79 protein-coding genes, 2 tRNA genes, 1 other RNA gene, 2 pseudogenes and 1 riboswitch (1 of these 85 only partly in view) are annotated in these 89,955 nt (G+C 45.0%); of the genes and pseudogenes, 32 read left to right on the forward strand and 52 right to left on the reverse strand.

All coding sequences use genetic code 11. From position 1 onward, the window contains the following. Positions 1-1,183, reverse strand: the 5' portion of a protein-coding gene (dnaK, locus tag AACV20_RS17165; protein WP_013857431.1) for a molecular chaperone DnaK. Its footprint begins 725 nt before the window's first position; only the first 1,183 of its 1,908 coding nucleotides appear in the window; its start codon is at positions 1,181-1,183; its stop codon lies beyond the left edge, outside the window. Positions 1,184-1,527: 344 nt separating this feature from the next. Next, a complete protein-coding gene (gene grpE, locus AACV20_RS17170) occupies positions 1,528-2,127 on the reverse strand; it encodes a nucleotide exchange factor GrpE (RefSeq protein WP_038148829.1) in 600 nt (199 codons plus the stop codon). Positions 2,128-2,269: 142 nt separating this feature from the next. On the opposite strand from grpE, the gene nadK reads away from it, so the two are divergent. From nadK to bamE, 4 genes are all read left to right on the forward strand, one after another. Next, positions 2,270-3,154: an NAD(+) kinase gene (gene nadK, locus AACV20_RS17175; RefSeq protein WP_013857433.1), complete on the forward strand. Its 885-nt coding sequence runs from the start codon at positions 2,270-2,272 to the stop codon at positions 3,152-3,154. Positions 3,155-3,789: 635 nt separating this feature from the next. Further along, positions 3,790-5,208: a tryptophanase gene (gene tnaA, locus AACV20_RS17180; RefSeq protein ID WP_017043367.1), complete on the forward strand. Its 1,419-nt coding sequence runs from the start codon at positions 3,790-3,792 to the stop codon at positions 5,206-5,208. A gap of 329 nt (positions 5,209-5,537) precedes the next feature. Then, positions 5,538-7,202 carry a DNA repair protein RecN gene (recN, locus tag AACV20_RS17185; protein WP_029388392.1) on the forward strand — a complete coding sequence of 555 codons (1,665 nt, stop codon included), beginning with the start codon at positions 5,538-5,540 and terminating at the stop codon, positions 7,200-7,202. Between the two features lie 144 nt (positions 7,203-7,346). Continuing rightward, positions 7,347-7,706 (forward strand): outer membrane protein assembly factor BamE, encoded by a 360-nt coding sequence (gene bamE, locus AACV20_RS17190; RefSeq protein ID WP_010319506.1) that lies wholly within the window; start codon positions 7,347-7,349, stop codon positions 7,704-7,706. Between the two features lie 111 nt (positions 7,707-7,817). Here the strand turns inward: bamE and AACV20_RS17195 are convergent, their stop codons facing one another. Together AACV20_RS17195 and AACV20_RS17200 are read right to left on the reverse strand one after the other, a co-directional pair. Then, entirely contained in the window at positions 7,818-8,120 is a 303-nt protein-coding gene (locus AACV20_RS17195) for an RnfH family protein (RefSeq protein ID WP_170907696.1), read from the reverse strand. Continuing rightward, complete coding sequence (locus AACV20_RS17200) at positions 8,120-8,551, reverse strand: SRPBCC family protein (protein WP_170907697.1); 432 nt, start codon at positions 8,549-8,551, stop codon at positions 8,120-8,122. Before AACV20_RS17200 ends, AACV20_RS17195 begins: the two co-directional genes overlap by 1 nt. A gap of 116 nt (positions 8,552-8,667) precedes the next feature. On the opposite strand from AACV20_RS17200, the gene smpB reads away from it, so the two are divergent. The 4 genes and pseudogenes from smpB to AACV20_RS17220 all read left to right on the forward strand — a co-directional run. Next, complete coding sequence (gene smpB, locus AACV20_RS17205; protein WP_013857439.1) at positions 8,668-9,153, forward strand: SsrA-binding protein SmpB; 486 nt, start codon at positions 8,668-8,670, stop codon at positions 9,151-9,153. A gap of 67 nt (positions 9,154-9,220) precedes the next feature. Beyond that, positions 9,221-9,587: a transfer-messenger RNA gene (gene ssrA, locus AACV20_RS17210) on the forward strand. Positions 9,588-9,935: 348 nt separating this feature from the next. Further along, positions 9,936-10,289 (forward strand): annotated as a pseudogene (locus AACV20_RS17215) (type II toxin-antitoxin system HipA family toxin); the annotation flags it as partial. Between the two features lie 2 nt (positions 10,290-10,291). Then, positions 10,292-10,375: pseudogene (locus AACV20_RS17220) on the forward strand (transcriptional regulator); the annotation flags it as partial. 253 nt (positions 10,376-10,628) lie between these two features. On the opposite strand, the gene AACV20_RS17230 reads toward AACV20_RS17220, so the two are convergent. The 3 genes from AACV20_RS17230 to AACV20_RS17240 all read right to left on the reverse strand — a co-directional run bounded on the left by AACV20_RS17230 (position 10,629) and on the right by AACV20_RS17240 (position 12,122). Beyond that, positions 10,629-11,186 (reverse strand): hypothetical protein, encoded by a 558-nt coding sequence (locus tag AACV20_RS17230; RefSeq protein WP_170907699.1) that lies wholly within the window; start codon positions 11,184-11,186, stop codon positions 10,629-10,631. Between the two features lie 288 nt (positions 11,187-11,474). Then, positions 11,475-11,627 carry a hypothetical protein gene (locus tag AACV20_RS17235; protein ID WP_013857464.1) on the reverse strand — a complete coding sequence of 51 codons (153 nt, stop codon included), beginning with the start codon at positions 11,625-11,627 and terminating at the stop codon, positions 11,475-11,477. 99 nt (positions 11,628-11,726) lie between these two features. After that, positions 11,727-12,122: an ACT domain-containing protein gene (locus AACV20_RS17240; RefSeq protein WP_170907700.1), complete on the reverse strand. Its 396-nt coding sequence runs from the start codon at positions 12,120-12,122 to the stop codon at positions 11,727-11,729. A gap of 251 nt (positions 12,123-12,373) precedes the next feature. Between AACV20_RS17240 and AACV20_RS17245 the strand changes: the two genes are divergently transcribed. From AACV20_RS17245 to AACV20_RS17295, 11 genes are all read left to right on the forward strand, one after another. Next, entirely contained in the window at positions 12,374-12,961 is a 588-nt protein-coding gene (locus AACV20_RS17245) for a class I SAM-dependent methyltransferase (protein ID WP_170907701.1), read from the forward strand. Beyond that, positions 12,958-15,885, forward strand: a complete 2,928-nt coding sequence (locus AACV20_RS17250; protein ID WP_170907702.1) for a DEAD/DEAH box helicase family protein — start codon at positions 12,958-12,960, stop codon at positions 15,883-15,885. Before AACV20_RS17245 ends, AACV20_RS17250 begins: the two co-directional genes overlap by 4 nt. A 294-nt stretch (positions 15,886-16,179) precedes the next feature. Then, entirely contained in the window at positions 16,180-16,542 is a 363-nt protein-coding gene (locus AACV20_RS17255) for a transcriptional regulator (protein WP_228209387.1), read from the forward strand. After that, positions 16,533-16,901 carry an SFCGS family glycine-rich protein gene (locus AACV20_RS17260; RefSeq protein ID WP_017042958.1) on the forward strand — a complete coding sequence of 123 codons (369 nt, stop codon included), beginning with the start codon at positions 16,533-16,535 and terminating at the stop codon, positions 16,899-16,901. The genes AACV20_RS17255 and AACV20_RS17260 overlap by 10 nt, the downstream gene beginning before the upstream one ends. Further along, positions 16,898-17,191, forward strand: coding sequence for a DUF4312 family protein (locus AACV20_RS17265; RefSeq protein WP_017047947.1), 294 nt, complete (start codon positions 16,898-16,900; stop codon positions 17,189-17,191). The genes AACV20_RS17260 and AACV20_RS17265 overlap by 4 nt, the downstream gene beginning before the upstream one ends. A 24-nt stretch (positions 17,192-17,215) precedes the next feature. Then, complete coding sequence (locus AACV20_RS17270; RefSeq protein WP_017045612.1) at positions 17,216-17,992, forward strand: DUF4311 domain-containing protein; 777 nt, start codon at positions 17,216-17,218, stop codon at positions 17,990-17,992. A gap of 10 nt (positions 17,993-18,002) precedes the next feature. Next, on the forward strand, positions 18,003-18,650 hold the full coding sequence (locus AACV20_RS17275; protein WP_017045613.1) for a DUF4310 family protein: 648 nt from the start codon (positions 18,003-18,005) through the stop codon (positions 18,648-18,650). 45 nt (positions 18,651-18,695) lie between these two features. Continuing rightward, on the forward strand, positions 18,696-19,859 hold the full coding sequence (locus AACV20_RS17280) for an amidohydrolase/deacetylase family metallohydrolase (RefSeq protein ID WP_212752632.1): 1,164 nt from the start codon (positions 18,696-18,698) through the stop codon (positions 19,857-19,859). After that, positions 19,843-20,967, forward strand: a complete 1,125-nt coding sequence (locus AACV20_RS17285; RefSeq protein ID WP_170907703.1) for a DgaE family pyridoxal phosphate-dependent ammonia lyase — start codon at positions 19,843-19,845, stop codon at positions 20,965-20,967. The genes AACV20_RS17280 and AACV20_RS17285 overlap by 17 nt, the downstream gene beginning before the upstream one ends. Continuing rightward, positions 20,958-21,704: a 2-dehydro-3-deoxy-phosphogluconate aldolase gene (dagF, locus tag AACV20_RS17290; RefSeq protein WP_170907704.1), complete on the forward strand. Its 747-nt coding sequence runs from the start codon at positions 20,958-20,960 to the stop codon at positions 21,702-21,704. Before AACV20_RS17285 ends, dagF begins: the two co-directional genes overlap by 10 nt. Before the next feature lie 88 nt (positions 21,705-21,792). After that, positions 21,793-23,718, forward strand: a complete 1,926-nt coding sequence (locus tag AACV20_RS17295; protein ID WP_249929770.1) for a BglG family transcription antiterminator — start codon at positions 21,793-21,795, stop codon at positions 23,716-23,718. Positions 23,719-23,915: 197 nt separating this feature from the next. Here the strand turns inward: AACV20_RS17295 and katG are convergent, their stop codons facing one another. Together katG and AACV20_RS17305 are read right to left on the reverse strand one after the other, a co-directional pair. After that, positions 23,916-26,090, reverse strand: coding sequence for a catalase/peroxidase HPI (gene katG / locus AACV20_RS17300; RefSeq protein WP_170907705.1), 2,175 nt, complete (start codon positions 26,088-26,090; stop codon positions 23,916-23,918). Between the two features lie 304 nt (positions 26,091-26,394). Next, positions 26,395-26,715 carry a DOPA 4,5-dioxygenase family protein gene (locus AACV20_RS17305; protein ID WP_017046265.1) on the reverse strand — a complete coding sequence of 107 codons (321 nt, stop codon included), beginning with the start codon at positions 26,713-26,715 and terminating at the stop codon, positions 26,395-26,397. 379 nt (positions 26,716-27,094) lie between these two features. Here AACV20_RS17305 and AACV20_RS17310 point away from each other — a divergent pair, with 379 nt between their 5' ends. Then, entirely contained in the window at positions 27,095-28,981 is a 1,887-nt protein-coding gene (locus tag AACV20_RS17310) for a BCCT family transporter (protein WP_170907706.1), read from the forward strand. 95 nt (positions 28,982-29,076) lie between these two features. Here the strand turns inward: AACV20_RS17310 and AACV20_RS17315 are convergent, their stop codons facing one another. Continuing rightward, the gene (locus AACV20_RS17315; RefSeq protein WP_013857478.1) at positions 29,077-29,967 is read right to left on the reverse strand and encodes a LysR substrate-binding domain-containing protein; all 891 of its coding nucleotides are present in this window, start codon (positions 29,965-29,967) and stop codon (positions 29,077-29,079) included. A 105-nt stretch (positions 29,968-30,072) separates the two neighbouring features. Here AACV20_RS17315 and AACV20_RS17320 point away from each other — a divergent pair, with 105 nt between their 5' ends. Together AACV20_RS17320 and AACV20_RS17325 are read left to right on the forward strand one after the other, a co-directional pair. Further along, complete coding sequence (locus AACV20_RS17320) at positions 30,073-31,332, forward strand: D-amino acid dehydrogenase (RefSeq protein ID WP_170907707.1); 1,260 nt, start codon at positions 30,073-30,075, stop codon at positions 31,330-31,332. A gap of 298 nt (positions 31,333-31,630) precedes the next feature. Beyond that, entirely contained in the window at positions 31,631-33,175 is a 1,545-nt protein-coding gene (locus AACV20_RS17325; RefSeq protein WP_017043180.1) for an alanine/glycine:cation symporter family protein, read from the forward strand. A 92-nt stretch (positions 33,176-33,267) separates the two neighbouring features. Here the strand turns inward: AACV20_RS17325 and AACV20_RS17330 are convergent, their stop codons facing one another. The 5 genes from AACV20_RS17330 to guaB all read right to left on the reverse strand — a co-directional run bounded on the left by AACV20_RS17330 (position 33,268) and on the right by guaB (position 40,241). Next, entirely contained in the window at positions 33,268-33,876 is a 609-nt protein-coding gene (locus tag AACV20_RS17330; RefSeq protein ID WP_094144566.1) for an acetate uptake transporter, read from the reverse strand. Between the two features lie 179 nt (positions 33,877-34,055). After that, positions 34,056-35,744, reverse strand: coding sequence for a chitinase (locus tag AACV20_RS17335; protein WP_170907708.1), 1,689 nt, complete (start codon positions 35,742-35,744; stop codon positions 34,056-34,058). Between the two features lie 280 nt (positions 35,745-36,024). Beyond that, positions 36,025-36,882 (reverse strand): bifunctional hydroxymethylpyrimidine kinase/phosphomethylpyrimidine kinase, encoded by an 858-nt coding sequence (gene thiD / locus AACV20_RS17340; protein ID WP_170907709.1) that lies wholly within the window; start codon positions 36,880-36,882, stop codon positions 36,025-36,027. 100 nt (positions 36,883-36,982) lie between these two features. Next, positions 36,983-37,093, reverse strand: a riboswitch (TPP riboswitch). A 49-nt stretch (positions 37,094-37,142) separates the two neighbouring features. After that, positions 37,143-38,696, reverse strand: a complete 1,554-nt coding sequence (gene guaA, locus AACV20_RS17345) for a glutamine-hydrolyzing GMP synthase (protein ID WP_017044245.1) — start codon at positions 38,694-38,696, stop codon at positions 37,143-37,145. Positions 38,697-38,777: 81 nt separating this feature from the next. After that, a complete protein-coding gene (guaB, locus tag AACV20_RS17350) occupies positions 38,778-40,241 on the reverse strand; it encodes an IMP dehydrogenase (RefSeq protein ID WP_170907710.1) in 1,464 nt (487 codons plus the stop codon). A gap of 230 nt (positions 40,242-40,471) precedes the next feature. Here guaB and xseA point away from each other — a divergent pair, with 230 nt between their 5' ends. Continuing rightward, positions 40,472-41,803 (forward strand): exodeoxyribonuclease VII large subunit, encoded by a 1,332-nt coding sequence (gene xseA, locus AACV20_RS17355; protein WP_047689015.1) that lies wholly within the window; start codon positions 40,472-40,474, stop codon positions 41,801-41,803. A gap of 4 nt (positions 41,804-41,807) precedes the next feature. On the opposite strand, the gene AACV20_RS17360 is transcribed toward xseA, so the two are convergent. The 19 genes from AACV20_RS17360 to trmJ all read right to left on the reverse strand — a co-directional run bounded on the left by AACV20_RS17360 (position 41,808) and on the right by trmJ (position 59,585). Continuing rightward, positions 41,808-42,032 carry a zinc ribbon domain-containing protein gene (locus AACV20_RS17360; RefSeq protein WP_202599510.1) on the reverse strand — a complete coding sequence of 75 codons (225 nt, stop codon included), beginning with the start codon at positions 42,030-42,032 and terminating at the stop codon, positions 41,808-41,810. Positions 42,033-42,653: 621 nt separating this feature from the next. Further along, on the reverse strand, positions 42,654-44,141 hold the full coding sequence (gene der, locus AACV20_RS17365) for a ribosome biogenesis GTPase Der (RefSeq protein WP_170907711.1): 1,488 nt from the start codon (positions 44,139-44,141) through the stop codon (positions 42,654-42,656). A gap of 149 nt (positions 44,142-44,290) precedes the next feature. After that, positions 44,291-45,451, reverse strand: coding sequence for an outer membrane protein assembly factor BamB (gene bamB, locus AACV20_RS17370; RefSeq protein ID WP_026027694.1), 1,161 nt, complete (start codon positions 45,449-45,451; stop codon positions 44,291-44,293). A 12-nt stretch (positions 45,452-45,463) separates the two neighbouring features. Continuing rightward, positions 45,464-46,078 carry a YfgM family protein gene (locus AACV20_RS17375; protein WP_013857490.1) on the reverse strand — a complete coding sequence of 205 codons (615 nt, stop codon included), beginning with the start codon at positions 46,076-46,078 and terminating at the stop codon, positions 45,464-45,466. 38 nt (positions 46,079-46,116) lie between these two features. After that, positions 46,117-47,385 (reverse strand): histidine--tRNA ligase, encoded by a 1,269-nt coding sequence (hisS, locus tag AACV20_RS17380; protein WP_019282105.1) that lies wholly within the window; start codon positions 47,383-47,385, stop codon positions 46,117-46,119. A 25-nt stretch (positions 47,386-47,410) separates the two neighbouring features. Beyond that, the gene (ispG, locus tag AACV20_RS17385; RefSeq protein WP_010320399.1) at positions 47,411-48,535 is read right to left on the reverse strand and encodes a flavodoxin-dependent (E)-4-hydroxy-3-methylbut-2-enyl-diphosphate synthase; all 1,125 of its coding nucleotides are present in this window, start codon (positions 48,533-48,535) and stop codon (positions 47,411-47,413) included. Between the two features lie 8 nt (positions 48,536-48,543). Then, positions 48,544-49,488, reverse strand: coding sequence for a RodZ domain-containing protein (locus AACV20_RS17390; RefSeq protein WP_094128344.1), 945 nt, complete (start codon positions 49,486-49,488; stop codon positions 48,544-48,546). A 303-nt stretch (positions 49,489-49,791) separates the two neighbouring features. Continuing rightward, positions 49,792-50,913, reverse strand: coding sequence for a bifunctional tRNA (adenosine(37)-C2)-methyltransferase TrmG/ribosomal RNA large subunit methyltransferase RlmN (locus tag AACV20_RS17395; protein WP_026028096.1), 1,122 nt, complete (start codon positions 50,911-50,913; stop codon positions 49,792-49,794). 209 nt (positions 50,914-51,122) lie between these two features. Continuing rightward, complete coding sequence (ndk, locus tag AACV20_RS17400) at positions 51,123-51,548, reverse strand: nucleoside-diphosphate kinase (protein WP_013857494.1); 426 nt, start codon at positions 51,546-51,548, stop codon at positions 51,123-51,125. A gap of 72 nt (positions 51,549-51,620) precedes the next feature. Continuing rightward, positions 51,621-52,916: an aminopeptidase PepB gene (pepB, locus tag AACV20_RS17405; protein ID WP_026028095.1), complete on the reverse strand. Its 1,296-nt coding sequence runs from the start codon at positions 52,914-52,916 to the stop codon at positions 51,621-51,623. Between the two features lie 184 nt (positions 52,917-53,100). Beyond that, positions 53,101-53,295 (reverse strand): Fe-S cluster assembly protein IscX, encoded by a 195-nt coding sequence (gene iscX, locus AACV20_RS17410; RefSeq protein ID WP_010320404.1) that lies wholly within the window; start codon positions 53,293-53,295, stop codon positions 53,101-53,103. A gap of 50 nt (positions 53,296-53,345) precedes the next feature. Continuing rightward, on the reverse strand, positions 53,346-53,684 hold the full coding sequence (fdx, locus tag AACV20_RS17415) for an ISC system 2Fe-2S type ferredoxin (RefSeq protein WP_010320405.1): 339 nt from the start codon (positions 53,682-53,684) through the stop codon (positions 53,346-53,348). Between the two features lie 11 nt (positions 53,685-53,695). Then, positions 53,696-55,549 carry a Fe-S protein assembly chaperone HscA gene (hscA, locus tag AACV20_RS17420; protein WP_170907712.1) on the reverse strand — a complete coding sequence of 618 codons (1,854 nt, stop codon included), beginning with the start codon at positions 55,547-55,549 and terminating at the stop codon, positions 53,696-53,698. Between the two features lie 21 nt (positions 55,550-55,570). Continuing rightward, positions 55,571-56,086 carry a co-chaperone HscB gene (gene hscB / locus AACV20_RS17425; protein ID WP_026029095.1) on the reverse strand — a complete coding sequence of 172 codons (516 nt, stop codon included), beginning with the start codon at positions 56,084-56,086 and terminating at the stop codon, positions 55,571-55,573. A gap of 66 nt (positions 56,087-56,152) precedes the next feature. Then, positions 56,153-56,476: an iron-sulfur cluster assembly protein IscA gene (iscA, locus tag AACV20_RS17430; protein ID WP_010320408.1), complete on the reverse strand. Its 324-nt coding sequence runs from the start codon at positions 56,474-56,476 to the stop codon at positions 56,153-56,155. A 62-nt stretch (positions 56,477-56,538) separates the two neighbouring features. Next, the gene (gene iscU / locus AACV20_RS17435) at positions 56,539-56,922 is read right to left on the reverse strand and encodes a Fe-S cluster assembly scaffold IscU (RefSeq protein WP_010320409.1); all 384 of its coding nucleotides are present in this window, start codon (positions 56,920-56,922) and stop codon (positions 56,539-56,541) included. A 56-nt stretch (positions 56,923-56,978) separates the two neighbouring features. Beyond that, positions 56,979-58,193: an IscS subfamily cysteine desulfurase gene (locus tag AACV20_RS17440; protein ID WP_017046248.1), complete on the reverse strand. Its 1,215-nt coding sequence runs from the start codon at positions 58,191-58,193 to the stop codon at positions 56,979-56,981. Positions 58,194-58,219: 26 nt separating this feature from the next. Continuing rightward, the gene (gene iscR / locus AACV20_RS17445; RefSeq protein WP_026027698.1) at positions 58,220-58,741 is read right to left on the reverse strand and encodes a Fe-S cluster assembly transcriptional regulator IscR; all 522 of its coding nucleotides are present in this window, start codon (positions 58,739-58,741) and stop codon (positions 58,220-58,222) included. 115 nt (positions 58,742-58,856) lie between these two features. Next, positions 58,857-59,585, reverse strand: coding sequence for a tRNA (cytosine(32)/uridine(32)-2'-O)-methyltransferase TrmJ (trmJ, locus tag AACV20_RS17450; RefSeq protein WP_026027699.1), 729 nt, complete (start codon positions 59,583-59,585; stop codon positions 58,857-58,859). A 177-nt stretch (positions 59,586-59,762) separates the two neighbouring features. On the opposite strand from trmJ, the gene suhB reads away from it, so the two are divergent. Then, positions 59,763-60,566: an inositol-1-monophosphatase gene (gene suhB / locus AACV20_RS17455; protein WP_013857502.1), complete on the forward strand. Its 804-nt coding sequence runs from the start codon at positions 59,763-59,765 to the stop codon at positions 60,564-60,566. A 174-nt stretch (positions 60,567-60,740) separates the two neighbouring features. On the opposite strand, the gene secF is transcribed toward suhB, so the two are convergent. The 5 genes from secF to queA form a co-directional block, all read right to left on the reverse strand. After that, entirely contained in the window at positions 60,741-61,688 is a 948-nt protein-coding gene (gene secF / locus AACV20_RS17460; protein ID WP_013857503.1) for a protein translocase subunit SecF, read from the reverse strand. A gap of 14 nt (positions 61,689-61,702) precedes the next feature. After that, complete coding sequence (secD, locus tag AACV20_RS17465; protein ID WP_017044259.1) at positions 61,703-63,559, reverse strand: protein translocase subunit SecD; 1,857 nt, start codon at positions 63,557-63,559, stop codon at positions 61,703-61,705. A gap of 19 nt (positions 63,560-63,578) precedes the next feature. Then, positions 63,579-63,911, reverse strand: coding sequence for a preprotein translocase subunit YajC (yajC, locus tag AACV20_RS17470; protein ID WP_013857505.1), 333 nt, complete (start codon positions 63,909-63,911; stop codon positions 63,579-63,581). A gap of 107 nt (positions 63,912-64,018) precedes the next feature. Beyond that, positions 64,019-65,149, reverse strand: coding sequence for a tRNA guanosine(34) transglycosylase Tgt (gene tgt, locus AACV20_RS17475; RefSeq protein WP_026027700.1), 1,131 nt, complete (start codon positions 65,147-65,149; stop codon positions 64,019-64,021). A 128-nt stretch (positions 65,150-65,277) separates the two neighbouring features. Beyond that, a complete protein-coding gene (gene queA / locus AACV20_RS17480; protein ID WP_026027701.1) occupies positions 65,278-66,330 on the reverse strand; it encodes a tRNA preQ1(34) S-adenosylmethionine ribosyltransferase-isomerase QueA in 1,053 nt (350 codons plus the stop codon). A gap of 228 nt (positions 66,331-66,558) precedes the next feature. Between queA and AACV20_RS17485 the strand changes: the two genes are divergently transcribed. Further along, positions 66,559-67,005, forward strand: a complete 447-nt coding sequence (locus AACV20_RS17485) for a CBS domain-containing protein (protein ID WP_038171482.1) — start codon at positions 66,559-66,561, stop codon at positions 67,003-67,005. Positions 67,006-67,098: 93 nt separating this feature from the next. Here AACV20_RS17485 and aceA read toward each other — a convergent pair whose 3' ends face one another. The 3 genes from aceA to AACV20_RS17500 form a co-directional block, all read right to left on the reverse strand. Next, positions 67,099-68,409 carry an isocitrate lyase gene (aceA, locus tag AACV20_RS17490; RefSeq protein ID WP_013857509.1) on the reverse strand — a complete coding sequence of 437 codons (1,311 nt, stop codon included), beginning with the start codon at positions 68,407-68,409 and terminating at the stop codon, positions 67,099-67,101. A gap of 135 nt (positions 68,410-68,544) precedes the next feature. After that, positions 68,545-70,179: a malate synthase A gene (aceB, locus tag AACV20_RS17495; protein ID WP_026028092.1), complete on the reverse strand. Its 1,635-nt coding sequence runs from the start codon at positions 70,177-70,179 to the stop codon at positions 68,545-68,547. A gap of 592 nt (positions 70,180-70,771) precedes the next feature. Further along, on the reverse strand, positions 70,772-71,674 hold the full coding sequence (locus AACV20_RS17500; RefSeq protein WP_013857512.1) for a hydrogen peroxide-inducible genes activator: 903 nt from the start codon (positions 71,672-71,674) through the stop codon (positions 70,772-70,774). A gap of 196 nt (positions 71,675-71,870) precedes the next feature. Here AACV20_RS17500 and AACV20_RS17505 point away from each other — a divergent pair, with 196 nt between their 5' ends. Both AACV20_RS17505 and AACV20_RS17510 read left to right on the forward strand, forming a co-directional pair. Beyond that, the gene (locus AACV20_RS17505) at positions 71,871-72,482 is read left to right on the forward strand and encodes a peroxiredoxin C (RefSeq protein WP_010320425.1); all 612 of its coding nucleotides are present in this window, start codon (positions 71,871-71,873) and stop codon (positions 72,480-72,482) included. A gap of 157 nt (positions 72,483-72,639) precedes the next feature. Then, positions 72,640-73,476 carry a copper homeostasis protein CutC gene (locus AACV20_RS17510; RefSeq protein ID WP_013857514.1) on the forward strand — a complete coding sequence of 279 codons (837 nt, stop codon included), beginning with the start codon at positions 72,640-72,642 and terminating at the stop codon, positions 73,474-73,476. A gap of 66 nt (positions 73,477-73,542) precedes the next feature. On the opposite strand, the gene phoU is transcribed toward AACV20_RS17510, so the two are convergent. The 4 genes from phoU to AACV20_RS17530 are packed head-to-tail and all read right to left on the reverse strand — an operon-like array spanning position 73,543 to position 78,970. Beyond that, entirely contained in the window at positions 73,543-74,241 is a 699-nt protein-coding gene (gene phoU, locus AACV20_RS17515; protein WP_010320427.1) for a phosphate signaling complex protein PhoU, read from the reverse strand. Between the two features lie 36 nt (positions 74,242-74,277). After that, positions 74,278-75,096, reverse strand: coding sequence for a phosphate ABC transporter ATP-binding protein PstB (gene pstB / locus AACV20_RS17520; protein ID WP_010320428.1), 819 nt, complete (start codon positions 75,094-75,096; stop codon positions 74,278-74,280). A gap of 2 nt (positions 75,097-75,098) precedes the next feature. Beyond that, positions 75,099-76,745: a phosphate ABC transporter permease PstA gene (gene pstA / locus AACV20_RS17525; protein ID WP_170907713.1), complete on the reverse strand. Its 1,647-nt coding sequence runs from the start codon at positions 76,743-76,745 to the stop codon at positions 75,099-75,101. Between the two features lie 23 nt (positions 76,746-76,768). Then, the gene (locus AACV20_RS17530) at positions 76,769-78,970 is read right to left on the reverse strand and encodes an ABC transporter permease subunit (protein ID WP_170907714.1); all 2,202 of its coding nucleotides are present in this window, start codon (positions 78,968-78,970) and stop codon (positions 76,769-76,771) included. A gap of 249 nt (positions 78,971-79,219) precedes the next feature. Between AACV20_RS17530 and ppk1 the strand changes: the two genes are divergently transcribed. After that, a complete protein-coding gene (gene ppk1 / locus AACV20_RS17535; protein WP_013857518.1) occupies positions 79,220-81,319 on the forward strand; it encodes a polyphosphate kinase 1 in 2,100 nt (699 codons plus the stop codon). After that, entirely contained in the window at positions 81,300-82,805 is a 1,506-nt protein-coding gene (ppx, locus tag AACV20_RS17540) for an exopolyphosphatase (RefSeq protein WP_170907715.1), read from the forward strand. Before ppk1 ends, ppx begins: the two co-directional genes overlap by 20 nt. Before the next feature lie 41 nt (positions 82,806-82,846). Here ppx and AACV20_RS17545 read toward each other — a convergent pair whose 3' ends face one another. From AACV20_RS17545 to phoB, 3 genes are read right to left on the reverse strand one after another with little or no spacing between them, the layout of a single operon-like run. Then, complete coding sequence (locus AACV20_RS17545; protein WP_047689053.1) at positions 82,847-83,806, reverse strand: PstS family phosphate ABC transporter substrate-binding protein; 960 nt, start codon at positions 83,804-83,806, stop codon at positions 82,847-82,849. Then, the gene (phoR, locus tag AACV20_RS17550) at positions 83,803-85,104 is read right to left on the reverse strand and encodes a phosphate regulon sensor histidine kinase PhoR (RefSeq protein WP_013857521.1); all 1,302 of its coding nucleotides are present in this window, start codon (positions 85,102-85,104) and stop codon (positions 83,803-83,805) included. Before phoR ends, AACV20_RS17545 begins: the two co-directional genes overlap by 4 nt. Positions 85,105-85,124: 20 nt before the next feature. Next, the gene (gene phoB / locus AACV20_RS17555; protein WP_013857522.1) at positions 85,125-85,814 is read right to left on the reverse strand and encodes a phosphate regulon transcriptional regulator PhoB; all 690 of its coding nucleotides are present in this window, start codon (positions 85,812-85,814) and stop codon (positions 85,125-85,127) included. A gap of 190 nt (positions 85,815-86,004) precedes the next feature. Here phoB and rdgC point away from each other — a divergent pair, with 190 nt between their 5' ends. The 3 genes from rdgC to AACV20_RS17570 all read left to right on the forward strand — a co-directional run bounded on the left by rdgC (position 86,005) and on the right by AACV20_RS17570 (position 88,739). Further along, positions 86,005-86,919 (forward strand): recombination-associated protein RdgC, encoded by a 915-nt coding sequence (gene rdgC, locus AACV20_RS17560; protein ID WP_170907716.1) that lies wholly within the window; start codon positions 86,005-86,007, stop codon positions 86,917-86,919. Between the two features lie 162 nt (positions 86,920-87,081). Next, a complete protein-coding gene (gene trhP, locus AACV20_RS17565) occupies positions 87,082-88,482 on the forward strand; it encodes a prephenate-dependent tRNA uridine(34) hydroxylase TrhP (protein WP_170907717.1) in 1,401 nt (466 codons plus the stop codon). A gap of 2 nt (positions 88,483-88,484) precedes the next feature. Continuing rightward, positions 88,485-88,739: a YfhL family 4Fe-4S dicluster ferredoxin gene (locus AACV20_RS17570; protein ID WP_013857525.1), complete on the forward strand. Its 255-nt coding sequence runs from the start codon at positions 88,485-88,487 to the stop codon at positions 88,737-88,739. A 40-nt stretch (positions 88,740-88,779) separates the two neighbouring features. On the opposite strand, the gene nfsA is transcribed toward AACV20_RS17570, so the two are convergent. From nfsA to AACV20_RS17585, 3 genes are all read right to left on the reverse strand, one after another. After that, positions 88,780-89,502: an oxygen-insensitive NADPH nitroreductase gene (gene nfsA, locus AACV20_RS17575; RefSeq protein ID WP_017049407.1), complete on the reverse strand. Its 723-nt coding sequence runs from the start codon at positions 89,500-89,502 to the stop codon at positions 88,780-88,782. Positions 89,503-89,722: 220 nt separating this feature from the next. Then, positions 89,723-89,799 (reverse strand) — tRNA-Trp (locus AACV20_RS17580). Positions 89,800-89,859: 60 nt separating this feature from the next. Beyond that, positions 89,860-89,936: transfer RNA gene (locus AACV20_RS17585), tRNA-Asp, on the reverse strand. Between the last annotated feature and the right edge of the window lie 19 nt (positions 89,937-89,955).

The raw sequence follows: 89,955 nt of genomic DNA on the forward strand, positions 1-89,955 counted from the left end.
GCGTTACGTCAAGTAGCAGTACGTCTTTTACTTCACCCGCAAGCACACCACCTTGAATGGCCGCACCAACAGCAACCGCTTCATCTGGGTTAACATCTTTACGCGCTTCTTTGCCAAAGAATTCAGCCACTTTCTTCTGAACCATAGGCATACGAGTCTGACCACCCACTAGGATAACGTCAGTGATGTCGCCGACAGACAAGTCTGCATCAGCCAGCGCCACTTTTAGTGGCTCAAGCGAACGCTGAACAAGGTCTTCCACTAGAGATTCTAGTTTCGCACGTGTCACTTTCACGTTCATGTGCTTAGGACCAGCAGCATCAGCGGTGATGTAAGGCAAGTTCACATCTGTTTGTTGCGCTGATGACAACTCAATTTTCGCTTTTTCTGCGGCTTCTTTTAGACGCTGCATCGCAAGTGGATCAGTTTTTAGGTTGATGCCTTGCTCTTTTTTGAACTCATCAACGAGATAGTTGATCATGCGGTTATCAAAGTCTTCACCACCAAGGTGTGTGTCACCGTTAGTTGCTAGAACTTCGAATGTTTTCTCGCCTTCAACTTCATCGATCTCGATGATTGAAATATCAAATGTACCACCACCAAGGTCGTATACCGCGATAACGCGATCGCCACCTTGTTTGTCCAAACCATAAGCAAGTGCAGCCGCTGTTGGTTCGTTGATGATACGTTTTACTTCAAGACCTGCAATACGACCTGCATCTTTCGTTGCTTGACGTTGTGCATCGTTAAAGTATGCAGGAACCGTAATAACGGCACCAGTAACTGGCTCACCAAGAAAATCTTCAGCTGTTTTCTTCATTTTCTTCAGAACTTCAGCTGAAACTTGAGGAGCGGCCATTTTTTGGCCTCTTGCTTCAACCCAAGCATCGCCATTATCAGCCTTCACGATTTTGTAAGGCATGATTTCAATATCACGTTGAACTTCTTCGTCTTCAAAACGACGACCGATCAAACGCTTAATTGCAAATAGCGTATTGGTTGGGTTTGTTACCGCTTGACGTTTTGCAGGCTGACCTACTAGCGTCTCACCATCTGTATATGCAATTACCGATGCAGTTGTACGTTCACCTTCAGCGTTTTCAATAACGCGAGGTTTGTCGCCATCTAAAACAGCAACACAAGAGTTAGTAGTACCTAAGTCAATACCAATGATTTTACCCATCAGGCTATCTCCAAATAAATTCTATTTTTGTTTTATGCTACCCCCTATGTGGGGGAGGGAGAACAGGGTTTCAACCCTTACTCACAAACTAAACAAGGATGTTCGTTTCTCGTATGCCCAATAAATAAGGTCACTCAGCACCTTTTCAAGGGCAAAATTGAAAAAAGTTATGATATTTCGACTAAACAGCGTAAATAACGACTTTTTCAATCCCGAAATCACTTAGTGAAGGTTTCTATCTCGACATTAATCGATTTCGACATAAAAAAGAGAGGCGACGCACACCTCTCTTTGGCACTGAATAAATTAACGCCAATAAAGCATTTGGCTTATTTCGCAACTCTTTACTTTGATACCATGACCATTGCAGGGCGAATCACTCGGCCATTCAACTCATAGCCCTTTTGCATCACAAACATCACAGTATTAGGTTCATGATCTGGGCTCTCTTGAATTGACATTGCTTGGTGCAATTCTGGGTTGAATGTTTCGCCTTCAGGATTAATCTCTTTCAGGCCAAACTTTTCAACTACGCCAATGAAAGTTTTGTGTGTCAGTTCCACACCTTCCACCAGCGGTTTCACAACTTCGTTCTCAGCGTCAGCAGCTTGAATCGTGCGCTCTAGGTTGTCTAACACTGGCAACAACTCTTCAGCAAAACGGCTCAACGCATATTTACGCGCTTTATCGATCTCTTGCTCTGAACGGCGGCGCATATTTTCAACTTCCGCTTTCGCTCTTAGCACCGAGTCTTTTTGCTCTTGAATTTTTGCTTCGCTCGACAGTAGCGCCGCTTCTAATTGCGCAATTTGGGACTCTTTCTCATCGACTTCAACTTGTTCGTTCCAATCGATATCCGCGTCAGTACCAACGACTTCAGCTTCTTGACCCACTACTTCTTGCTGTAGTTCTTCTTCTTTGATTTTGTTTTCTTCGTTGTTCATGATATCTCCAGAATCCAACTATTTTGCGCTTAACCTCCACAGTTCAAAAAGTTAAGCACACAAAAATTCGCACAAAGGCATAACTTGCCCTTATTATGGGGATGAACAATCCTGATTCAAGCCTAATTAGTTTGGAAAATTTATGAAAAAACCATTTGAAGTGATCGCTATCATTGGAAAACCAAGAGATCAACAAGCCATTCAAACACATAAAGAGCTTTACCAATGGCTAACTTCAATGGGATATCCGGTCTTTATTGATGATCGTCTCAGCGAAATATTGGAAGGTGTACCTGCGGAACATTTCGCTAGCCTGCTTGAAATCGGCAAAAAAGCAGACCTTGCGGTAGTGGTTGGGGGCGATGGCAATATGCTCGGTGCCGCACGCGTATTATCACGCTTCGACATTTCCGTGATTGGGGTGAATCGTGGCAATTTAGGATTTTTGACCGATCTCAACCCAGAAGATTTTCAACCAAGGCTACTTGCAGTACTCAATGGCGAATATTTAGAAGAACAACGCTTCTTACTGGAAACAGAAATTCATCGCCACGGGCAAGTCAAAAGCCATAATGCAGCGCTTAATGAAGCCGTATTACACCCCGGCAAAATTGCACATATGATTGAATTTGAAGTCTATATAGATAATAGCTTCGCTTTTTCTCAACGCTCCGATGGCCTTATCGTTTCTACCCCAACGGGCTCTACCGCTTATTCACTTTCTGGCGGCGGGCCGATTTTATCTCCCAGTTTAAACGCCATTACACTGGTCCCCATGTTCCCGCATACCCTTTCAAGCCGCCCCCTAGTTGTGGATGGCAACCGCCAGATAAAACTGCTGGTTTCGCCTGATAATCGCGGAACACAGGAAGTTAGCTGCGATGGACAAGTATCCCTACCGGTTTCCCCCGGTGATGAAGTGCATATTTACCAAAGCCCAAATATTCTAAAGCTCATTCATCCTAAAGATTACAGCTACTATCACGTGCTAAGAAAGAAACTGGGTTGGTCGAGTAAATTGTTTTAAACCAACCTCTTCACCTTCTATTGACTGTCGACCTCGATTAATAATATCGAGGTCTTTTTTACAGGGAATCATTAATATTTAATGGGTTTTAAAATTTCTATTTATTTTCCATCATAAATTTACTTATCCTATAGCTGATTATTTGTGAGCCATGATTTATTCCATATTCAAGTTAAGGACTTCGATCACAATTATTATTTCTATCAATTTACTTACTGATCAACTTGGTTAAGAATCGTTCCATCAGTCAACCAGCTATAACTCACCACGGATTTAGATATGAGTAAAAATCTAAAAATTCAAGATAAGTTATGGTCAAGCTCCCTAGCTTGGTACACGCACGACTATCAAATCTCAATTTTACCATCTTTTGCACACGCCTAGCCTGCTTGGTTGTTTCTGCATTCTTTCGAATCCATTAAACAATCAACATCAACACTAAATCTATTTATATCGTTTTTCGATGCTTGCATTCATCTTTATTAATTTAAAGTTGTTGCTTGGTTATTCTCAAATAGATTTATTTCACTCGAATTTTATCGCTAATTATTTGGCGCGATATTTTGCACTCTAAATATATAAAGGGTGCTGACTAATATCGCCTGACGAAATTTAAATTATTCAAAGGTATTATCATGGAAAACTTTAAACACTTACCAGAACCCTTCCGCATTCGTGTTGTTGAACCAGTAAAACGTACAACGCGTGAATATCGCGAAGAGGCCATCCTTAAAGCGGGTATGAACCCATTTCTTATCGATAGTGACGATGTATTTATTGACCTTCTCACTGATAGCGGCACAGGCTCTATTACTCAAAGAATGCAAGCAGCAATGCTAATGGGTGACGAGGCTTACAGTGGCAGCCGCAGCTACTATGCGCTGGCGAATGCGGTGAAAGATATCTTCGGTTATGAGTTAACTATCCCAACTCACCAAGGCCGTGGTGCAGAGCAAATCTATATTCCTGTTCTAATTAAAAAACGTGAGCAAGAAAAAGGCCTCGATCGTTCAAAAATGGTGGCGCTGTCTAACTACTTCTTCGACACCACTCAAGGTCACACTCAGGTTAACTGCTGTGTGGCGAAAAACGTCTATACCGAAGATGCGTTCGATACGTCTGTCAATGCAGATTTCAAAGGTAACTTTGATATCGCGAAACTGGAAATGGCAATTGAAGAAGCAGGGCCTGCGAACGTACCTTACATTGTCAGCACGATTACTTGTAACTCTGCCGGTGGTCAGCCTGTCTCTATCGCTAACTTAAAAGCGGTATACGAGATTGCTCAACGCTACGATATTCCTGTCATCATGGACTCTGCGCGTTTTGCTGAGAATGCTTACTTTATTCAGCAACGCGAACCGGGCTATCAAAATTGGACTATCGAAGAAATCACTCGTGAAACCTATAAATACGCAGATGGTTTAGCCATGTCTGCTAAGAAAGATGCAATGGTTCAAATGGGTGGTCTATTGTGTTTCAAAGATGAATCGATGATGGACACTTACACGGAATGCCGCACGCTTTGTGTGATTCAAGAAGGTTTCCCTACTTATGGTGGTCTTGAAGGTGGTGCAATGGAGCGTCTTGCTGTCGGTCTATACGATGGCATGCGCCAAGACTGGCTAGAGTACCGTATCGGCCAGGTTCAGTACCTTGTTGATGGCCTAGAAGCCATTGGGGTTGTGTGTCAGCAGGCTGGTGGCCACGCAGCATTCGTTGATGCAGGTAAACTATTACCTCATATCCCTTCGCATCAATTCCCGGCTCATGCTTTGGCCTGTGAACTCTACAAAGTAGCCGGTATTCGCGCGGTGGAAATCGGTTCGTTACTATTAGGCCGTGATCCTGCAACGGGTAAACAACACCCTTGTCCTGCTGAGTTGTTACGCCTAACCATTCCTCGTGCTACTTACACTCAAACGCACATGGACTTCGTTATCGAAGCATTTGGGAAAGTAAAGGAGAATGCCCACAACGTGAAGGGACTCGATTTCACCTACGAGCCACAAGTGCTACGCCACTTCACTGCCCGTCTAAAGGAAGTTGAATAATCACTAACTAAAGCGCGCCTAATTGGCGCGCTATTTCCTTCTAAATCGAGTAAAACAAAATCTATAAATTTAGCAGGCTTTTTTGTGAACCTCGTCAAACTATTTAATGAACATTTAATAATCAATTCAAAACTAATTAACCCCATTGAATGAAGTAAAATTCACTAGAAAGCCAGAGCTATCAAGCAACATAAATCACTTCCTGTCGCAGGCACTAAACTCAGCGCAGTTTCCAATACTCATAGTTTTCTGATAGGCATCTTTACTGTATAAAAAAACAGTTTATACTGTTCACTTATACAGTGTTATTTGATTATATAGGTACAGAAATGCTGGCTCATTTAAGTGTGAATAATTTTGCTATCGTTAAATCATTGCAGTTAGAGCTTTCCAAAGGAATGACTACCATTACTGGCGAAACCGGTGCGGGTAAATCCATTGCAATTGACGCGCTCAGTTTATGTCTTGGTGGCCGTGCGGAAGCAGGAATGGTCAGGCAGGGTGAAGAAAAAACCGAAGTCAGCGCCGCCTTTATTTTGGACAATAACCTCAACGCCACGCGCTGGTTGGAAGACAATGACTTGCTCGACCAAAAAGAGTGTATTTTACGCCGAATCATCACCAAAGATGGCCGCTCTCGTGCCTTCATCAATGGCAGCCCTGTGCCTCTTTCACAACTCAAAGCTCTAGGTCAATTACTGATCAACATTCACGGTCAACACGCCCATCATCAACTGATGAAAAGTGAGTATCAAATGAGCATGCTGGACCAATACGCAGGTCACGTGAATCTTGTCAAAGAGACACGCTTAGCCTACCAAATGTGGCGTCAAGCAGATAACCAGCTCAATCAACTCAAAGAAAATAGTCAACAAAACCAAGCTCAAGTTCAACTGCTGGAATATCAAATCAAAGAGCTCAATGAATTGGCGATTGGTGAAGAAGAGTTCACCGAACTCGAACAAGAGCACAGACGTTTAGCCAACAGTGGCGAGCTTGCTACCACTTGCCAGCAAGCCATTGAACTTATTTATGAGGGGCAAGAAGTCAATGCGCTAAGTTTGCTGCAGTCAGCCAACCACGCCTTGCTTGAACTGGCCGAGTTAGATGAAAAACTTGCCACCTTACCCAACATGGTGGCTGAAGCCATCATCCAACTCGAAGAAGCCAACAGTGAATTGCGAAACTATCTGGACAGTATCGATGTCGATCCTGAACGTATGGCTTATGTAGAAGAACGTTACTCTAAAGTGATGTCCATATCGCGCAAACACTACATCGCTCCTGAAACGCTTTACCACCACCACCAAGATCTGCTCAAACAAATAGCGCAACTTGACTGCTCTGAAGATAAATTACAAGAACTGGAAAGTAACGTTGCCAAACAGTATCAGCAGTTTGCAACCTGTGCCGACAAACTGCATAAGTCTCGTAGCCGTTACGCGAAAGAGCTGGATAAATTAATCACCAATAGCATGCACGAACTGAGCATGGAAAAAGCCAAGTTCTGCATCGAAGTTAATCATGAAACAACGCATCCATCACCACTGGGTTTTGACACCGTAACCTTCTTAGTCTCGACCAACCCGGGTCAACCGCTGCAGCCTATCGCTAAAGTCGCGTCAGGCGGAGAACTGTCACGGATATCTCTAGCAATCCAAGTGATCACCGCTCAAAAAGTAGACACTCCTAGCCTTATTTTTGATGAGGTCGATGTTGGTATCAGTGGCCCGACAGCAGCGGTAGTCGGAAAAATGCTAAGAACATTAGGTGAATCAACTCAAGTACTGTGTGTGACTCACTTACCACAAGTGGCAGGCTGCGGGCACCAACAACTGTTTGTCAGCAAGCAAGCCAAAGCAGGAAAGACAGAAACACAAATGAAACGATTAGATAATGAACAACGCGTCGCTGAGCTTGCTCGTCTTTTAGGGGGTAGCCAAATCACCGAATCTACCCTTGCTAATGCGAAAGAACTGCTGATCGCCGCCTAAGCTGACATTTTTCTTTTTAGGTTTGCAACCAAACTCAAAATTTGCAGTCTCAACTAGCTCGTAGCTCAGTCTATTTTTTACTTCTGCTGCGAGCTTGTTTATTATCAGTCCAGTTTTACGACCTATTGGCAAAGAATTTTGAATATGCAGTTAAAAAAGTGGTTAATCGCAGTCCCTTTAGCAATGACAATGCTGACTGGGTGCTCTTTATTAGAAAAACTCGTTTATCGTATTGATATTAACCAAGGCAACTACGTTGAACAGCAAGCCGTCGATCAACTCAAGTTCGGTATGAGCAAAGAACAGGTTAGGTTTGTCATGGGGTCGCCGATGCTTATTGAAAACGGTTATCCCGATACTTGGTATTACATTTATCACCACACGGAAGGCCACAAAGAATCGATACAGAAAAACCTGATTGCGACATTTAATACCGCAGGTGCTTTGATGGAAATCAGTGGCGACTACCCTGCTAGCGAACGGTTTTTTGAAGGCGTAAACTGAACGAAAACACGTTCAAACAAATGATACCCAGAGCGCACCTCACAATGAGTGACACTAACGGACAGGGCTCATAACGAGCCCTTTATCTTGCACCCAATACCGCAGCAAAGTTTACTGTTGCGCTTTTGCCTGCTCGGCTCTCTTGCGACGGATCTCTTTAGGATCGGCCAATAACGGACGATAAATTTCAATGCGTTCACGGTCTCTGACCGTCGAATCTAGCTTAACGTTACGACTAAAAATCCCGACCTTATTTTTTGATAAATCAATCTCTGGGTAGAGTTCAAGCACACCGGATTGTTGAATTATCGTTTCGACGGTTGAGTTTTTATCTACCACCAAATTCAGTACTCTTTGCTCATGAGGCAATGCATAGACTACCTCAACATGGATCATCTCAGATTCAATACTCATTACTGATACACCTGTTTCGCTCGTTTGGTAAATGCGTTAACCATATTACTAGTCAAGTCGTTGAATATCTTGCCAAAAGCCAATTCCACCATTTTGCTCGAAAATTCAAACTCCAGTTTAAGTTCAACCTTGCAGGCCTGTTCATCAAGTGCAGTAAAATACCAACCGCCTTTTAAAGCCTTAAAAGGACCATCGACCAAATTCATCAAAATAGCTTCACTGGCCACCAACACATTCGACGTTGTGAACGTCTTACTTATCCCTGCCTTTGAAACATCCACCGAAGCCACCATCGACAAATCGGAAGATTCAATAACGCGAGAACCAGAACAACCTGGCAAAAATTCAGGATAACGAGCAACGTCATTCACGAGATTAAACATTTGTTCTGCACTAAAAGACACTAAAGCAGAACGACTGACTTGCTTCATATTCTCTCCTCATCACCACCGAAAGAGTCTGGTGTGTAACAATTTTACTTTTATTCTTATCCTACGCAAATAAAAGGATTTCCTAAGCTCAAACCAAGCCGTATAATGCCACCACTATGGTAAAGAAAAAATCAAACTCAAAAGCAGGTAGCAATACCATTGCTGTAAATAAAAAAGCTCGCCACGAATACTTTATCGAAGATGAAGTAGAAGCAGGCATGGAGCTCCAAGGCTGGGAAGTCAAATCTCTTCGTCAAGGCAAAGCGAATATCGCAGAAAGCTACGTTTTCATGCGAGACGGAGAAGCCTTTGTTTCCGGAATGACAATAACGCCACTGCAGCAAGCATCCACTCACGTGGTTGCCAACCCAACTCGCGTGCGCAAGCTGTTAATCAGCCGCCGTGAACTGGACAACCTTTATGGACGCATCAACCGTGAAGGCATGACACTTATCGCACTATCACTGTATTGGTCTCGCTCTTGGGTGAAAATCAAAATTGGTGTAGCGAAAGGTAAAAAACTGCATGACAAACGTGATGATTTAAAAGAAAAAGATTGGGCAAGAGAGAAAGCACGCGTAATGAAGAGCTCATTGCGTTAATCTTGACCACTTAGACGCAGAAAGCTAGACAGACAAAGGTTTTCTGGTAGTATGCGTCAACACACTTGGGGCTGATTCTGGATTCGACGGGAATTTTGCAGTCTGAGGTGCATGCCGTGGGGCGGTTTGCCACGTTAAAAGCCGCAAAAAAATAGTCGCAAACGACGAAAACTACGCACTAGCAGCTTAATAACCTGCCAAGAGCCTTTCTGCCCTAGCTTCCGCTCGTAAGACGGGGAACAACAGAGAGTCAAAACCAAACAAGCTCGTGCCGCGTCTCCCGCCTGAGAGACAAAGCATTAAAACTAATTCAGGATAGCCATTAGATAGCGTGTCGGTTCGCAGTTTGATGGTGAAATTAAAGATCGAATAAGCATGTAGTACCAATGATGAATGATTTTCGGACGCGGGTTCAAATCCCGCCAGCTCCACCAATCATAGTTTAAAGACGTCTCCGGACGTCTTTTTTCTTTTCTAATCCCTTGTCATATCTAGCTTTAAGTGGTTCAGGGAGTCTCATCGAGATTCACTTACGTAACACTGCTACAGCTCACCTCAACCACTTTGTTCATTCAAGGTAACTGTTCATTTATTACGAACAACTTGCATCACTGTACAAACTATTAACGCCCTACTTCCTATCGCAGCTTTCATCGCTGAAATCATCCATTCTGCTCATCAAAACTTTTGACTTACAGATTACGAGTAACAATTTACTCACAACTTAAAAGAAAATGACTTTAAGAGTAAAACTTGACTCATTGATAAGTAGGGTGTTGTCGATGGAAGAACTAACCGTACAAGCTTTTATCAAAGGTGAATGGATAGATATTGGTATTATCTCGTTCCCTAAAAGTAGCCAACATAATTTCCGAGTAACTGAACTCAACTACCTCAGCGACTATGCGCTAGAACATCACGATAAAGATGACTTTCACGCTGTTTCACTCAACCACCCTGTCTCATTCTTTTTTAATGACATGGGTAAACCTGGATGGTTAAAGTTTCTAGACGATATTATGCCTAGCGGCGCTAGTAGACGGTACTGGGTTAAATACCTAGATATTGAAGACCTTAGTTCAGATGAACAAGACTATGTTTTGCTCAAGTTTGGCACGATGTCGCCTATTGGCAACTCAAACCATTTGGCTTAAAAGTCGGGCTGCTCCCTTCTTCTCCCGATGCGTTAAAATCGCTATTGATAGATGGTGAGGATGGGTAAAATGCTCAGTATCAGCGCTCTTGCTTTAGATTGAATTGCTATAACAAGCTAGTATTTTTAAATGATTTAGGAATACATGGACGCGGGTTCAGTTCCTTTTGAAGTAGGAAATTGATGATTTTGCCAGGTGGTTCTAAACAATCGCAACTCAATGACTATCGCTCAATAAATAGAAAGCGCACCAATCTCAACTTAGGACGCCACCCTGATGTTTCTCTTGTACAAATGCGGAGGTCAGTTTACACACCCGCAGTTATGCATTCGTTTGTTGCTGATGGGTAGCGACTGTCGTGAGTTTATCGGCGCGGAAAAGCTTGTAAGCCATAATGCCAATAACCAACGCTTTGATGATCATCATTTGTGGGTTACCGAAATAGGCAGCCATACCAACAAACCCCGATAAGAACATGAGCAAACGGAACCTTTTCAGGTCAGTCATATACAGTGCCAACAAAATTAACGCGAGATCGCCAAACTGCAAGGCTTCGGCAAGTGTGGGGTTATTGATAAAGCTGCTTACGGCCACATAAGCAATATAAAGAATACCGCTCGCCATCAAAGCCGCAACAGAATTGATCACCATTTTGCTGGTGTTAGTAAAATCTTTCACATATCGATAGGCGTTAATGGCACCAACCGACAGGTTAAGGATGACTTTAGGCCACCAGCCCATCAAAATTGACCAAGCAATGTCATTCGCAGCCGAAGCAAATGCAGCATAGCGAGTAAACTTCATCGAATTAAAAATAGTGAGTGATATATAGAATGCGACAGATGTCCATCCTAATACTTCGCGTAATATATCAAGCAAAATATGGTCTCTTTTTACATAGAATCATCATCCACAACAATGAAACTATCTGCTACTAATAAGGCCAGTAGTGGTTTATAAACCCACCACCTAGCCGTTGGGCGCAGGATAATATCACGGCATTCGGTATAAATCCTAGAAAAGACTCTTATCAATACACGCTTATTCTCGAAAATATGTTTCTCAATTTTGGAAACAAAACTGCAAACTCAACAAACGCATCACCACTCCCCTTTTGACACATTCAATCATCCCTGAATGAAAATTAACTGACGTACGCTAACTCATTCAGCGAGGAGAACGAACCGCAACCACTTTCGTCTCAATCAACTGGTAGCGAATCCCTGCTTGGTCAAACGACTGGCGCAGCGCCGTTAAATTCCGGTGATAGGTCACTTGCCGACCAGATGCCGTCTTCACTTTCATTACCATATTACTCATACACTTATCCTCTACACTTAACCGATTGGTTGCATCAAACTATGCTATTTTGAATATTTATAACCAAACAACTTGGAGTTGCAGGTAGCAAGGAAATCGTTATTGTGCGAACTCTTTGAGTGCTGCCATCGCCTTTTCTGCCTTCTCTTTTTGCACAAAAATATGGTCATGATAATAGCCCGCAATCACATTAGCGCTGATGTCATACGAAGCTAGCTTAGTTGCAAAAGCGGCCGTTAAACCCACCGCCTCTAAACTTGAATGAACCGTCAGCGTAATTAAGCTGAATACCGATTCAAAATCGAGCTGCGCCGCAACGGCTTTTTGCTGCTCAACGACCAAGGTCAGCCCTTCACGCTCTTGAAATGTCGCCACGGGTTCTAAATGCAAATAATCGGCTAATGCCCCTTGCACAGTACAAAACACATAACTTCCGCCCACCAACTCGGGTGACATGGATTGCAGTAAAACCTCTAAATCAGTAATCGCTGTCATATTTTTCTTTCTCATTCAAATTGAAGCCGAAGTGCAGAGTAAAGCCCTCTGTGGAATAAGTGAAATTAATAATATTAATGGTTAATTAGTCATTCTTATTGAATAGAACATCACTTGAGTTCTATGGCGACTTTAGGCTAACTGTCTGCGCACGAAAAACTTAAAACAACTCAGTTGATCACACTTGTACTGCAATCAATTGAGCCTTTGGTATTAGATAGTTAGAATAGCGTTCACTTTGAGGAGCGATTATGTCTATCGAGTTCTACAACCAAAATGCCCAACTGTTTTTTGCATCAACCAAAGAAGTAGATACCCATTCGCTGATGGAACACTTTACGCCCCATATTCCAAAAGGGGGCATCATCCTTGATGCTGGTTGTGGTTCTGGCAGAGATGCAAAAAGTTTCATTGAGCAGGGTTATAAAGTGGTGGCATTTGACGCCAGTGAAGAATTAGCAAGCTTAGCATCTCAACTGCTTCAAATTCCGGCCACCGTTTCAACCTTTGCTGATTTTCAAAGTGATCAATCTTTTGATGGTATTTGGGCTTGCGCATCGTTACTGCATGTTGGTGAATTGGATCTTCCAGATACCTTTACTCATTTAGCTTCTCAGCTAAAACCATTAGCCCCTTTATATTGTTCTTTTAAATATGGAACAGGGGAAGTGGAACGTGATGGCCGTCGATTTACCAACGGTGATGAACAACGTTTAGCACAGTGGATCGCTCATGCCCCATTGAATGTGGCAAAAATCTGGATAACCAATGATTTAAGAACGGATCGCCAAAACGAACAGTGGTTGAATGCTATTTTAATAAAAAGTGAAGAGCGATGAGCGCTCATAGAAACAAGGGTCTAGCCACTTTATATAGCGGTCCAAAATTAAGTGCGGGAGGGAAACAAGACCCGCTACTTCCTAAGTTAATCCAAGCCATTAACCACGCTAGTGAAATAGAGATCTCGGTTTCTTTCGTTCAACCTTCCGGATTGGATTTACTATTTGACCCTATTCTTGACGCTCTAAAAAGTGGAGCCTCACTCAAATTACTGACTTCGGACTATCTAGCAATAACCCACCCAGTCGCATTACGACGCCTTATGATATTGGCGGAACGTGGAGCGCAATGCCGTATTTTTACTTGTGAAAGTCAACATAGCTTTCATATGAAATCCTACATTTTTGTTAAAACAGAACAAGGGATCATCAGTGAAGGGTGTGCTTGGGTCGGTTCAAATAACATCAGTAAAACAGCATTACTACAAAGCTATGAGTGGGCTTTACGCCACGATTTTGAGCAACCAGCCACTTCACCCGCAGCGCAAGAATTTGAATATATTCGTGAGCAGTTTTCAGCTATTTTTTCTCATGAACAGAGTATGACTCTCTCCCATCACTGGATAGACGACTACTTACTGCGCTACAAAAAACTGTCAACGCAACGTTCATTAACACTGTTGGATGGAGCCGATGAAGCACCGGAGATACCTACCCCAAACTCAATGCAAGTGTTGGCTTTATCAGCGCTAAACCAGAGCCGTGAGCAAGGCTATGTACGTGGCTTGGTTGTCTTAGCGACTGGAATGGGAAAAACATGGTTAGCCGCTTTTGATGCCCAACAGATGCAAGCAAAACGCGTCTTGTTTGTTGCCCATCGAGAAGAGATTCTGACTCAAGCTGAAAGCACATTTAGTAAATTAATACCTAACGCTAAAACTGGCTTATACAACGGAGCTGAAAAAACAGAGGAAGCTGATTATCTTTTTGCTTCAGTCGCCACCTTAGGTAAAAAAGCGCAGTTAGCGCGCTTCAAAGCCGATGATTTTGACTATATTGTTGTCGATGAATTTCATCACGCGAGTGCGCGTAGTTACCGAGATTTACTCGCTTATTTCCAACCAGTGTTTCTTTTAGGCTTAACCGCAACACCCGAGCGCTCTGATCAAGCCGATATATTATCGCTTTGCGACAACAATTTAGTGTTTGAGCGTAACTTGGTGCATGGCATTGATGAGAAAATTTTAGTGCCATTTCATTACTACGGTATTTACGATCAATTCGTCGATTATCAAGAAATCCCTTGGCGCAATGGTAAATTTGACCCCACAGCTTTGGACAGTGCATTTGCAACCAAGCAGCGTGCCGAACATATTTATCAACATTGGTTTGGCAGAAAACAACAGCGCACATTAGCTTTCTGTATTTCTAAACGTCATGCCGATTACATGGCGAAATACTTTTCCAAACAAGGCATTCGCGCTATCGCCGTCTATAGTGACTCTCGAATACGTCGAAACGACGCCCTAAAACAGTTGAATGAAGGAAGTATCGACATTCTTTTTTCTGTCGACCTGTTCAATGAAGGAACCGATCTACCAGCGATTGATACCATTTTGATGATTCGTCCCACCGAATCAAAAATACTCTTTTTACAGCAATTAGGCCGCGGTTTGCGCCAATCTCCGAGTACAGGTAAACAGCAATTAATGGTGTTAGATTTTATCGGTAATCACTCTTCATTTTTAAATCGGCCCGCAACCCTACTCAATGTGGGTTCACTGAAAGAAATAGTCAAAACGACCAACCAAACCACTTCGTTAGCGGCCGGTTGCTATGTCAACTTTGATCCACAACTGCTGCAATTTTGGCAAACCTTAGCAAAACAGATACGTTCAACTGCGGCTGAAGATTACCAAGATCTCAAGCATCAACTCGCACACCGACCAAGTGCCGCCGAATTTTTCCACCATGGCTATGATCTCAGCAAAGTACGCCGCTCGATGAAAAGTTGGTTTAGGTTCGTGGCAGACCAAGAAAGTGACTTAGCACTGACTCAACGACTGACGAAATATGACGAGTTTTTGCTCAAAGCAGTCGAAATCACAGCGATGAGCAAATGCTTTAAAGCCGTTTTACTTGAAGCACTATTAGAGCTTGATGGTTTGAGAAAGCCCCCAACATTGAATGAGCTAGCGATTCAAAGTCATAAAGTGTTATCACGTAGACCTGATTTGATGCGACGAGATCTCACCGAACAAGCCAAGCAATTTAGCGCCACAGGATCCGAATGGCTAAATTACTGGAATCGAAACCCAGTCAAAGCGTTTACAAGCCCAGACTCTTCTGGCCATGCATGGTTTAAGGTGGATAATCATCGCTTTGTACCCACTTTTGCTGTAGACAATGCCGATTTGCCACAGCTTCATGATTTTATTCAAGAACTTGTCGATTTGCGCTTTGCCGAATACATACAGCGAGTCAGTAAGCAAGAAGCACACTCAAACTCGAAGCCAATCCAAACTTCGGCAAAGATCCTTCCGTTGCCAAACCAAGCAGGCGAAAAAGGTACCTATTTGCCCCTCTACCCCGATCTAAAAATTGCTTGCGGTCATTTCAAGCAAGGTAGTCATGATACTCAAGAGCAATATTTAGTCGCCGCTGGTTACGGTAAGCTTGATCCAACAAGACATTTCATTGCCCCCGCTTCAGGTAACTCAATGAATGGAGGTAAAAAACCGATTCAAGATGGTGATTTACTACTACTTGAATGGGTCACACCAAAGAGCGCAGGTTCAATTTCTAATCTGGTCATGGCGATTGAAACTCAAGATGAAACGGGTGATAACCACTACTTGCTACGCGTAGTACGCAAAATAGGACCAAACCATTATCAGCTTGAGGCACAAAACGCTGACTACGCTCCTATGCTCGCAACCGACAGCATGCGTACTTTTGCTCGGCTCAAAGCTATCCTCCGTTAATATTGCGTGCTTCCTGACGCTCGATTGGGAAAATAAACATAAAACCAAAATAACCACCAGTTGTTTTGTGACATGCAGCAAATAAAGAGACGATAAATTTGCGCTTAAAATAGCGATTCAAATCACCTTTTCAGCGCATTTACTCCCATAAATCCTCTTCACACATCACATAAAACCGCGCGAATGTTACTAGCCACGGTTTATTTCCATTTGGAAGTGGAAATAGGGCTTATCCACCCTTGATCCCTTTTACGCTATTTTCTTCTCCAAGCTAAACATTTGGAGAATCCCACGGTGCAAAACTCTCAACCCATTAGCATGGATGATGCACAGATTATAGAGCTTGGCTTGTCGCTCACCGAACGAGCCATTGCCTTGCTTAATTCACACGCTATCTACCCCGATTCGCTACAGAAAAAAATGCTCGAAACACACATCAAAGCGATGGTTTGGCGCTCGTTTAGCGGTGAATCGTTGCCTGAACTTGATATGGAGATGTTTGATGAAATCTCTCCTATTTGTTTCACCTTGGCCGAGCAAGTGTGTCGTTGGATGGAGAACCTCGCTTATGAAGAAGCGCATCTGCTTTCGGTCCATTTTGAAGTAGCTAAAGAAAACGAATTAAACCCAACAGCAGGAGAAACAACATGTCAGTAATCAAAGTCGTTATTGGTGATCGCATGGGCAAAGGTCAGAAAGTAGGAGCAGGTGCTCAAGCGGCAGGCGCTGAAGTGACCGTTATTCCAGGCATGGCCGCAGACATGAAGTTAGGTGATGTCATGCATCAGCAGCAAGCCGATTTAGGGATCTCTTTTTGCGGCAGCGGCGGCGCAGGTGCTATCACAGCACAAACAAAATATGGCTATCAATGCCGTTATGGTATGCGCTCTGTTGAGGAAGGGATAACCGCGATCAATGAAGGCTGTGTGGTTTTGGGTTTCGGCTTTATGGATAAAGAAGAGCTGGGCGAAAAACTGGTGAAGGCGTTTGTGGCTAAGCATGGCGTCAAAGCATGAAAGAGCAGTTAACCACTAAGGTAACCGTGAGTGGCAAGGGCGAAACAAAGCAGCAGGCTTTTGCCGCGGCTTTAAGCCAAGTACAACCCACGTTGCTTAAGAATAACGCAAAAGTTCTCCTCCGGATTGAGCCGTTAGACGTCAACGTTTTGCAAGCAGAAGAGAAAGTAACGCGAGAGAAATTCCTTTTCTTCTTTCTTGCAAGAGATCGACGCCAGTACAGCGTCAAGCTAGAGGTTACGGTCAGCCTGACCCACATCGATGTGGAACAGGTCGATTTCAAACGTTAACAGGTCACTATAAGGATCCCTGACATGTTTCTTATCATTCTCTTTAAGTCCATCATCATTGGTGGCTTAGTCGGTATCGGCGTTGGAGTAGGCGCGGCAAGGATGTTCCATGCTCCAACTATCCAAGGTATGGGTGCATTTCGTACTCTGGGAGAGTTGAACTCGTGTGAAGGCGACCCTGCCTCTCACTTCTCTTTTGGGCTTGGATTCTTCTTTAATGCTTGGGCCTCAACGGTTGCGGCAGGGGCATTCACTCAAGATGTTGACCACCGCATCATCCCGAACTGGGGCGCGGCGGCGCTGATGATAAAAAACCGCGACCTTGCCACTACCTTACATGATCCAAAACGAATGGGCATTGCTTGCGCCATTATCGGTGCGATTGTGGTTGCGTTTCTTAACTCAACGGCGGCGGCCGTTCCTGCGGCGCTGCAAGTCACGGCGGTAAAGGTATTAGTACCTGCGGCAAACTTACTGGTGAATACCGTCATGCCGGTTATTTTCTGGCTAGCGGCAATTGAAGCGGGTAAAAAATCGGGCTTTTGGGCCACTATCTTTGGTGGTTTAGCTCAGATGATTATGGGCAACGCCGTTCCTGGTTTGGTGCTGGGTATTTTGATTGGTAAAGGTGTTGAAGAGAGTGGTTGGAACAAAGTAACCCAGATCATGATGGCGGCGATTATTGCACTGTTTGCGTTAAGTGCTTTCTTCCGCGGGTTCGACATGAAATTTATCGAAGCTTTCCATATGCAAGTTCCTTTGTGGCTTGAAAATATCCATCTCATGATCAGTGGCAAATAAGGAGTTGACCATGGACGAAAAAATGAAACACAACTTTTGGTATGCCGACTGGTCTTTCCCGATTTTCGTGGGCTTGCTTTCAGCCGGGGTTTTTGCCGGAACGCACATGTACTACTTATACGGTGTCGGTGCTTTTAACGAAGTGGCGTTTGTTTCCATGCTGCGAGCAGGGATGGATACAGGCGCGTACGGTGCGGTGGCCGCTTTTGGTGCAAGCTTTCTGTTTGCACGCATCATTGAAGGTTCGCTCGTGGGCATTTTGGATATCGGTGGCGCAGTGCAAACCGGTGTGGGTTTAGGGATTCCAGCTTTACTACTGGGTGCTGGCATTGTTTATCCTCTTGAAAATTTCACCGCTTCGTTAATCACAGGCATGCTCGCTGGTTTGGCGATTGGTGGCTTAATTGTGCTGGCACGTAAATTTACCATCAACCAAAGCGATTCAACCTACGGGGCTGACGTAATGATGGGGGCCGGCAATAGCTCCGGCCGTTTTCTTGGACCATTGATCATTTTATCTGCGATGGCCGCTTCTATCCCAATTGGGATCGGCTCTCTAGGTGGTGCATTGATTTTCTATGTGTGGGGTAAACCGATTACGGGTGGTGCCATTCTCGGAGCGATGGCGTTAGGAGCTCTTTTTCCTATCGCACTGTAAAACAAGCTGGGGTTTAAATTCTACTGAGAATCGCTCTTCGCGCCGATGAGCGAAGAGCGTGAGATGCAAATTATGTATGACATCCTGATCAAAAATGCCCAACAAGCGGGTGGGTGTAGTATCGATATCGCCCTTCAGGGCAACAAAATAGCGGCGGTGGGCGATCTTGCTGGTTCATTGGCAAAACAGACCGTCGATTTAGATCATGACGTTTTTGTGAGTGCTGGTTGGATTGACGGCCACACTCACTGCTATCCGAACTCGCCTATTTATAACGACCACCCCGATAACGTTGGGGTGTCCGGTGGCGTGACGACTGTCATTGATGCGGGCAGCACAGGCACAAACGATGTGGATGATTTTGCGCAGCTTGCAGCGCAATGCACAACCCATGTGCACGCACTACTTAACATCTCGAAAATTGGCTTGTTGCGCCAAAATGAACTGGCCGATGCTAACGACATTGATCTGGATAGCGCAAAGCAAGCACTGCTTCGTCATCCCGAATTTATTGTCGGCTTAAAAGCACGCATGAGCGGTAGTGTTGTCGGCCACAATGGCTTAATGCCACTTCATGCAGCCAAAGCATTACAGCAGCAATGCGGCTGCGTTCCATTGATGGTGCACGTCGGTAATGCGCCGCCAGATTTGGATGAGATTGTCGCTCTACTGGGCAAAGGCGATATTCTCACTCACTGCTTTAATGGCAAGCCTAACCGCATTCTTGATTGTCATGGGGAAATAAAAAGCAGCGTTCAGCAGGCCAGAGCTCGAGGCCTGAAACTTGATATCGGCCACGGCAGTGCCAGTTTCAGTTTTGAGGTGGCTGAGCAGGCCATCGCACAAGGGATTTTGCCCGATACGATCAGTTCTGACATTTACTGTAAGAACCGGCTCAATGGCCCGGTTTACGGTCTTGCCCACCTGATGTCGATGTTTTTTACGCTCGGATTATCCCATGAGCAGATCATTGAGCGCGTGACGAGTCAAGCTGCGCAAGCACTTCGCCTAGCGAAAAAGGGGCTCTTAATTGCAGGCTATGATGCCGATTTAACGCTCTACACCATCAATAAAGCATCGGTTAACTACACCGATACTCATCACCAGCATCGAACTGGACAACAGAGATTTACGCCTCTTGCTGCCATTATTGACGGCAAGCTTGTATTGACTGAACAAGGACAACAGCATTATGTCTTCCATTCTTGAAAAATATCACTTGAAACAAGTGATCAACGCATCTGGCCGTATGACAGCTCTTGGTGTTTCTACTCCGCAACCCGAAGTGGAACAGACTGTCTGTTTTGGGATGAACAACTACTTTGAAATGAGCGATTTGGTGAACAAAACCGGCCAATATATTGCTCGTTTGCTGCAAGTTGAAAATGCAGTCGTGGTCTCATGTGCTTCAGCGGGGATTGCACAGAGTGTCGCGGCAGTCATTGTGCGTGGTAACCCTTATCTGCTTGAGCATCTGCATGCAAAAACGCACTCGATCGCAACGGATATTGTGATCCCCAAAGGGCATAACGTCAATTATGGTGCCCCGGTTGGCAGCATGGTAAATCTTGGCGGCGGTAACCTGATTGAGGCCGGTTGGGCTAATGAATGCAGCGCAGAACAATTAGCCGCGGCAATCACCCCCAATACCGCCGCCATTCTCTACATTAAATCGCACCATTGTGTGCAAAAAAGCATGTTAACCGTGCCACAAGCGGCCAAAGTGGCTCAAGACCACCAGCTTCCGCTGATTGTTGATGCAGCAGCAGAAGAGGATCTACAACTCTATTATCAGCAAGGGGCTGATCTGGTGATCTACAGTGGTGCGAAAGCGATTGAAGGCCCAACCAGCGGTTTAGTGATTGGGAAACATCAATATGTGGAATGGGTTAAGCAGCAATCTGCAGGGATTGGCCGTGCGATGAAAGTCGGTAAAGAAGGCATTTTAGGCCTAACGCATGCCATTGAGTTGTACTTAAGCCGCCAACCAGAAACCGGCCAACAAATGGTGGATAAAATGATGCCATTTATCGAGGGGTTAAACCGTATTGAAGGGATAAGCGCGCGCGTGGTTTGGGACAGTGCAGGCCGAGATATCGCACGTGCAGAAGTGAGTTTTGATGCCAAACAATTTGGTATCAGCGCTAATCAAGCCGTCACACGCCTCCAAAATGGTAACCCAGCAATTTACTGCCGCGCTTACAAATCCAATGAAGGTTCGGTGGAATTTGATGTCCGCAGTGTTTCATCTCATCAACTTGAACTTATCCTTAGCGCCATGAACCAACTGAATCAGGAGTCATTAGAATGTCTTTAAGCCCTAATTTTTACGCTGACCGTGTATGTCTCAATGTGCTGGCGGGCTCTCATCATAATGCGATTGAAGTCTACCAAGCCGCACAAGGCCATGTGTTGGTCGGTATGCTCTCGAAAGATTACCCAGATACTGCAAGCGCTGCAGCTGATATGAAAGCGTGCGCTGAAAAAATCGAGAATGCTTTATCGATTGGCCTTGGCGCAGGGGATCCCAAACAATCGGATATGGTGACGGCTTTAGCCGGAATACTGCAGCCTCAGCATGTTAATCAAGTCTTCACTGGTGTGGGGGCTACGCGTCAAGCGCTGGGTCAAAATCACACTATCGTGAATGGTTTGATTTCACCATCAGGCACTGTTGGCTTGGTTAAAATCTCAACTGGCCCGAAAAGTTCCGGCATGGAAGAAGCGGTTGTTCCCGTTGATACCGCGATTGCCATGTTGCAAGATATGGGCTGCAGCTCAGTCAAATTCTTCCCAATGCAGGGGCTAAAATGCAAAGCTGAGTACCAAGAAGTTGCCAACGCCTGTGCTCGTCATCACTTTTGGTTAGAGCCAACGGGTGGTATTGATCTAAACAACTTTGAAGAGATTTTACGCATCGCTCTCGATGCTGGGGTCGAAAAAGTCATTCCACACATTTATAGCTCAATCATCGATGAACAGACCGGACAGACTCGCCCCGAGGATGTGAAAACCCTGCTGGCCATGACTCAAAAACAACTGGCACATTCATAACACCGACGCCGGAGCATGTGCTCCGGCATAACAAAGCGTTGGCTATCTATTGCCTTTAGTGCATTTTACCTTTTAGATAGCGCTGTTCATGCTGGAATGGGAATCGATGATGTACAAGCTACCGCACCCTCGCCTAATTCATTTGTTGGATGCTGTATCCGCCTCGCCTTTAACTCAGGACGAACTTGCGCAACGGCTTAATGTTTCGACACGCACCATACGCACCGATGTCGCGCTGCTCAATAATGTGATGGTCAATCATGGCGCACATCTTCTCCACCAGCGCGGTTCCGGTTACCAACTCAATATCTACAACCCATCAACTTTCGAGCATTTTTTGTCGAGGGTGCAAAATGCAGAAACGATTCCAAGGACCAGTCAAGAGCGCATCATTCAGATTCAAGTACTGCTCTTGACGGCAGAACAAGGCGTAAAAATTGACGAATTGGCCGAGACATGGAATCTAAGCCGCACCGTTATTCAAAATGATATGGTTGATGTACGCAGCCAACTGGCCACGTTTGGTTTATCGATTGAAAGTAAACCTCGTTTGGGCATGCTGATCCAAGGCCCAGAAATGGCGATTCGCTCCCGTTTAACACAACTTATCTACATCGAACAAAAAGAGACAAAACAAGCTCTGGGCTTTATTAGTACGATTTTCCCTGAAAAATCTCAGCAAATTTTTGCAGCGCGCTTTCGTGAAGTGTTGACCAACCATACACTCTATATCAATGATATTGGGCTGCGTTGGTTAACCCTTTATGCTGCCGTCACACTGCACAGGCTCGCGTGTGGCAAAGAGCTTACCGAATTTTCTAAAAACGATGTTCATGAAACGACGCTACCAATTGCCAAAGCGTTATTTTCTGCGCTACCGATGCTGTTACCCGCCAATAACCATGAAATTGCCGCCTTGGCGATTCACATTCAAGCAAGAATTGCGACGAATCAAGCACTCCTTAGCCAAGGTGTACAGCATGAAGCCGATGCTCTAGTCACTCACATCTTTGATTATATCTATCAAAATTACCCTTACGATGTGCGTGACGATGCGCTATTACGCCGCGATCTTCACAACCACGTCTGCCATATGATCATTCGTGTCAAACATCATGTCGCCACAATTAACCCATTGGCCGAGCATATCAAACAGCACTACCCACTCGCTTACAGTATTACCTTATCGGCCATCGCAGACTGGATCAGAGAGACGGGTTACTGCATGACACAGCACGAAATAGGCTATCTTGTGATTCACATTGGTGTGGGGCTTGAACGTAATTACCATTTAGGTCACCGTACACCCAAAGCGCTCCTGTATTGCGACGCAGGTAATGCCGCGACACTTGGGCTAGAAGCGATCATCCGCCGCCAGTATCCGCAATTGGATATGAAAACGGTTTATTCCCCTGAACAGTTGATCACCGCTGATACCACGCAAGCGGACCTCATTATTACCACCATGCCCTTAGCCAATAGAGAGATTCAGAGCTTTGTGGTTGACCCCTTCCCTACCCAACATCAATTGGAAGAACTGGGCAAACAAGTGTTGGTTGATCGCACGCACTCTTATCTTTTGGATAAGTATTTTTCCAAGGCTCAATTTCTCTATCTTGATGACATCATTGAGCAATCACACCTCTTTGAGCAGGTTTGCTCGCATCTTGAATCAACGGAGTTGGTAGAGGAAGGATACCGAGCTTCACTGCAAGAGCGAGAGAGTTTGGTTTCAACCATGATGGGCGAATACATTGCTCTACCACACTCGATTGAACTATTTGCTAAACGTTCGATGGTTTACACCGTCGCTGCACCGCGTGGAATTGAATGGGGTAATGGTGAAAAAGCCTATCTGATCTTTTTCCTCGCCTTAAGTAAATGTGACTATGAAGAGGCGATGGGGCTGTATGATCTTTTCCAAGTGCTGATTAATAAAAAATTAGGTAAAAGTCTGTCGCAATGCGAAACCTTTAAGCACTTCAAAACACTGGCGCACTTGGAATTACAATAAAATATATCGCTGTGTGATGCTTCCTAGATGCCCTCTATTTTTTAGATACCGTCTGTTTTTAGGTTCCGTCTGTTTTTAGAAACACTCGTTTTTTAGGGACCAGTCTTTTATAAACAAGCCGTTTAGAGAGAAAACCAAGGCACAACAAGGCCCTCGCTAAGAGGGCCTTAATATCAAGATTACTGAGTGAAGAGGGTTTACAACACGTCGAAGCGATCGGCGTTCATGACTTTGGTCCAAGCAGCGACAAAGTCTTTGACGAACTTCTCTTTGTTATCGTCCTGCGCGTAAATCTCAGCGTATGAGCGCAAAATGGAGTTTGAGCCAAACACCAGATCAACACGAGTCGCTGTCCATTTTGTTTTACCGCTCTTACGCTCAACCATATCGTAAGAGTTACGGCCTGTTGGCTTCCAAGTGTAATTCATGTCGGTGAGGTTAACGAAGAAATCGTTAGTCAACGCCCCAACACGGTCTGTCAATACACCATGTTGACTGCCGCCATAGTTTGTACCGAGCACTCGCAATCCACCAATCAATACGGTCATTTCTGGGGCGGTCAGGCGCAATAGTTGCGCTTTATCTAACAGCATCTCTTCTGGGTTAACCACGTAATGTTTCTTTTGCCAGTTACGGAAACCATCCGCCAGTGGCTCAAGCACATCAAACGATTCCACATCCGTTTGTTCAAGCGTTGCATCACCACGTCCGGTAGTAAAAGGCACAGTAATATTAACGCCTGCCGCTTTGGCCGCTTGTTCAACACCGACGTTACCCGCCAAAACAATGGTATCGGCGATGCTAATACCCGCATCAGCAGCAATTTTATCCAGAACAGCCAACACTTTGCTGAGTCTTTCTGGCTCATTACCTTGCCAATCTTTTTGAGGAGCCAAGCGAATGCGCGCACCGTTAGCGCCACCACGTTTATCGGAACCACGGAAAGTACGAGCACTATCCCATGCGGTGCTGACCATCTCACTAATGCTTAAGCCGCTGGCCGCTATTTTTGCTTTTACTGCATCCACATCATAATCTTTACGACCTGCGGGGATGGGATCTTGCCAAATGAGATCTTCTGCCGGAACATCAGAGCCAAAGTAACGCGCTTTAGGCCCCATATCACGGTGAGTAAGCTTAAACCAAGCTCGCGCAAACACTTCAGAGAAATACGCTGGGTCTTTGTAGAAACGCTCTGAGATCTTGCGATATTCAGGATCCATCTTCAGCGCCATATCGGCATCGGTCATCATAGGGTTATAACGAATGCTTGGGTCTTCCACATCAACCGGTTTATCTTCCTCTTTGATGTTGATTGGCTCCCACTGCCACGCGCCAGCAGGGCTCTTCGTCAGTTGCCATTCGTAGGTAAACAACAGGTGGAAGAAGCCGTTATCCCACTGGGTTGGGTGCGTAGTCCATGCACCTTCAATACCACTGGTGACGGTATTACGGCCAATGCCGCGGCTGGTGTGGTTATTCCAACCCAAGCCTTGTTCGTGCAAGTCCGCCCCTTCAGGATCTGGCCCTAAGTTCGCAGCGCTACCATTACCATGCGCTTTACCCACCGTATGCCCACCCGCTGTCAGCGCCACGGTTTCTTCATCATTCATTGCCATGCGCTCAAAAGTGACGCGCATGTCATGTGCGGTTTTAAGCGGGTCTGGATTACCGTCAACGCCTTCAGGGTTTACATAAATCAGGCCCATCATCACGGCAGCAAGCGGGTTTTCTAGATCACGCACACCGGAATAGCGGCTATTTTCTCCGCCACTTGGCGCTAGCCACTCTTTTTCTGAGCCCCAATAAGTGTCTTTTTCTGGGTGCCAAATATCTTCACGACCAAAAGCGAAACCAAAGGTTTTAAGCCCCATGGATTCATAAGCCATATTACCCGCCAAGATCATCAGATCCGCCCAACTGATTTTGTTGCCGTATTTTTGTTTGATTGGCCACAATAAGCGACGAGCTTTATCTAAATTGGCGTTATCAGGCCACGAGTTAAGCGGAGCAAAACGCTGGTTGCCAGAGCCCGCACCACCGCGACCATCTGCAATTCGGTAAGTACCCGCGGAGTGCCATGCCATGCGGATCATCAAACCGCCGTAATGCCCCCAGTCGGCAGGCCACCACTCTTGGCTATCGGTCATTAGTGCTTTGAGATCTTTTTTCAAGGCATCAACATCCAATGTTTTTAGCGCATCGCGGTAATTAAAATCCGCCCCCATTGGGTTGGTTTTCACGTCGTGCTGGTGAAGAATGTCAAGATTCAGTGCTTTTGGCCACCAATCCATGTTCGATAGTTCAGCAGAGGTTACTCCGCCGTGCATGACAGGGCATTTACCGCCCGAATTCATACCTTTATTCTCCATTGCGTTCTCCTTGCTTCGCATTACTGCGGCTATTTAAGTGTGCTTGATTTATTCTAAAAACACTCAGCACGGTCGATATTGGCTGAACATTCACTGTATTAAATTCAAATGCAACAAAACTTAGAACAACATCATGTATATACAATAACAACGAGAGGTGATGAGCCTGCGGTCACGACTTGTTCGAAAAACCTTTTTCTTCAAAACCTTGCCACGATTATTGTTTCTGCTGCGTTCTGTACAGACTAGACAAGATGAGCATTAAACACTAATTCACTGTGGCTATTAATTTGATAGGCATCCTCTAACGCAATACGGCTAAGTTCACCCCTAAAGTCTCTCCTAACCACAGAACTTGTCCCTCAGAATGGTCATACCTATCGTCTCCAGAAACCGGATGGATTAACACGCTAAGACCTTCCCGATGTTCATCTAGCCACTCAATAAATCCGTGGCTATTGTCAGCAAGGTGTACTTCAAACATCGGCTTTAAGTGCGGGCCAACAAGCCTTGGTACTAAGCCAAACATGGCTTGTACATCATGTCGTTGTTGGGCAATTTTTTGTTGTACGCGCTGTGCTTTTGCTTGCTCTGCGAGATCAAAATAAACATGGGCATGAAACATAAAATAACTCCTCTTGATTTTTAAGCAGTGTACTACGCCAAAAGAGCATAGAAACCACAACAAATTTGCTGATGATTTTCAGCTAATTTGAATATACCGACGCTATTTAGCCTATCAGCACGGCCATATACCTTATTACTTATACTGATTAAAACGTTAAAGACTTATAAGATGACCGAAATAAAAGGTTAACAGAACAGTCATTCCATCCAATGAATAACCCTGCCCTTACTTATTTATTCACCAAACATATATTACAAATATAATGAGTCGTTACCATATGAAATTCTAATTGTCATAATCAGATAAGCTCATAGTATTGCTCTCCAATTTACGAGACTTTTTGCTCTTTCTCAGAAAATGGATATTAGAGAATTTTATGAAAAAACACTTTGAACTCATCGACAAACCCACTTTTTTTGGTGCGCTTGCTCTACTGTGTTCAGTAATCGTGCCGCTGTTGGTTTGGCCAACACAAGGGGAATACTGGATCAGCGTCGCCAAAACCTTTATGACCGATAAACTAGGGTTTCTCTATCTTGGACTTGGTTTAGCGGCTTTTTTCTTTATGATTTACATTATCTTCAGTGATATTGGCCAAATAAAACTTGGTGATGCTGACGAAAAACCTGAATTTGCAACGGGATCATGGGCCGCCATGCTATTTTGTGGGGGAATTGGAGCCAGTATTTTATACTGGGGCACCATCGAATGGGCATACTATTATCAAAATCCTCCCTTCCAATTGGAAGCGGGCAGTGAAGAAGCAATCCGCTGGGCTGCTACATATGGCATTTTCCACTGGGGTCCAATAGCGTGGTCCATATATCTTATACCTGCTCTGCCGATTGCCTATTTCTTCTACGTACGTAAGCAGCCAGTACTGAAAATATCTTCAGCATTAATGCCAGTAATTGGTGAAGCGAGAAGCTACGGAAAATTAGGTAAATTGATTGATGTTTTGTTCATTTTTGGTTTACTCGGTGGTGCAGCAACGACCCTTGGTTTAGCAGCTCCGCTGATTAATGAAGGCATTAGTTACTTATTTGGAATCCCCTCTACCACCACCAGCCAAATTGGGGTCTTACTACTGTGTACGGCATTATTTGCTTATTCGTCCTACAAAGGGATGGATGACGGAATTAAGGTTCTGAGTAACATCAACTTCTGGGGAGCATTAGCGCTGTTGGCCTTTATTTTAGTCGCAGGCCCAACGATCTTTATATTGGAAACGGGCCTCGACTCTATTGGTCGTATGCTGTCAAATTTCTTTATCATGGCTACATGGGCAGAACCATTTGGTGGATATGGCTCATTTTCAGATACTCATTTCCCACAAGATTGGACCATTTTTTATTGGGCATGGTGGTTAGTATTTGCACCTAGCATGGGCTTATTTGTTGCGCGAATTTCTCGTGGTCGCACTATTAAACAAATGGTCGCAGGTTCCATTTTCTTTGGCTCGATGGGCTGTGCACTCTATTTTATGGTTCTTGGTAACTATGGATTATCGTTGCAATTAACGGGGCAGCTGGACGTGGTATCGATTCTAAATCAACACGGCGCCACTAAAGCGATTTTTGCCATACTTGAACAACTGCCAATGAGTACCATAGTGATTGCCGTTTTCACTATTTTATGTATCATTTTTACGGCAACAACTTTTGACTCCATCTCATTTATTTTAGCTTCTGTGGTGCAAAATAATGTGACTGAAGATCCTCTACGCTGGAATCGTCTATTTTGGGCATTCGTACTATCCTTTATGCCTTCGGTTTTACTGTTTATGGGGGGGCTCTCAACCCTACAAACAGCAGCCATCGTCGGTGGTTTGCCATTACTCATCATTGCTGTAATGTTAATGATTTCAGGGATCAAAGCAGCAACTCTAGACTTAGCCCACCAAGAAGGCTACGAAGATCCAGTCATCAATATCGAAGATTTCCCTGATGTAGACCCTTGGTCAAGAGAGGGAATGGCATTAGCAAAATTCGAACGCTTAAAAGATGAAGCAATGACAGCGGCAGAACAAGAAAGAGAAAGCCTAGCTGCAATCTGGAAGTTGAAGAAAGTGATTCGGTTAGAAGCACTGGCACGTGGTGAGAATGGTTTAGAACTTGGGGAAGCTCCTGAAGATCAATTAACAGAGATACAAAGTCTAACAGAAGCAGCAATGGCTGCTCGTGAGCATAAACTACAAGCCTCAGAGGCAGCACAAGCAGCAAGAATTGAGTTTAATGAATTGCTCAAAGAGAAAGAACAATAAGCTGACTCTTCAGACACCATATTAACTTAACTGTATGAAATCGCCCTGCACTTCGGTTAAGGGCGATAAATTCTAACAAGTCACTTTTTCTAAACTTAGGTTTGTTGATTAAGCCAGCTAATAAACGCCGCAATACAATCATTTTTTCCGTTATGTATCAGATAATAGCCCGCATTTGCTTTGAGCGGTTTAAAGGGGGAAACCAAACGCTCTGTTTCTAATTCATTATCAATCAATGCCATTCTAGCCATCGCAACTCCAACTCCGGCTTCTGCGGCCGACATCGCCATATCAGTACGATTGAAAAAATGACCTTGTTGAGTCGCTATGTCTACCCCCATTTCTGACGCCCAATAAAGCCATTCGTAATCTCGCGACGCATTTGCCCACGGCATAGCATCATGCAGTAGCACAACACCATTCCAGCTTTCTTGCTGATAATGGCTATGCTGTAATTGTGGATGAGCTTGCAGGTAGGCTGCGCTCATCACTGGTAGCAGGTACTCTTCAAATAGCAGTTCCGCGTTCATTTTTTTGTAGGGCAATGGACCATAATCAATCGCTAAGTCGTAGTCTCGTCGGTCACTGTCTACCAGCGCTCCCTCAGCGAATATTTGAATTTGGATATCTGGATGTTTTCTATGGAAGTTTTCTAGACGAGGTACAAGCCATTTAAATGCAAATGATGGGGTTGACTTCAGTTTGATTTCGTTAATATTTCGACTTTGATTAAGATAGGCAATAGTACTTTCAATATCTTGAATATTCTGCTTCACCACTCTAGCAAGAGTTCGTCCTTCGTCAGTTAAGCGAATGCCACGAGAATGCCGTTCAAATAGTTTAAAACCGATCTTCTGCTCTAACAGGATAAGCTGCTGACTAATAGCTCCTGTCGTTAAATGTAAACTCTTTGCTGCTTCACTAAAACTGTTGTATTGCGCCACTTTCACAAATGTCGACAATATGGATAAGGTATTACCTTTCATCGCTTTTGCTTATAGATATTCTAAACACTGGTGATAATTTATATCGATTGTTAATAAAAGGTAAAGCAATAAAACTACGTGCAACAACTATCTTAGGAGCAAGTAATGGACGTGATCGTCTTAGGTAGCGGCGTCATCGGGCTAACCAGCGCATGGTATTTATCACAAGCGGGCCACCGAGTAACGGTGGTGGATCGCCAATCACAAGGTGCAAAAGAGACCAGTTTTGCTAACGCAGGGCAAATATCTTATGGCTACTCTTCCCCTTGGGCTGCACCCGGCATCCCACAAAAAGCATTAAAGTGGCTGTTTGAAGAGCATGCACCGTTGAAAATAAAACCATCTATCGACCCACAGCTGTTGGCGTGGATGGGTAAAATGTTATTGAACTGCCAACAGGATCGTTACAACATCAATAAAGCCAGAATGCTGGCGATTGCCAATTACAGCCGCGTTTGTTTGGCTGACCTGAATCAGCAACATAACCTGCAATATCAAGGCCGTCGGCTTGGAACGTTGCAAGTATTTCGCAGCGAAAAACAGCTACAAGCGATACAAAAGGACATCAAACTACTCGAGCAAAGTGGGATTCGTTATCAGCTTCTTGATGTCGATGGGTGCATTAAGCAAGAGCCGGGTCTTGCTCTTGTACGCGATAAATTGCGAGGTGGTTTGTACCTCCCCGACGATGAAACCGGGGACTGCTATCTGTTTTGCCAACAATTAACAGAGCTCGCGAAAAGCCGTGGGGTGCAATTTCTGTTTGATACACAAATAAAAACATTAACCACTGAAGGCAAAAAGATCACCGCTGTCCAAACCGATAAAGGTGAGCTAAAAGCAGACAAATATGTCGTCGCACTCGGCAGTCACTCTACCGCTTTACTGGCGACATTGGGTATCTCCATTCCTGTTTATCCGGTGAAAGGGTACTCACTAACGCTGCCGATTGTCGACGCTGAACTGTCCCCACGTTCAACGGTAATGGACGAAACATATAAAGTGGCCATCACTCGTTTTGAGGATCGAATTCGTGTCGCGGGCACGGCAGAGTTAGCCGGGTTTGATCCTGCCTTGCCTGATGCGCGCAAAGCAACCATTGCAAAAGTCGTGACCGATCTCTTTCCTCAAGGCGGTGATTTAGCACAAGCTGAATTTTGGACAGGCTTTAGACCAATGACGCCTGACGGGACCCCGATTATAGGCTCCACTCCATTTGAAAACCTCTACACCAATACAGGACATGGAACCTTAGGGTGGACGATGGCTTGCGGATCTGGACAGCTTCTTGCCGACATTGTCAGTGAGCAAACTTGTGCTTTACCAATTCATGAGTTGAATCTCTCTCGCTACCTCATCAACTAGTCACAATAGAAAATGCCTATTATTAGCTAAACCTTAGTGGAAAGTTATTATGCATAATGATTCATCCGAGAGGATTTAATTTCCAACCTTTCGGGTGACCAACCCATATGCGCTGAAATTTTAGCCAATTCTAATTAACCCACCTATTATTTAACATTTCATTAGCATTTTGTGTTCCTCATCACGCTAACGATTATTCACAGACAAATAAATTAACATCTAAGTTACAAAAAGATTAATATGTTGCCCACAAAGCAAACACAACACTCACCAAAACTACTAAAACAGGGAAATGCATATGCAGTCATTTGTTGATTTTCTGAATGGAATAATCTGGAGCCCGGCGCTAATTTATTTATGCCTTGGTGCGGGTTTATTCTACTCAATTGTGACCCGATTCGTTCAGGTCCGTCACTTTTTTGAAATGTGGCGACTTCTTCTTTCCGGAAAAAGCTCAACCAAAGGGATATCCTCTTTCCAAGCTTTGGCCGTTTCACTTTCGGGACGCGTCGGTACGGGTAATATTGCAGGCGTAGCCGCAGCAATTGGTTTTGGTGGCCCTGGTGCTATTTTCTGGATGTGGGTAGTGGCCTTTTTTGGTGCCGCGACTGCTTATGCTGAATCAACTCTGGCACAAATTTATAAAGAAGAAGATGAAGGTGAATTCCGTGGTGGCCCCGCTTATTACATCGAAAAAGCGATGGGACAAAAATGGTATGCATGGATCTTCGCCATTTCCACCATCTTTGCCTGTGGTGTGCTTTTACCTGGCGTGCAATCCAACAGCATTGGTAATGCCGTAGAAGCGGCTTTTGGGGCTGGCCCAATCATTGAAACCACTATCGGTAGCTTCACTTTTGCTAAGATTTTTACTGGTACCGTAGTGTCAATTATTTTAGCTTTCATCATCTTTGGTGGTGTTAAGCGTATCGCTAACTTCACACAGGTCGTGGTGCCATTTATGGCTTTGGCCTATGTCATTACTGCGTTTGTTATCATCCTGCTTAACATCAGTGAAGTACCACGTATTTTTGCCATGATCATTGGTGATGCGTTCACACCAATGGCAGGTATTGGTGCTGCGATTGGTTGGGGGGTAAAACGAGGTGTTTACTCAAACGAAGCAGGCCAAGGTACTGGACCGCACGCTGCGGCTGCCGCGAGTGTTGATCACCCTGCGCAGCAAGGTTTAGTGCAAGCCTTTTCTATCTACATTGATACTTTGCTGGTCTGTTCCGCAACCGCGTTCATGATTCTGATCACTGGTGCTTATAACGTACACGGCGGCGCAGAAGGTGCATTTTTAGTACAGAACATCGCGGCGGATATTAGTGCCAATGGCCCAGTATTTACCCAAATGGCGATTGAGAGCGCACTACCGGGCGTGGGTAAACCTTTTGTTGCGTTTGCTCTGTTCTTCTTCGCCTTTACCACGATTTTGGCATACTACTATATTGCTGAAACGAATATTGCTTACATTCGCCGCACCTTTAAAGTCGATGGCCTGATGTTCCTTCTTAAAGTAGTGATCATCGCAACGGTATTCTACGGCACAGTGAGAACCGCGAACCTTGCTTGGGCAATGGGTGATGTGGGCGTGGGTTTGATGGCGTGGCTAAACATAGTCGGGATTTTGATCATCTTCTTTATGGCTAAACCAGCTATTGCAGCACTCAAAGATTATGAAGAGCAACAAAAACAAGGTGTCGATGAGTATCTTTTCAACCCAGTAAAACTCGGCATTAAGAATGCGACATATTGGGAAGGAAAATATAAACGCAAAACGGGACAAGAACCAACTGTAGAAGAAAGCTCCGTGGGTGTTGAACAACCATCATCCTAACGGATTAGCTAAGCTCATCAGCAAAAAGCATTCAAGGTAAACGTAAAAAGGGTTAGCAAACGCTAACCCTTTTTCTTTTTCATCAACCCGTATTAGGCTGCGATTTCTTGTGTCGTCAACTTTTCGACAACAGCGTTTTGCGCTTTCTTTTCACCAATCGGTAAAATAACACGGCCATATTCATTATTCAGAACTTGAGCCATTGCAAAATAAATCGCACTTGCGCCACAGAAGATGCCTTCAAAGCCAGCAATCGTGCCGATAAGTTCGCTACCAGTGAAATCACGCGCAGCTAGTAAAGCAAATAGAATGGTCAGTGAGCCGAATACCACTTGTTTAGCACGTGGGTAGCACAATGAACCGATAAACATGAAACCAGTGAAAATGCCCCACAACGTTAAGTACCAACCCATAAAGTGAGCAGGGCTTGCTGGTAGTCCCATATATGGCATGACAATCAGGCCAACCAATGTGAGCCAAAATAGACCGTAAGAGGTAAACGCTGTGGTACCAAAAGTGTCACCACGTTTGAAACACATGATACCCACGATGACTTGACTTAAACCACCGTAGAAAATACCCATCGCCAAAATCATAGAGTCGATAGGGAAAAAGCCTGCGTTATGGATATTAAGCAGGATAGTCGTCATGCCAAAACCCATTAGGCCTAGCGGCGCTGGATTGGCCAATTTAGTAGACATTCGCGAGTACCTTAAAAAATGTTGATAAAAATTACGCGCGGATTTTAGTGGAGTAGCACACAAAATGGAAAGAACGTTAACGAAAACTAAGATTGTAAATTTAACCACTTGATTGTTCAAAAAGAGAGCAGAGCAACCGAATTCGATCGTGCTGCTCTCCTTTTGCTAAATGTCACTCTTTATTGACAGTTTATTTCATCCCAAAACCAGTTACTTTGCGTGGGTGATTCCCATACTCCGGGGTTGTTTTTAGCCATAAAACACTTTCCATTATGCGTAATTTTATCGCCATTTTTTGCAACAGTAACCCCTGCAACCCAGCTTGAAAAATCACTGCTTGGTGGCGTAGGCTCTGGCGTGACGGGCGGTTCTGGCTCATTGACCACTGGCGGTGGCTCAACAGGGTCAGGTGTTGTGGGCGCTGTTGGTTCACCCGTAATAAGCTTCCAAGGATCACCTTGAGTGGGTTCATTACCTTGTGACCACCACTTAGCTTCATAAGTAGCGCCTTTATAGCTCACCTTATCGCCCGTGTTATATACCTTTGTTGCTTCCCAGCCGACGATGCCATCCACTGGTGGCTCTGGTGGCGTACCGGGATCAATCGCATCCACAACACGCACTTGGGGCCAGCTAGAATGTGAACCATAAAAGTTAGTCACACATTTTTCGTAATCACCAGCAACAAGGGCTGAATACGCGGTTTGGAAACCAACCAGTTCACATTCAAACGAGTAGCCACCTGGGCGATCAGAGTAATATTTCCAATTACCATCCCAGTTGGTATACAACACATCCGTTGCACCGTTCAAATTTAAGCTACCGTAAGGCGTTTGCTGCCAACAGGTATTCTTTTCATCTGACTCAATCGGTATTTGATAATGATCCGCTAACCCTTCCCAGTAGCGAATGCGATTAACCGGTTGACCTTTATCTTTGTTCTGCTCACCGCACTCAATGCCACCATTGATAACGTTAATTGTGGTGCCAAAACCATAGCCAATACCGGCATCGCTTTCACGTTGCGAAGGTGTCCATGTACGGTCAATTACGTGCAACATTGCCGGTTTCGGTGCTTGAGGTGTTAAGAAAAACCAAATCGCTGAAGCTAAATTCAACCAAGAATCCGCTACCAACCCGGGGTTATTGAGTAGTACTTTGGCATCACCATCAAACATCACTTCAGAAAAAGCGCCATAGTTGAAATGGTAAGAGAGCTGCTTCGCACCTCGACCAAAATAACCTTGCCCAGCGGCGCACGGCCAACGAGCATTTTGCCAATCATTTTGGCCACAACCGGTTGTGTAGCCACTTTGCCCTTCAGACCAACCCATTTCACGCACATGAACCAATGCTTGCTGCCATTCTTCAAGCCTATTCGGATTATCAGATACGTTGTCTTTCGCAATGTGACCACCCGTTTCTTGTGAGAAATGAGCAAAAGCCGTCACGATGGATTTTTTACAAATTGCCTCAGAATCTCGGCCATCCGTATATTCGCCACAAAACGCGGGGAATTTGCCAATTGCCCGTAAGAAGCGCGTATAGGTGTATTCGGGAGCCGCCATTTGAGTTAAGAAATCCCACTCGTACTGTGGAAATACCCGTTCAACACGCTTGACGTTTTCAGGGTTAGAACTTAACCCCGGTACTATTGCTTCAACAATCGCATTCGAACGCGTTTCTAGTGCTTCCGACCAAATAGCATACATAGGATCCGCTGTTTTGGCTTTTTCTGCCGCTTGTAGCTCTACTTTAGAGACAATATAACCCGCGGAATTTTCAGGGTCAGGTAAGATATTTAACGCGTAACTGTTTGCGGCTAAGACACTGCTAATCAGCACGGCTAAATGCTTTGTTTTCAACATATCAATCCCTTATTTTTTGCTTAGTGGGTACGGTGAAAATAGTATGGATAGCCGAGCCATTGTTGACAGTGAAACTTATTAATTAAATGTCAAAATGCGAGTAGTTTCATCATGATGTAAACCAATTATCGTACGGCGACATCGCCCTTTGAAGGCAAGTCGATAAATATGAAAAAGCCTCAAAAAAGCTTGAGGCTTTTAGAGTTCAATCTATTTTTCATCAGGTTAAGTGAACAACCAATGCCTCAAATTTCTCAAGCATCATCGCACCGGCAATGGCTTAGCGCACATGAGTGTGGCCAGTAAAAAAGTGATGAACTGGGCCGCGACCTTGGCCAACATCCAGTTCATCGGCATAGCCAATGGCTTGCGATATGTACTGCTTAGCCAAATACACGGATTTGTGCAGGTTATTTCCTTGAGCAAGATAAGAAGCGATCGCAGAAGAGAGCGTGCAACCCGTCCCATGGGTATTTGGGGTTGGAAAACGCTTCGCACTGAGTAATTCTGACGAATATTTCATGATCAAAAGATCATTGCTGTTTTCAGCGTGTTCTAAATGCCCACCTTTTAGCAACACCGCCTTTGCACCCAACGCTCGTAAGTCAGCCACCATGTCGTTCATTTCTGCTTCAGACTGAGGAACCGGCTTGCCAGTAAGCACTGCTCCTTCAAATAAATTGGGGGTAATGATGTCAGCCAAAGGGATCAACGTTTCTTTTAATGTGCTGATTGCCGATTGCTCAAGTAATAAATCACCACTGGTCGCCACCATCACGGGGTCTATCACAAGGCTCTTGGGTTGGTATTGCTGCATTTTTTTGGCAACGATCTTGATGATACCGGCATCGGCTAGCATGCCAATTTTAACGGCCACGATCTTCAAGTCGCTAAAGACAGCATCTAACTGGTTTTCGATGTGATCAAGTGGAATCGGGAAAATGGCGGAAACGCCTTGAGTATTTTGTGAAGTAATGGCGGTAATAACTGAACACGCGAAACTGCCAGTTGCCGATATCGCTTTTATGTCGGCTTGAATGCCTGCCCCTCCACCGCTATCAGACCCTGCGATAGTGAGTACAACAGGTATGTTTAATAGCGTCGTTTCTTGTGTGTGTTTCTGTATTGGTTGTGCCATGGTCGCTCCTATGACAAGACATACAGGAACTGACTTTGACCGTGGTTTGGAAAGTTCGGTAATCGAATTTACAAAGGTTAGCCGTTGTTATTCGGCTCGTGACAAAGTGCTCATAGTTCCCTACGTCAGTATTAACTGAATCAGGTTCGACGGGTCTCGAATTTCGATCTCAGCCGATGCAGAATCTGCATCGGCTCCCCGACTATTTCGCAGTAATCATAACAGGGCACTCACCGAAGGAGTACGCTTTTCTGGAGGAATTATTCCCACTCAATAGTGGCTGGTGGCTTACCTGAAATATCGTAAACCACACGAGAAATACCATTCACTTCATTGATGATACGGTTAGAAACCTTACCCAAGAACTCATAAGGCAGGTGCGCCCAATGTGCTGTCATAAAGTCAATGGTTTCCACAGCGCGTAGCGATACAACCCAATCGTATTTACGTCCATCACCCATAACGCCTACCGAACGAACAGGTAAGAAAACCGTGAAAGCTTGTGACACTTTGTTATACAGATCAGCGGCATGCAGCTCTTCAATGAAAATAGCATCGGCGCGGCGCAGCAAATCACAGTACTCTTTCTTCACTTCGCCCAACACGCGTACGCCAAGGCCAGGGCCTGGGAACGGATGGCGGTAAAGCATGTTGTAAGGCAGACCAAGCTCTAGGCCAATCTTGCGCACTTCATCTTTGAAAAGCTCACGCAGTGGTTCAACCAATCCCATTTCCATATCATCAGGCAAACCGCCAACGTTATGGTGAGATTTAATCACGTGCGCTTTACCTGTTTTAGAGGCGGCCGATTCAATCACATCTGGGTAAATCGTGCCTTGCGCAAGCCATTTGGCATTTTTCAATTTCTTTGATTCTTCATCGAAGATATCAACAAACACATGGCCGATAATTTTGCGTTTCGCTTCCGGATCAGACTCACCTTGCAGTGCGTTGAGGAAACGATCTTCTGCATTGACATGAATGATGTTTAAGCCAAATTTGTTGCCAAACATATCCATGACTTGCTGAGCTTCATTCAGACGCAATAAGCCGTTATCAACGAACACACAGGTTAATTTATCGCCAATCGCTCGGTGAGCCAGCATCGCCACAACTGACGAATCTACACCACCCGATAGGCCAAGGATCACTTCATCGTCGCCGACTTGCTCTTTAATACGAGCAACCGCATCTTCGATGATAGACTCAGCCGTCCATAGACGCTCGCAACCACAAACGTTGAGAACGAAATTCTCAAGCATTTTTAGACCGTTTTTGGTGTGCGTGACTTCTGGGTGAAACTGCACGCCATAATATTTTTTCTCTTCATTCGCCATTGCCGCATAAGGGCAAGTTTCCGTTTGCGCTGTTTTGACAAAATCAGCCGGAATTTGCACCACTTTATCACCGTGGCTCATCCAAACATCTTGCGTTAGCTCAAGGTCGCTAAACAGGGCCGATTCACCCATTAACTGTACGGCTGCATAACCAAATTCACGTTCCTCAGAACTGGCCACTTTTCCGCCCAACTGTTCAGCCATGGTTTGCATGCCATAACAAACACCAAATACAGGCACACCAGAGTCAAACACATATTGTGGCGCACGCGGAGAGTTGGCTTCAGTCACGCTTTCAGGACCACCAGAAAGAATAATGCCATCTGGGTTGAATTCACGGATGTCCGCTTCTTCAACATCCCAGCTCCACAGCTCACAATAAACACCGATTTCGCGAACACGGCGGGCAACCAGTTGTGTGTACTGAGAGCCGAAATCTAAGATCAGAATACGTTGGTCATGGATATCTTTAGTCATTTAAGGTCAATCTCAATCATTAATGTAGTGGATGGGGAGCATCGCGCTCCCCATAAGCTTCAAGCTATTCGTGGTTCGTCATTAACCCAAGCGGTAGTTTGGCGCTTCTTTGGTAATTTGAACGTCGTGCACGTGTGACTCTTTCATACCTGCACCAGAGATACGAACAAACTCGGCTTTAGTGCGCAGATCTTCGATAGTGGCCGAGCCAGTTAAGCCCATGCTTGAGCGTAAACCACCCATTTGTTGATGAACGATCTCTTTTAGACGGCCTCGATAAGCGATACGACCTTCGATCCCTTCAGGTACAAGCTTGTCAGCCGCATTGTCAGATTGGAAATAACGATCAGAAGAACCTTGAGACATTGCACCCAGCGAACCCATACCGCGATAAGCTTTATATGAACGACCTTGGAACAAAATAACTTCGCCCGGAGCTTCTTCAGTACCTGCAAACATGGAGCCGACCATCACGCAAGATGCACCAGCAGCAATCGCTTTACAAATATCGCCAGAAAAACGAATACCGCCATCAGCAATCACAGGAATACCGTATTGATCAGCCACTTCAGCTGCATCAGAAATCGCCGTAATTTGAGGAACACCAACACCCGTTACAATACGCGTTGTACAGATTGAACCCGGGCCAATACCGACTTTGACCGCGCTTACGCCCGCGTCAATTAGAGCTTTCGCACCGGCACCCGTTGCAACATTACCGCCGATAATATCGAGATCAGGATAAGCGGCGCGCGTTTCACGAATACGGTTAAGTACACCTTCTGAATGGCCATGAGAAGAGTCAATCAGTAGAACATCCACTCCCGCTTCCACTAATGCTTTTACGCGCTCTTCATTGCCAGCACCGGCACCAACAGCCGCACCAACACGTAAACGCCCTTGTTCATCTTTACAAGCATTCGGTTTGCGTTCTGCTTTATGGAAATCTTTCGCGGTGATCATACCAGTCAGTTTGAATTCATCATTCACTACCAAGACTTTTTCAACACGCGCTTTGTGCATGCGCTCTTGTACATCCTGACGAGATGCGCCCTCTTTAACTGTGGCTAAGCGATCTTTTGGTGTCATGACTGCTTCAACTTTTTTTGTTAAATCAGTAACAAAGCGAATATCGCGGCCGGTGATGATACCGACAAGCTCATTGTGATCGCTCACCACAGGGAAACCGGCAAAACCATGTTTCTCTGTCAAAGCAATCACATCTTGAATGGTTGCATCAGGGCGAACTGTTACTGGCGCAGTGACTACACCCGCTTCAAAAATTTTGACAAGACGGACTTGTTCAGCCTGCTCTTCAATGGGCATATTTTTGTGGATAAAACCAATACCACCCTCTTGGGCAAGAGCGATCGCAAGGCGAGCCTCTGTCACTGTATCCATAGAAGCTGAGATCATCGGAATGTTCAGTGCGATATTTTGGGTCAGCTGAGTATGGAGATCGGCTGTGTTTGGGAGAACGGTGGAGTGTGCTGGTACGAGAAGAACATCATCGAATGTCAGCGCTTCTTTGGCAATTCTTAGCATTTGCAATATCTCACAATTAAGAGGAGTGAATAAAAGGTAAATCCAAGTTGTCTCAATTTGCCCTAATACACAATGAACAGGATAAATCGATTTGGATTTGATATTGCGGTCGGATTATACGCCCGAGGTAATCGCTTGACCACTCATTTTTTCATTTTTAATTTGCATTCCAACCCTTGATATGTATTATATTGCCGCTAATTTCCATACCCTCGTCTAGGGGATTAGCCTTGCCTTCTTTGACCAACGAAAACATCTACACTGTCTCCCGTCTCAATGCTGAAGTACGCCTGTTACTTGAAAATGAAATGGGCATTGTGTGGCTCGTTGGTGAAATATCGAACTTCTCCGCTCCGGTTTCTGGCCATTGGTATCTCTCACTCAAAGATTCTCGCGCGCAGGTAAAATGTGCGATGTTCAAAGGCAATAATCGCTTTGTGACCTTCAAACCTAAAAATGGCCAGCAGGTACTTGTTAAAGCGCGTCTTTCTCTTTATGAACCTAGAGGTGACTACCAAGTCATTATCGAGAGTATGCAACCCGAAGGGGATGGTCGTCTCCAGCAAGAGTTTGAAAAGCTGAAGATGCAGTTGGCCGCAGAAGGGCTGTTTGCACAATCCAATAAGCGCCCCTTGCCGGAAAATCCTCAATGCGTCGGAGTTATTACTTCAAAAACTGGCGCAGCCCTGTTTGATATTCTTGATGTGCTCAAGCGGCGCGATCCAAGCTTGCCCGTCATCATTTATCCTACACTGGTTCAAGGCGAACAAGCGGCCATTCAAATTGCTCAAGCGATTGGTAGAGCAAATGCGAGGCAAGAGTGTGACGTATTGATTGTGGGTCGCGGTGGCGGTTCTTTAGAAGACTTATGGTGTTTTAACCACGAGATCGTAGCGCGCACAATTGCCGCTAGTCAGATCCCAATTATCAGTGCCGTCGGGCATGAAATCGATGTGACGATTGCTGATTTTGTGGCTGACGTACGTGCCCCAACCCCCTCCGCTGCTGCAGAATTAGTCAGCCGAGACAACAGTAATAAGCGACAAGCTTTCGCCTCATATCAGCACAAGCTACAAAGTGCGATGCGCTATTACACCAGTCAACAAGCGCATCATTTACGCGCTTTGGTTCACGCGCTAGAGAAACAGCACCCCACTTATCGCTTGCAGCGTCAAAGCCAACAACTTGATGACACAGAAATGCGCCTACAGCGGGCGATACAGCGCTATATTTCGACTCAGCGCGAGCACATTGGCCAGCAATACCATCAACTGCAGTTGCATTCTCCCGTACAAACCTTGGCGAAGCAGCAGCATCGACTAGCCAAAAGCGAGCAACGATTACTGGACGTAATGGAGAAAAAACTCCTGCGCACAGCACACCGTTTAACGCTAGCCGCAGAGAAGCTTGACGCAGTAAGCCCATTAGCGACACTAAAACGAGGCTATTCGATCACGCGAGATAGCTCAGGCAAAGTGATTCACCGCGCTTGCGATCTAAAAACTGGCGATCAATTGATCACGCGAGTGGCGGATGGCGAAGTTTTCTCTACCGTCAATTAATCACTTAATCCTGTGCTTGAAACTCAAATCGAATCTTAGATTTTGATTTGAGCTCATTGCATGAATTACAGAAAAAATTTGCCGCGCCACACGCCTGCAATTTCTCCAGCTCCGAATCACACTCAGGGCAAAAACCAATTTTGTTAAAGTGATGTTTGCACTGAGTACAATGGTAACGCCCATCCCATGCCAGTGGATTTTGGCAACAAGGGCAAAGATTTTCCTGCATATTGATCCCATCTCTCTTTGTGTCTTTCACATAACATCTTTCACATAGTATGATTTTGGTAGATGTTTTATATCGTTCGTTTTAATAGATAGCTCGTTTGCGTAGATAGATCGTGCATGTGATAGCCGACACTTCATCAAACGGCACGTATGGTCTCGGATTATCGAGAGTTCAGCTTTGATCTCTATCACAATACCTTCAGGCTCACCAACCACCTCATACACATTAGGCTATGATCGATAAAAGATCTCAGCCTGATCATTTGCTTTATCTGCTCCGTTCAGCGATCTACTCTCAAAAGAACATTTATATAACCACACACCGAAAGCATAAGTTACATATTCTGCATATGGATTTATAACGATACAAAATTCCACTTAACAGCTAATAAATCAAAAAAACCAGAATATATTAAAATGATCTTTTGGCGAAATGTTCTACTCATTTTGTTTGATACTTATACAAAGCAGCAACGTTGCCGTGCTCTGTTTTTCACTCAATCATTTTGGTACTGCACTTCATTTCCAGACCGCCACGTTAAGTGAGGTTCTATCGCCAATGATAAATTTTAGGCAAAAAAATACCCAAGTCTAAACTTGGGTATTTCAGTTATGAGGAAGGCTACTTGCTGCGTCCTTTCATCATCGTCATTAAGCGTTTACGTTTACGCTCTTGAGATAAGGTCAGCTTATTCACTTTTCCTTCAAATGGATTATCACTGCTTTGGAACTGGATACGAATAGGCGTACCCATGATTTCTAAAGACTTACGGTAATAGTTCATCAAATAACGTTTGTAAGAATCTGGCAGCTCATTCACCAAGTTACCGTGTACAACGATAATCGGCGGGTTATAACCACCTGCGTGAGCGTATTTAAGTTTTACGCGGCGGCTACGAACCATAGGCGGTTGGTGATCATCGGTTGCCATTTTAAGAATACGAGTCAATACCGATGTACCAACACGTGTTGTCGCCGATTTATACGCTTCTTGAACCGATTCAAATAGATGACCAACACCCGTACCATGCAATGCAGAGATAAAGTGGATACGAGCAAAATCGACAAAGCCTAAACGACGGTCTAGCTCTTTCTTGACTCGTTCTTTGACGTCGTTATTGAGCCCATCCCACTTATTGACTGCAAGCACTATCGAACGTCCGGCGTTTAATGCAAAACCTAGCAGGCTAAGATCTTGATCTGAGATATTCTCACGAGCGTCAATGACTAACAGAACAACGTTTGCATCTTCAACGGCTTTTAAGGTTTTGACGACCGAGAATTTCTCAACCGTTTCGTTAATGCGAGTACGACGACGCACGCCAGCAGTATCAATCAATACATACTCGCGCTCATCACGCATCATCGGGATGTAGATGGAGTCTCGCGTCGTTCCGGGCATGTCGTAAACCACAACACGCTCTTCACCGAGAATGCGGTTAGTGAGCGTCGATTTACCGACATTCGGACGGCCAATGATCGCCAGTTTTATCGGCTGATCTTGCAGACGTTTGTATTCAGCTTCGGCTTCTTCTTCGGTGTAATCTAACTTTTCTTCTTCAGCATCTTCAAAGTCGGTTAGATCTTCGATTTCGCCTTCAGCCTGCTCGAGCATTTCCTCAGCAAGTGGATTCAAAGCTCGGTCGATAAGGATCCCAACACCACGGCCATGAGCGGCAGCAATTTGGTACATTTGATCGACGCCCAATTGCCAAAACTCAGCACTTGCAGCATCAGCGTCAATGCCATCCACTTTATTCACGACTAAAATAGCGCGCTTTTCAATCTTACGCAGATGTTGGGCTATCACTTCATCAGCCGCCGTTAAACCAGCGCGACCATCAACCATAAATAGCACAACATCAGCTTCATCAATCGCGGCCAATGACTGTTGAGCCATTTTCGTTTCTACACCCTCTTCACTACCATCAATACCGCCGGTATCGATAACAATGAAGTCGTGCTCACCCAATTTAGCTTGGCCATATTTACGGTCACGCGTTAAACCGGGGAAATCCGCCACCAACGCATCGCGAGTGCGAGTTAATCGGTTAAACAACGTAGATTTACCGACATTGGGACGCCCAACAAGAGCAACAACAGGAACCATACTAACCTCTACAATATTTTCTCTTATGTAGTTATAGGTAAACACTTGCTAGCAAGCATTAAATTTTTACCTATAACCACATCTATTTATTCAATAAAACGGCCCCTAACTGTTACCAGCCAGGAGCCGAATGTGAATTATATCACGATTTATTTTTTAATCGTCAGTTTCTTTACATTGCCATTACGGGTCATGCTGACATAACCATCATCGACAGCGAGAGGACTCACCGCAAAACCGCTCTTATCAACCAACTGTTGGGCAACGAATTCACCACTGCTGCGATCAATCCAATGTAGATACCCTTCACTGTCACCTAGCACAAGGTAGCCATTGATAATCGCTGGTGCAGTTAGCAAACGGTGTTCAAGCTGTTTGTTGCTCCAAAGTTCGGTACCGCTTCTTGTATCCACAGCCACCACATGATCTTTGTCGGTCACCACAAATAATCGGCCACCATCGCTAGCCATGTCTGTTGCTGAAGAGTAATTCCGCTTCCAAGCTGGTTTGCCCGAACGCAGATCAATGGCGATCAACTGGCCATTAAAACCAACCGCATACAGCATGCCGCCAATCACGATAGGTGAGGCATCAACATCGACTAGACGGTCAATTTCAGTGGCACCTTTAGGCATGCCAATCGGTTGTTGCCAAATCAACTGACCACGCTCAACGATAGCGGCAGCAAGACGGCCACCTGAGGTTCCCCAAAAAACACCGCCCGATACCGCAACAGGTTTGCTGTCACCTCTCAACGTTAAATTAGGAACTTCAGTACTGATGGTCCATTTTTGCTCACCCGTCGCTTGGTCTAAACTCACCAAAGTGCCACGACTGGTATTAACAATGATCATGTTCGCATCTGCAGCCGGAGCTGCTAGCACTTCACCGTCGACTTTAACTTGCCATACAAGCTCACCCGTAGCTTCATTAAGCGCAGTGACTAAACCGTTTTCACTACCAATGTAAATTTGGCTATAGGCCGCCGCTATACCGCCGGATAAACGCATGGTGCCATCTTGTTCAAGATCGGTTTTCCAAAGCTCTTTACCCGTTTTAGGGTTTAAGGCTTTCACCAAACCATCACGGCTAGCAATAAATACTTTGTCGTAAGCGTATTCTGGAGATAACTTTGAGAAGTAATGCCCTACGCCATCACCAATCGATGTGCTCCACTGAGTTGTGGGCGTAAATTCACTCGTTACCATTGGCACAGGAGCCATGATAATGGTGTCTTCTTCACTAGCACACCCTGCAAGTGCTCCAAGCACAACGGCAGAAACGAGCACTTTGTTGAACAACTTTTTCATCAACTTGTGCCCTTATTTGGCAAGATCGTCCAGTTTCATCTGTAGCGTTTGGCTTGCATCGTCAGCTTGTTGTGCTTCCGTGTATGCCGCATAAGCCGCGTCCGTGTCGCCTTTACGCAATGAGATATCACCACGCAGTTCCGCAATGCGTCCCGCCCACCCTTTCTCTGTGATGGTCGTAAGATCAGCTAAGGCGGCATCAAACTGGCCTTGTTCCGCTTTAATACGGGCCACGCGATAGGTCGCTAACGGTAGAATAGCATCATCTTTGGTGTTTGCTTTTGCCCATTCAAGCTGCGCTAAAGCTTCATCAATTTGACCCGCTTCTACTTGAACTTTTGCAAGTTGTAGTGCGGCTAAGACGGCATATTCTGTACCTTTATTACTATCAATAAAGCTCTCAACAACCATCTCTGCTTCTGCGCCTTTTGCAGCTAACTGAGTTACCGCTTTGCTATAACTTTCAGAAGCGGCTTCTTGCGCAGCAATAACGCTATCTTGGTAGTAACGCCAACCAAACAAGCCACCAAGGCCAATTACAGCACCAAAGATCACGGCTTTACCGTTCTCTTTCCACCAATCTTTTATCGCTTCAACTTGTTGTTCTTCAGTATCGTAGAGTTCCACTTCCTGTCCTCTTTAATAGATGTCTCAAATGCGCTTGCTTACACAAGATGCGTCAGTTTGCTCGCGACTTCAGTTTGAGAAATCGTAATTTGTTCACCACCGATAAGATCTTTGAGAACTACTGTGCTTTCTGCGACTTCATCTTCGCCTAATACCAAAGCCACTGCAGCGCCCACTTTATCAGCACGTTTAAATTGTTTTTTGAAGTTACCACCACCAAAATGGTTCATAACACGCAGCCCCGGAACCTGTTCACGCAACTGCTCAGCAAGTTTCATTGCTGCCATCATAGTGCCTTCACCCGCACTGACCATGTACACATCGACACTGCGACGCACGTCGGTCAGTTCCAGTGTTTCCATCATCAGCACTAAGCGCTCTAACCCCATGGCAAAACCCACTGCCGGTGTCGCTTTGCCACCCAGTTGTTCTACCAAGCCATCATAACGTCCACCGCCACAAACCGTACCCTGAGCACCTAAGCTTTCAGTGATCCACTCAAATACGGTGCGGTTGTAGTAGTCTAGGCCGCGCACCAAGCGCTCGTTAACTTGATATTCGATACCCGCAGCAGTAAGAAGTTCACATAAGCCTGCAAAATGTTGCTTGGATTCTTCATCTAGATACTCAGACAATTTGGGTGCGTCACCTAAAATCGCTTGAATATCTGGATTTTTAGTATCGAGTACTCGCAGTGGGTTGGTGTACATGCGACGTTTGGCATCGTCATCCAACACCTCTTGATGCTGCTCTAAATAGTCAATCAAAGCGGTGCGGTAATTGGCACGCGCTTCAAGAGAACCAATTGAGTTCAGTTCCAAACGAACATGTTTGTCGATGCCTAATTCACGCCACAAACGCGCGGTCATCATAATCAGCTCGGCATCAACATCAGGGCCATCCAGGCCAAACACTTCAACCCCACATTGGTGGAATTGACGGTAGCGCCCTTTTTGCGGACGTTCATGACGGAACATCGGCCCCATGTACCATAAACGTTGCTCTTGGTTGTAGAGCAAACCATTTTCGATACCAGAACGGACACAACCTGCGGTACCCTCTGGGCGAAGCGATAAACTGTCACCATTGCGATCTTCAAAAGAATACATCTCTTTTTCAACCACATCGGTCACTTCACCGATCGCACGGCTAAATAGATGTGTCATCTCAACGATAGGCATACGTACTTCATTGTAGCCATATGCACTAATCACGTTTTTCACTGTGCCTTCCACTTTTTGCCAAAGTGGAGACTGAGTTGGGAGGCAGTCGTTCATGCCTCGAATTGCTTGAATTGTTTTTGCCACAATACTTACCGTAAGGTCGTTGAGATTAATTTTGTTCGATTTGAGTCACGTTGATTCGGTTCTTCTCATCGAGAATAGAGGCCTTCGCGCGAATTTTCGCTTCGAGTTGGCTGACCAGATCATCGTTATCAAAACGCTCTTTCTGGCGGACGCCGTCTTCGTAGAATGCACTTTTCTTGTTGCTGCCAGCCAAACCAAGATGAGAAGCTTCAGCTTCACCTGGGCCATTAACCACGCAACCGATGATCGAGACATCCATAGGTGTCAAAATATCTTCCAAACGTTGCTCTAACGCATTGACTGTGGCGATCACATCAAACTCTTGACGTGAACAGCTGGGACAAGCGATGAAGTTAATGCCTCGCGAGCGAATACGCAGCGATTTAAGAATATCAAAGCCGACTTTGATCTCTTCGATCGGATCCGCAGCCAGTGAAATACGCAGCGTGTCGCCAATGCCTTCGGCAAGCAGCATACCTAAGCCAACTGCCGATTTAACTGCACCGGCTCTTGCGCCTCCTGCTTCCGTAATACCAAGATGCAGAGGTTGGGCAATCTGTTTAGCCAGTAAACGGTAGGAATCAACGGCGAGAAAAACATCCGATGCTTTAACGCTGACTTTGAATTGATCAAAGTTGAGTCTTTCAAGAATATCGACATGACGCATCGCTGACTCGACTAAAGCGGCCGGTGTTGGCTCACCATATTTCATTTGGATCTCTTTTTCGAGCGACCCACCATTCACGCCAATCCGAATGGGTATGTTCTTGTCACGTGCGCAATCGACCACGGCGCGAATACGTTCTTCGTTGCCAATGTTACCAGGGTTGATACGCAAGCAATCAACGCCATATTCGGCGACTTTCAACGCAATGCGGTAATCAAAATGGATGTCAGCCACCAGCGGGATGGATACTTGCTGCTTGATCAACTTGAACGCTTCTGCCGCGTCCATTGTCGGTACAGAAACCCGTACAATATCAGCCCCGACTTTTTCTAACGCTTTAATTTGAGCGACCGTTGCCGCAACATCGGTAGTGCGCGTGTTGGTCATAGATTGAACAGCAATAGGAGCACCATCACCGATGGGCACATTACCGACATAAATACGCGTCGATGAACGACGCTTAATTGGAGATTCGTGTTGCATAGTATTTTCTAAGGTAAGGTGAATCGAGCGACTTTACCGGAAGTATACCCAGAAAGGTCTACAGGTTCACTTGCAAATGTCATTGAAACGCTTTCAGGCGCGCCAAGAATGATTTGAAACGGAGCTTCACCTTGCAAGGTTACGGTTTGCCCTGATTTTTTAATCCCAGTGGAAAGGGTTTTGCCTGCTGCATCTTTCACCTGAATCCAACAATCTGCGCTGAATGTGAGCGTTAGAGGAGCGTATGGATTCGTTGCATCCTGCGGTGGCGTCTTATCCAATACAGGATCATCGCTCGCACTCAGGTCGGCTTCGGCTGTATCATCTTCAGGTGAAGGGATAAGTTCTGCAGCCTGAGTGTTGATTTCTACAGGGATATCCACCGCTTCTGCTTCTACTTGAGATTCGTCAACCGTAGGTACTAATTCAGGAACGGTCGTGAAATCCTCATCTCGCAAACGCTCAACCGATGTCGACGTGATTGATGGTGAACTCTCAACCACAACATTCTCTTGTTCTTGGTTTTGCCACCACCATAATGAGGAAATACCAATAATGATGGCAAAAATACCCCATGTCAGCGTCATAATACGGCTATCGTGTTTCTCTCGCTTGGTTTTCTTCGAAAAACTTTGCATCGGTTGTTCAGCGACAACCGTAGGATAGCAATCATCAAAGGAAGCTAAAATAACTGACTCTTTGATCCCGACGGCCTTCGCATAGGAACGTAAATAACCGCGAGTAAACGTCGCCACTTGGTCCGAGGCGAAGTTATTCTCTTCTAAACTCTGAATGATAGAGAGACGTAACCGCAACCTATCGGCAACTTGCTTTTGCGTTAATCCCAACGCTTCACGCTTTGCCTTTAATAAAGTGCCGGGTTGCACCGTGTCTGTTTTTACATCTGCAATAATCTGTTCTTGTTCAGTAGTCATCCGTTTTGTACATCTCATTATGTTATGGCTCGAATGGCACCGTCATCACTTTTATTGTTATTAGTTCGTAGTAATAAAAAATGGTGCATTCCAACACGGTGAAAAATTTGCATTCATTGATGCAGGCGACAGTTCAAATTTAACATTACGTCAGTTAGCAATTCTAATGGATATTTGACGTTAAACAACATGGCTTTAGGAAAGAAATTACAGCTAGGTCAATATTTTTCATAAAATTGACGTCAAAATCGCGGAAAATTATTTCAAATGGTAAAAATGCACAAAGCCAGAGGAATCTCTGGCTTTGCTTTATCATCCGATTTAGACCGATTTGACAGGAATGACATCGCCACCCATTTGTTTCATTTTGGTCCGTTTGGTTCTATCAATCACATCACCTACTAGCTGCCCACAAGCGGCATCAATATCATCACCACGAGTTTTACGCACCGTCACTGTGTGTTCATACTGCATCAGTGTTTTTTGAAAACGGTCAATACGTGAATTACTCGGTTTTTTATAAGGTGAACCGGGATAAGGGTTAAATGGGATCAGGTTAATTTTGCACGGCGTGCCTTTCATCAACTTAGCCAATTCGTGCGCGTGGTCCATATCGTCATTGACGTGATCCAGCAACACATATTCCACCGTAACCTTGCCACGGTTTGCATTTGAAGTGGCGATATAACGACGCACTGAGGCTAAGAAATCTTGAATATCCCAGCGATCATTGATCGGCATAATTTCGCTGCGTAATTTGTCATTGGGTGCATGCAATGAAATCGCTAATGCAACATCGATTTGCCCTGTCATTTGATCAAGACCAGAAACCACGCCCGAAGTGGACACGGTGACACGACGTTTTGACAAGCCAAAACCTAAATCATCCAGCATGATCTCTAACGCTGGGATCAAGTTTTTCATGTTGAGCAGAGGCTCGCCCATCCCCATCATTACTACGTTAGTAATCGGACGACGACCAGTCTCTTTCTCAAGGCCAATTTCTCTCGCTGCGCGCCAAACTTGCCCGATAATTTCAGACACTTTGAGGTTACGGTTAAAACCTTGCTGAGCCGTTGAACAGAATTTGCATTCCAGAGCACAGCCAACTTGGGAAGAGACGCACAAAGTCGCTCGGTCTTCCTCTGGGATGTAAACCGTTTCAACATCTTGATCTCCTACACGCATCGCCCACTTAATCGTACCATCAGACGAATGTTGTGCTTGTGAAACGATCGGCGCGCGAATTTCACAGCGTTGTTGCAGTTGCTCACGCAGTTTCTTGTTGATATTGGTCATTTGTTCGAAGTCATCACAACCAAAATGGTAGATCCACTTCATGACCTGATCAGCGCGGAACGCTTTTTCACTGAGCTCTTCAGCAAAAAATTTACGCAGACCTTGGCGATCAAAATCAAGCAGATTGACTTTTTCAATAGTCATGTGGCCTCTCAACGACGGAAACAATAAATAAGGGCGCGAATTGTACAGCCTTTATGCAGTAACAACAAGGGTTGTACAACCCTTCAATTACTAAGTCATTCAATGCTTGGCGGATTGTTTTTACTCTACAGCTCCCAACCATACGAGTATAAAAAAGCCTCACAACGTGAGGCCTTAATCGAAAGAATTTGGGATAAAAAACGCCAAGATTAACGAGAGAAAATCTCTGATTCTGGGAAGAAAAAGGCGATTTCACGTGCCGCCGATTCAGGACTATCACTGCCATGAACTGAGTTATGGCGCATGCTTAATGCGTAATCAGCACGAATGGTTCCACATGCCGCTTCTTCTGGGTTAGTTTTACCCATTAATTCGCGGTAACGAGCAATAGCATCTTCACCTTCAAGCACTTGAGCCATGATAGGCCCAGAGGTCATAAATTCTTTTAGTGCTGGAAAAAACGCTTTGCCTTCATGCTCAGCATAAAAGCCGCTCGCTTGCTCTTCGTTCAAATGTACCATTTTCGCAGCGATAATACGCAAACCTGATTTTTCGATACGGTGATAGATTTCACCAATCAAGTTACGTTCTACCGCATCGGGTTTAATGATAGAAAATGTTCTTTCTAGAGCCATAAGGTTATCCTTTTTCTTTTGTTTTTTTAGTTATAGTGAACCGCCCAAAACAGAGAGTTGAGCGGTTTTTCATTATTGAGCTTGGTCGGTCAAAATGCGTGCTAATGTACGCACCCCCATCGCCGTTGCACCTGCGGCCCATTTATCGCTTGCTGATTTGCGGTAAGTACCAGCGCAATCAAAGTGCAGCCACCCTTTTTTGTAATCTTCAACAAAGTAAGAGAGGAAGGCCGCTGCGGTACTTGCTCCCGGTGAATAATCACCTGAGCTGATGTTAGAGAGATCCGCAAAGCTTGAAGGCAACATAGAGCGATGAAACTCAGCCAAAGGCAGAGGCCATAAGCCTTCTTTCTCTTGGTGAGCTGCCACCAATGCCTGCTGGGATAAGCTCTCATCAAAGCTGAGTAGTGCATGGTAATCATTGCCGAGTGCATTTTTGGCGGCACCCGTTAATGTCGCGCAATCAATAATAAGCTGTGGTTTTTGCTCGTTGGCATAAATCAAGCCATCGGCCAACACTAGGCGGCCTTCTGCATCGGTGTTCATTATTTCAACTGTGGTGCCGTTTTTATAAGTGATGATATCACCCAGTTTCAAGGCGCGTCCGGAAACCATATTTTCTGCACAACACAAAATGAGTTTCACACGTTTATTAAAACCACGCATGATAGCCAAACCAAGGCCACCGGTGATCGTTGCAGCGCCCCCCATATCCGCTTTCATCGCCGACATAAAGTTGGACGTTTTTAAACTGTAACCACCAGAATCAAAAGTAATGCCTTTGCCAATTAAGCAAGCAAAAACAGGAGCACTTTCTTTTCCTGTCGGATTGTAATCGAGTTGCAGCATAGCTGATGTGCGCTCGGAGCCACGCCCAACCGCATAAATACCTTCCCAACCTTCGGTGAGTAGATCTTTATCTTTGACAATGCGGTAGCTGACATGCTCAGGCGCTAGCGATTTGATGAACTCAGCCGCCATGGTCGCTAACTGACGCGGCGCGACTTCTTCGGCGCTTTTATTGATGATATCGCGCGTCCATTCCGTCGCTTTAATACGATATTCTAACTCGGCTTGATCTGACTCACTCAGCGGTTGCCATTCTAGTGTGTTGAGTTTTTTCGCTTCACGATAACCTTGGTAGAAAGCCCAAATATTTTCTAAGTGCCAACCGTCACCTTGTAGGCTGATAGCTCTGATAGCTTGCCCATCAAGCTTACGAGCCGCGCGCTGAACCGCGCTGAGTTCATGCTCACTCTCAATAGCATGAATTGTGGCACCATTTTCTGAAAACGAAACAATCGCCTTTTCTCCCCACTGAGGCTGGGCAGCTTGTTGGCTGATAAATACGGACATCTTTGTAGACATGGTTTCTCCTTGCCTGAATATGGCCTCACCTGTGCCATTACGATTAAATAACCAAGGGATGTTAGCATTTTGTAGGGTCAAAATGTCAACTTGATAAAAAAACGGACCATTCGGTCCGCTCTTTTTAGTTAAAATTGTTAACTCTGTGATGTTTTACTGAATAACCATCATGTTAGCAATAGTCTTAGTCGATCTCTTCCATCCAACATAGAATAATCGCTTCGAGAATTTTTTCGTTGGAACGGTTTGGCTCATCATCAAACTCTTCCAGTTCCATCACCCACTGGTGTAGATCCGTAAAACGTACATTTTTAGGATCTACGTCTGGGTATTGCTCACAAAGCTCGATCGCAATATCACGAGAATCGGTCCATTTCATTTTGCTTTCCTTTTACAAACAGTGAACGGGCGTTAATACGCTCAATAGGATTAATGATCTTCAGAAGCCAGATTGAGTGTGTACTTTGGAATTTCAACCACTAAATCTTCGTTAGCGACTCTAGCTTGGCAGCCAAGGCGAGATTCAGGTTCAAGACCCCACGCTTTATCAAGCATGTCATCTTCCAACTCATCACTCTCATCAAGTGAGTCAAACCCTTCGCGAACGATAATATGGCAAGTCGTGCATGCGCAGGATTTTTCACACGCATGTTCAATAGCGATACCATTTTTCAGCGCCACATCCAGTACGGTTTCTCCTGCTTGCGCTTCCAGAACGGCACCTTCAGGACAAAGCTCTTGGTGAGGTAACACAATAATCTTAGGCATAATTTTTCTCTTTAAATATCATCTACCGATTGACCAGCAAGTGCACTGCGAATGGATTTATCCATACGGCGTGAAGCAAAATCTTGGCTGGCTTTGTCTGTCTCTTTAATTCCTTGCTCGATGGCATCGGCGCTATCACCATTACGCAGCACAATTAAATCTTCTATTGCATTCAGAAGGATCTGCTTTTCTGACTCAGATAACAATTCATCACCATCGGCCTGTAAGGCAGAGATCAAACCTTCGATTACACGATCGGCTTCTACACGTTGCTCTGCCAGAGCGCGAGTCTGCATATCTTGTTTGGCAAACGTCATCGAATCTCGCAGCATATTTGCTACTTCATTATCACTCAGTCCATACGAGGGCTTAACTTGAATTTCCGCCTGAACTCCCGTACTTTTTTCCATCGCTGTCACAGAGAGTAAGCCATCTGCATCAACTTGATAAGTTACGCGGATATGCGCGGCACCCGCCGTCATTGGTGGAATACCTTTTAGTGAAAAACGAGCCAATGAGCGGCAATCGTCTACCATCTCACGTTCGCCCTGCACCGTATGGATGCTCATGGCTGTTTGACCATCTTTGAAGGTGGTGAATTCTTGAGCTTTCGCAACAGGAATGGTGGTGTTACGTGGGATGATTTTTTCCACTAAGCCACCCATGGTTTCAATACCCAGCGACAGGGGAATTACATCCAGCAGTAACATTTCTGAATCGGGTTTATTACCCACCAAAATGTCGGCTTGAATTGCTGCACCAATCGCGACAACTTCATCAGGGTTGATGCTAGTTAGTGGTGTGCGACCAAAAAATTCACCAACTAAATCTCGAACCAGTGGCGTACGAGTTGAACCGCCGACCATCACCACTTCCAACACTTCATCTGCAGTAATCTCGGCATCTTTGAGTGCTCGACGACACGATAGTAAGGTTCTTTTTACTAGTGGCGTGATGAGTTGGTTAAACTCATCGCGAGTTAAACGCCCTTGCCAACCCAGCACAGAAACCTCGACACTATCGGTATCAGATAAGGCAATTTTCGCTTCGGTGGCCGCATCAAGCAATGCTCGTTGCTGCTCAGCAGTGAGCGGTTCAGCTAAGCCGATTTGGCTCAAAAAATGGTCAGCAATCAAATGGTCAAAATCATCACCACCGAGCGCGGAATCGCCACCAGTCGCGAGTACCTCAAACACGCCTTTCGACAGACGTAAGATAGAGATATCAAACGTACCGCCACCTAAATCATAAACCGCAATCACACCTTCCTGCGCAGAGTCTAAGCCATAGGCAATCGCTGCAGCGGTAGGTTCATTGAGTAAACGCAGTACGTGCAAGCCGGCAAGTTGAGCGGCATCTTTGGTGCCCACGCGTTGCGCATCATCAAAATAAGCAGGTACGGTAATCACCACGCCCGCTAATTCACCACCTAACGACGCTTCGGCACGCTGAGCAAGAGATTGAAGAATATCGGCGGAAACTTGAATCGGGTTCTTATCACCTTGAGCCGTTTGCAAAATAGGCAAACCGTTGTCACTGGCTTTGAAGCGATAAGGCAATGTGGGATAACGCGCCTGAATGTCAGCCAGTGAACGGCCGATCAAACGCTTCACAGAAATGATGGTATTAGCAGGATCAACTTGCGCGTGTGCTCTGGCATCAAAGCCTACGCAACGCTCTTGAGCCGAATAGTGGACCACCGAAGGGAGGATCGAGCGTCCTTGTTCATCAGCAAGCGTCGTCGCATTACCGCTTCGAACCGATGCGACTAATGAGTTGGTTGTCCCCAAGTCGATACCCGCTGCGAGTTTATGCTGATGCGGCGCAGAGCTTTGACCGGGTTCTGCAATTTGAAGTAATGCCATGGGTTGGTCCTTATTATCGAACTAGCCGAGTAACTGTTCTTCGACTCTTTCTATTTCATTTTTGAGCTTGGCAATAAATTTAAGCTTGCGAACCGTATCAGCCGCAAGGTTCCATTGAGCATGATTAAGTTGTTGCTCAACCAAGGTAAGATGCTGTTTATACATCTTGCTGACTCTGTTTTCAAAATCGAATAACGCACTTTCAACATCAGACTGTGAGGCGATGGCTTCAAGCTCTTCTCGCAGCTCCATCTGCTCCATTAAAAACAGCGGATCTTGCATGGTTTGGTGTTCTGCGCGTAACTCTATGCCTTGTTCAAGCAACAAGTATTCTGCGCGACTGATCGGCGATTTTAATGTTTGATAAGCATCATTGATTTGTGAGGCGTTTTGCACAGCAAGCAGGCGATCTCGCTCAGACGCAGTGGCAAAATTGTCGGGATGAAACCGTTTTTGCAGCGCACGAAACTGAGAAGAAAGAAGGCTACCATCCAGTGCAAACTGACTTGGTAGCCCAAATAATTCAAAATAGTTCATTAACACATTGCTCCTAGTGCTCGACACTAGGCTCAAGTGAGCCTAGTCACGCCGAAAGCCAATCCGTTACACGTTGAAGCTTTCACCACAACCACATTCGCTTTTTGCATTCGGGTTGTTGAACTCAAAACCTTCGTTTAGCCCTTCTTTGACATAGTCAAGCTGTGTGCCATCAAGATAGACGAGGCTTTTCGAATCGATAATCACTTTGACACCATGATCTTCAAACACTTCGTCTTCTTCGTTAACGTCATCAACGAATTCAAGCACGTAAGCCATACCCGAGCAGCCTGTTGTTTTCACTCCAAGACGTAAACCTACGCCTTTGCCTCGGTTATCTAGGAATGCTCGAACGCGATGCGCTGCTGTTTCAGTTAAGGTAATGGCCATACTACAACCTTAGATTCTTAGTTTGAACTTATGGGAGTGAATCATCATTCACTCCCTTAATATTATTGTTGGTGTTTCTTTTTATAATCGGCAACGGCAGCTTTGATCGCATCTTCCGCCAAAATCGAACAGTGAACTTTCACTGGTGGAAGCTCTAGCTCTTCCGCGATTTCAGAGTTCTTAATGGCTGCCGCTTCGTCAATGCTCTTGCCTTTCACCCATTCAGTAACCAGTGAGCTCGAAGCAATCGCGCTACCACAACCGTAGGTTTTAAATTTTGCATCTTCAATGATGCCTTCTGGCGTCACTTTAATTTGTAGCTTCATTACATCGCCACAAGCTGGAGCGCCAACCATACCACTACCAATGGTTGGATCTTCTTTATCAAAAGAGCCAACATTACGTGGGTTTTCATAGTGATCAATTACTTTTTCGCTGTATGCCATGATAGTTACCTCTAATCCTCTATTTCCTTGGGAATAAACCAGTGCCTTTTAAAGGACTAGTGATGTGCCCATTCAACGGTGTTTAAATCCACACCCTCTTGATACATATCCCATAGAGGAGACATGTCACGTAATTTGCTTACGGCTACGCGGATTTGTTCAACGGCGTAGTCCACTTCTTCTTCGGTGGTAAAACGGCCAAATGAGAAACGAATCGAGCTGTGCGCCATTTCATCGTTCAAACCAAGCGCACGCAGTACATATGACGGCTCTAAGCTGGCCGACGTACAAGCACTACCTGATGATACTGCTAAGTCTTTCAAAGACATCAGTAGCGATTCGCCTTCAACAAAGGCAAAACTAATATTCAGGTTGTGCGGAACACGCTGATATAAATCGCCATTCACACTCACGGCTTCCATGTCTTGTACACCAGCGAGTAGACGGTCACGCAATGCTTTTGCGTGGTCAAAATCTTTTTGCATGTCTTGCTTGGCAATGCGGAATGCTTCACCCATACCTACGATTTGGTGCGTTGGTAATGTGCCTGAACGGAAACCACGTTCATGGCCGCCACCGTGCATTTGCGCTTCAAGACGGATACGAGGTTTACGGCGAACATATAATGCGCCAATCCCTTTAGGTCCATACGCTTTATGCGCAGAAAGGGAAATAAGATCCACTTTCATTTCTTGAACATCAAGGGGAATTTTACCGGCAGATTGCGCTGCATCTACGTGGAAAATTATCTTGCGTTCACGGCAAAGCTCACCGATCGCCATGATGTCCTGAATTACGCCAATTTCGTTGTTCACGTGCATGATCGACACCAAAATTGTGTCATCACGCATTGCCGCTTCTAATTTTTTTAGATCAATCAAGCCATTCGATTCTGGCTCAAGATAGGTCACTTCATAACCTTCACGCTCAAGCTGACGACATGGATCAAGCACCGCTTTATGCTCGGTTTTACAGGTAATGATATGCTTACCTTGCTTGGCATAGAAATGCGCCACACCTTTGATCGCGAGGTTGTCTGACTCTGTCGCACCGGATGTGAATACGATTTCGCGAGGATCAGCATTAAGCAGTTCAGCAATTTGCTCACGCGCAGTGTCTACGGCTTCTTCTGCCTGCCAGCCATAACGGTGCGATCGCGATGCTGGATTACCAAAAACACCATCCATCGTCATGTACTGAACCATCTTTTCAGCCACGCGAGGGTCAACTGGACAGGTAGCTGAATAGTCAAAATAAATAGGCAGTTTCATTTTCTACTCCAATGTAAACATTGCCGCTATGAGCGGGCATTAAGACCTACGGGCACCGAGCCGATAATCACGGTATTGGTATTTTTATTGGTTAACCCGTGGTTCACCGTCAGGCCCAAGCCTTGGCGGTCAGAAATTTCTAGTACTTCATTATCAATCATTAACTCGCCAAGAGTAATGTTGTTCAGAAAGTCACTAATGCGAGAGCTAAGATCTCGCCATAACGTATGTGTTAAGCAGCGAGTACCACCTTGGCAGTCGGCTCTTCCATTACATTTTGTTGCATCAACTGATTCATCAACAGCGGCAATCACAGTACCAATCGAAATTGAGCAGGCATCTGCACCTAAGCGGTATCCACCACCTGGACCACGCACACTAGCAACTAGCCCCGCTTTACGCAGTTTAGAAAACAGCTGCTCAAGGTAAGAGAGCGAAATGCCTTGCCGTTCGGAAATATCCGCCAGTGGCACTGGGGTTTGTTGCGAATGCAGAGCCACATCTAACATGGCTGTAACCGCATATCTTCCTTTAGATGTAAGTCTCATATCACCGTATCCACATTGATTATGTGGTTGGAATTTTTCCATACCTGACTAAATAGGTCAAGTATTTATTTGACTAATTTAGTCAGGTATTTAACCCTATTATTAATCTGGATAATTATTGATTGCTGCGATGCTTCTCAATTGAGGTCAACACACCACGTAATATATTGATTTCTTGAGACTCTGGACGCGAACGAGAAAATAGCCGACGGAGTTTATTCATGATCTGTCCCGGCTGTTCCTTTGAAATAAACTGTGTCTGTATCATTACCTTTTCAAGATGCTGATAGAACATTTCCAATTCGTGATGCAGAGGATACGCTTCTTCTGGCTGGGCTTGATAACCTTTTTTTTCATTATTTAGGTAGGCAACACGCACCTCATAACTCAATGTTTGTACGGCCATAGCAAGGTTTAACGAACTGTATTCAGGATTAGCCGGAATGCATACATGAAAATGGCATTTTTGCAGTTCATCGTTGGTCAGCCCGGTTTTTTCTCGGCCAAACACTAAAGCAACCGGGTATTGCTGCCCTTCTTGCGCCAATTTTTCCCCACATTCACGCGGTTCAAGCATTGGCCATTCTAAAGTTCGTGAGCGTGCACTTGACCCAACCACCAGGCCACAATCTGCGACAGCCTGCTCTAGCGTATCCACGACCTCCGCATTTAAAGCAATGTCGCTTGCTCCAGCAGCTAGAGCGATCGCTTGGGCGTCTACCTCGCATTGAGGCGAAACCAAAATCATTTTACTTAGGCCCATGACCTTCATCGCTCGGGCAGCAGAACCAATATTTCCTGAATGAGATGTCCCTACTAAAATGATTTTTACATTGTCTAGCATTACGTTGTACGCCACTCTATTTTAAACGACAGAATACTAACATAAACCTGACTAAAATGGTCAGGTCCTTTAGCTACACATGAACAACCGAGCAAAAAATAGCCACTTCCTTTTTAATAAAACTTTGTTATACTGCTGCCCGCTTTTTCGTTCTTTAACATCCGTTGGGAAAACTGTATGCATCCAATGCTAAACATTGCTATTCGCGCTGCGCGAAAAGCTGGTAACCATATTGCTAAATCACTAGAAAATACTGAGAAAATCGAAACAACTCAGAAAGGGACTAATGACTTTGTTACTAACGTAGACAAAGAAGCAGAAACTATGATCATCGATACAATCAAAAGTTCTTACCCAGAACACAGTATCGTTGCTGAAGAAAACGGGCTTATCGACGGTAAAGATAAGGACGTTCAATGGATCATCGACCCACTGGATGGCACAACAAACTTCGTCAAAGGTTTACCCCACTTCGCCGTTTCCATCGCGGTTCGCATTAAAGGCAAAACAGAAGTTGCTTGTGTTTATGACCCAATGCGCAATGAGCTGTTTACCGCTCAACGTGGTGCTGGTGCGCAATTAAACAACTCACGCCTTCGTGTTAAACAGTTAAAAGATCTTCAAGGCACTATTCTCGCTACTGGTTTCCCATACAAACAAAAGCAACATGCCGAATCTTTCATGAAAATCATGTCTGCACTGTTTGTTGAATGTGCTGATTTCCGTCGTACTGGTTCTCCTGCGCTTGATTTATGTTACCTAGCTTCAAACCGTGTCGATGGTTACTTTGAACTGGGTTTAAGACCTTGGAATTTAGCCGCTGGCGAGCTGATCGCTCGTGAAGCAGGCGTTATTCTTACCGATTTCTCTGGCGGTACTGAATACATGAAATCGGGCAACATTGTAGGTTCAAGTGCCCGTGGTGTTAAAGCGATTCTGAAACACATTCGTGATAACGGTAACAGCGCTATTCTTAAATAGGTTGCACTAAATACCATCAACACCGTCAAAATTGATTCAAGCCTCGTATAGCAATATACGAGGCTTTTTTAGTTTCGTTTTATACTTTGCTACTTAGAGTGACCGCGGTGGGATGGTTAGAAAAAAGCCGCAGAATATTCTGCGGCTTTGGCTATTTAAGAAACTTTCAGGCTGCTAAGGAAGTTCGTCGAACTCCGCACCCTCTTTTTCCACTTGAGGTGGAAGTAGGTGCTCACGGGTAATTCCTAATTTCAATGCCAACGCTGATGCGACATAGATAGATGAATAAGTACCCACGGTGATACCGAGCAGTAAAGCGGTGGCAAAACCATGTATGTTCGCACCACCTTGTACAAAGAGTGCGATCACCACCAGCAAGGTGGTTCCCGATGTAATCAAAGTCCGGCTCAAGGTTTGGGTAATTGAGCTGTTCATGATCTCGGCTGAATCACCTTTACGCAATTTACGGAAGTTTTCACGGATACGGTCAAATACCACAATCGTATCGTTGAGCGAGTAACCGACAACGGTCAGCAAAGCGGCAACAATCGTTAAATCAACCTCAATTTGCATGATAGAGAAGATGCCAAGCGTGATGATCACATCGTGTGCCAGTGACATCACCGCGCCCGCAGCGAGCCGCCATTCAAAACGAACGGAGACATAAAGCAAAATACAGATGAGCGAAGCCAAAATCGCTAAGCCTCCGGCTTCAGCTAATTCATCGCCCACATTCGGGCCAACGAACTCAATGCGACGCATCTCGACACTTTTTCCTGTCCCCTCTTTAATAGCAGAAAGAATTTGGTTGCCTAACGTCTCGCCAACCATGTCAGCACGTGGACGAAGACGAACCATCACTTCGCGCGCGGAACCGAAATTCTGCACCGTCGCATCGCCAAACCCTTTCGCTTCCAAAGCACTGCGGATATCTTCAAGATTAGCTGGGTGTTCAAACCCAACTTCAATCAAAGTACCGCCGGTGAAGTCCAGTCCCCAGTTCAACCACTTGGTTGATAAAGTGAAAATAGACGCACCAATCATTAAAAGAGAGAATAAAAACGCAAATTTAGACCAACGCATAAAGTCGATCGTTTTATCTGCTTTTAGAATCTGAAACATAGTAATTCCTAGCCTTAGATCGACAATTTTTTAATGCGTTTACCACCATATAACAGGTTCACAATACAGCGAGTCCCGATAATAGCGGTAAACATTGAGGTTAAAATACCGATAGAAAGTGTGACAGCAAACCCTTTGATGGCTCCAGTACCCACAGCAAATAGAATGATTGCCGTAATCAACGTAGTGATGTTGGCATCAGCAATGGTACTGAACGCGTTAGCATAGCCTTGGTGGATAGCTTGTTGTGGGTTTCGTCCATCACGGAGCTCTTCACGAATACGCTCGAAGATCAGAACGTTAGCATCCACGGCCATACCAACCGTCAATACGATACCCGCAATACCCGGCAAGGTCATTGTCGCCCCTGGGATCATCGACATCACACCAATAATGAGCACAAGGTTCGCCATCAATGCAATATTGGCAATCAAGCCAAAACCACGGTAGTAAAGCAGCGTAAAGAGCATCACCGCAACCATACCCCAGATGCAGGCTTGAATGCCCATATCGATATTTTGCTGCCCCATTGATGGACCAATGGTACGCTCTTCAACAATAGAGATTGGCGCAATTAACGCACCTGCACGCAGTAAAAGTGCAAGGTTTTGAGCTTCTGCAGCAGAATCAATTCCCGTGATACGGAAGTTACGCCCAAGAGCCGACTGAATCGTTGCTTGGTTGATCACTTCTTCATGCTTATCCAGAATCACTTTGCCATCAGGTGTCCGACGGCCGCTGTCTTTGTACTCTGCAAATACCGTTGCCATAAGCTTGCCAATGTTCTTTTTAGAGAACGCCGACATCTTATTTCCGCCTTCGCTATCTAACGAAATGTTCACTTGCGGGCGACCATATTCATCCATGCTAGAGCTGGCATCCGTGATACTTTGACCACCTAGAATCACGCGTTTTTTCAAGACAACCGGGCGACCATTACGATCAGATTTGATTTCACTCCCAGCAGGAGCGCGACCAGAAGCCGCGGCGGCTAAATCAGCCTTGTCATCAACTTCACGAAACTCAAGAGTCGCGGTTGCGCCAAGAATTTCTTTAGCACGAGCGGTATCTTGAACCCCCGGTAATTCAACCACAATGCGGCTGGCACCTTGACGCTGCACTAAGGGTTCAGCGACCCCTAATTCGTTAACACGGTTACGCAAAATCGTGATGTTCTGCTCAACGGCGTAATTTCGAACTTCCTGCAAACGCTGCTCAGTAAATTGAGCAATCAGCGCAAAGCGACCGTCAGCCTTAGACGTAGTAAAAGTCATATCAGGATGTTTCGACGTTAATGCTTGCTGTGCTTGCTCTAATTGCTCATCGTCACGCAAAGTGACTTCCACTCGGTCGTTGCCCACTGAGCGAATAGCGCGGTAGCGAATTTTGTCATCACGCAGTTCGCTGCGAAACGCTTCTTCTTGCTGACCAATCAATTTTTCCATTGCGGCATCCATATCCACTTCCATTAAGAAGTGAACACCACCACGCAGATCAAGGCCAAGCTTCATCGGTGCCGCGCCAATCGATTCCAACCAAGAAGGCGTTGAAGGAGCAAGGTTAAGTGCAACAATTGTATCTTTGCCTAACGCTTCACTCACCACATCACGCGCACTGATTTGAGTATCGGTATCGTTAAATCGAACAAGAATTGATCCATTCTCTAGAGCAATGGATTTATGAGAAAGGCTCTCTTTATCAAGAGCTTTGGTGACGGCATCCAGCGTTGACATATCAACAGAGGCGCCACGCGCCCCTGTAATTTGAATTGCCGGATCTTCACCGTAAATATTTGGAAGTGCATATAAAGCAGAGAGAGTGATGGCGAACACCACTAACAAATACTTCCATAACGGATAACGGTTTAGCACAGCAAGGATCCTTTAGCTGTTATAAAGACTTAAGCGTACCTTTTGGTAGCACCGCTGTAATGAAATCTTTTTTGATCACAATTTCATTGTTCACATTCAATTCGATAGAGATGTAATCGCTGTCTTCTGCGATTTTAGTGATTTTACCCACTAAACCGCCACTGGTTAACACTTCATCACCTTTAGTCATGGCGGCCATCAAACTTTTATGCTCTTTAACACGTTTGGCTTGTGGGCGGTAAATCATGAAGTAGAAAATAACCGCAAACATACCAAGCATGATCAGCATTTCATAACCGCCACCTTGTGATGCACCTTCACCTGCTGCGTGTGCTACAGAAATTAAACTCATTGAAAACGTCCTCTAAAATATTGTTGTGTAATGTAATTCTAATTGGGCTGCGTTGGCTTAATTTCAAGTTTATCACTTCACAAATCAAGCAAAACGCAGCAAAACCGTTATTGGCCCATTGGTGGAACTTCACGATTGCGACGAGCATAAAACTCCTCAACAAACGCGTCGAAACGATCTTCTTCAATCGCTAAACGAATGCTTGCCATCAGGCGTTGGTAATAACGTAAGTTATGAATAGTATTTAAACGCGCACCCAGAATTTCGTTACAACGATCCAGATGGTGTAAATACGACTTCGAATAATTTTTGCAAGTGTAACAGTCACAATGCGGATCCAGCGCAGTTGTATCGGTTTTATGTACTGCATTACGGATCTTGATCACACCACCCGTCACAAATAGATGGCCATTACGTGCATTTCGCGTTGGCATCACACAGTCAAACATATCGATACCGCGACGTACCCCTTCTACTAAGTCTTCAGGTTTACCGACACCCATCAGGTAGCGTGGTTTGTCTTCTGGCAATTGTGGACAGGTGTGCTCAAGTACACGGTGCATGTCTTCTTTAGGTTCACCCACCGCTAAGCCACCAACCGCGTAGCCATCAAATCCGATCTCGGTTAAGCCTTTCACGGAAACATCACGCAAATCTTCGTAAACACTGCCTTGCACGATACCAAATAGCGAGTTGGTGTTCTCTAATTTGTCGAAATGGTCACGTGAACGCTGCGCCCAACGTAAAGACATCTCCATTGATTTTTTCGCTTCGTCGTGCGTCGCAGGGTACGGCGTACACTCATCGAAAATCATCACAATGTCAGATCCCAGATCTTTTTGAATTTCCATCGACTTTTCTGCGTCCATGAAAATCTTGTCACCATTGACTGGGTTACGAAAATGCACCCCTTCTTCTGTGATTTTGCGAATGTCACCCAAGCTAAACACTTGGAAACCACCTGAATCGGTGAGGATCGGGCCTTGCCAGTTCATAAAATCATGCAAGTCGCCGTGCATTTTCATCACTTCTTGGCCAGGGCGCAGCCACAGGTGAAAAGTATTACCGAGCAAAATTTCTGCGCCCGTCTCTTTTACTTCTTCCGGTGTCATGCCTTTTACTGTGCCGTAAGTACCTACAGGCATGAATGCCGGTGTTTGCACAGTGCCACGTTCAAAGGTTAATTGCCCACGGCGAGCATTTCCGTTTTTCTTTTTAAGTTCGTATGTTAACTTCACGAAGCCTCCAATGTCAGAGAAACAGTCTGACGTATCATGATTAGGTGCAAGCACCCCTCTAGAGCGGTCGCCAATTCCTAGCGAAAAACGAAGCGGAGCTTCTTCTCCTAGCGTAATGCTAGCACTCGTTAATTGGTGTTCTTGGTGATAAACATCGCATCACCATAACTAAAGAAACGATATTGATGTTTCACGGCATGCGCGTACGCGGCCATAGTATGCTCATAACCTGCAAAAGCGCTGACGAGCATAATCAGTGTCGACTCTGGCAAGTGGAAGTTAGTGATTAAGCAATCCACCAACTGATACTCATAACCAGGGAAGATGAAAATTTCAGTGTCACCGAAAAAAGGAACCAGCTCAGTGCCCTTTTTAAGCGCATCTTGCGCGGCACTTTCCAGTGAGCGCACCGACGTAGTTCCAACAGCGATCACTCGGCCACCACGCGCTTTCGTCGCGTTGACGGCATCGACTACCTCTTGTGGCACTTCAACATATTCTGCATGCATATGGTGATCGTGAATATTGTCGACTCGTACTGGCTGGAAGGTTCCAGCGCCAACATGCAAGGTTACATAAGCAAATTCGACGCCTTTCGCTTTGATTTGCTCAAGCAGAGCCTCATCGAAATGCAAACCGGCGGTCGGTGCAGCGACAGCTCCCGGTTTTTGGTTGTATACGGTTTGATAACGCTCTTTATCAGCATCTTCATCAGGGCGGTCAATGTAAGGCGGTAACGGCATATGGCCAATCTCGTTTAAGATCTCCAGTACCGTCTTTGACGCTGTAAAACGAATCTCGAACAGCGCGTCATGGCGAGCCACCATGTGTGCATGATATTCGTCATGCTCTCCTAAATACAACTCACTGCCCGGTTTTGGCGGCTTAGATGAGCGAACATGAGCTAAAATCGTCTGTTCATCCAACATTCGTTCGACCAATACTTCCAGTTTACCGCCTGAAGCTTTGCGCCCAAACATGCGAGCCGGAATGACACGTGTATTGTTAAAAACCAATAAATCGCCGGGCTGAACTCGGTCAAGAACGTCTTTAAATGAGCCATCCGCCAGTTCACCGCTGTTACCGTCTAATTGCAGTAAGCGACTCGCCGTACGTTCAGCCGTTGGGTAACGAGCAATCAGCTCATCGGGAAGTTCAAAGTGAAAGTCTGAAACTTGCATAGTTCTTATCTTGTTCGTTTTGAGTGGATGACGTAATTTTTTTAAGCGCCGTAGTATATACGTAAACACCTTCGCTCGTCAGACCCAGATCTAAATTTAATGTAATTAAACATGAAAATGGCACTCAATCTTTACGCATCAATCAAAGTAAAAATAGCGGGAGCTCTCAGATATTTTGCGCAGAAAAAACTATAGTTGAATCAGGTCAATAATAAAAAGGAGCTCGTTATGATCAAAATTGAAGACATGATGACTCGCAACCCCCATACCCTGTTGCGTACACACACGTTAGCCGATGCTAAGCACACTATGGAAGCGTTGGATATTCGCCATATCCCTATCGTCGATCCACACAAAAAACTACTCGGTATCATTACTCATCGAGATATTCTTGCCGCGCAAGAGTCTAGCTTAAAAAACATCCCTGAAGATCAATCATATACACTGACAACACCGTTATATGAGGTGATGCATACTGAAATTATGACGGTTGACCCGCGAGCGGGGTTAAAAGAGAGTGCTATCTACATGCAAAAACATAAAGTAGGCTGCTTACCCGTTGTAGATAAAGGCCAACTAGTGGGCATTATTACTGACACGGACTTTATTGGGGTAGCTGTTACCTTACTTGAGCTACAAGAAGAGAGTGAACCGGACGAAGTCGATATTGAATAACGCTCACTCCCTAATATAAGTACCTCACATAAAAAAGAGCGGCTTACGCCGCTCAAAGGTGTTACACAGATAATGATTGGGAAGTATAGCTAATTAAAATTGGTCTTCTTCGGTAGAGCCCGTTAACGCGGTCACGGAAGAGCTGCCACCTTGGATGGTATTGGTCATCCGGTCAAAGTAACCCGTTCCCACCTCTTGTTGGTGTGCAACAAAGGTATAACCTCTTGATGCTGCTTCAAACTCTGGACGCTGAACTTTCTCAACGTAATGACGCATACCTTCGCCTTGCGCGTAAGCATGTGCTAACTCAAACATGTTGTACCACATGTTATGAATGCCCGCTAAGGTGATGAATTGATATTTGTACCCCATGTCCGACAACTCTTGCTGGAAACGAGCAATGGTGTCTGCATCCAAGTTTTTCTCCCAGTTGAAAGAGGGAGAACAGTTATAAGCCAGCAGTTGATCTGGGTATTGCGCTAGAATTGCTTCGGCAAATTGGCGGGCTTCATCCAAATCAGGCTTAGCGGTTTCACACCACACGAGGTCAGCATACGGCGCGTAAGCGAGACCGCGTGAAATCGCTTGCTCAATCCCAGCATTCACGCGATAGAAACCTTCTTGAGTACGCTCACCTTGGATAAAATCACGATCGTATGCGTCGCAATCCGAGGTCAGTAGATCCGCCGCGTTTGCATCAGTACGAGCAATGACCAAAGTGGTTGTCCCTGATACGTCAGCGGCCAAACGTGCCGCAATCAATTTTTGAACCGCTTCTTGAGTCGGAACCAGAACCTTGCCGCCCATGTGTCCGCATTTTTTTACTGACGCCAACTGATCTTCAAAGTGCACACCGGCCGCCCCTGCTTCAATCATCGACTTCATCAACTCGTAAGCATTGAGTACGCCACCAAAACCGGCTTCAGCATCGGCAACAATCGGTAAGAAGTAATCAATACCACCTTCATCTTCCGGTGATTTTCCGGCCGCCCACTGAATTTGATCGGCACGACGAAACGAGTTGTTGATGCGCTTGACCACCGATGGAACAGAATCGACTGGATAAAGTGATTGGTCCGGGTACATGGTGGAAGCGGTGTTGTTGTCTGCCGCTACTTGCCAGCCGGAGAGATAAATCGCCTCAATTCCCGCTTTGGCTTGTTGTACCGCTTGACCACCTGTCAATGCACCCAAACAGTTCACATAACCTTTTTTGGCACTGCCGTTAACCAGTGACCACAATTTATCAGCGCCACGTTGGGCCAAGGTGTTGGCTGGAGTGATTGAACCGCGCAGGTCAACCACTTCAGCAGCAGTATAAGTACGCTTTACATTTTTCCAGCGTGGGTTGGTTGCCCAATCTTTTTCTAGAGCTTCGATTTGTTGGCGGCGAGTTAATGTCATGGTCTATCCCTCTTATTTTGATGCGCAAGCGCACTGTCATCCTTTTCTCAGCAGTACGACCTATTCTGCTTTTGAAAACAGCTTCACGTTATTGGTTGTCAGTAATTGGTTATTAGTTATTGGTTTTAAATCTCATCAATCTAGGTAGTCATAACCCGGAACGGTGAGAAAATGTGTCAACTCATCGCTGGTAGTTAAGCGAGCCATCAATTGTGCCGCTTCGCTAAATCGTCCTTGTGCAAATCGCTGCGTGCCGATTTCCTGTTTCACGACTTCAATTTCTTGCGCAAGATACTGCTCAAAAAGCGCTTTGGTAACAATCTGACCGTTATCCAAGGCTTTTCCATGCTTGATCCATTGCCATATTGACGCTCGAGAAATCTCTGCAGTCGCCGCATCTTCCATCAAACCATAAATGGGGACACAGCCATTGCCGGAGATCCATGCTTCGATGTACTGAAGTGCAACTCGAATATTATGACGCATGCCCTGTTCGGTACGTTCCCCTTCACATGGGGTCAACAGCTCATTGGCATGAATCGGCGCATCAGACAGACGCGTAACATCTAATTGGTTACAACGCTCGCCCAGTACTTGGTCAAAGACCGCTTTTGCCGTATCCGCTAAACCTGGATGGGCAACCCAAGTACCGTCATGACCATTATTGGCTTCGAGTAATTTATCGTGATGAATTTTATCGAGAACCAACTGATTTTCTTGGGGATCTTTAGCTGGAATGAACGCGGCCATACCGCCCATCGCAAATGCGCCACGCTTATGACAGGTGTAGATCAGTAAGCGTGAATAGGCGTTAAGAAACGGCTTTTCCATTGTGACAACTTGGCGATCTGGTAGCACCCGATCCGGATAATTTTTCAATGTCTTGATATAACTGAAAATGTAATCCCAGCGGCCACAATTTAAGCCGACAATGTGTTCTTTAAGCGAGAACAATATTTCGTCCATCTCGAACACGGCGGGTAAGGTTTCAATCAATACGGTGGCTTTAATGGTGCCAGTTTCTAACCCAAAATACTCTTCGGTAAAATGGAAAACGTCACTCCACCACTTTGCTTCTTGATAGGCCTGAAGTTTTGGAAGATAAAAATAAGGGCCACTGCCTTTTTTAAGCAATGATTTATAGTTGTTGTAAAAGTAGAGTGCAAAATCAAACAACGAACCCGGAATACTTTGCCCTGCATATTTAACATGCTTTTCTTTAAGGTGCAGACCGCGTACCCGACAAATGAGCACCGCTGGGTTATCTTTAAGCTGGTAGCACTTACCATTGTCAGGATTGGTATAGCTAATGGTTCCTTCAATGGCATCACGCAAATTGACTTGCCCATCCAGCACTTTATCCCATGCTGGTGACATCGAATCCTCAAAATCCGCCATGAACACTTTGACGTTAGCATTCAATGCATTGATCACCATTTTTCGGTCGGTTGGCCCCGTAATCTCCACTCGACGATCTTGTAAATCGTGTGGGATACCGAGAATTTTCCAGCTTCCTTCGCGAATATCTTGCGTATCCTTGAGAAAATCCGGCAGTTCTCCGTTATCAATACGTGTTTGTCGCTCTTCTCGTGCATCCAGCAGCGAATCGACACGGCTTGCAAATTTAGCACACAGAGTGGACAAGAAGATTTGGGCTTCTGAAGGGAAAATAGCTTGGTGATGTGGGCCAACGGCACCAACAACCTCAAGCTTGGCTTCGTGGTGTTCTTTGCTGAGTGCTAACTCTGTTTCTGGGGTCTGTGCAAACATAACGTTCTTCCTTAAAACCATTCCAACTACATTTGTAATTTAAAAACCACAAACTCAAATGCTCATTTTTTGCTATTCACTGACTTATCTCTACCGACACTTTCTCTCAGTCAATCCAATATTTCAAGCCTAACCAAGCTAGACATAAGTCTTACAAAACCTTATTAAACCTTACATCAACTCATCATTCAGCAAAAGAGACAAAGTTAATGAAAGGTTAAAAACAAAGTTTTATCCCGTTTCAAACCTATGTTTGATTTCCTTGTTAAATATGAAAGTTATTACGTTATTTTATTACAAAACTCAAAAAGGCAGATTTTAGTTTTAAACAGACGTTCGAAATGATGTGAGACGCAGTAAGGCTTGAATTTACGACTAACCGAGCGAAACAGATGCCTTATTTTTAAACGCAAGAGAAAATAGGATGTGTAAAATTGTGGCTGTAAAGATTTTTGATTTTATGAAAACTTCATCAAGAATTGTTTGTAAAATTTTACAAGTTTAAAAACACTAACAGAATAAAAAACTGAAAAAAGCCACATTAAAAGTGACTTTTTGATTTTTTAAGCAAAGGAAAGAGTAAGACTAATCGCTAAAGTAAACCAGAAACCACATCCGCTAACTGCTTAAAAGTGTGAGTTCGCGATGAACTTGGCCGCCAGACTAAACCAATCTCTCGATACGCTTGCTGGCCAGGAGGCTCGATGACCACTAAATTTTGGTTTTCAACTAAGCCATGATTGATTGCCATTTGTGGAATGAAAGTCGTCCCTAAACCATTGGCGACCATCTGCACTAAGGTATGTAAACTGGTTGCGGTAAATGGATTAATTTTCTCTTTGGCGGTTAACTTGCAAGCCGACACAGCATGATCCGTTAAACAGTGCACATTTTCGAGCAAAAACACCGATTCATCAGGCAGGTCAGCATACTTGATTGGCACACGGATGCTATCCATTTGATGACGGCTGATCACCATTTTGAATGGATCAATCCCCACGACTCGGCTCTCCATTTTGCCGATATCGACAGGCAAAGCCAAAATCAACACATCAAGCTCTCCATGACGCAGTGCAGCCAAAAGGTTCGTCGTCGTATCTTCTCGTAATAATAAGTTCAACTTCGGAAAGCGGACATTCACTTCTTGCACTAAATCACACAGTAAAAATGGAGCAATGGTTGGAATACAACCCAGCTTAAGCTGACCTTGCATCTCATCGCCTTGGCAAACCTTGCCGAGTTCCACTAAATCTTGTCCTTTGGCAAGTAACTCTCTTCCTTGGCTAACAACCAGCTCTCCCGCTTGGGTAAACACTAACGGAGCTTTCTTATCCTTTTCATAAAGCGGGCAGCCTATTAATTCCTCTAAATTTTGGATCCCTTTACTTAGGGTAGATTGACTAACAAAACAACGTTCAGCGGCATCACTAAAGTGCCGTGTTTCGTAGAGTGTTACTAAATAGTGCAACTGCTTCAAACTGGGCCATTTATTCATCGTTCTACTACTATCTTATTTGAGTGCCGTTTCTGATTCCGTCATTAGAGCTCATCGCTTTTTTCGATGAGACTAATCTATTTATTTCGCTTTTTACTATCCTACAATCTGTACTATAGTTTGTCTCGTTCAAAAACGGACTGGACCAGTGCTCATCACTGGTTTGGAACTAAACCTTATTCTTAGGAGCAAAAAAATGGTACTAGTTGGTCGTAAAGCCCCTGATTTTACTGCAGCAGCTGTTCTTGGTAACGGTGAAATCGTTGATAGCTTCAACTTCGCAGAATTTACTAAAGGTAAGAAAGCGGTTGTTTTCTTCTACCCACTAGACTTCACTTTCGTTTGCCCATCAGAGCTTATCGCTTTTGACAAACGCTTCGAAGATTTCCAAGCGAAAGGCGTTGAAGTAATCGGTGTATCTATCGATTCTCAATTCTCTCACAACGCATGGCGTAATACCGCTATCGAAAACGGTGGCATTGGCCAAGTAAAATACCCGCTAATCGCTGACGTGAAGCACGAAATCTGTAAAGCGTACGATGTTGAGCACCCAGAAGCAGGCGTTGCTTTCCGTGGTTCTTTCCTCATCGACGAAGATGGTCTTGTACGTCACCAAGTTGTGAACGACCTACCACTAGGCCGTAACATCGACGAAATGCTACGTATGGTTGATGCGCTTAACTTCCACCAAAAGAACGGTGAAGTGTGCCCAGCACAGTGGGAAGAAGGCAAAGCCGGTATGGATGCATCTCCAAAAGGTGTTGCAGCATTCCTAGCTGAGCACTCAGACGACCTAGGCAAGAAATAATTCTCCTTAGCCCGCGCTCAACTCGGGTCAATGGTTGGACATATAATAAAGCGTAAAACGCATCGCCAATCAGTTAAGAAGTAAAGTCCTTATCCAAGCCCAAAGCTAACGCTTTGGGCTTTTTCTTTGGCATTCATTTAGCGAAAATGAGGCAGCATTGGTTGGTAAACTTTACCCCTATTTCTTACCTCAATCACACAGACGTCACTACTCTAACTTGCTAACATTAACCAAATTTTTCCAGCAGGATTTTGCTATGAATATTCAAGTTGAAGTGTGTATTGATAATATTGAATCGCTACACAACGCCATTAAAGGCGGGGCTACTCGCATTGAATTGTGTTCGTCGCTCGCATTAGGTGGACTGACGCCCAGCTTTGGTTTAATGAAAAAGGCCGCACAAATATCGAGCGTTCCTGTTTACGCGATGATTCGTCCGCGTCAAGGCGACTTTCTTTATGATCAGGATGATCTCGATTCGATGTTGATCGATATCGAGATGGCAAAACAGGCGGGACTAGACGGCATCGTCTTTGGTATTTTGAATCCGAATCGCACCATCAACCTTGAAGCAAGCTTACTGATGATGCAAGCCGCGCAAGGATTGGGTACCACTTTCCACCGTGCGATTGATCAATGCCACAGCTATGAACAAGCGATTGAAGACATTGCAAAATTAGGGTGTGAGCGTGTACTTACTTCAGGGTTAGCGCCAGATGCCTATGCAGGACGAGCCGTAATTGCACACATGGTGAAACTGGCGAATGGTCGATTCTCTATTATGGCTGGGGCTGGCTTAAACGCATCAAACGTGACTGACATTATCCGTGAAACGGGCATCACTGAAGTGCATTTGTCCGGCAAAACCACGCGTGCAAGTAGCATGGATATGATCGCCAATGCGGTGAAAATGGGCCAAGAGTCTGTCGATGACACCCTCATCCCAATTACCGATCCGGCTAAAATCCAAGAGGTATTACGCCAGCTTTCTTAACTTCGGCGACCGTTATGTCTTGATGTAAGGTGAATAACTTTCCTTCGCCTTACTTTACCCAAAAGGCTATTTGAGGATGTCATCAATCGATTGTTTACCTAAGTGGCGCACATCCTTACCTTTGACAAAATAGATGATGTATTCGCAGATATTCTGGCAGCGATCGCCCACGCGTTCGATGGCTCGTGCAGACCACATGACTTGTAATATATGTGGGATATTTTTAGGGTCTTCCATCATATAGGTCATCAGTTGGCGGATCACGGCTTCATATTCGGCATCCAGCTTATCATCCAAGCGGTACACTTCAGCAGCCGATTCAAGATCCATCCGCGCAAAAGCGTCTAACACTTGGTGCAACATTGCAATGGCTTGCCGGCATAAAGGTTCAAGAGAAACTCGAAATTTGCTCTCTTTAGGTGAAGGGCTTTCGATAGTGACGTAGGCAATTTTGGTGGCAACATCACCAATTCGCTCAAGGTCGGTAATGGTTTTGATGATCGCCATGATCAAGCGCAGATCCTTGGCTGTCGGTTGTCGCTTAGCGATAATACGCGTGCAAGCCTCATCAATAGAGACTTCCATCGCATTCACTTTGTGATCATCCCGAACGACTTTTCTGGCCAGATCGGCATCATCTTTATGCAATGCTTGCATCGCAAAAGAGAGTTGTTGCTCCACCAGCCCGCCCATCGTCAATACATGAGTGCGAATCGATTCAAGTTCAACATTGAACTGTCCTGAAATGTGGCGACCTAGATGCATCATCGTTCCTTTTGAATATCGCTATTGACGAAAGTATTAACCATATCGACCAGTAATATAGTCTTCCGTCTGTTTTTTCAATGGGGAGGTGAAAATAGAGTCAGTATCCGCATACTCAATCAATTTCCCCATATGGATAAAAGCCGTATGATCGCTCACTCTTGCCGCTTGTTGCATGTTATGCGTCACAATCACCACTGTGTATTTGGTTTTGAGATCGTTAATCAACTCTTCGATGGTCAAAGTAGAAATAGGATCCAAAGCAGACGTTGGCTCATCAAGCAACAGCACCTCTGGCTCAATAGCAATCGCTCTGGCGATCACTAAGCGTTGCTGCTGCCCACCCGAAAGGCCAAATGCATTTTCATGTAAGCGATGCTTCACTTCATCCCATAACGCAGCGGCTCTTAAAGCTCGCTCAACGGAGTCATCTAAAGTACGGCTATTTTTAATTCCTTGTAGACGAAGCCCATACACCACGTTTTCATAAATGGATTTCGGAAATGGGTTGGGTCGTTGGAATACCATCCCCACTCGGCGGCGCAACGTGGCAACATCCACATCTGGGTGATAGACGTTTCTACCATGAAGTTTGACTTCACCTTCAACTCGACACCCTTCGACCAGATCGTTCATCCGGTTAATACAGCGCAGTAAGGTTGACTTACCACAACCGGAAGGGCCGATAAACGCCGTTACTTGTCCTTTGGGAATACGCATTGAGATATGGCTCAGCGCACAAGTCTGTTTATAGAACAGATTCAGATCTTCAATCGCAATCGCCGTTTGTTGATCGCTCAGATTATTGACATCTAACGGGGCGTGATAACCCAAAGTTTGATTGATGGAAAACATAATTAATCTTGCCCTAACGTTCGATATTTCTCACGCAAGTTATTGCGGATACTGATGGCCGTTAAATTCAGTGCCACAATCACTGTCACCAATAAAAATGAAGTGGCGTACACCAGTGGCCTAGCCGCTTCGATGTTGGTCGTTTGGAAACCAACATCGTAAATATGAAAACCTAAGTGCATGAATTTTCGCTCAAGATGTACAAAGGGAAATTCGCCATCCACAGGCAAACTTGACGCCAGTTTGACCACACCCACCAGCATCAAAGGGGCAACCTCACCCGCGGCTCGCGCAATGGCGAGAATAAGCCCAGTAATGATCGCAGGGCTTGCCATCGGCAATACTATGCGCCAAATCGTCTCAAAATGAGTAGCGCCCAATGCTAACGAGCCATGGCGTACTGCGCTGGGAATCCGTGTTAACCCTTCTTCCGTCGTCACAATCACTACGGGTAGAGTTAACACCGCTAATGTGAGCGCCGACCACAGTAAGCCAGGCGTGCCAAAAGTGGGGGCCGGTAACCTTTCGCTATAGAGTAGCGTATCAATCGATGAGCCTATGGTGTAAACAAAAAAACCAAGACCAAACACCCCATAAACAATCGATGGCACACCAGCAAGGTTGATAACCGCAACACGAATGATACGAGTAAACAGATTCTCTTTTGCGTATTCGTGCAGATAAATAGCCGCTACAACACCAAGTGGCATGACAATAATCGACATCAACAACACCAACAGCACTGTACCAAAGATGGCTGGAAATACGCCGCCTTCAGAGTTCGATTCTCGGGGATCTTCTGATAGGAAGAGCCACACCTGCTTTCCCCACTGGACCAATTTTTGCCCCAAAGTCATATCATTGGGATACCAAATATCGAGAATTTGGCTAAGTGGAATCGCCACTCGTTGCCCACTCATCTCTTCAACAATCAACGACGGCCCATTCATTTGCTGGCGCAGAGCATCTAACTTTTGTTCGGCAATAGCTAATTGGCTATCCAAATCCTGCTTTTTATGATAATAGTGCTCTAAATAGGTTCGTTCTAGCTTTCCATTGAGTTCTTTACGACGCTTCTCTAAACGTAATTTTTCGGCGGCAAAGCCAATGACTCGGATCTCTTGGTCAATCACATCGTCAATTTGCTCTCTCAATAACGCGACATCCTGCATTCCTGCAGCGAGCATGGTCTGAACATCCGAACTCTCGCTTCCATCGGTTTGCACATAAACAATCGGCTTGCCATAAAACTGTCCGTTACTCTTACGTTCTATTACCGCCCACCCGCTAGGCATTTGTTTATCCGACAGTTTAACATCCAGTATCGAGACAAAGTCCGCATGATTTCGCTCTCGGTTAGCGACTTTGATACTGAGCCGCTTCACTTCCCCAGCATCCAGTATGGCTTTGGGCCATGTAATATCTAACGCTCTTAAGTGTGTTAATGGCACATTTTCCTCAGAGTAGAGCTGACCAACCAGTGCTTGCCCCTCTTGAGTTTGCCATTGATAAAGTGGCGTCGGCCAAAAATAGGTTAATCCTTTCCAACCAATAAACAGGAGCAAGCCCAATACCGAAATCAGGCTGATGCTGACAGCACCGCCTGTTAACCATATCCAAGGTGAACCTGATTGAAACCACTTAAACATTTGTGATGATTTTTCCCAATTGATTACAAAGCGCGATATTTGGCACGCAACCTTTGTCTGACCCATTCAGCAATCGAGTTCACACAAAAGGTGAACATGAGTAGCAATAGTGCCGCTAAAAAAAGCAACCGGTAATGGGAGTTTCCCACTTCCGACTCTGGTAACTCAACCGCAATCGTTGCCGATAAGGTGCGCATCCCTTCTAAAATATTCCAATCTAAAATGGGTGTATTACCCGTCGCCATAAGAACGATCATTGTTTCTCCGACGGCTCGCCCCAACCCCATCATGATCGCCGAGAATATGCCAGGACTTGCCGTTAACAACACGACTTTGGTTAATGTCTGCCAAGGTGTTGCGCCTAATGCTAATGACCCATCAGAAAGATGTTTAGGTACGGAAAAGATCGCATCTTCCGCAATAGTGAAAATGGTTGGAATGACGGCAAAGCCCATCGCAAAACCAACCACCAGCGCATTACGCTGATCAAAATCGATGCCGTTTTGCGCGAGATAAATCTGAATATCGCCATCAAATAGCCAAACTTCAATTTGGCTGCTATACGAAAAGATAACCACTGCACTAACGACTAATACGGGGATTAGTATCAATGCGTGCCACCCATTTGAAAAATTTCGCACCCATGCTCTCGGTAACAGGTGCCAACCTAGCCCAACGAGTAACATCACAATGGGTAAAAATAGCAGCAGCGCTCCGACCGCCGCGAGATGGCTTTCAATTAATGGCGCAAACCACAACCCCGCTAAAAAACCAATAATGACGGTTGGTAACGCTTCCATCAATTCAATCGACGGCTTCACCACTCGGCGCATTCTCGGTGACATAAAATAAGCCGTGTAAATCGCGCCAAACACCGCAATCGGTATCGCAAATAACATTGCGTATGCTGCAGCCTTAAGAGTGCCAAAGGCTATCGGTACTAGACTAAACTTAGGCTCAAATTCATCGTTCGCTGACGTCGATTGCCACACATATTGAGGCTCAGGATAACTTTCGTACCACACTTTTTGCCACAATGATGAGAGTGATATTTCAGGATAATCATTATCTACTTTTGCCACGCTGATCTTCTGCTCGCTTAACGTAGCGAGATAAAGCTCATTATTGGACATGGCGGCCAATTGAGGGGCTTTGTTGTACATCCTCTCAAACAACACCAGTTTTTCACTGGTCGTATAGTGACTTTGGATTGTGCCATTAGGGTAGAAACTGTAAAAACCTTTGCGATAAGTATCCGGCAGTAACAGCGTCACCTGCGGCGCTAATTTAAACTTACGAATCTGAGTCAGTTGACGTTCTTCATTTTGCAGCACATCAAACCATTGTGACACTAAGCCGTTACGGTGAGTCACCAGTAGCGAATAAGCACCGGACAATAAGTTGATTTGTGTCACGGCTCGATCGGAATTACCTTGGCTTAAATCAACTACTTCTCGCACGAAATAACCTTGACGACTCTTAACGGCAACAACCAATTCGGACCCTGAACGAAGATAAAGCGTTTTACCATCTGGCGTAAAAAGCAATTGGTCCAAAGAAGGAAATGAGCCTTGAAACACAAAGCGCTGAATTGGCTCAACGTTATCACTCGTTAAGGTTTGTACTATCACCTCATCATTATCGAGATAAGAAGCAAAGAAAAGTGCCTCATCAGTAACGGCGAAGGCAAACTGGCGTAACGTTTGCGTTTTATGAGTCAGCCGAAAGGTAGAGGGTAAACTGACGCGCTCAAGATAAGGAGAAAACTGGCGACCTTCCACGCTATGCAGATAACTGAATTTAGGGCGAGTAATAAAGACCTCTCCCGCCACATTGCTAGCGGCAAACCATCCATCCAGCGGGGGAGCTTGGCTAAAAAGATCAACGCGAATAGGGAGACTATCCGACCACAATGCGTGTTCCGTTTTGCCGTCCAAGGGCCAAAAGTTCATGCTGCCGTCAAGGTCAACAACAAAGGCATTCTCGCCGTATTCATCTATGGCCAAAAATTGAGGATTGGAAGTGGTTATACTCACTTGCGCCACGTTCCTTTCAATTTTTGCGCTACCAAAAAGAGGGAAAACAACCATCGCAAGATAGACAAAAATCAGCACTAAAGCGCCAAGTACACTCACGCCACCAAAACTCACTGCAAGGCGAACCAAACGGTCTTTTATCAACCGTTTTCTGTCACGTTCCTTCAATGAAAATTCACTTGGTGCCATTGCTCTCTCTACCCTTTTTCTTGTCTGCGTATAATATGTAATTTTCGTGACAAGTATATTACAACTCGCAATAAACGACTGAAAATAAAACAACTATACTCAACTTGCCTACTTGAAATAAAAATGTCACATAAAAGGCATAGTTTGCATAATCATCAATACCCGAATTGATTGCTGTGCAGAATCGCACAATCAGCACACAGAGGGTGAGTCAGTAAAAAACGTCAATTGAGTAAAAAGGTAACATGAATGAGTACGGACAAGTTGTATATCGACAAGGAATTGAGCTGGCTTTCGTTTAATGAACGCGTATTGCAAGAAGCCGCAGATAAAACCGTGCCTTTAATCGAGAGAATACGGTTTTTAGGTATTTTTTCTAACAATCTGGATGAGTTCTATAAAGTTCGCTTTTCCGATGTAAAACGGCAAATTTTGATCAACCGAGAACGTGGTGGTAACGATACTACCAAGCATTTGCTGACACGAATGCAAAGTAAGGCGTTCAAACTCAACCAAGATTTCGACAATCTCTATAATGAGCTTATTTTAGAAATGGCACGTCGCCGTATCTTCTTGGTTAATGAAACACAGTTGGATGAGACTCAGAAAAAATGGATCACTAAGTATTTCCATAAAGAAGTGCGCCCGCATATTACACCGCTGCTCATGACTGACGACATTGATGTCATGCAATTTTTGAAAGATGAATATGCCTACATTGCCGTTGATCTCAAACACAATGACCGCAGCCAATATGCGCTGATTGAAATCCCGACAGACCACCTACCGCGCTTTGTCATGGTGCCGGAGCAAAAGGGCAAACGCCGCAAAACCATCATCTTATTGGACAACATCATTCGCCACTGCCTCGATGAGATTTTCCGCGGATTTTTTGACTATGAAGAGCTCACGGGGTACGCGATGAAAATGACACGTGATGCGGAATATGACTTGCGACGGGAAGTCGAATACAGTTTGTTAGAACAGATGTCAGAAGGGTTGAATCAACGCTTAAGTGCTATGCCCGTACGCTTTGTTTATGAACGAGAAATGCCGACAAAAATGCTTAAATTTTTGTGCGAAAAACTCAAAATATCGCACTATGATAGCCTTCTTCCTGGTGGTCGTTATCATAACTTTAAAGATTTTATTGGGTTCCCAAACGTGGGGCGTGACTATTTAGAAAACAAGCCGCTACCACCCATGCAATGTGCTGACTTTGAAGGTTTTGCCAATGCATTTGATGCGATTCGCGCTCAGGATATTCTACTTCACTATCCTTACCACTCATTTGAACACATTACCGAGTTGGTAAGACAAGCGTCGTTTGATCCCAAAGTGATCAGCATCAAAATTAATATTTATCGTGTTGCCAAAGATTCTCGCCTAATGAACTCGCTCGTCGATGCGGTACACAATGGCAAACGAGTGGTGGTAGTGGTTGAGTTACAAGCACGGTTTGATGAAGAAGCCAACATTGAATGGTCACGTATTTTAACCGAAGCGGGGGTCCAAGTAATTTTCGGGGCTCCCGGATTAAAAATTCACTCTAAATTGCTGCTCATTAGCCGCAAAGAACAGGACAACATCGTTCGCTACGCACACATCGGCACGGGCAACTTCCATGAAAAAACCGCCCGTATCTATACGGACTTTTCACTACTGACCGCCGACAATGAAATTGCTACCGAAGTACGAAACGTGTTTGGCTATATTGAAAACCCTTACCGCCCAGTTAAATTTAGCCATCTCATTGTGTCGCCAAGAAACTCTCGTATTCAGCTTTATCGATTAATCGACAGTGAAATCGCCAATGTGAAACTTGGTAAAAAAGCCGCAATCACTTTAAAGTTAAATAACTTAGTGGATAAAGGGTTGATCAATAAACTGTATGGTGCGAGTAGCGCGGGCGTACAAATTAAGATGATCGTCCGGGGCATGTGTTCACTGGTTCCGGGAATTGAGGGCGTGAGTGACAATATCAAAATCATCAGCATCGTTGATCGCTTTTTGGAACACCCTCGTGTCATTATTACGCACAATGATGGCAACCCGCTGGTGTATATCTCCTCTGCCGACTGGATGACGCGCAATATTGATCATCGTATCGAAGTAACGACACCAATTCGTGACCCACGTTTGAAACAGCGTATGATTGACATTATGAATTTACAATTTACCGATACAGTGAAAGCGCGCTGGATAGACAAAGAGATGAGCAATAATTATGTAGAACGTGGTAACCGTAAAAAAGTGCGTTCACAATTTGCCATCTACGACTATCTTAAGAATGTAGAAAGACAGACCAGAAAGAGCAAAGAACCCTTACATGACAATCAACCCAACTAATACTATTCGCGATATTGCGGCCATCGATTTAGGCTCTAACAGCTTTCATATGGTGGTGGCCAAAGTCGTCGATCAAGATCTGCAACTGGTGAGCCGCCATAAGCAACGTGTACGCTTGGCGGCTGGGTTAGATGAACAAAAAAATTTGGATGCCGATGCCATAGAGCGAGGACTTGAATGCTTAGCGATGTTTGCCGAGCGGTTGCAAGGTTTCAAACCTGAAAACGTGCGTATCGCGGCCACGCATACACTGCGTCAAGCCAATAATGCTCATACATTCTTGCAACGAGCCAAACAAGTACTGCCTTTCCCTATTGAAATCATTCCCGGAGCTGAGGAAGCACGCTTAATTTATTTAGGCGTGGCACATACTCAACCTCAAGCAGCGTCTATGTTGGTGGTGGATATCGGTGGCGGCAGTACCGAGATGGTGATTGGCCAAGGGTTTGATCCAGACCTAATCAACAGCAAGCAAATGGGATGCGTCAGCTATACCGACCGTTACTTCGCTGATGGTAGGCTTTCAAGCAGAAACTTCGCTCATGCGATATTAGCCGCCGAGCAAAAAATCGAATCTATTGCGGCGAAATATCGCAAAAAAGGGTGGGAAGTCGCCTTCGGCTCGTCAGGAACCATCAAAGCCATTCACGAAGTACTGATTGGTTTAGGCTTTGATGATGGCATCATCACGCTTGAGCGAGTCAATAAACTCATTGAAAAACTCTGTGAATGGCAAAGTATTGATGAGATCGAACTCAGCGCGTTGACTGACGATAGAAAACCCGTTTTTGCTGCGGGAGTTGCCATTTTAAGCGCGGTTTTAAAATCGCTGCGTGTGAAAGAGATGCATTTTTCTGATGGTGCATTACGAGAAGGTTTGCTTTATGAGATGGAAGATCGGTTCAAATATTCCGATATCCGTTTACGCACTACTGAAAACCTCGCGATGAAGCATCTAGTCGACTTAGAGCATGCCGCTAAAGTCAAAGGCCATGCAAAAGAGTTTCTACAGAATGTGACCCCAGAGCTAGGATTGAAAAAAGGCAGCGAACTGTTTGATCTTTTGGAATGGGGAGCGTTATTGCATGAGGTGGGATTGAGCATCAACTTACAAGGCTTTCACCGACACTCTGCTTATATCTTGCGTCACACCAACATGCCCGGTTTTAACAGCGAGCAACAGCAAGTGCTATCGACCTTAGCGCGCTTTCAACGCAAATCCCTCAAGCTGCAAGAAATGAATGATTTCACCTTGTTTAAGAAAAAGCACATTATTGGCCTCATCCGCGTGTTGCGTTTAGCGATTGTTGTCAATAGCCAACGTAATGATGATCCTCTTCCTGAGCTGACGCTCAGCGCAAAAGATGATGAGTGGAAACTAGAATGTGAAGATGCCAATTGGTTAGAAAATAATAAATTATTACATGCGGATCTGATGTGCGAACAACAGTATTGGCGAAGTGTCGGTTGGCAGCTCAATGTTTAATTTGAATTGGGTTTGATTAAAAATAGCGAGCGAACAGCTCGTTATTTTATGCCCACTTTAGCTAGTTCTTGCTGAGCAAACTCGGCACTGACAGGCACATAACCATCTTTCCCAACGATCGCTTGTCCTTGCTTAGAAAAAATGAAACGGATAAATTCGCGCTGCATGGGTGGCAGATCCTGATTAGGATGTTTATTCACATACACATACAAATAGCGAGATAACGGATAAGCACCTGATAGAATATTTTCATAACTTGCGGCAATAAACTGATCGCCTTGTTTGGCTATCGGAATCAATTTCACACCAGAAACCTGATAACCAACACCAGAATAACCGATAGTATTGATCGATGAGGCAACCGATTGTACAACCGATGCCGATCCCGGCTGCTCGTTTACTCCCTTTTTGAAATCGCCACCACACAGTGCGTTTTGTTTGAAATAGCCATAAGTTCCCGACACCGAATTTCGGCCAAACAGTTGAATTCCCCGCTTGGCCCAATCCTCATCAACGCCCAATTGCGCCCAAGTATTGGTCGGTTGTGTAGCACCGCAGCGCAACGTGGATGAGAAAATACTGTCTAATTGAGTAAAATTAAGCCCTTTGATTGAATTATCTCGATGTACAAAAATACCAATGGCATCTATCGCAACCCGCAATGCCGTCGGCTTATAACCGTGTGCGCGTTCAAATGCTTCAATCTCACGACCACGCATCGGGCGACTCATTGGGCCAAATTGCGCCGTTCCTTCAGTTAAAGCAGGAGGCGCGGTGGAAGAACCTGAGGCTTGTACTTGAGCATTGATATTGGGGTAGATCGTCTTAAACTCTTCAACCCACAACGTCGTCATTCCTGCCAGTGTGTCTGAACCCACCGATAGCAGACTACCTGCAACACCGTTAGTTTTTGAGTAATCCACGAGCGGCTGAGCGCTCACGGCGTTCGTGGTAATCAGTAAGTAAAAACAGAGAAAGGCTGTAAATATGCGATGTATCATGACAGCACAACCAAACGTTTAGGCAAAATAAAAGAGAATTTGCTGCCAACACCCACTTCACTGTGAATCTGCAAATGCGTGTCATGATGTGACAATGCATGCTTAACAATCGCGAGCCCAAGCCCACTTCCTCCGGTATCTCGCGAACGTGCTTTATCGACACGATAAAAACGTTCTGTTAAACGATGTAAATGCTGTGGCTCAATCCCTTCCCCTTTATCTACCACGTCTAAACAAGCACCTTGCGCGTTTTGATACCAACGCACATTAATTTCCGCTCCCGGAGGCGTATATTTGACGGCGTTATAAACAAGGTTTGATATAGCACTGCGCAGTTGATCTTCATCGGCCAATACTTTAAGTCGCTTATCGACATCAAAATGCAGTCGGTGATGATGATCGCCACTTAAACTGATCGCTTCTTTTTCAAGTACTTCCAACATAGCCGGAACATCAACCACTTCATCCAGCTCATGCATAGGCGCCGCTTCAATTTTTGACAACGTCAGCAGTTGATTGACTAAACTGTTCATACGGTTTAACTGCTCAGTCATCACTCCATGTGCCTTAGGCCACATCGGCCCTACCAGCATGTCAGGGTCTTCTGTCATCTCAAGATACCCTTGCAACACCGTCATCGGCGTTCTCAGTTCATGAGAAACGTTAGCAAAGAAATTTCGGCGCATGCCTTCTAACTGTTTCAACTGAGTGACATCACGCACAACCATCAAATGCTCACCTTCTGTGTAAGGCACAATACGCAGCTCTAACATGCGCTCAACATTAAGTGGAGAGCGCATTTCAAGTGGTTCTGTGAAATCATCTTTTTGCAGATATTTGATAAAATCAGGGGCGCGCAATAAATTTGAGATAGGTTGACCTGCATCATCTGGCCAGCGAAAACCGAGCAGGTGTTGTGCAAGTCGGTTACACCAAACAATGTTCCCTTCGTCACGGAACACCACCACCGCATCGGGTAGCGATTCAGCCCCGTTACGAAAGCGGCGGATCAAATTGGTCAGTTCTTTGCGTTTTTTACGTTGGCGTTGCTGTAAACGGTAAATCCCATTAAACAGGTATTCCCAATTTCCAGTCCCGGAAGGCGGCGTTAAACGTTTTTCATCCCACAACCAAGCCGACAAACGCATTTGGTTATGCAAATGCCAAATCAGTTGCAACGCCGTAGCCGCTAGCAGCAGCCAAGCCATATGGCCAAAGATCCAGCCAACGATAATCCAAGGAGAGTAAAAAAAAGCCAGCTCCCAAGCCAGCCTTTTCCACGTTAAACGTTCAACCATTTCGTACCTTAATTAATCCTTTATGTTCTGGATGAAAAGCGATAACCGGCACCACGTACTGTTTGAATTAATTTATCGTGGCCAGCCTCTTCTAACGCTTTTCTCAGACGGCGTATATGAACATCGACAGTGCGGTCTTCAACATAAACGTTGGTACCCCACACATTGTTCAATAACTGCTCACGGCTATAGACGCGTTCTTGGTGCGTCATAAAGAAGTGTAGCATTTTGAATTCCGTCGGCCCCATCTCTAAGGCATTATCATTAGCCGTTACTCGATGAGAGACAGGATCTAACTTCAATCCTTGCACGTCGATCACATCTTCCAGTGCTGTCGGTGTGACGCGCCGGATAACCGCTTTCAAACGAGCAACCAACTCTTTAGGCGAAAAAGGTTTGGTTATGTAATCATCCGCACCCACTTCAAGGCCGCGAACTTTATCTTCTTCTTCACCACGGGCGGTTAACATCACAACAGGAATGTTGCGCGTTAATTCTTCACGCTTCATATGCTTAATAAAGTTGATACCACTCCCGCCGGGCAACATCCAATCTAATAACACAAGATCGGGAAAGGGTTCAGCCAGTTTACTCACCGCCGTGTCGTAATCTTCCGCTTCAACAGCTTGATAACCTTTTTGCTCAAGCACGAAACACAACATTTCGCGAATGGGTGCTTCGTCTTCAACAACCAGAATCCTTCTAGACATTTGAATAACCTTTCTATGTAATCAACGCTATGCATTATGGGAAACAATTATGACACTTTTGTGACCTTTGCAAACAATTTTTCATATAAGTTTCTTATCAAGTTCATGATTATATTTTGAAATTGATTTAAGACTTTAGCTTTCAAATCCCCTATCATGTTGCGTCTTCTAATTAAGTAAGAGAAAGAATATGTGGTTTAAAAACTGTATGGTTTATCGTGTTAATCGCGATGTAGAATTCAACGCCGATCAGCTCGAAAAACAACTGGCCGAATTTCGTTTTACGCCATGCGGCAGCCAAGATAAGCAAAAATTTGGTTGGGTTAACGCAATGGGTAAACACGGCGACATGATGACCCACGTTTCTGAAGACCGTATTCTGATCTGCGCGAAAAAAGAAGAAAAGATGTTACCTGCTTCGGTCATTAAAGATTCTTTGAATGCCAAAGTTGAAGCGATGGAAGTGGAAGAAGGGCGACCTCTCAAGAAAAAGGAGAAGGAAAGCCTCAAGGAAGATATTGTCATCGATCTCCTACCTAGAGCATTTAGCCGCAGCAATCTCACCTTTGTGCTTATCCTACCCAAGCAAGGCTTCATTTTAGTCGATGCCGCAAGCTACAAAAAAGCTGAAGACGTTTTGGCGCTGCTACGCAAAACCATGGGTAGCCTACCCGTAGTACCTGCGATCCTAGAACAAGCAGTAGAAACAACACTTACTCAGTGGGTTAAAAGTGGCGAACTGCCACCAGGGTTTAGCTTGTTGGATGAAGCTGAATTAAAGTCGTTATTAGAAGATGGCGCAGTGATCCGTTGTAAGAAACAAGAACTGACAAGCGATGAGATCTTAAGCCATATTGAAGCCAATAAAGTCGTCACTAAACTGGCATTGAACTGGCAAGATCGCCTGAGCTTTATTCTGGCTGAAGATTGTAGCATTAAGCGTTTGGCATTTAGCGATGAGCTCAAAGAACAAAATGAAGATATTCCACGAGAAGAGCAAGCGGCTCGCTTTGATGCCGATTTCTCATTAATGTGTGGTGAAATGTCGGCATTTTTGCCTAACTTATTTGACGTTCTCGGCGGCCTTCCTCACCCGAACGCTTAACAAAAGCATCATGCAAAAGCCCAATACCCTTAAAAGTGTTGGGCTTTTTTGTATCACTTACGATCCCTACTAGGCATAAGGTTATTTTTAACGTAAAATTTGCGCCCCTCCAATACCATCAGGTGGTATTGGCCTGACTTGAGATCAGATTAGAGAAAAACAATGAGCACACATACCCCTTTTGTCCCCGAGCTACTATCACCGGCGGGCAGTCTAAAAAACATGCGTTATGCGTTTGCTTACGGTGCAGATGCCGTTTATGCCGGCCAACCTCGTTATAGCCTTCGTGTACGCAACAACGAATTTAACCATGAAAACCTGCAAATCGGTATCGATGAAGCACATGCTTTGGGTAAAAAATTGTACGTGGTTTGTAATATTCAACCCCACAACTCAAAACTTAAGACATTCATCCGAGATCTAAAGCCTGTGGTTGAAATGGGACCTGATGCGCTCATTATGTCTGACCCTGGGCTTATCATGATGGTTCGTGAAGCATTTCCTGAAATGCCTATTCACCTTTCAGTTCAAGCCAATGCTGTTAACTGGGCAACAGTTAAGTTCTGGGCATCCCAAGGCGTTGAACGAGTGATTCTATCACGCGAACTTTCGTTGGAAGAAATTGAAGAGATCCGTGAGCAATGTCCAACGACCGAACTCGAAATTTTTGTTCATGGCGCATTATGCATGGCTTATTCAGGTCGCTGTCTATTGTCTGGCTACATTAATAAACGTGATCCAAACCAAGGAACATGCACTAATGCATGTCGTTGGGAATACAAAGTTGAATCAGCCAAAGAAGACGAAACCGGTCAAATTGTTGAGAAATTTGATCCAGCAGCAGTTCAAACTATCGAGATACAAGAAGAGCGCCCTGATAATACACTTGGTTTAGGCAAACCGATTGATGATGTGGTTTTGCTTTCAGAAAGCCATCGTCCAGAAGAGAAGATGGCCGCTTTTGAAGACGAACATGGCACCTACATTATGAACTCAAAAGATCTACGAGCAGTACAGCATGTAGAACGATTGACGAAAATGGGCGTGCATTCATTAAAAATAGAAGGCCGTACTAAATCTTTCTATTATTGCGCTCGTACAGCTCAAGTGTACCGCAAAGCAATTGATGACGCAGTTTCAGGTAAACCATTTGATGAAAGCCTGATGGGTACTTTAGAAAGCCTTGCACACCGTGGCTATACCGAAGGTTTCTTGCGACGCCATACACACGATACTTATCAAAACTACGACTATGGCTATTCAGTCTCAGATTCACAGCAATTTGTTGGCGAATTTACGGGTAAACGTCGTGGTGAAATGGCTGAAGTTGAAGTTAAAAACAAGTTTATCTTAGGTGATAGTTTAGAGCTGATGACCCCAAAAGGGAATGTTGTCTTCAGACTTGAAGTAATGGAAAACCGCAAAGGTGAAACTGTTGATGACGCAAAAGGAAACGGTCACTTTGTTTATATCCCGGTTCCTGAAGAGTTGGATTTAAACTTTGCTCTGTTAATGCGTAACTTGAATGCTGGCCAAGATACTCGTAATCCCGTAGGCAAGTAGTTATGGCATTATTGATCACCAGTAAATGCATTAACTGTGATATGTGTGATCCGGAATGCCCAAATGGCGCGATCTCTATGGGCAACCGGATCTATGAAATTGATCCTAATCTATGTACTGAATGCAAAGGACATTACGACAAGCCCACCTGTCAATCCGTATGTCCGATAACAAACTGCATCATTACCGATCCAGAACACATAGAAACTGAACATCAACTACTTGAAAAATTCGTCGTTATTCAAGGTTTAGCCTAATCATTGTAAAAGAGCCCAATCGTTAAGATTGGGCTCTTTTTTATCGGTGTGCTAAGCCTTTACTGTTGAGATAGTTCAACATATGAGGTCGAGATTCTTGTGCTAATTTAGCCGTTGCCTCTGTAGACCAAGCCACTTTCTTGGTATTGGAAGAACGCGTCTGATAATAAGCCCTCATCGTCTCATCATATTGCTCTATTTCAGCATAACTCAAAGCATGGTAGGTATTCTCATGAACAATTACCTCAGGAGATAAACGAGGTTTTAGTTGTGGATTCTGAGCCGGATACCCCAAACACATACCAAATAACACTGCGCAATATGGAGGAAGCTCTAATAACTCATCCACTTCTTTAGGTGAATTTCTTAAGCCGCCAATATAAACACCACCCAATCCCATCGATTCTGCCGCCAATAAACAGTTTTGTGCCATGATCCCAGCGTCTACAGCGCCAATCAAAGTGAGTTCAATCAGCTCTGGTTTTACCTCAGGATTAATGGCGTAATGACGTTGGTAGTCAATGCAGAACACTAAAAACTCAGCAGCGCTTGCAACATAAGCTTGGTTGCCCGCCAGTATAGCCAACTGCTCGCGTTTATCTTTATCCGTAACACGAATGATTGAATTAACCTGTAATAGGCTCGATGATGATGCCGCAATACCAGCAGAAATAATTGTGCTCAGCTGATCTGGAGTTATCTTCTGATCGGTAAAAGATCGGATAGAACGATGTGCAAGAATAGTTTCAATGACTGGATTCATCTTATATTTTTCCCTACGAGGATATTGCCACTATCTTAGCAAGCATTACCTACTGACGCCGTAAAAATGCAAACTTAAAATTAGCACAGAAAAGATCGGTTTAATGCAGTATGGGGGCGATACTTTTATTGAAGTTATTGAAGAACAGGAATGTTCTAAAAAATAATAAGGAGATGAAAAATAGCAAAAAGCCTCAGCATTTCTGCGGAGGCTTGATAGATGGCAGGGGTGGAGAGATTCGAACTCCCAACACGCGGATTTGGAATCCGCTGCTCTGCCAGTTGGAGCTACACCCCTAAATAATTTATGCTTCTCATTGAAGAAAGCCTCAACATGACTGCTGAGGCTCTTAATAAGTGGCGGAGCGGACGGGACTCGAACCCGCGACCCCCGGCGTGACAGGCCGGTATTCTAACCAACTGAACTACCGCTCCGCAGCGTGTCTGGTTAGAC

Source organism: Vibrio sp. B4-6 (assembly GCF_963888245.1).
Lineage (GTDB): Bacteria > Pseudomonadota > Gammaproteobacteria > Enterobacterales > Vibrionaceae > Vibrio > Vibrio anguillarum.

Excerpts from the sequence above, each read along its gene's own strand:
- secF (WP_013857503.1), bottom strand. The coding sequence starts at position 61,688 with ATGTTTCAGATTCTAAAAGCAGATAAAACGATCGACTTTATGCGTTGG.
- AACV20_RS17360 (WP_202599510.1), bottom strand. The coding sequence starts at position 42,032 with ATGCAGGAAAATCTTTGCCCTTGTTGCCAAAATCCACTGGCATGGGAT.
- iscU (WP_010320409.1), bottom strand. The coding sequence starts at position 56,922 with ATGGCATACAGCGAAAAAGTAATTGATCACTATGAAAACCCACGTAAT.
- AACV20_RS17270 (WP_017045612.1), top strand. The coding sequence starts at position 17,216 with ATGTTTCTTATCATTCTCTTTAAGTCCATCATCATTGGTGGCTTAGTC.
- AACV20_RS17315 (WP_013857478.1), bottom strand. The coding sequence starts at position 29,967 with ATGAAAGGTAATACCTTATCCATATTGTCGACATTTGTGAAAGTGGCG.
- iscX (WP_010320404.1), bottom strand. The coding sequence starts at position 53,295 with ATGAAATGGACCGATTCTCGTGATATTGCGATCGAGCTTTGTGAGCAA.
- phoB (WP_013857522.1), bottom strand. The coding sequence starts at position 85,814 with ATGTCTAGAAGGATTCTGGTTGTTGAAGACGAAGCACCCATTCGCGAA.
- AACV20_RS17395 (WP_026028096.1), bottom strand. The coding sequence starts at position 50,913 with ATGACTATTGAAAAAGTCAATCTGCTTGATTTTGATCGCCAAGGTCTG.
- trmJ (WP_026027699.1), bottom strand. The coding sequence starts at position 59,585 with ATGCTAGACAATGTAAAAATCATTTTAGTAGGGACATCTCATTCAGGA.
- AACV20_RS17195 (WP_170907696.1), bottom strand. The coding sequence starts at position 8,120 with ATGAGTATTGAATCTGAGATGATCCATGTTGAGGTAGTCTATGCATTG.
- AACV20_RS17440 (WP_017046248.1), bottom strand. The coding sequence starts at position 58,193 with ATGAAACTGCCTATTTATTTTGACTATTCAGCTACCTGTCCAGTTGAC.
- AACV20_RS17240 (WP_170907700.1), bottom strand. The coding sequence starts at position 12,122 with ATGACAGCGATTACTGATTTAGAGGTTTTACTGCAATCCATGTCACCC.
- nadK (WP_013857433.1), top strand. The coding sequence starts at position 2,270 with ATGAAAAAACCATTTGAAGTGATCGCTATCATTGGAAAACCAAGAGAT.
- aceB (WP_026028092.1), bottom strand. The coding sequence starts at position 70,179 with ATGTTTGCACAGACCCCAGAAACAGAGTTAGCACTCAGCAAAGAACAC.
- suhB (WP_013857502.1), top strand. The coding sequence starts at position 59,763 with ATGCATCCAATGCTAAACATTGCTATTCGCGCTGCGCGAAAAGCTGGT.
- AACV20_RS17530 (WP_170907714.1), bottom strand. The coding sequence starts at position 78,970 with ATGGCACCAAGTGAATTTTCATTGAAGGAACGTGACAGAAAACGGTTG.
- hscB (WP_026029095.1), bottom strand. The coding sequence starts at position 56,086 with ATGAACTATTTTGAATTATTTGGGCTACCAAGTCAGTTTGCACTGGAT.
- pstA (WP_170907713.1), bottom strand. The coding sequence starts at position 76,745 with ATGTTTAAGTGGTTTCAATCAGGTTCACCTTGGATATGGTTAACAGGC.
- AACV20_RS17280 (WP_212752632.1), top strand. The coding sequence starts at position 18,696 with ATGAGCGAAGAGCGTGAGATGCAAATTATGTATGACATCCTGATCAAA.
- bamB (WP_026027694.1), bottom strand. The coding sequence starts at position 45,451 with ATGAAAAAGTTGTTCAACAAAGTGCTCGTTTCTGCCGTTGTGCTTGGA.
- AACV20_RS17305 (WP_017046265.1), bottom strand. The coding sequence starts at position 26,715 with ATGTTTCATGCCCATGTTTATTTTGATCTCGCAGAGCAAGCAAAAGCA.
- katG (WP_170907705.1), bottom strand. The coding sequence starts at position 26,090 with ATGGAGAATAAAGGTATGAATTCGGGCGGTAAATGCCCTGTCATGCAC.
- AACV20_RS17250 (WP_170907702.1), top strand. The coding sequence starts at position 12,958 with ATGAGCGCTCATAGAAACAAGGGTCTAGCCACTTTATATAGCGGTCCA.
- yajC (WP_013857505.1), bottom strand. The coding sequence starts at position 63,911 with ATGAGTTTAATTTCTGTAGCACACGCAGCAGGTGAAGGTGCATCACAA.
- AACV20_RS17200 (WP_170907697.1), bottom strand. The coding sequence starts at position 8,551 with ATGAAGCAAGTCAGTCGTTCTGCTTTAGTGTCTTTTAGTGCAGAACAA.
- guaB (WP_170907710.1), bottom strand. The coding sequence starts at position 40,241 with ATGCTAAGAATTGCCAAAGAAGCGCTGACATTCGATGATGTTCTTCTC.
- ispG (WP_010320399.1), bottom strand. The coding sequence starts at position 48,535 with ATGCAACACGAATCTCCAATTAAGCGTCGTTCATCGACGCGTATTTAT.
- tnaA (WP_017043367.1), top strand. The coding sequence starts at position 3,790 with ATGGAAAACTTTAAACACTTACCAGAACCCTTCCGCATTCGTGTTGTT.
- AACV20_RS17310 (WP_170907706.1), top strand. The coding sequence starts at position 27,095 with ATGAAAAAACACTTTGAACTCATCGACAAACCCACTTTTTTTGGTGCG.
- AACV20_RS17285 (WP_170907703.1), top strand. The coding sequence starts at position 19,843 with ATGTCTTCCATTCTTGAAAAATATCACTTGAAACAAGTGATCAACGCA.
- AACV20_RS17295 (WP_249929770.1), top strand. The coding sequence starts at position 21,793 with ATGCTGGAATGGGAATCGATGATGTACAAGCTACCGCACCCTCGCCTA.
- AACV20_RS17335 (WP_170907708.1), bottom strand. The coding sequence starts at position 35,744 with ATGTTGAAAACAAAGCATTTAGCCGTGCTGATTAGCAGTGTCTTAGCC.
- AACV20_RS17570 (WP_013857525.1), top strand. The coding sequence starts at position 88,485 with ATGGCATTATTGATCACCAGTAAATGCATTAACTGTGATATGTGTGAT.
- AACV20_RS17275 (WP_017045613.1), top strand. The coding sequence starts at position 18,003 with ATGGACGAAAAAATGAAACACAACTTTTGGTATGCCGACTGGTCTTTC.
- AACV20_RS17325 (WP_017043180.1), top strand. The coding sequence starts at position 31,631 with ATGCAGTCATTTGTTGATTTTCTGAATGGAATAATCTGGAGCCCGGCG.
- ppk1 (WP_013857518.1), top strand. The coding sequence starts at position 79,220 with ATGAGTACGGACAAGTTGTATATCGACAAGGAATTGAGCTGGCTTTCG.
- ppx (WP_170907715.1), top strand. The coding sequence starts at position 81,300 with ATGACAATCAACCCAACTAATACTATTCGCGATATTGCGGCCATCGAT.
- ndk (WP_013857494.1), bottom strand. The coding sequence starts at position 51,548 with ATGGCTCTAGAAAGAACATTTTCTATCATTAAACCCGATGCGGTAGAA.
- pstB (WP_010320428.1), bottom strand. The coding sequence starts at position 75,096 with ATGTTTTCCATCAATCAAACTTTGGGTTATCACGCCCCGTTAGATGTC.
- bamE (WP_010319506.1), top strand. The coding sequence starts at position 7,347 with ATGCAGTTAAAAAAGTGGTTAATCGCAGTCCCTTTAGCAATGACAATG.
- dagF (WP_170907704.1), top strand. The coding sequence starts at position 20,958 with ATGTCTTTAAGCCCTAATTTTTACGCTGACCGTGTATGTCTCAATGTG.
- AACV20_RS17330 (WP_094144566.1), bottom strand. The coding sequence starts at position 33,876 with ATGTCTACTAAATTGGCCAATCCAGCGCCGCTAGGCCTAATGGGTTTT.
- AACV20_RS17545 (WP_047689053.1), bottom strand. The coding sequence starts at position 83,806 with ATGATACATCGCATATTTACAGCCTTTCTCTGTTTTTACTTACTGATT.
- grpE (WP_038148829.1), bottom strand. The coding sequence starts at position 2,127 with ATGAACAACGAAGAAAACAAAATCAAAGAAGAAGAACTACAGCAAGAA.
- pepB (WP_026028095.1), bottom strand. The coding sequence starts at position 52,916 with ATGTCTACAAAGATGTCCGTATTTATCAGCCAACAAGCTGCCCAGCCT.
- AACV20_RS17485 (WP_038171482.1), top strand. The coding sequence starts at position 66,559 with ATGATCAAAATTGAAGACATGATGACTCGCAACCCCCATACCCTGTTG.
- iscA (WP_010320408.1), bottom strand. The coding sequence starts at position 56,476 with ATGGCCATTACCTTAACTGAAACAGCAGCGCATCGCGTTCGAGCATTC.
- AACV20_RS17265 (WP_017047947.1), top strand. The coding sequence starts at position 16,898 with ATGAAAGAGCAGTTAACCACTAAGGTAACCGTGAGTGGCAAGGGCGAA.
- der (WP_170907711.1), bottom strand. The coding sequence starts at position 44,141 with ATGGTTCCTGTTGTTGCTCTTGTTGGGCGTCCCAATGTCGGTAAATCT.
- phoR (WP_013857521.1), bottom strand. The coding sequence starts at position 85,104 with ATGGTTGAACGTTTAACGTGGAAAAGGCTGGCTTGGGAGCTGGCTTTT.
- smpB (WP_013857439.1), top strand. The coding sequence starts at position 8,668 with ATGGTAAAGAAAAAATCAAACTCAAAAGCAGGTAGCAATACCATTGCT.
- AACV20_RS17260 (WP_017042958.1), top strand. The coding sequence starts at position 16,533 with ATGTCAGTAATCAAAGTCGTTATTGGTGATCGCATGGGCAAAGGTCAG.
- fdx (WP_010320405.1), bottom strand. The coding sequence starts at position 53,684 with ATGCCTAAGATTATTGTGTTACCTCACCAAGAGCTTTGTCCTGAAGGT.
- AACV20_RS17505 (WP_010320425.1), top strand. The coding sequence starts at position 71,871 with ATGGTACTAGTTGGTCGTAAAGCCCCTGATTTTACTGCAGCAGCTGTT.
- guaA (WP_017044245.1), bottom strand. The coding sequence starts at position 38,696 with ATGACTAAAGATATCCATGACCAACGTATTCTGATCTTAGATTTCGGC.
- AACV20_RS17500 (WP_013857512.1), bottom strand. The coding sequence starts at position 71,674 with ATGAATAAATGGCCCAGTTTGAAGCAGTTGCACTATTTAGTAACACTC.
- phoU (WP_010320427.1), bottom strand. The coding sequence starts at position 74,241 with ATGCATCTAGGTCGCCACATTTCAGGACAGTTCAATGTTGAACTTGAA.
- hscA (WP_170907712.1), bottom strand. The coding sequence starts at position 55,549 with ATGGCATTACTTCAAATTGCAGAACCCGGTCAAAGCTCTGCGCCGCAT.
- AACV20_RS17320 (WP_170907707.1), top strand. The coding sequence starts at position 30,073 with ATGGACGTGATCGTCTTAGGTAGCGGCGTCATCGGGCTAACCAGCGCA.
- iscR (WP_026027698.1), bottom strand. The coding sequence starts at position 58,741 with ATGAGACTTACATCTAAAGGAAGATATGCGGTTACAGCCATGTTAGAT.
- AACV20_RS17390 (WP_094128344.1), bottom strand. The coding sequence starts at position 49,488 with ATGAGATGTACAAAACGGATGACTACTGAACAAGAACAGATTATTGCA.
- recN (WP_029388392.1), top strand. The coding sequence starts at position 5,538 with ATGCTGGCTCATTTAAGTGTGAATAATTTTGCTATCGTTAAATCATTG.
- aceA (WP_013857509.1), bottom strand. The coding sequence starts at position 68,409 with ATGACATTAACTCGCCGCCAACAAATCGAAGCTCTAGAAAAAGATTGG.
- rdgC (WP_170907716.1), top strand. The coding sequence starts at position 86,005 with ATGTGGTTTAAAAACTGTATGGTTTATCGTGTTAATCGCGATGTAGAA.
- AACV20_RS17235 (WP_013857464.1), bottom strand. The coding sequence starts at position 11,627 with ATGAGTAATATGGTAATGAAAGTGAAGACGGCATCTGGTCGGCAAGTG.
- queA (WP_026027701.1), bottom strand. The coding sequence starts at position 66,330 with ATGCAAGTTTCAGACTTTCACTTTGAACTTCCCGATGAGCTGATTGCT.
- AACV20_RS17245 (WP_170907701.1), top strand. The coding sequence starts at position 12,374 with ATGTCTATCGAGTTCTACAACCAAAATGCCCAACTGTTTTTTGCATCA.
- thiD (WP_170907709.1), bottom strand. The coding sequence starts at position 36,882 with ATGGCACAACCAATACAGAAACACACACAAGAAACGACGCTATTAAAC.
- trhP (WP_170907717.1), top strand. The coding sequence starts at position 87,082 with ATGAGCACACATACCCCTTTTGTCCCCGAGCTACTATCACCGGCGGGC.
- nfsA (WP_017049407.1), bottom strand. The coding sequence starts at position 89,502 with ATGAATCCAGTCATTGAAACTATTCTTGCACATCGTTCTATCCGATCT.